We start from the raw sequence: 111096 nt of genomic DNA on the forward strand, positions 1-111096 counted from the left end.
AGGGGCGGTCGCCGGAACCGCTCGGCGACCGCCCCTGACTCCCTCGCACGCGCTCCTCGCGCCCGGTGGGCGCTCGGAGGCGCGCGCCGCTGCATGCGTTCTTTATAAGTATCCATCGACGTCGCTCACGGTCGTTTAAATGCCGCATCGCGACCGGCGACCTGCAACACCCACTCCCGCTATCGATCACCGCTGTGTCTGTACTGGGTAATTCATGAGTTCCCTGTATTGACCGCAATCGGGGCAGAATATATCACTTGCTGAGGATTTCAACGGAGCCACTGAAAAGGGAGTTCGCTGAGAGGAACGAAGCGAACGTCGACTGACGAACTCAGTCGGAAATGCACCGGCCGAGATTCCCGTGAGCGGAGCGAACGGGAAGCAGGCCGGAAACCGACCGCAGGAAGTGCACCGGCCGAGATTTGAACCACGGTCGCTCGCTTTGCTCGCTCTCTGATTCAAATCACTCGGCGATTTCTCTCACTTCGTTCGAGAAATGCACCGGCCGAGATTTGAACTCGGGTTGCAACCATGGCAAGGTTGCGTGATACCACTACACTACCGGTGCGTGCTTCGCGTTTACACGTCCGTCCGAGAGACACTTAAACCTGTCACATCCGGCCGACCGCGGCGACCCGGACGCCGTCCCCGCCGTCAGTCGCGGAACCGCGTCCGTTCGGCGTCCGCGACGTCCGTTCCGTATCGGTCCACGAGCGGCCTCACGCCGTCGCCGAGCGCGCGCATACACGACCGCGTCGAGACGTAGCCGAGCTCGTCCGCGACGTGCTCCCACGGTCGACCCTGCAACACCTTCCGGACGAACAGCCGCTCCGTGCGGTCGTCGATCCCGTCCGCCACACGCGTCCCGTCCTCGCGTATCAGCGCCGCGAGCGCGAGGTCGCGGAACGCCCCCGGCGCGACGTCGTACATCCCCGGCCCGTAGGACGCACCAACGACGACGCGCCACTCGTGGTCCGTGAGATCGACCTCGGCGGGGGCCGGACACGCCCGAAGCGCTCCCCGAACGACGTCCGCGTCGACGTCGCGGTGGGCGTCCGACAGGGCGTCCCGCTCGCGGTCGCGGAACGTCGCCGCATGGCGGGACAAAAGCGCCGCTCCCGCGTCGGTTTCCGGTCGGAGCATTATCACCGAGTGCTCCCCGGAGGCGTCGTTTCGCGTCGTCGAGAGGTGAACCGTCCGGTAGTTCGCCCGCCGCCAGAACCGGAGCAGGCGCGGGGTCGCCCCGTACCCGACCGCGAAGTAGTCGACCTCCCCCGCGAACTCCTCGTGGATCCGGTCGAGGAGGCGCGACCCGAACCCCCGATCGCGAACCGCGTGGTGGGTCGCGATCCGGACGGTCCGGAGTCCGGTCGACTCTGCTGCGTCCTCGTCCCGAAGCTGGCTCGTGAGCACGTCCGGCACCATGTTCCCGCGGACGCGCTCGCCCTCGTACATTCCGCGGCGGGTCTCGGCGGGGAGGTTCCCTTCCCTGGCGAGCAGCGCGACCGCGACCACGTGGCCGTCGACCGCGAGCGCGCGTGCGGACAGGTTCGGGGCATCGAGCAGCCGCGCGAGGTCGTTCGGCTCCGTCCGGTAGTGCGCGGCGACGAGCAGCCCGAACGCCTCCGAGAGGAGGTGCTCGTCGGCGAGCAGCTCGTCGCCGCCGAGCGCGCGGTACTCGGCCGTCTCCGGCATCGCCCCCGCGACCGCCTCGTCGACGACCGGGCGAGCGTCCAACAGGAGCGCACGGAACGCCCACCCCTCGACGGGATCGTTCCGGGCGTACCGGATCGGCTCCGCCAGCCGGACGTCCCGAACCGCGTGCTCGCTCGCGTCCAACCGCTCGCGGAACCGGACGGAGAAGCCGCGGCCGGCACCCTCGTAGCCGTGGATCGTCGTGCAGAAGGCGACGGACGGGGCCGCGAGCAGCCCCTCGAGCAGCCCAACCGGAAGCGCCGCCGCCTCGTCGACGACGACGACGTCGGGATCGTCGGGCAGCGCCGCCGCGTCCGCGGGCGATCGGAACCGGACGCATCCGCCGTCTACGGTCGTCAGGACGGTTCGATCGTCGGAGGAAACGAGCGCGTCACGCTCCGCGAGGAGCTCGCTCGCCCGCGCGAACAGTTCGGCGGCGTTCTCGAACGCCGGTGCCGTGACGAGCACGTCCTGCCCGGCGAGCGCGAGCGATCCCGCGGCCAGCCCCCCGGCACTCGACTTTCCCCGCCCGCGGTCCGCCTCGACGACGACCGCCGAGCCCGGCGACGACAGGCGTTCGAGCGATCGAAGCGCGCGTGACTGGTCGTCGGTCAGGCACGCGGCGTACGCCGCCTCCGGAAACGCCGCTCGTGCCGGTCGACTCGACGAGGACCGAGGCGTCCACGCCACGGGATACGTGAGTCCGTCGCGCTCGACCGTCGGGCGGGGGTCGTCGCTCTCCCCCGCTCGGTCGTCGAGCCCGACGATCGCGACGCCCGGATGCCGCCGGAGGGTTCGAACGACGCGCGTCCGGAACCGACCGGTCACGTCCGAGAGCCCGTACGGAGGCACCGCGAGCGTCTCGTCGAACCCGTCTCGAATCCGCGGCCAGTCGTCGAGATCGGGAGTCAAGAGAACGAGGAGCCCGCCGCCGTCGACCGCGCCGGTCACCTGCCCGAGCGCGTTCGGGACGAAGCGATCGTGACAGTCGAACACGACGACCTCCCGCGTGCGACCGAGCAGCTCGCCGGCGGCCCGCGGACGGCGCTCCGGGAAGCGGAACCCCTCGCGCGTGGAGACGATCGTGACCGCGTCGTCGTCGACGCCGACCGCTTCGACCGTCTCGTAGGCGGCGTCGAACCCCCGATCGCGATCGCCCGCGAGCACGAGGAGGCGTCGCTCGTTGGCCCGTTCGGCTTCGCGTTTCAGCTCGGCCGCCAGCTCCGCGATCATCGATTGGAGGTTGCCGGGGGCCGGGGATGTGTCTTCCCCTCTCGATCTCCTCGGCGGGTGGACGGCGAGCGGTGGGCGTTTCTCCCGTACGTCGCAGGACGCGACGCGTGGAAGGCGGGACGCTTACGGCGACGGGGGTCGTTCGACGTGACATGACCACGGTAACGCTCATCGGAACCCGGCTCGCGGACGTCGGCCGCGAGTTCGTGTACGAGGGAGAAGCCTCCGGCTGTGACGGCTGTCCGTATCGGAGCCAGTGTCTCAACCTTTCCGAGGGCACCCGCTATCGGATCACCTCCATCCGGGAGAACGCACAGACGCTCGACTGCGCGGTCCACGACTCCGGCGTCCGCGCGGTCGAGGTCGAGCCCGCACCGGTTCCCGCGAACGTCCCCTCCAAGCACGCCTACGCCGGCAGCAGGGTGGCGCTCGCGGGCCCCTGCCCGCACACCGAGTGCCCGAGCCATCAGTACTGCGTCCCCGACGGTGCCGGCTTCGACGAGGAGCGCGTCATCGAACAGGTGCTCGGAGAGCCCCCTCACGACCACTGCGCGCTCGATCGCGACCTGACGCTGGTGAAGTTCCGCGCCGAGCAGTAGGAGCCCGCGCCGTCACCCCCGACGCGAACTCGTTGCCGTCGCCTTCGCGACGGCCCCGATCAGCGTTCAGCGTTCCTGTCGCCCCTTCGTCTGTCGATAGTCCCGAGCTAACACGCTCTCGCGCATGTGCTCGAGGAACTCGCCCGCTCGCTCGTCTGTCAGTTCCTCCGGCTCGACCATCGGAACGAGTTCGAACCCGCGACCGCGGATCGTCGTCGCGTGTTCGGCGTCGATGTCGAACGAGTCCGGTCGGCGGGTCGTGTACTCGACCGCGAGCGCTCGGAGTGGGCGCTCTCCGACCGGAACGATGATCTGCGGATTGATCATCCGGATCTCGGCGTTCAGGAACGGTTCGCAGGTCCGTACCTCGTCGTCGGTCGGATCGCGGCCCGGGTGTCGGCACCGCGTCAGGTTGGTGAAGAAGACGTTCTGGACGTCCGGCTCGGTCGCGTCGAGAGCCGACCGGACGAACCCGAGGTCGGCGAACATCGACTGGACGCGCTCGCCGCCGCCCGCGCCGGTAAAGGGAATGCCGTTACGTTCGGCCGCAGCCGTGGGAGCGACCCCGACGACGAGGAACTCCGCGCCGACGTCGCCGTAGCCGTGGACGACTCGCTCGCGCGAGCCGCACAGCTCCGTGCAGTTCTCGCAGTCGAGGTCCATCCCGAAGGGGTTCTCGAACTCCCGTTGGTTCGCGTCCACGACCGTCCGTGCGTGCTACGGCGTCGTAAACCCCTCGCTCGGCGCGTTGGGTCCATGTGGGACGGACCGTTTTCGGCGCGTCCAGCAGTCGCTCTCGGAGAGAGGATCGAGCGGTGCGAGGACGCGGGGTGGATCAGGTCAGCGTGTACGTCTCGTCGTCGCAGGCGATCATGTCCTGCCTGCGGAGCGTCTTCAGAATGCTGTACAGCGCGATCTTCTTCATACCCAGCGAGTCACCCATCTCCGAGACGGTCGCGGAACCGTTCGTCGTCAGATACAGGTACACGAGTTTCGCTCGGGGAGACTGCAGCTCCGGCGGCAGCGCCGGCGTGACCGTCGCAGGTGCTGTCTCTGTTTCCAACATCTTGACTGTCCCAAACAGTTCGACGATAATAAATCCCCCATTCAACGATCGTCGAAAGTAGCGGATATCGAGGAGATAGCGGTTAACGATTCGATTTACGACGCTTAAGACGTCGTTCGGAGACTCCCGTACTGAACGTTGGGGTTCGTGCCGGTAGGTATTTCGACCGTCGACGGATACGAAACCGTGATCGATCCGGAACGATCGGTGCGGTTTCGGCAACCGGCGAGTCGCCCGCGTGGTTCGCGTCGCGCCAATGGCGACGATGTGTGTGCGGAGTCGTCGTCCCTGAACGACGACCGTGTCGGAGGCGACCGGCGACCGTTCAGTACGACCGTACCTTCGGCTCGTACGTTTTCTCCTCGCCCTCCAGAATAACGGGTTTGTACCACAGTTCCGGTTCGCCGTCGTGCCAGGAGACGAGCGTGTGTTTGAGCCAGTTCTCGTCGTCGCGGATCTGGTTCTCCTGTCGCCAGTGTGCGCCGCGGAACTCGTTTCGCGCGAGCGCACCCATCGCCAGGGCCTCCGCGATGTCGAGGACGTTGCGCGTCTCCATCGTGTGGATGAGGTCGGTGTTGAACGTCCGCGACGGGTCCGACACCGCGACGTCCTTGTACGCCTCGCGCGCCTCGCGGAGGTCGACGAGCGCCTCCTTCAGCCCGCTTTCCTCGCGGAACACGTTGACGTTGTCCGTCATCGTCCGCTGGACCTGTGAGCGAACCTCGGCGTGGTTGCGTCCCGTCCGCTCCAACAGCGTCTCGACGCGCTCCTCCGCGCGCTCGACCGCGGCCGAGAGCACCGAGTCCGCGTCCGCCGCCACCGCGCCACCGTCCGCGGCCGCGGGGTCCGTCCCGCCGGACTCGCCGAGTTCGACCTCGAACTCGTAGTCGGCCGGCTCCCAGTCGCCCGCCTTGCCGGTTGGGATCTCGGCGTCGCCCATGTCCTCGCCGGCCGCATGACGGCCCGCGCGCTTTCCGAACACGGACAGTTCCGGGAGGGCGTTGCCGCCGAGTCGGTTCGCACCGTGGACGGACGCACACGCACACTCGCCGGCGGCGTACAGTCCGTCGACGACCGTCTCGCCGTACTCGTTCGTCTCGACGCCGCCCATCGCGTAGTGCTGGCCGGGCTTGACCGGCATCGGCTCCTCGAGGCCGTCGGCACCCTCGAAGTCCTCCGCGAGGTGGAGGATGTTCTCCAGGCGGTCGAGGATGCGCTCCTCGCCCAAGTGACGCATGTCGAGGTGGACGTACTCGTCCTCGATGCCGCGACCCTCGTTGACCTCGGTGAGCTCGGCACGGGAGACGACGTCGCGGGAGGCGAGCTCGCCGGCGTTGTTCGCGTAGCCGTGCTCGAACATGAACCGTTCACCCTCCGCGTTGTAGAGGATGCCGCCCTCCCCGCGGACCCCCTCGGAGATGAGCACGCCCGTCGAGGGAAGCGTCGTCGGGTGGAACTGGATGAACTCCATGTCCTCCATCGGAACGCCCGCACGATACGCCATCGCGACGCCGTCGCCGGTGTTCGCGACCGCGTTGGTGGTGTGATCGAACACCTGTCCCATCCCGCCGGTCGCGAGGACCACGCCGCCGTCGGCGCGGAAGCCGGCGATCTCACCGGTTTTGATGTCGTAGGCGACGACGCCGTGGCAGGTTCGGTCCGCCGGGTCCGCCTCGTCGGTGACCGCCAGGTCCATCACGTGCCACTCGTCGTAGAGAGTGATCCCGCGCTTGACCGCCTGCTCGTACATCGTGTGGAGCATCTGGTGGCCCGTCTCCGCGCCCGCGTACGTCGTGCGCGGGAACGAGAGCCCGCCGAACGGGCGCTGGGAGACGCGGCCGTCCTCCTCGCGGGAGAACGGCATCCCCCAGTGTTCGAGCGTGATCACTTCCTCGGGGCTCTCCTTACAGAGCGCCTCGACGGCCGGCGCGTCCCCGAGGTAGTCCGATCCCTTCATCGTGTCGTACGCGTGGTCCTCCCAGGAGTCGGCGTCGCGGAGCGCAGCGTTGATCCCGCCCTCCGCCGCGCCCGTGTGCGAGCGGACCGGGTGAAGCTTCGTGACCATCGCCACGTCGGCTCCGGCCTCCTGTGCAGCGATCGCCGCGCGGAGGCCGGCTCCGCCCGCCCCGACCACGATTACGTCGTGTTCGTACATGATTGGTGTATGTTGTGTGGTAAAGTTCGGATGCTCTTGAGCGTGTCTCCCGGAGTCACCAGAACTTCAGGTTGTTCTTGACCGCTTCGCGTTTCAGCTCCTGGATGTGCTCGGTGAGGGGGATGTCCTTCGGACACACCTCCGTGCAGGAGAACTGGGTCTGACACCGCCAGACGCCGTGTTCCTGCTCGATTATCTCCAGGCGCTTCTGTTTGATGTCCTCGCCTTCCCGCTCGTCCATGGCGAACCGGTACGCCTTGTTGATCGCTGCGGGACCGAGGTACTCGTTGTCTCCGGCGGCGATGTTACACGAGGACATGCACGCGCTACACCAGATACACCGGGTCGACATCTTCACCTTCTCGCGGTTCTCCCGAGTCTGACGCTGTTCCTCGAGATCGCCGTCCGGCAGGTCGTTCGTCTGGAAGTACGGCTCGACCGCCTCCATCTGGTCGTAGAAGTGCTCCATGTCGACGACGAGGTCCTTCGTCACCTCGGCGTGCGGAAGCGGCTCGACGCGGATCGGCTCGTCGAGCTCGGAGATCTGCGTCTTGCAGGCCAACTTCTGTCTCCCGTTGACGAACATGGCGTCCGACCCACAGATGGCCTGGCGACAGGAGTGTCGGAAGGTAAGCGAGGAGTCGTACGTGTCACGCGAGTACATCAGCGCGTCGAGCACGGTCATTCCCTTCGTGAAGGGTACGTGGAACGTGTCGAACCGAGGCTCCTGTTTCCCCTCGACTTCGGGGTCGTACCGGAACACCTTCAGCTCGACCGTGCTCTCGTCTGCCGCGGCCTTCTCGGCCTCCTCGGCCTGTCGCTGTGCGCGACGCTCCGCCGCACGGTGGCGCTTCTCCTCGCGTCGGACGTCCCCCTTCGAGGGAGCGTCCTCAGCGGCGTCCGTCTCGGTCTCCGCGTCCGTACCCTGCTCTTCTCCCTTCGGAACTTGCGTACTCATATCAGAACACCCCGATGCCGGCCCACGCGTTGGCCGTCCGGATACCCTGTGCGATGACGACCACGCTCGCGACGACGAGCGTCCACTTGATGACGGTCCGCTTCGTCCCCGTGAGCCCTTGGTTGATCAGCGCGTTGTACACGCCGTTGACGCCGTGGAACGTGGCCGTCAACAGGAACAACACCATCAGCGAGTAGTAGCTCCACGTCTCCATCCGCCCGGCGCTCATGAGGAACGACACCTCGTCGGCGTGGTGAACGAAGTGAAGCAGGAAGAAGTGGAACCCCAATACGCCGATGAGAAACACCGCAGTCACCCGCTGGAGGAGCCACATCGTTCCGCCCGGCGTGAACGAGGAGTATCGTTCCGCCATGGTCAGAACGCCCCCGCGATGAACGTCGGAACTGACGCGACGGTGATCGCACCCGTCAGGATCAGCGACGCGTAGAAGCTCTTGTCCTGTGATTCCAGCCCGATCCCGAGATCGACTAAGAGGAGCCGCGTCCCGTTAAGCATGTGGAACACGGCCACCGCGAGCAGCCCGACTTCGAGGATGCGCACGAGCAGCAGCTCCTCCAGCGTGACGATCGTCTGCGTGTAGACGTCGTCGCCCGCTTGAAGGACGGCTTCCTCGGCACCTGCAGCCGGGATCGCGGTGCTCAACACGGCGATGTGTGTAAAGAGGTACCCCACGAGCACCCAGCCGGTGAACTTGTGGAATATCCAGGCCCACATCCCCGCCGAGAACTCCCGCCACCTACCGAAGTCCTCTATGAGGCCCCGATTGTACGACTGACTCATACGTACGGTGCTGTGTCCCGGGGTCGTATAGTAGTTTCTAACGCGGCGGGTGCGTACGGGGACGATCCGGTGGCACGTACGGGGACGATCCGGTGGCACGTACGGATATCACACCGGGTCACACCGGCAGTATGCACGGAGATCGCACCGGCGGTATGCACGGAGATCACACCGGCGGTATGCACGGAGATCACGCCGACGGTATGATCGGAGATCGCACGGCACGGGTGCGTCGGCGTCGTCCGGCGTCGATACGTCCGATCCAGTGTGGTGTCGACCGCGCTTGGCCTCGTGTGTGTCACTCGTTCACTCCCGCTCCTCGGTCGCGGAAGCCTTTTAGGTTGGTGGCGCGCTTGTACGGATGCAATGGCGAAAGGCGAAGTTGACTTCTTCAACGACACTGGCGGTTACGGCTTTATCGAAACTGACGACGCGGACGAGGACGTGTTCTTCCACATGGAGGACGTCGGCGGTCCTGACCTCGAGGAGGGGCAGGAGGTCGAGTTCGACATCGAGGAGGCCGACAAAGGCCCCCGCGCGACGAACGTTACCCGTCTGTAAGCGAGCAGCACGTAACTTTTGGGCGCATCGATTTTTCGACTAACCGACCTCGTGAGCGACGGTGATAGGCCCGCCAACACGTATCGATGGACGGATACCGCACCCACACGCCGACGGCGATCGGTGAATGTGCCCACCGATAGAGATTTACCGATCGCTGACTGACCAGTCAGTCAATGAGTGAGGAGCCGAGCGCGGCCGACGAGATCATGGACGGGGTCTACCGCGCGCTGTGTGCTCACGGCTACGCCGGACTGACGATGCAGGACATCGCCGACGAGTGTTCGAAGAGCAAGTCGCTCCTTCATTACCACTACGACACGAAGGAGGACCTCCTCGTCGCGTTCCTCGATCGCGTCATCAGCGACTTCGAGGATCGCGTCAACGAGCGCTCCGACCGGCCCCCCGTCGAGCGGCTGATCGAGTTCATCTGTTGGTTCGTCTTCGAGCCCGACGAGACGGATCGCGAATCGTTCCACATCGCCCTCCTGGAGCTCCGCTCACAGGGACCGTTCAACGATCGGATCCGGGACCAGTTGGAGCGCAGCGACCGGCTGCTCCGCGGGACGGCCGCGGAGATCCTCCGCGAGGGGATCGACGACGGCGTCTTCCGCGACGTCGACGTCGAGGAGACGGCCGCGCTGTTCGTGGCGACGCTCGACGGTGCGCGGACCCGACAGATCACCGTGGCGGGCGGCGACCGGAACGGTCCCCCGTACACCCGAACCGTCGCGGAGGCGGCCGTGAATCGTATCGTCGAGCCGCTGCTGGTCGACGGCGTCGAACACCCCTCACTCGACGAGACGATCGCGTCGATGCCGGCGCGGACGGGCGAGGAACCGGGTGATGCGTCCGTCACCGAGCCGACGGACGGCAGTCAGACGTAACGAACCGTGTCCCGCCTTCCAACGTTCGGCATCGCTCGACCGCCGACGGTGTTGCTCGCGGTGATCGCCAGCACCTTTTTCGTCGGGTTCGGCGGCGGCGTCGTCTTCCCGATCCTCCCGAACCTCGGGGCGGTGCTCGGAATCTCCGCGTTCATGGTCGGCGTCATCCTCTCGGCGAACCGATGGGTGCGGCTCGTCGCCAACGCGCCGGCCGGAGCCCTGGTCGACCGGTACGGGACCCGGAAGCCGTTCGTCTACGGACTGTTCATCGAGGGAATCGCCACCCTCGGCTACGTCGTCGCCCTCGTGATGCCGCCGGCCGAGTCGTTGCGGTGGGTCGCGGAGGCGCTCCCGACGATCGCCGTCGGATCCGTCGCGATCGGCGCGAACGAGTGGTTCACTCCGGTCGCCGTCGCCGTCGCACCCGAGACGTGGTTCGTGCTCGCACGCGTGTTGTGGGGCCTCGGCTCGGCCGCGGTGTTCGCGACCGCCTACACCATCGCGGCCGACGTCTCCGACAGCGGCTCTCGAGGGACGAACATGGGCGTCGTGCGCGGCGGGATCACGATGGGCTTTCCGGCGGGCCTCGTGCTCGGCGGCGTCGTCTCCTCGCTGGCGGGCAACGTCGCCGCGTTCTCCGTTGCCGCCGCGTTCGCCCTGGTCGCGAGCGTCGTCGCCTATCGACTCGTCCCCGAGACGCACGTGACGACGGACGGCGAGAAGGCGTCCGTCAAGCCGTGGGACGTCGACACGTCGATCCCGGCGGTGACGGTTGGATTCGTCAACTTCGGATTGATGTTCGCGTACATCGGCGCGCTGTTCGCCACGCTCGTGCTGTTTCTGGGTGCGAATGACATCTCGCTGCTCGGACTGAACGCGCAGGGTACCTCCGGGATATTCATGGCGGGCACCGTCGTCGCCGCGGCGACGTTCATGCTGATCGGGGGGCGGGTGTCCGATACGAGAGAGTCCAGAACGCCGATCCTCCTCGCGTTCCTCGTCGTCTCGTTTGCGGGTTTCCTGTTTCTGGCACGGGCGGGATCGACGCTCGATCTGGCGCTGGCGTGCCTGTTCATCGGGGCTGGGCAGGGCGGGACGAGCGGGCCGATGATGGCGCTTCTGGCGGACCTGACGCCCGACGAGCGGATGGGACGGGCGTCGGGGACGAACAACGTCCTCGGCGACGTCGGCGGCGGACTCGGGCCGATGGTGTCGCTGCCGCTGATCGATACGGTCGGGTTCGCTCCGATCTACGCGGCCTGTGCCGCGATCCCGCTTCTGGCCGGCATCACGCTGTTGCTCGGCGTCCGCCGGGAGACGGGGACGTTTCTGCCGGGACGTGTCGCGACGGAGGCGTGATCGTCGGCGTCGGCTCGAGTTCGGCGGCGCGTGAACGTCTGACGGCGCGTGAACGTCCGACGGCGTGTGAATCGCTCTCCCGCCGCGCGTGAAAGAACAACCGTTAAAAGTCGCCACCGGGTTCGTACGGGTATGGCTGGAACTATCGAAGTGCTCGTCCCCGGCGGGCAGGCCAACCCCGGTCCGCCGCTCGGTCCGGAGCTCGGCCCGACGCCGGTCGACGTGCAGGACGTCGTCTCACAGATCAACGAGGAGACCGCCGCGTTCGACGGGATGGAGGTTCCCGTCACCGTCGAGTACGAGGACGACGGCTCCTTTACGATCGAGGTCGGCGTCCCGCCGACGGCGGAACTGATCAAAGACGAAGTCGGTTTCGACACCGGTTCCGGCGAGCCCCAGAAGGAGTTCGTCGCGGACATGTCCATCGAACAGGTGAAGACCGTCGCCGAGCAGAAGTCCTCGGACCTGCTCTCGTACGACACGAAGAACGCCGCCAAGGAGGTCGGCGGCACCTGTGCCTCCCTCGGCGTCACCATCGAGGGCGAGGACGCCCGGACGTTCGACGACCGCGTCGACGCCGGCGAGTACGACGACGTCCTCGACGCGTAACCCGCTCGACGGACCGCACCGTTCCCACCGGCACACACTGGTTCCACGGTTCGTTCGCGGGCGACCGGATCGGTTTTCGCGTCGTGTTTGCGCCGACCAGCGTCGGCGCCAGTGCTGCCGTGTCTCACATCGATACTACAGAGCGCCGCGTCGGCCCGCAGTATCCGCGACGCTTTTGCCGGACGCGTCCGGTGGTCGTGTATGGCTGATCTCCATCCGATCGCGAAGCGGATCCACAACGTGCAGCCGCGGCCCGTCCGTCTGGAGCTTCACTCCGGCGAGACGGGCGTCTTCGAGTTCTCGTCGACTGAGTTCTTCCAGCGGGAGTTCCGCGGGGAGGGCGTACGCGTCGACGACGACACCGACGCCGAGTTCCGACTGATCACCTCCGATGACGGCGAGCGCGTGCTTCTCGGCCGCTCTGGCCCCGACGAGGAGGGCTGGTCGATGGTCGGGTCGATAGCGACCGCGGAGCGAGCGGACGACCATTCCTGAGGTCACAGCTCACCCGCGAGAACGACGACACGGTCGCTCCGAGAACGACGACGCGATCACGGTCCCCGCGGGTGCTCGGCAGCACCGATCTCCGGGCGTCCCGATGTGGAGAGCCAGCGAGACGATCGCACCGAGTATCAACACGGATATTCGGAGGGGAACGTTCTTGCCGGTGTTGTGACGACCGGACCCATGAGCGAAACTTTAGGGAGCACCAACGCCGAGACAGCCGATCCGTCAGGGTTGACACACGACGTTCGAGCGATCATCGGATACATCCCAGATGGCACGTCGATGCCGATGGAGATGTGGGAGCGCCGTCACCGAAACATCCTTCTACTCATCGTCGCTCAGGTACCGTTTATCGTCGCGTTGGGACTGTACGAGGGAACCGAGTCCCTCGTCACCGGTGCGACGATCCCCGCCGTCCCGCAGTGGATGGTGGGTGGCTTCGTCACCGTCATCCTCGGGACGGCACTGCTGGCGAACTGGTCGCGGCTCGGGCGGCGGCAGCGAACCGTGCTCGCGGCGTTCAGCGCCATGACCATATCGATGGCGCTCGTCAAACTCTCCGGCGGATTCATCGAAGCGCACTTTCACTTCTTCGTGTTTCTCGCCGTGCTCGCGGTGTACGAGGACTGGCTCCCGTTCGCCGTGGGAATGGTGTACGTCGCCGTCGGCCACGGCCTCTTCAGCCTGATCGATTCGAGTCTCGTGTACAACCATCCCGCCGCCATCGAGAACCCGATCGCGTGGGGCGGCGTCCACGCGATGTTCATCACGGGCCTTGCTCTCGCGTTGGTGGTCAACTGGTACTCCATCGAGAAGTCACGCGAGGAGGCGCAACGCCAGCTCGAACTGGTCTCCGAACAGCGGTCGGAGATACGGGACGTCGAGGCGGCCAAAGACGAGGTCGAAACGCAGCGGCAGGAAGTGGAACGGTTGAATCGGCATCTCGAAGCGAAAGCCGACGACTACAGCGCGACCATGGGAAAGGCGGCGAACGGCGACCTGACGGTACGGCTTGACGCGGACGGCGACAGCGAGGAGATGGAGCGGATCGGTGCCGCGTTCAACGAGATGATGGATGAGATCGAATCGACCATGCAGGAGATCCAGTCGTTCGCCCACGAGGTGTCGGACGCGAGCGAGAAAACCGTGGCCGGCGTTGACGTCGCCGAGCAGCGGAGCACGGACGTCGGACGGTCGATCGCGGAGATCGCCGACGGTGCGGACGAACAGCGCGAGATGCTCGCACAGGTTTCAGACGAGATGAACACCCTCTCGGCGACGATCGAGGAGGTCGCCTCGTCGACGGAGACCGTCGTCGGCGCGGCCGAACAGACGGCAGCGATCGCAGGTGACGGTGAGGACACCGCTCAACAGGCGATCGACAGCGTCCAGGAGTCCCGAGACGCGATCGGCTCGACCGCCGAAAAGGTCCAGACCCTCGACGAGCGGATGGACAACATCGGGGATATCGTCGACCTCATCGGGGACATCGCCGAGCAGACGAACCTGCTGGCGCTCAACGCGAACATCGAGGCCGCACGGGCGGGTGGCGGAAGCGGGACCGGCGCGAGCGACGGATTCGCCGTCGTCGCGGACGAGGTCAAGCAGCTGGCGGAGGAGACGCAGGACGCGGCACAGGACATCGAAGCGCTCATCGACGGCACCCAAACACAGACCGAAGCGACGGTTGCGGAGGTCCGCACCGCCGAAGAGCACATGGAGGACTGTGCCGAGGCCGTCAGAGACGCCGCCGATGCGTTCACGCGGGTGGCGGAGAACGCGGCAGAGACGGACGACGGGATTCGAGAGATCGGGACGGCGACCGACGATCAGGCCGCGAGTACGGAGGAGACGGTCTCGATGGCCGAGGAGGTCGCGGACATCAGCAAGACGACCGCCGAGGCGGTCGACGACGTCTCCGAAGCTGCCGACGAACAGCTCTCTGCCATGTCGCAGGCGACCGCCGAGGCCGGATCGCTCGCCGACCAGTCGGAGCGGCTCCAAGAGCTCCTTCGGAACTTCGACGTCGGCAGCGATTCGCCGACGGTGGAGGCGGGCGGGTCCACGGTCGCCATGAGTGACGGCGGCCAGTCCGACTGACCGACGACGTCGAGGACCCGCATCGGATCCTGTGATACTCCCGCGCCACCACGCCCGCGAACGCTCACGATCCCGCGCCACCACGCCCGCGAACGCTCACGATCGTATCGCGATTTGCGCGTGGAACGTCCGTTCGCGTGGACTTGACCTCGTGGAGTGGTTCAACTCCGACCCAACGCTCTCGGCGTCGTGACGTGATTCTGGGGAGCTGTGAAAACCGAACGTGGGTACACGCCGTAAGCACGTAGGATCGAGTAGCATACCGTTCTTTCTGTCCGCTCACCGAACGAGAAGCACATCGCTCGGAGGAGACTCGTGTTCCGCAACCTCTCTCGTCGATACCCGGTTCAAGCTGGAGTGGGTCGATTTCATATCGCAGTACACAGTTTATATGATCGCTAGCCAGTACGTCCGCGTGTGACGCTCGATCGCCGAACGGTACCATCCTGGTCTATGTCGTGTGTCGTCGACGTGTAGGTGTCTACTGACGAAGCGAATGGCTCTCGAAACAAGTCAGCTGATTCGCGAGACCGACATCGCGACACTCCGCGTGGGTCTCGAGATCACCGCCTCGGGTGACTGGTACCGGACGACCGGTACGCAAAAAAGAGATGTACGCTTCAGCCCTCCGTCTCGCATTCCGAACTGTTCGGGATCAGGCAGTGAGCGTGTCGATTCCGTTGATCTCGACGTAGCCGTAGCCACACTCCGGACACCGCCACTTCGTTTTCTCGCCGAGATGGAGCGTCATCGCTGCGGTTCGGTAAAACGAGAGCGTCTCACCACACGACGGACAGTCGACGTCTTTCTCGAGGCTCATACGACCACTTCGAACGGGAACCGATTTTAACGTACTGATCCCCCGGGAGTCGATTCCATGGATCGTTGGTGTGACGTGCGCCATTATCGAGACCACGCTCGTGGCCGTGAGCTCGAGATCCCGGATCGTGGCCGTGAGCATGTTACGTTGTTAACCATCGTTCGCGCGCGCGACCGCATACGTGATTCTCGCTTTGCGTTCGTCGCCTCTCGAAACGTCACGACTACACCACCCTTGCAGCCGAACGGCCCCGATAACGGGCCGATCACCTGTTGATAAATCGGATAGCACGATATGAATGTTTAACGGGGTGGACGGCGTGACCCCACGGTTACATACTTCCGTCCGGTGAGAGGCAGGTATGAGCACCTACTCCACGGAGATCGAGGTTCGATTCCGAGACATCGACTCGATGGGTCACGTCAACAACGCGGTGTACGCGACGTACATCGAACAGGCGCGAGCGCGCTACTTCGGGGACGTTCTGGAGACGGATCTCTCTTCGATATCGACCGTGCTCGCCGCGCTGTCTCTGGAGTTCCGGAAACCGATCGAGCTGTCGGACGGGACCGTTACCGTCGATATCGACGTCCCCGAACTCGGGCGGTCCAGCGTTCCGATGACCTACGAGCTCCGAACGACCGACGGCGTCGCCGCCACCGCGGAGTCGACGCAGGTCACCGTCGATCCGGACTCCGGGGAGTCGCGTCCGATCCCCGACGCGTATCGGGAGCGAATCAGGTCGTATCACGACCTGTAGTCTATCAGCGACTCACGGCTGCGACCCGTGTGATCCGTTCTCCCGGGTCCATACATTCATTGGGCGGCCGCTCTTGGTTCGGGTATGAGCGTCATTCTGTACGCGCTGGACGGCTGTCCGTGGTGTGTGAAGGTGCACGACGCGTTGGCGGACGCCGACGTGGCGTACGAAACGGTGTGGGTCGACGCGTTGCACTCCGAGCGCAACGAGGTGAAACGCGTCAGCGGACAGCGGGGCGTTCCGGTTCTCGTCGACGAGGTACGCGGCGTCACGATGCCGGAGAGTGCCAACATTCTGGAGTACATCGAGCGAACGCTCGCATGACGATCTACACGGGCCGCGGCGATGACGGTGAGACCGACCTGCGGGACATGACTCGCGTTGCGAAGACGGACCCGCGGATCGAGGCGTACGGAACGGTCGACGAGGCGAACGCACTCGTCGGAACGGTTCGCCCGACCGGCTACGGCGACGTCGACGACCTCCTCGCGACCGTGCAGAACCACCTCCACGTTGTGCAGGCGGACCTCGCGAATCCCGACCCGGCTCCCGACGACCCGCGGGTCCGGTCGGACCACGTGTCGGCGCTCGAAGACCGGATCGACTCGTTCGACGAGGAGTTGGAACCGCTCCGGTCGTTCGTCCTTCCGGGCGGCAGCGAGTCGGGTGCGGCGCTCCATCACCTTCGGGCAGTGGTTCGTCGTGCCGAGCGCCGGACCGTCGCGCTTGCCCGAGCGGAGCAGATAAACGAAACGGTCGTCAGCTACCTCAACCGGCTCTCGGACCTCTGTTTCACGCTTGGCCGGGTCGTCAACGCTCGCGACGGGGAACCCGAGGAGTCGCCGTCGTACTGAGGATCCGGTCGGTTTCGTCGCAACCAGCTTCGTCGCAATCGGTTTCGTCGCAATCAGCCTCGTCGCAATCGTTATATCTGTCCTTCGCTAAAGGACGAATATGAGCAAACACTTCGAGGACGCTCGGTACTATCTCGGTCGTGCGGCCGAACACGCGAAAGCGGGGATCGAAGAGGAGCTGGAACCGCTTCGGAGTCGGATTCAGGACCTGCTCGGCGACGAGGCGGAGCCGGAGCCGTCCCGCCTCGACCGCCTCCAGTCCGACCTGGCGGAGCTGGAGGCGAGAGCCGACGGAGAGGCTCGTGAGGCCGTTGCCGCCGCCCGCGAGCGGATCGACGCGTATCGCGGACGCCGGTCCGATGTCGACGAGCAGTAACCGCCTCGCCCGTCACCCGACGTCCATACCCGTCTCGATCCGCCGCTCGGCGGGCACCACGACGAACTCGACCTCCGCGCTCTCGAACAGCTCTCGGACCCGAACGACGCCCTTCTCGGCGTCGACCTCCTCGGCCCGGTAGTGGCGGACCGGGTGTCGAATCCACGAGGGCTCCCAATGTGCGTACACGTCGGTCGTCTCGCGGTCCGAACCGACGAACAGCCCGAGGTGAAGCTGTGACGTGCTTCGGAGCGCACCCTCCGGGTACCACACCCAACTCGCGACGGTCGTTTCCGGCGGCGTGTCGTACGACCGGTGTTTCAGCGAGGAGACGAGATTCCGGACGTATCCGAGTCGGTGGAGCATTGCCTCGACGTCCCCGTACGGCCGCCGGAGCGTGAACGCGTACTGGTCCCGAGGCGTCTCCCGTTCCGCAAACAGGCCGATCGCGGACAACGGAAAATGCATGACGCCGGCGATCCGCTGTCGCATCCGTTCGAGGAATCGGAGCTCGTGTGTCATACCGTCCTGTGTACACGGATCGGCTTGAAACCGATCCGACAAAGCAACCCTTAAGTTCCGACGTCGGGTAGCTCAGAGCGAGCGGGTTGGTGGTCTAGTCCGGTTATGACGGCTCCTTCACACGGAGCAGGTCGGCGGTTCGAATCCGCCCCAACCCATACGCGGTCCGTACGGATTGTACATCACGCGAGGCTCGTTCGTATTGCATACGGCTGGTTCCAGCTGCGGATCGACGTATCGACTCCGTCACACGTAGCTTCTTTGCGACGGAGATCGAGGCGAGCGTATGAACGAGGTGGCGGTGTTCGATCGCGTCGTGACCGAACTCGACGATCGGAACTACGATCCACTGGTTCACGTTCCAGAGGCACACAGCGACGCCTACGCCGACGTCCTGGATCGCTGTCGCCGTCACGAGATCACGATCCGCGGTCGGTATCCCGACGTGATCGGGTTCACGAACACGAATCGGGTGTTCGCCATCGAGGTCAAAGGCTCGAGCGGGCTGCTTCGCGGTATCGGGCAGGCGCTCACCTACCAACAGGGCGCACACGTCTCGTATCTCGCCGGTCACGAACCGACCGTCGCGTCACAGATCCCTCTCCTTCGATCGAAGGGCGTCGGCGTCATCGGCGTCCGTGACGATGGCGTCGCCTCGTGGACCGCGCCGCCGAGCGCCGAATCGACGACGGAGGTCGCGGACATCGAAGGACAGCTCTCGCTCCGACTGCGCGGGAACGAGTTCGGTGGCGATATCACTACCCTGACGCTCGCGCAACCGCTGAACTACCTTGCTCCGGTCGTCGCGCTCGATCGGTACGGTCCCCGGGTACGTAGCGAACTGGTCGACGTCATCGCCGACGAGTTCAGCTTCGGTGCGGGCGGGTCCACGATCGCGAGCGGTCGAACGCTCGGGTTCCTCGCGTCCGGATCGCCGTGTCGACTGACCCAACAAGGGGAGATGGCGGCGACCGTCCTTCGAGGGTACGGGGTCGAGGACCTCGACGATCTCAGACTGATAAAGGAGGACGCTCGGGGAAACACCGTTACCGAGGTCCACCGGCCGCTGGGCGTCCTCCTCCGGAACGCGTTCACGCGCCATCCGGAGTTCGGGCTGTTGCTGGACGCGCTTCGGCAGGAGGGCCCGCGCGTTCACTTTCTCGATCTCGTCGAACGGCTCGTTCACGAGTATCCGAACGTCTTCTTGAGCGCGTTCTGTACCGATCGCGGGGCCGCCCGAGCACGGGAACTGATCGAGCGGGGAGAGACGGCTCGACTCTACGAGGACCCGACCGTCTGGCGGGACGTGATCCGTAACAACGTCCTGTTCAACTTCGTCCAGCAGCTGAAACACGTCGGCGTCCTCTCGGCTGACACTCGCAGCCACAGCGGCGCGATCGCCGAGTACGACCCCGACGAGAAACCGTGGTTCGTCGCGGTCGGCCCGGGATAGTGCACCACGGGACCCGGTCTGCTGTCGCTCGATGACGTCCATTGCACGCTTCCTCGGCCGGATCGAACCGAACACGATCGACGACCGAGGAATCACCCGATGGCTCGAAGAAGGAAGAGGAAGACGAGGACCAGCTCTCGTTGGGCGAGTTCGGTATCGGTCCCGCCGCAGTGTTCGGTCCGGGAACGGCCGTCCTTGCCGGCTGCGCGGCCGGCAGTGCTCGAACGGCGGACCGCCTCCAGCGAGATCTGGACGCTATGTCCCCCTGAACGGACGGCGTGGCTACACCCTCGAAACAGCGCGCAGCGACAGGAGCGGCGGTGTACGCGCTTTACGTGATGCTTGTGGCCGTGAACTTCGCCCTGGTGGGAATTCCCTCCGCCTGACGGGGGCTCAATGGAGTGTGTGATGGACCATCTGCATTGACATCCTCCCCGCGCTAAAGCGCGAGGCTTTCTCCTCGATTCTCCGTAACCCATGGCTGAAAAGGCAGATATTTAATATAATTTTTTGTATGTTTTCGCGAGTCTTCACTGACTCACTCAGTCCAGAAGGCCCGCTGTCGCTCCTCGATCTCAGCGAGAGCCGTCGAGAGAACGTCCCGCCAGTCCGCGGGATGGTCAGTGTCGTCCCCCGGTGTCGGTGCATCAGGTCCCGGATGGGCGTGATCCCGCTCGTTGTGGTCGGACGGATGGCGATCCCACCGGTGATCGAACGCCTCGTCCGCGTGGTCTTCGTGGTAGTGCAACGAGAAGTCGCCGTTCTCGTACCACACGATCTCAAGCTGAGCCGATTCGACAGGCCCGGGGTAGAACCGCTGTTCGTAGACGCACACCACTCGGTCCGGCGCGAACGCGGGTTGCTCTTCGATCCGAGCGAAGCGGTCGTCCGTCGCCAATCGGTCCCGGATGACTTCGAGACGGTCGAAATCCACGGGCGCACCACTGATGGTATCGGAAGAGCGCGCGTCGTCCTTGCCCTCCGTCATACCGCAGTTCGCTCGTTTGCAGCGTCGCCGCGTCTCGTCGTGAGTGCACGCTCAAGGAGCGTGATACGCCGACGCGCCGTTTTCCAGGCGGACACGTGTTCCCACACGTCCTGTACCGATTGGCCTGTAACAGACGCGGTTGCAGTGATCGACACCGTCTCAGGGGACTCAGCGTCGAACCGCTCACTGTAGGTCTCTTCACGCTCTGTCTCCTTTTCCAGGAACGTGACGAGCTCGTCGAGCGAGTACTCCTTTTGGAGCCGCTGGACCCGCCGCCAGTTTAGGTATTCCTGATTTCGCCGGTACGTGGCCGGCGTCTCAGTGACCTGTGTCACGATCCCGAGCCTCTCGAACCACTCTAAGTACTCACGTGCGGCATCTACCCCCCGGCCGGCGAGTTCGGCAACCTCGCTCGCGGTAGCCGGCTCGTCCAGCCCGAGGACGGCGTCGAAGAAGTCATCACGCGTCCGGTCGCCACGAACGACTTCCTCAGGCGGCGTTAGAGCGCCGAAATCGGGGTGATTGTCCCCTTTCTCGGAGTCCTGTTTGATATCGGGGCTCGGTTCCTCCATGGTTGATGTCTCGACCCAAAGCGGGATAAATATTTCCTGTGGGTTTTATTCCGTGAGGTTACCCAGAATTCGTACTGAACTACTCTGTGATGGCCCTCAGCAGCTCACACCCTCCACAACGACTTTTTGCTAAGGTGACAACCCAAGAGCTATGGCTGACGTCGAATAGACGTTTTCCGACGGTGAGATCGAACGTATTCAGGAGATTGTTGCAACTCAGGGAGACGATCCGTTCGTTCGGAAAAGGAAGAAACACAATGTGCAACCGGCCGAGATCAATGTCACGGAGTCGGAGTTCTGGGATGCCCACCTCACGGCGCTGTTGACTTCGCAACAACGCTCCGGTCCGGAGAGCGCTGTCTCCCAGTTCGTGAAGCAAGAGATTCACACGATTGGGCTGACCGCCTCCGGGCACTTCGACTCGCCCTCGGCGCAGTCCGGACAGTCGTCGCCCCTGTAGCACGGTGCGGTCATCCTGTAGGCGAGCCGACGTATGGTGTTCGAGTGCATTCGGCCGTGCGCCGTTGTGAACAGCGGGTCGCGGTCATGCTCGTCGGTCACGTCCTTCCTATGTCTCTGAATGTGGTCCGCGAGCACCTCCGAGACGGCCGGCTTGAGTGCGGCCGGACGCTCGATCTCCTTTCCGTTCTTCAGCGTCGTTTCCGGTCTCGGTGGACGAGTTGGACGTAGTCCTCGTCTAAGCGCACGTCGCCGACGTCTAGTGAGTGTGCGGATCCGATACGGATCCCGGTCTGCCACAGCAACGCGAACAGCGCGTGTTCCTTCAACGCGTGACGCGTACTCGTACCTCGACAGGTATTCGAGGACCGACTCCGCGTCGTCGGCGTCGAGCGTCTCCTCGCGCTGTCGCTCATCGGGACGGACCCGCGGGATCATCACCTTGTCGTAGAGGTTCTGGGGGACCGCTTCGACGGAAACCGCCCACTTCAGGAACACACGCAGCGTGCTCATCTGCACCAACCTATCCACTCACTTCGTTCGTGAGCAGTAGTTAACCACCAGACGTAGTGCCGATGGCTCGTCCAATCGAGCGTGGATACGCTACCGTTGTCTGGGATCCGGCCGACAGCGGTTACGTGACTTTGATGAACTCCGCGGTACCGCTCTGTTCGACGGTAATGCGGTAGCCGCTGTACGTGAATTCGACCGTCATCTGTGCCTCTGGTGACGGCGGATTCGAATACAACTCCGATATCATCCCGTCGATGCAGTCGTAAGTCGGTGTCAATTCGTTTACTTGCTTTCCCTCGAGGTCAGCGACGATCTCCGCTATCGCAACGGCCGGTTCCTCTCTGTCAGTATTCAATTCCCGGTGAACGATTTCGTCGTCGTGAGTTTCTGTCATCGTATCTCTCTCGTTCGGCGTCATGAACGGAATGGATGTGCTCGAGGGCTGTTCTCAGTTGCTCGCGACGGGCGGTGCATAGCCGTCGATACGTGCCGCTTGGTCGATGAATCGGACGTGCTCATGTATCCCGTCGAATTCGATCGATTGCCCATCCTGTTCGATCGTAATGAGGCCAGCATCGGCGAGTTTCGGGAGGTGCGTATGGTGGAGGGCGGTCTCGATGTGTTCGGACGTCTCGCTCCCACCCGTCGCGGATGGACCTTCCAGTTCGTTGGTGATCATCGCTGTGAGAGTCTCGATGGCGACGACCTCGGACTGCGTTCGCAGGTAGTACAACACGTAGCGTCGGTAGGGATGTGTCAACACGTCGAACGTCTCGCCCAATGCCACTGCGGTCGTTGATGCCATGGCCTATCCTGTGGGCTCGACTGCCTTAACATCTTTTTGATGATAATTCTACATTGTTGATAATACCGAGCGAAACCGGGCGTTTGCTTGACTTCTCCAAGGAGACAGGGTCAGTAGACCGGGGTACGCGGGAGGAGAGTTCAGTACTCCAACTCACGGCTTCATTTCGGCGAGCGGCTACTCTTCGGTCGAACCGATCTCCTCGGGCGTCTCGGCGTCCTCGCCGGCGAGCTCCTGATGGAAGTGATTCCACGGTTGGATGTGTTCTTCTGCCAGAATGTTGCTACTCACGATTCGCAGGCCGAGATCGTCTAACTGGCCGGTACTCTCCTTGATCTCAGAGGTCGATTCGGCGACGACCTCGATGTGGAGGTTTTCCTCGCCGGACAGCATCTCCCGGACGTTGACGACACCCCGAACTTCGGGGGCTTTCTCCGCCATCTCCGACCGGCGAGAGAGATCCGTCGAGCAGATGAACAACACTTGCATCGGATACCCCGCCTTCTCGTAGTCGATTTCCGGATTGTAGCCGGTGATGATGCCCTTCTCCTCCAGTTGCTCGATTCGGTTGTGGATGGTCGTTCCGGTTACGTCCGTTTCCTCCGCAATGTTCGTGTCGGAGGCCCCGCGAGCGTCGATCTGCAACAGGTGCAGAATGCGGCGATCGAGATTGTTGAGTGGGTTATCCTTCATGACGGTCTTTTCGTTACCGAATCAATTGAATCGATCGCTTAGAGTGGACACGCGTGGAGTCCCCTGTCTACGTACCGAAGTGTGTGAACCGGCGGAAACTGGATCGCTTTGAGCTGTCGTCGGGGCTTTCTCCGTATCAGTTGGACTGCGTGTGGGAACGCAAGCGATCGGTCGAGACCGTGAACGATGGAGTTCGGAATCCAGCCGAGGGTTCCACGCTTTCTGAAGTGAAGCGAACTCGCGGTTTGATGGGCGGACGAATCCCGTACGTGCGAGCCAGTGCTCGAATCTGCTGATCGTCGTTCGCCGTCGACGTCGGGGATCCTCCGATGCAGGAAAGATCGCCCAGATGCCTAAAATTGACAATATTTTTTATAGTATATATACTAAACTGGTTCATCGTCTCGTGACTCGAATTCGATCGGACACGCTGCCGGCTGCTCCCGGACGTCGATCGTCCGTATCCGCTGTTCTCGATCAAGCGGGGATCCCGCTCATCTCTCGATCGACGTCAATATCGATCAAATGTCCTTCTAGACGCGATACAATCGATGTATATACAGAAAGCAGGTAGTAAAGAGAGAGGACTACCACCATGATCCGTAAACGGTACTCGAACTCCGGCATCACGGGTCCGGTTCCGATCCTGTGAGTTAGCGATCCCCGTTCACACGTTTCGAGGGAATTTCCACGAAACCTCGACTGACAGATTATATATATAAACACATATCTATACAGATTCCTATCAAGAATAGTATTTATCGTGCCCTCGGATACCGGGCGTGAGCTCCGGTCCCTCGAACCCAACGACCGCTCCCTCGTGGAGCCCGGATTGGCGTGGTCGAGACCATCGCGAATCGTCCGTTCGCTCAGGTGGAGCGGTATCGATCGTCGCCGTCGATCGTCGGGTACCGCTGGAGGTTCAGCGTCGGATACTCGTCCATCCACTCCGCACCGCTCGTCGCGGCGGCGTCGTGGACGCGTTCGAGTTCGGTGACTGCGTCCGCGTGTTCGTCGACGCGAAGGTCGTGTTCGATCCGGGGCGTCTCGGGATCGAACACGACGAGCGCCGCGCTCTGTGCGTTCGATCCGCGTGTATCTCCGCCCGCGTCCTCGCCCGCACGGAGCGCGGTCAACAGTCGCCGATCGAGCGAACGGTCGGCGGCGCTCTCGAACGCGGTTCCCATTCGATCGAGGACTTCGGGCCCTGAGAGCATGTTTCCGGCCACGGTGTACGTCTCTCCGACGGCGTCGTCCGCGTACGGTTCGCATTCGGTGCCGGTGTGTGTCACCGTCGTTCCGGACCGGTCGATCCCGTGGACCTGCCGTTGCTCGGCGTGATCGTCACGCGCTAACAGTTCCGGAACCGCCTCGGTGACGGGTTCGCCACGCGACAGCCGATCGATCGCACGAACGCCGATGGGCGTGTTCGTCATCGCCTGCGAACACACGGCACCGCGTCGGCAGACGAACGGCGCGGTCGACCCGACCGCGATCGCCTTCGTCGCGATCGCGACACCGTGACGGCCGTCGACGGACGCGCAGATCGAGAACGTCACACGTCCGACTCCTCGACGTCGGCGATCGGCTCGGTCATCTCCTCCTCGGAGAGGTGACAGGAGATCAGATGGTCCGATTCGGAGCCGACCGGTTCGGGGCTCGGAACGTCGGTTTCACACACCTCACCGATCTTCTTCGGGCAGCGGGTGTGGAACGGACAGCCGCTCGGCGGGTCCAGCGGACTCGGCACGGTGCCGTCGAGGAGGATCCGGTCGGGTTGCCGCTCCGGCGTGGGGTGTGGCACCGCCGACAGGAGGCTCTCGGTGTACGGGTGGGACGGCGCGTCGAACACCTGATCGACCGATCCGATCTCCGCGATCTTCCCGAGATACATCACCGCGACGCGGTCACAGAGGTGCTGGACGACGCTGATGTTGTGTGAGATGAACAGGTACGACAGCCCGTACTCCGCCTGGATGTCGTCGAGCAGGTTGAGGATCTGCGCCTGCACGCTCACGTCCAGCGCGGACACGGGCTCGTCACAGACGATCAACTCCGGCTCCACGGCGAGCGCGTTCGCGATCGCGACCCGCTGTTGTTGGCCGCCGGAGAACTGGTGTGGGTACTTGTCGATGTCGCTCTCCTGTAACCCGACTCGGACCAACAGCTCCTGTATTCGTTCTCGCTTCTCGTTACCCGTCGCGATGCCGTGTTTCTCCATTCCTCGGCCGACGATCTGTCCGACCGTCTTCCGCGGGTTGAGCGAGCTCTTCGGGTCCTGGAACACGATCTGCATCTCTCGTCTGAGGCTGCGGATCTCCGATTTCCCGAGCGAGTGAAGCGGCTGACCGTCGAAGTACACCTCGCCGTCGGTCGGGTCGAGCAACTGCATCACGGTCCGGGCGACCGTCGACTTTCCACAGCCGCTCTCGCCGACGAGACCGACTGTTTCGCCGCGGTTGATAGTGAAGCTCACGCCGTCGACGGCCTTGACGTACCGCCGTTCGAGGGTCAATCCTCCGCCGTCGGTCCGTGCCAGCGAGAGGTTTCCGAACAGCCCGTCGCCGGACGGGAAGTGTTTCTTCAGACCGTTCACCTCCAGGAGCGAATCGTCGTCGATCTCCTTCCGCTGGCGCGTTTTCTCGCTGACTGCGGCCGACTCCGACAAGTCGAGATCCGTCGAGCGGATACACGCCGCATGCGATCCAGTCGGCCCCTCCGCGACCGGCTCCAACGCCGGATCGTCGCCCGTTCGACACTCGTCTATCGCGTGTGGACACCGGTTCGCGAAGTTGCAACCGTCCGGCAGGGACTTCAGGTCCGGCATCGACCCGTCGAGGGCGTACAGCCGGTCGCGGTCGGAGTCGACTGCGGGGATCGCGTCGATCAGCGTCCGCGTATAGGGGTGTCTCGGCTGCTCGAAGATCGACGACACCGTTCCCGTCTCGATGAGGTTCCCGGCGTACATGACCCCGACCGTATCGCACGTCTGCGCGACGACGCCGAGGTTGTGCGTGATCATCAGGATCGAGACACCGTGTTTCTCGCGCAGATCGTTCAGCAGATCGAGTATCTTCGCCTGCGTCGTGACGTCGAGCGCCGTCGTCGGTTCGTCGGCGATGATCAGGTCCGGCTCGCAGGCCAACCCGATCGCGATCAGGATCCGCTGGCGCATCCCGCCGGAGAACTGGTGTGGATACTCGTCGATCCGCGTCTCCGGGGCCGGGATCTCCACTTCCCGCATCGCGTCGATCGCTATCTCGCGAGCCTCCGACGAACTGACGTCCTGATGGAGTTCGATCGTCTCGGTGATCTGCTGACCGACCGTCAACACGGGGTTGAGCGCGGTCATCGGATCCTGCGGAATGAGCGTGATCTCGTTCCCGCGAACCCGCTGCATCTCCGCTTCGGAAAGCGAGAGTAAGTCCCGTCCGTCGAACGTTACGGAACCCGACACGATCTCGCCGGGGTACCCGATCAACTGCATGATCGAGCGCGCGGTGACGCTTTTGCCTGCGCCCGACTCGCCGACGATCCCCATCACCTCGCCCCTCTCGAGCGAGAACGAGACGTCGTCGACGGCGGTGACCGTCCCGTCTTCGGTGCGGAACTGCGTCCGTAGCGATTCGACCGACAACAGCGGATCTGTGGTACTCTTACTCATTCGATTATCTCCCCTTTCGGATCCAGCACGTCACGGAGCCCGTCCCCGAGCAGGTTGAAGCCGATCACGGCGATCGCGATCGCCAGCGCCGGGAAGAACACCATCCACGGGGCGTCGCCCATGAACGCCCACCCGGAGTTGATCATCAGCCCCCACGACGGCTCCGGCGGCTGGACGCCGAGCCCGAGGAACGAGAGGCTCGCCTCGAGCAGCATCGTGAACGCGATGTTGATCGATCCCTGGACGAGCAGCGGTCCCACGCAGTTCGGGAGCACTTCCCGGAAGATGATGTACAGGTCGCTTTCGCCACGCGCCTCCGCAGCCTCGATGTACGACTCGTTGCGTACCGACAGCGCGGCACTGCGTGCGACCCGTGCGATGAACGGCGTGTACACCAACGCCAGCGCGATGATGACGTTGTTCAGGCTCGGTTCCATCACCGCGACGATCGTCAACGCGAGCAGGATCGGCGGGAACGACATCATCGCGTCCATCGCGCGCATCAGCGCCTCGTCCGTGAGCCCCTGGTAGTACCCGGCGACGATGCCGATGGACGTTCCCATCACCATCGCCGCGCTGATCGACGTGAACCCGACGTACAACGATATCTGCGTCCCCAACAGCACGCGACTGAACACGTCTCTGCCGAGGTCGTCGGTTCCCATCGGGTTCGACAGCGACGGCGCGGCCTCCCTGTTCGGTAGATCCGTCGCACCCGGGTCGTGCGGGACGATCGACGGGAACAGGTACGTGACGATCGCGATAACGAACAGGCTCACGACGATCGCCAGTCCGATCATCGCCTTCTGGTTCCGCCTGAACTGTCGGATGAACCGTCCGTAGTGGGCCTTGCGTTCGTCGGTCAGCCTGAAGTCGTCGAACGACATCACTCGGACCCTCCGTATCTGATTCGCGGATCGACGTACGCGTAGAACGCGTCCGCGAGGAAGTTCGATAGCATGTAGATGAGCGCGATGACGATGATACACCCCTGCAAGAGCGGGATGTCACGGTTCTCGATCGCCGTCAGCGTGAGCCGTCCGATGCCGGGCCACGAGAACACCTCCTCGAGCACGACGACGCCGCCGAAGGCGTAGCTGAACTGGAACGCGATGACGGTGATGACCGGGATTGCGGCGTTTTTCAGCGCGTGTCGGAGGACGACGGTTCGCTCGCTCAATCCCTTCGATCGCGCGAACTCGACGTAGTCCTCGCTCATCTCGTCGATCATGCTCGATCTGGTCATCCGCATGATGTAGGCGGTCAACGCGACGCCCATCGCGCTCGCCGGCAGGACGAGGTGGTGGAACGACGCGACGGGGTCCTCCCACGGTGAGACGTACCCACGAGTTGGGAAGCCGCCGAGCGACAGCGCGAACACGTAGATGAACACGAGACCCCACAGGAAGATCGGAAGTGACAGGCCGATGAACGCCAGCATCGACGCCGTCAGGTCGGTCGGCGTGTTCTTCTTGACCGCCGCGATAATTCCGAGCGGGATCGACAGCGTCACCGAGATGACGGTGGCGGAGACCGCGAGCAGCAGCGATCGGGGCAGCCGGACCGCGATCTGATCGACGACGGGCGTGTTGTATCGGAGCGACATACCCATGTCGCCCCGAACCAAGCCGGCGATCCAGTCGACGTACTGTACGTACAGCGGTTGGTTCAACCCGAGTCGGGCCTCAAGCTGGGCGATCGACGCCTCCGTCGCGTTCGGCCCGAGGATCAAAAGCGCGACGTTTCCCGGCAGAACGTTGGTTAACCCGAAGGTGATGAGCGTGACGAGAAACAGCGTCACCGTCATGAAGCCGAGCCGCTTGATGAGGTAGTTGACGAATGCCATTTATAACGTACGTCCGGATACGTCTGCAGAGGTCTGTGTCATGGTGTACCGCCCGTTACTCCAACTGGGTGTCCTCGAATCTGAACGTCGAGCCGTCAGGCGACATGACTTCGCCGGTGTAGTTGTTGTGACGCGCCATCAACGTCGGCGTCCAGTACAGCAGAATGTGCCCGGAGCGGCGCTCCTTGAGGATCTCCGCCGCCTCGTGGTACAGCGGCGCACGGTCCGACATGTCGTACATCGTCCGCGCCTCGTCGATGAGGTCGTTGTACTCTTCGTCCTCCCAACCGGTGAAGAAGAACGCGCCCTCGCTGTGGAGCGGGCGGTGGAAGCCGGCGTCGGGGAACCAGAGCGCGAGATACGAGCTCGTCGTCGCCTGGAAGTCCTGGTCCGTGTACACGTCGCTGAGCCAGTTGCTCCACGTGATCTGCTGGATGCTCAGGTCGATCCCGACCTGCGCGGCGGACGCCTCGATGACCTGCGCGGCGGTGACCTGATCGTTGTACTGCTCGGGGATCTGGAACGTCGCCTCGAAGCCGTCGGGATAGCCGGCGGCCTCCAGGTGTTCCTGTGCCTTCTCGAAGTCCTGCTCGCGCGGTTCGAGCGTCGGGTGCTCCCATTCGCTGGCCGGCGTTGCGGGGCTCGTCGCGACCTGGCCCTGTCCGTACAGCGCTGCCTCCATGACCTCCTGTTTGTCTATCGCGTACTCGAGCGCGAGCCGGGCGTCCCGGTCGTCGAACGGCGGCTCGTTGCAGTTGACGCCGAGGTAGACGAGCGATTTCGGGAAGCGGTTGATGAAATCGACGTCGGGGTCGTCCTCGAGCGATTCCGCGTGCCGCGGCGGCACGTCGTTGATGAAGTCCACCTCGCCCGCGTTGAACGTGTTCAGCCTGTTGTCGTCGTCCGAGATCTCGAGTTTCGTGACCTTGTCCAGGTACGGGAGCTCGTCGTCCCAGTAGTCGTCGAACTTGGTCATGACGAACTCGTTGTCGATCTCGATGCTCTCGAACTCGAACGGCCCGGTCCCGATCGGCTCGCTGATCGAGTCCTGTTGGGCCTGCTCGGCCGTGAGGACGTGCATGTCCGACGTCGCCAGCCGGAACAGCATCGGCGCGAACGGCTCCTCGAGCCGCATGACGAACGTGTGGTCGTCGGGCGTCTCCATCGAGTCCACGCGTTCCATGTACTCGCCGGCAATGGCCCCGCCGTCGCGGATCCGTCTGAACGACTCGATGACGTCCTCGGACGTGAACTCGGTGCCGTCGTGGAAGACGACGTCCTCGCGCAGCGAGAACGTGATCTCCAAGTTGTCGTCGGACGTCTCCCACGACTCCGCGAGCAGCGGTTCGAGGTCGTACTCCCAGTTGACCCGAAGGAGCCCCTGCGTGATGTTCTCGAGAACGCGTGCGGTCGCCGCCGCGCTCTCAAAGTGCGGATCGAGGCTCTGTACCGGAACGCTCCCGCCCCACAGCAGCGCGTTCTCCTCGTCGGAAACGCCACCGCTGTCGGGGGCTTCGACGTCGCTCCCGCCGTCGCCGCCATCGTCGCCCGTGCCGTCGCCGTTGCCGCCGAGGCACCCGGCAAAGGCGATCGGGACTCCCGTTGCCGCCGCCTTCATGAAGAGACGCCGACTCGGTCCGTCCGATGACTCCGAAGCACGATGACTACTGTTATTGGTTGTCATTCGCTGTAGCAGCTTAACGATGTGAAGTATATAAAACTATGGGTCATAGTTGTTACGTATCGACGTGAGTGTATAATGACTTAATACGCGATGAAAACGGGGCGGCACGCGGTCGTCGCTCGGTACCATCGCAGTTCCCTACCGCGGTTCCTCAGTTCGCGAGCCGGGCGATCGCACCGGCGAGCACCGCCGTCGCCGCCCGGCAGTCGCTCCAGTCCGTCCACTCGCGAGGGTTGTGAGAGAGCCCGTCCTTCGACGCGGCGAACAGCAGTCCGGCGTCGGTCACGCGTGCCACGTTCATCGTGTCGTGTGCGGCACCCGAGTGGAGCGACAGCGTCGGCACGTCGGCGTTCTCGGCCGCGGCGTGGAACGCGGATCGACAGCGTTCGGCCATCGGCTCGGGCGGGACCATGTACGGTCGGTCGATCGTCACGTCGACGTCGCGGTCGGTCTCGATCCGGCGGGCACTCGCCTCGAGGTCCGAGACGAGCGTCTCGATCGACTCCCGGCTGACGTCTCGAATGTCGATCCCCAGCCGTGCGTCGCCGGGAATGACGTTCGTCGCGTTCGGCGACGCTTCGATCTTCCCGACGGTTCCGACCGCGGTCGCCGACTCGTCGTCGACGACCCGGTTCGCCGCTGACTCCACGTCGAGTACCAGTTCGCTCGCCGCCGCCAGCGCGTCCCGCCGTTCACTCATCGGCGTCGACCCGGCGTGGTCGGCGTTGCCGAACACGTCCGCGTAACAGTGAGTGATACCGGCGATGTCGGTCACGATGCCGGCCGGAGCACCTGCCTCCTCGAGGCGGGTGCCCTGTTCGACGTGGAGTTCGACCCATGCGTTCCACTCGCTCGCGTCCACGCGTCCGGTCCCGTGGTACCCGATCCGCTCTAACGACTCCCGGCACGTCGTCCCGGAGTCGTCCGTAAGCGAGAGCGTCTCCTCGACCGACGTCCGTCCGGTCGCGACGGACGAGCCGAGGAGTCCGTTACTGAACCGCTGGCCCTCCTCCTCGGTGAAACACACGACGTGGATCGGTCGGGCCAGTTCGACCTCGGACTCCTGGAGCGCGCGCACCGCTTCGAGGGCGGCGTACGTGCCGAGCGGTCCGTCGAAGATACCGCCCTTCGGGACGGAGTCGAGGTGACTCCCGGCGGCGACCGGTGCGGCGGCCGGATCCGCCGAGTCGGGCACCCACCGACCGACGACGTTCCCGACCGCGTCGATCGTGACCGCGAGCCCGGCCTCCCTCAGTCGCCTCACGAACCGATCGCGGGCGTCCCGATTCGCGTCCGTGCCCGCGAGCACCGTTCGCCCGTGGCCGTCGGGAACGTCGATCGATCCGAACTCCGCGTTGGCTTCGATATCCGACCGGAGGCGTGTCTCGGAGACGGTGTGCATCACTACCGTGGTCCGGTGTACGGTGTGTTAAACGTTCGTATTGCCGGTGCGACGGATCGTCGGCCGAGGTCCACAGAGCGGCGACCGTTCGGTCTCGGCGTCCGGAGGGCGTCTGCCATCCGACTCCGAACGGACTCTCCGTTGTTGATATGCGAACAGTTATCTTCCTCCACGAATACGGATCGATATGATCGACTCGCCGGACTCGACGCGACGACTCGAAACGGTTTCGCGTGCCTGCGACGTGATAGCCGCGCTCGACGAACTCGGCGGAGCCGGCGTCACGGAGGTCGCGAACCACGTCGGCGTTTCCAAGAGTTCGACACACTCGTACCTCTCCACGCTGCGGGAGAAGCGTCTCGTCGTCCAGGAGGGCGATACGTACCGGTTGAGCCTCGAGTTCCTGTACCTCGGGAACGCCGTTCGACATCGAAACGTACTGTTCGCATACGGAAAACCAGTCGTCGAGGAGTTGGCCGAACGGACCGGCGAGTACGTCCACCTGATGTGCGAACAGCACGGTCTCGAACGGAACGTCTACAAGGTCGCCGGCGAGAACGCGGTCGGAGGCGAGTACCACACCGCGAAAGAGCAGAAGCCGGACTACCTTCACTTCACCGCGAGCGGGAAGGCGGTGTTAGCGGCTCTTCCCGAGGAGCGTGTCGATCGGATCGTCGACACGCACGGACTGCCTCGAAAGACGTCGAATACGATCACGGACCGCGAGGAACTGTTCGAGGAGCTGTCCACGATACGGTCGCAAGGGTACGCGATCAACGACGAGGAGGAGATCGTCGGCATCCGTGCGGTCGGTGCCCCGATCCGGGACGCCGACGGAGCGGTCCTCGGAGGAATGAGCGTCTCCGGTCCGACCGGACGGTTCACCGACGAGCTCTGCGTCGACGTGCTCGCGGAGACGATCACCGAGAAGGCGAACGTTATCGAAGCGAAGCTCAACATGTCGAACGCGAGCGAGTCGCTCAAATAGCCCTGATCGTTCGCATTTGGAGAACAATTGCTGTTCGTTTATACGGATTTTGAATTACACTACTATGATTGTGATGGATATGGGTGCGTGGTTCCGGATCGTCGACGACGGCGCGCACGGCTCGTCCGAATCCGAACGCCCGACACGACTCGAGACGAACACGGCGCGACGAAATTATATAAATAGTGAACTATTGTCTATCTATTCTCTTTCTTACTATCTATCTATAGTGGTACGTTCTTCTCTCATACGACCGTATCCGTCCTCCCGATTCGACGCCGGCGGTCACACCGGGACCGAGGTAGCGATCGATACGCTCGATATCTCAGGTCCTATGTCTCTCGCACCTGTCGGCCGATACGTAGATGTCGATACGTCGCCCGGTATAAGCGGTGAATCCATCATTGGGATGTTCAGTACGTAGATCGTGTCTCCGATCGTCGTCGTTCGGCGTCGTCGTTCGGCGTCGTCGTTCTGCGTTGTCGTTCGGCGTCGTCGTTCGGCATCGTCCGGGAGCGTACCGAGAGGAGCCGGTCGACGAACCCGTTCTACACGATCGCCGGTCGCCTGCTAGATAACATATCAGTAATATTGGTAGTATGCGTACTATAAGAAATAAATATATTACTGTTCAAAATACTGATTCACCGCTCTTTGATGCCTCGGCAGTTCGAGAACCGGTGTCGCGAACGTCGGTGGGCCGATCGGATCCGATGACGAACGGATCCGATCGGCCGTTTGTCGGAAGCGCGGACGCGCCGAGGTGCCGTACTGGCGAACGGCGTGCGCTCCGGACGATGTACCCTCCGGTCGAGACGCCCTCCGAATCGCGATATCCGTCCCGTCCGCGGAAGCACGGCGAGCGGTACGCGGTCGCTGACTCGCGTCGGTGTCACGCGATCCACGCGGCCATCATCACCTCGTCAACGTACTCGCCGTCGATCCGGTAGTGGTCTTTCCGAGTCGCGTCGTGCTCCCAACCGTGGCCTTCGAGGAACGCGATCGCCTTCTCGTTGCTCTCGGGAACGCTGTTGTACAGCTTCTCGAAGCCGTGATCGCGTGCCCACGAGGTCCCCTTCCGGAGGAGCGTCTCCCCTATCCCCTGATCGCGATACTCCGATAACACCCCGACGGTGAGTTTGGCGGTGTGCTTCAACTTGTCCGTCTCGGGGAGTTCGAGATGGACCCAGCCGACGACCTGGTCGTCGACGGTCGCGACGAAGAACATCCGCGACTCCACCTCGTTGTTCCGGAGAATGACCTCCTCGTAATCGATCAGGTCCGCGACCGTCTCGGCCTCGATGTAGGTGCCGTCACTCGCGACCTGTCGGATGACGCCGACGAGACCGCTCAGGTCGGCCTGTCGGGCGGTTCGGATCGTGAACCGCGTGTCACGCTCCGACTCGTGGACCGTCCCCGCGTCCGTGTCGAAAGCGATCTCCAGATCGTCGCCGTCCTTCCGGATGTAGCCATCGCGCCGCAGCACTGCGAGGTGATGGCCGAACGCCCCGGGCTCGAACCCCAGTTCCCGTCGCACGTCCTCGGCTGACACCGAGCCTCGCCGCTCAACGTACTCGTAGATGTCCGTTCGGTCCCTGTTCTCGATCGAGACGCGTTGGGCGAGCTCCATGCGTGCTGGTACCACACACCAGTACATAAGGATTCTCCATAAACGAACATGAGAGAGTACGCGCGCTCGGTGAGACTAGGCTCGGTGCAGTCCGGTGAGAAGCGCCGCGACGTCGGTGATGTCGTGGGTGTCGATCAGGACGTTCGCCGCCTCTCGTACCGTCACGTCGGGATCGACGTCGACGCCGCGACAGCGGGCGTACACCGCGAGCCAGTCGCTGGTCGCCGCGTGAAGTCGTTTCATCTCGGTTTCGGAGAACCGTATCCACTCCCCGCCGGTTCGAGCCTCCACGTAGAGCGCGACGACCGGTCCGAGTCCGTCTCGGGCCGCGATCAACGCGGCGTCGTCGGGACTGGTCGCTTCCGTGCCGGCGATCACCGCGGTCTCCTCTCCGCTGTCGCGCTCGGGGATCGGTCCGTCCGCCGGAGCGTCACAGACGCGTTCCCGCGCGTCGCTCGCGGCCGCCGCGAGGTCGGCGATGCGCTCGGCGCGGTCGGTCGCGGTGGTCATCCCTGCTTGTACTCCACCCCTTTCCCGCCGGCTGGGTGTTCCCAGTCGGTGTCGGCGACGACTGCACACGTCCCGCACTCGACGCACGGCTGCGTGTCGAGACTGACGAGCCGTTTCTCGGAGCCGTTCGTCTCCACCGTCTCCTCGCGGTAACACCCGCCGCCGAAGTCCTTCGCACTGACGGGACACGCGGTTACCGCGGTGCCGCTCGCCTCGAAGCTGTTGTCGAGCAGTTCGATGTGCGGCTCCCCGACGTTGTAGGTGAGATCGCCGATCCGGTCGTCGAGCGCCGGCGGCTCGACGTCGTTGTCGGCCTCGACCTGCTCGCCGAGCACCTCCGCGATCCGCGTGGGAACGTCCACGTACGACGTACGCGTGTCGGGGACCATCCCGAGCAGCGTGGGGGAGTTGAACGCGCGCTCGGCGAGGCCGCCGAACGCCTTCAGGCCGGCCGACCCGATCGGCGAGCCGAGCACGGCGCTCCCGACCCTGTTCAGCGTCTCGTTCTCGGAGACCGCCCGCGTCGCGCGATAGCGCCGCGGACGGAGCTTGTCCATCACGCCCTCGTCGCGGAGTCGCGTCTCGTATATCTCTCCGGCCGCGGTCGGATCGCCGCGCGCTTTGGCGTCGGCGTACGCCTCCGCCGCGAGCCCGCCTGCGCTCACCGCGTGGTTCATCCCCTTGATGATCGGTCCCTGCGCCTGCATCTGGCCGGCCGCGTCGCCGACCAGCAGGAGCCGATCCCTGTGGGGCGACGGATGCGCCACCTTCTTGGAGTCCGGAACGAGCTTCGCGGCGTATTCCCGTTCCTCGTACTCGCCCTGTAGCCACTGGTCGAGCAGGGGGTGCGTGAGAAGCCCGTCGAGCAGCTCTTGGGGCTCCGCCTCCTCGGCAGCCAGCGAGTCGAGGTGGAACACCGTCCCGATCGACAGCGAGTCCTCGTTCGTGTACAGGAAGCCGCCGCCGCGGACCCCATCGAACAGGTCACCGGAGAAGAGGTGTGCGGCCCCTTCGTCGTCGTCGATCCCGAACCGCTCGTTGATCGCCGCCGGCTCCATCTCCACGACCGCCTTGACGCCCTGGAACCAGTGTTCGGGCTCGTCCCAGTTCATCAGTCCGGCGTCGCGGGCGAGCTCGGAGTTGACGCCGTCGGCCGCGATTATCACGTCCGCGGTGATCGGATCGAGCTCATCACAGGTGACGCCGACGATCTCGCCGTTCTCGCGGAGCAGTCCGTTGACGCGGACCTCCGTGAGCAGCCCGCCGCCGGTCTCGCGTGTCATCTCGTGGACGCGCTCGGCGAGCCACGAGTCCATGCGGCGGCGGAGCACCGAGTCACACCACTCCGTATCGTGGTTGTGGACGTCGTGTAGATCGAACGTCTTCACGTCGCGGCCGGCGACGTTGTGGATGAACGAGTCGCCGACGGGGCGCTCGGAGGCGGCATCGCGGAATCCGGGGAAAAGCGAGTCGATCGTGTACGGCGCGGACTCCTCCGCGTAGATCAGCCCGCCGGAGACGTTCTTCGAGCCGGCGTCGACGCCCCGTTCCAGTACGAGCGTTTCGACGCCCTGCCGTGCCAATGCCGCCGCCGCTGCCGCGCCGCCGGGACCGGCCCCGACGACGAGCGCCTCGTAGTGTTCGTAGTCGTCAGTCATCGTGTTCCTCCGTCGGTCGCCGCCGCGAGTTCACCGCGCTCTACCGCTTCGATCACCGTCGGAAGCACCTCGAACAGGTCGCCCTCGATGAAGTAGTCCGAGAAGTCCCGGATGTCCGCGTCCGGGTCCTCGTTGATCGCGATGATCGTGTCGGAGTCGTCCATTCCGACCTTGTGCTGGACCGCGCCGGAGATGCCGGCCGCGATGTATATGTCCGGCTCGACGACCTGCCCGGACTCGCCGATCTGCCGCTCCTCGGCGACGTAGTCGTCGACGTGACCGGCGAACTCGTACGACGCCGTGATCACGCCGCGAGAGAGCCCAAGCGCCGCGTCGTCGAACGCGTTGACCAGTTCGACGCCGAGCTCGATTCCCCTCGTGGGGTCCGCTCCGATCCCGCGGCCGAGCGCGACGATCACGTCGTGACCGGTGAGATCGATCCCCTCCTCCAGTTGGTCGTGCTCGACGATATCGACGTGGAACCACTCGTCCGGGAGTTCGACGTCGTGTTCGACGAGCTCGCCCTCACGCTCCGGGTTCGGCTCGGGGAGATCGAACGCGCCGGGGATGACGCTCGCGCCCTGCGGGTGGAAGTCGCGGTGCGGCTTGTCGATACAGAGGATGGTGGAGTACTCGAACCCGGAGAAGTCGGGTCGTGGCATGTGGAGAACGCGATCGAACTCGACGCTGTCGCCCGGCTTCCCGGTTTTGGCGGGGTTGGAGATCATCGCCTCGTCGATGTACAGGTCCGAGCAGTCGGAGGCGAGCCCGGAGTCGAGCTCGCCCTGGACGAGCGCGGAGAGGTCGCGGCCGTTGTGCGTCGCCGGGAACACGGTGTACCGCGGCTCGTGGTAGTCGCGCCAATCGGCCTCGAAGTCGCGACACATCAGGGCGAAGATCTCCGTGTACGGCTTGTGCCGGAACCGTTCGAGTCGCTCGTCGTCGTGGTAGACGACGCGATCGGCTCCGTACGCGATCGCGTCCGCCGCGGGATCGGCGACGTCGTTCCCGATGACGACTGCGATGACCTCCTCGGGGGTTCCCTCCTCGTCGCCGCCGTACCCCTCCTCGGAGTTGTACTCGTCCATCAGCTCGCGGGCCTTGCCGAGCATCTCCTTGGAGACGTCGATCAGCTCCCCCTGCTGGGTCTCACAGTACACCCACATGTCGCGGTACGTCTCGCCGGTGACGCCCTCGACGTACTGCTTGTCGGCGGTCGGATGGTCGAGGTCCGGATGCTTCTCTTCGGGCGGGACGTACTCGATCTCGGCGTCGCCGTCCTCCGATTTGCTGCCCTCGATCGCCTCGATCCGGTTCTCGATCTGGGTGATCGCGCCCGATCGCTCCTGCCCCTCGCGTTCGCGTTCGAGCAGGTTCTCGAGGGTCGCCACGTCGTCGACGTCCCGGACCATGTTGGCGACGTCGGCGACCGTGAGCTCCGCGAGGTCGACCGACTCCGGATCGGTGTCGTCGCCGCCCGCTGCCTCGGCTTCAAGGGTCTCGATCCGGCTCTCGATCAGCGTTTTCACCGGCGCTCTGTCCTCGCCGTCGGCCTCCAGTTCCAGCATCGCTTCCAACTCGTCGACGTCGTCGATGCCGTTCACTTTCGGACCGAGGTCGGCGATCTCGTGGTCGGTGGGGTCGATCTCCGGCATCGTCAGTCACCCCCCGCGAACGGCTGAAGCTCCTCGACGATCGACTCCATCCCCGCGTCGTCGTCCGGCGAGACGTGCGTCGCGTCGCGCTCGGCGGGGCCCTTCGGGATCGGGTCGACGCCCGCGACGATCGTCGGCGAGCCGTCGAGTCCGATGAAGTCCGGATCGAGGTTGAGGTCCTCGTGGTTCCACACCGTGAGCACCTCCTCGTGGTTCTGGGCGCGCTCTTTTGTTTCCTCGCGGAGGTCCTTGTATCGGAGCCGATGGTCGGCCTTCCGGTAGTTCGGCTCGAACTCCGGATCGGCGACGACGAACGCCGGGAGTTCCGTCTCGACGGTCTCGATCTCTGAGATGTCGCCCTCGACGAGTCGCTTGGCACGGAGGGTTCCCGCGTCGGGGTCGACGTCGAGCGAGATGACGTGGGTGACGAGCGGTCGGTCCACCAGATCGTCGTTCATGTGGTGACACCAGTTCGTCTGCGGGCCCGTGTGACCGGTCTCCCCGTCGGCGGTTTTGAAGCCGGCGATGATCAGGTCCGGCTCCTCGTCGAACTGCGAGAGCCCGGTCGTGACCGTCATCGCGGTCGCCCACGTGTCCGCGGCGGCCATCTCCCTGTCGGAGAGCAGGTAGAGGTCGTCGGCGTACACGTCCTCCATTCCCTCTTTCAAGACGTCCTTGTACCCCGGCGGACCCATGCTCATCAGCGAGACGGTCCCGCCGTGCCGGACCTTCTGCTGGAGCGCCGCCTTCAGGGCGAGTTCGTCGTTCGGGTTCATCACGGTCGGCGTCTTCCCGCGCTCCAGGTGACCGTCCTCGTCGAACGACACCTTCCCTTCGCGAAAGTCGGGAACGCCTTTCGTCAGCACGACTGTGTGCATTGATATCTCACTGTATTTCTGGTTACGTCGGTTCCTAATAGTTGTTTGTGTAGTAGCCGCGTCGGCGAACGCGCGCCGCGGTGGTCGGCGAGTGAGGTGGCTTTTTTGCCCCTCCGATCCACCGTCCGCGTATGCCCGAGATATCGCTCGGCGTGCCGAAGGGCGTCGTCGAGTCGCTGCCCGAGGAGGACGGAACCGCCGAACGCGACATGCGCCGCGCGATCGCCGGGATCCAGTCACGATTGAACGAGGAGATCGAGGGGTCAGGCCCGGAGGAGGCGGCAGCGGTGGTCGTCGACGCCGTCGAGCGGATGGAAGCGCAGGCGAGCACGTACCACGAGTTCGTCCCCGAACTGCGCGCGTGGGGACAGTCGCCCATCTACGCGATCGCGTGGCGGAACCTCTACATCGAGCTGATCGGCCAGCTGTACGAACACGAGTGGCTCGCCGACGACCTCGACCGCGAGCGCAACTTCCGCATCGTCGAGGACGGGATCCGGCTGTCCGACATCTAGGCCCCGCTCGAACGTCGACCGCCGCTGTCGCCCGTTTTTAAGGTCCCCCGTCCCGACCCTCGGGTATGGAACTGGAGTTGCGATTCTTCGCGACGTTTCGGGAGGCGGTCGGCGGGAAGACGGTCGCGTACGAGACATCGGACGACTCGACGGTCGGCGACGTCCTCCGTGCGCTCGAAGCGGAGCACGACGGGCTCGCCGGCAACCTGATCGTCGACGGCGAGCTGGCACCCCAGATCAACGTGCTGAAGAACGGTCGCGAGGTGTTACACATGGACGGACTCGACACCGACCTCGACGACGGCGACAGACTCTCGGTCTTCCCGCCGGTCGCGGGCGGCGCATGACCGACGTGGCCCCCCCGCCGATCGAGGAGGGGTGGGTGCGCGAGGAACGGGCGTACCGAGGGATCTCGCGGCGACTCGCGGCACACTACCTGCGGAACCTCGGCGGCGAGCTCGTCGACGCCGACGAGCCCGCCGAGGCGACCCGCGTCGACGGCGACGGGTGGCGCACGACGCTCCGCGCAGAGAAGGTGAACGTCGCCGGCTCGATCATCCTCACGGAGGTGACGGTGTCGTTCGCGGGTGCACCCGCCGTCCTCGCCGAGCTGATCCCGAGCTTCAAACAGAAGGCGATGCGTGCCGGCGGGTGATGGACCGGGACACGGACGGTACGGCGGACGGCGAGACGAGCGAGGAGACGCCCGATGGGACGGGACCGGACGGGGACCGCGGATCCGACCACCCGATCGACGGCACGGCGTTTCTCAAAGCCGCCGCGCTCGCCAGCGTGCCCGCCGACCGACTCCCGGACCTGTTAAACCGCGTGCAGGCGGAGCTCGGCCCCCGTATCGACGAGTATCGACGACGGTACGAACGGGTGGCGGCGGAACGGGACCGGGAGACGTTCCTCGTCGAGCCCGACCACTGGGCGGCCATCGGCGAGCGACTCGGCTTCTCGGAGCGCGAGCGGGCCGCCGTGACTCGCGCACACGAGGCGGCCGTCGAGCGTGCCGGGTCGGCGGACGACCGCCGCCAGGAGTTCGACACCGCCCTCGAGATCCGGAGCGGCGTCGTGATCGGGGTCAACGCCGATGTTGACGGGGAAATCGGCGGTGATGGGGAAGTCGACAGTGATGGGGACGGAAAAGCCGCCCGCGACGGTGCGTGAGCCGTGACTCCCCTGACCTTCCCGTCTCCCTTTTGAACCCTCCCCTGACTCCGGTGCCTCTTTCGATGCGCTTTTGCGCCCGCCCCGGGAGCGTGACTCATGCGACTCGCTCGCTTGCTGACCCCCGACGGCCCGGTGGCCGGACGCTACGAGGACGGAACGATCGTCGCCGAGGACGGCCGCTACGAGGTCGGTCGCGACGGGCGACTCCTGCCGCCGTGTGACCCGACTGCGCTGTACTGCGTCGGACGGAACTACGCCGAGACGCTCGACCAGATGGAGTATGAGCGGCCCGAGGAGCCCGACTTCTTCATCAAGCCTCCCGCGAGCCTCCGTGCGCACGGCCAGCCGATCCGCTACCCCGACTGGACCGACGAGCTGACGTACGCCGGCGAGCTCGTCGCGGTGATGGACGAGCGCTGTCGGGACCTCGCTCCCGAGGAAGTGCCCGACGTCGTTCGCGGCTACACGATCCTCAACGACGTCGACGCGCTCGACCAGGGCGGACGGACCGCCCGGAAGGCGTTCGACGGCTCCGCGCCGCTCGGTCCGTGGATCGAGACCGACGTCGATCCGACGTCGCTCGACATCTCGACGACCGTCGCCGGCGAGCAGCGACAGGACGCCAACACCGAGCTAATGCTGTTCGGTCCTCACGAGATCGTCTCGTACCTCTCGGAGCGGTTCACCTTCGAGCCGGGCGACTGCGTCGCGTTCGGGAGCCCCGCGAACCCCGGACTCGTCGAGCCCGGCGACCGCGTCGAGATCACCTACGAGGGCGTCGGCACCCTGACGAACGACGTCGTCGCTTCGGACGAGGTCACCGTGCCGGACGACGCGTCGGACGGCGCTCACCCGTCCTCCTGACTCCCCGCGGTCCGCTTGATCAGCGCCGCCAGCCGATCGTAGAAGTCGGGGTCGTACTTCGTCGCGGCGTCGACGGTCGGGCGGGCGTTGGTCTCGGTGACGACGAGTCGGTCCTCCGTCGCCAGCAGGTCGACGCCGAGGTAGTCGATCCCGAGCGTCGCCGCGGTCCGCTCGGCGAGTAGCCGGGCGTCGTCATCGAGGTCGACGCCGCGGGCGACCGCGCCGCGGTGGACGTTGTGCTTCCAGCGCCCGTCCGCGAGCGCGTCGGCCGGCAGCTCCCGACGAACGCCCCCGGCGTACTCCCCGTCGACGACCATGGCGCGGTAGTCGCGCGCGTCCGGCAGGAACTCCTGTATCAGGTACGACTTGTCGCCGGTCGCGCGGTAGTCGTGGACCAAGTTCAGGTAGTCGACGATACCGAGCAGCGAGTCGATATCGACCGCCTTCGCGACGCCGACCCCGCGAGTCGTGGAGTTGGGCTTGACGACGACCGGAAACGAGAAGTCGTCGACCGCGTCGACGACGGTCGACTCCTCGACCGGGTTCGAGACCATCGTCGTCCGCGGGACGGGGAGGCCGGCCGCGTCGAGCGCGGCGAGGACCCCGCCCTTGTTGCGCGAGGTCACGACCGCGTCGCGGCCGTTCACCCACGATACCCCGAGGCGAGCGTCGAGCGCCGCACCCTCCATCAGCCGGGAGGGGTACACGAACCCGACGTCGAACTCGTCGGATCGATCCGTCGTGGCGGCGTCCCGCTCGCCGCCGGCGACCCGGATCGATCGCTGCTTCGATCGCAGGTGTCGGGCCTCGATCCCGCGGTCGGCGAGGGGGCCGCGGATCCGATCGAGCGTCTCGGCGTCGGTCGTCACGGCGAGCCGGCACATGGCTGCGAGTGAGCGCCTGACGCAGTAAAAGGCGACGGGGTCGCGCCGCCGCCGTCGATCCCACGGCGAGTATATAAACGCCGTCGTAAAGCTCAAACCTGATCCCGCTCGAACGTCGCTCTACCGTGCGATCCGGGGCGTTGATCGTGCGATCGTCGCCGACACACTTATGTGTGTGAATCCCTCCCACACATCTAGCCTCGGTTACGAGCCGAGACGACGACTGCCCGCCTGTTGGTTCCCGACGGTCCGTCGCCCGCGACGCCGACGGGGTGTACGAGTCGGTACGACGAGCCGTGCGTCCGTCGTGGTGTCGATCGCGGCGGATCCGGCCGGTCGGTCGTCGTGACTCGTCCGAGATCGGAGACACAATGACAGACAGACAAACGCTCGAACGACTCAGCGAGGAGTACCGCGAGGACGTCCCGGACGATCTGCGGGAGCCGCAGTCGTTCGACTGGTACCTCGATGCGCTGTACGACGACCCCCGGATCGCACGGAGCGCCCATCAACGCGTCGCGGACATGTTCGACCACTACGGCACGCGCTACGACGAGGAGCGCGGCGTCGTCGAGTACGCGCTCGCCGCGGACGACCCCCTCCACGGCGGCGAGAACGTGTTCTACGGACGCGAGATCCACGAGGCGATCCACGAGTTCGTTAACAAGCTGAAATCCGGCGCTCGAGGGCTCGGTCCCGAAAAGCGGATCAAGCTCCTCCTGGGCCCGGTCGGTTCCGGGAAGTCCCATTTCGACTGGCTCGTCCGCCGCTACTTCGAGGCGTACACGCGCGAGGCGGCCGGCCGAATGTACACGTTCCGGTGGGTCGACCTCTGCTCGGTGATCGACGACCAGGACCCGAGCGACGACGTCGTGCGCTCGCCGATGAACCAGGACCCGCTCGTGCTGCTCCCCCAGCCGCAGCGAGACGCCGTGATCGACGATCTCAACGACCGGCTGGACGCGCAGTACACCCTCCGCAACGACCAGCACCCCGATCCGGCCTCGGAGTTCTACCTGAACGAACTGCTGGCGCATTACGACGACGACCTGCGGACGGTGCTCGACGAACACGTCGAGATCGTGCGACTCGTCGCCGACGAGAACCGCCGCGAGTGCGTCGAGACGTTCGAGCCGAAGGACAAGAAAAACCAGGACGAAACGGAGCTCACCGGCGACGTCAACTACGCGAAACTCGCCGTCTACGGCGAGTCCGACCCGCGCGCGTTCGACTACGCCGGCGCGTTCTGTAACGCGAACCGGGGGCTGTTCTCCGGCGAGGAGCTCCTCAAGCTCCAGCGGGAGTTCCTCTACGACTTCCTGCACGCCTCACAGGAGTCGACGATCAAACCGAAGAACAACCCGCGGATCGACATCGACCAGGTGATCGTCGGTCGGACGAACATGCCGGAGTACAGAGAGAAGACGGGCGACGAGAAGATGGAGGCGTTCAACGACCGCACGAAGCGGATCGACTACCCGTACGTCTTGGAGTACGAGAGCGAGGCGCGGATCTACGAGAAGATGCTCGAGAACGCCGACGTCCCGAACGTCCACGTCGAGCCGCACACGCTGGAGACCGCCGGTCTGTTCGGCGTGCTCACCAGGATCGAAGCGCCCACCGACGAGACCGTGGACCTGCTCGACAAGGCGAAGGTGTACAACGGCGAACTGGAGGACGAGGAGATCGACGCCCGCAAGCTCCGCGAGGACGGCGAGGAGTCCGCCGACATCGGCGAGGGGATGGACGGCGTCTCCGCCCGCTTCATCGGCGACGAGATCGCCGAGGCGATCATGGACGCCACCCACCGCGACCGCGGCTACCTCTCGCCGCTGTCCGTGTTCGATCACTTCGAGGCGAACCTCGGCGGCCACGGCTCGATCGCCGCGGACGACCTCGATCGCTACGAGCGGCTGCTCGATATCGTTCGCGAGGAGTACCGCGAGCGCGCGATCGAGGACGTGCGCCACGCGTTAGCCTACGACGTCGACGAGCTGCGCCGACAGGGCGAGAAGTACATGGACCACGTGATGGCGTACATCGACGACGCCACCGTCGACGATGCGCTGACCGGTCGCGAGACGGAGCCCGACGAGACGTTCCTCCGCGCGGTCGAAGAACAGCTCGACGTCCCCTCGGACCGCAAGGACGACTTCAGACAGGAGGTGTCGAACTGGGTCTCGCGGCGCGCCCGCGAGGGGCGCGGCTTCGATCCGCAGGAGAACGACCGGCTCCGGCGCGCGCTCGAACGCAAGCTGTGGGAGGACAAGAAACACAACATCAACTTCTCGGCGCTCGTCTCGGCGACCGACCTCGACGACGAGGAGCGGAGCGCGTGGGTCGACGCCCTGGTCGACCGCGGCTACTCGCCGGACGGAGCCGCGGAAGTGCTCGAGTACGCGGGCGCGGCCGTCGCCCGCTCGGAGATGGAGGATGGCGGGACGTAACCGACCTCCGGACGGCGAGTCGTTCGTCGAGGCGGCCGACGAGGCGCTCCGGAGCGCGTACGAGCCGCCGATGAGCCTCGCGGCGTACGTCGATCACGTCCTCGAGAACCCGCTCGCAGCGGCGTCGAGCGCGCGGTACCTGCTCGCGGCCATCGAGTCGCGGGGAACGCGGACGGTCCGCGAGCGCGGCGAGCGACTGGACCGATACCGGTTCTTCGACGACCCGTTCAACGACGGCGAACACGCCGTGTTGGGCAACACGGCCGCGCTCAACGCGTTCGTCGACGACCTCCGCGCGGCCGCCGCGGGACGCGGCAACGACGAGAAGATCGCGTGGATCGACGGACCGACCGCGACCGGAAAGTCGGAGTTCAAACGCTGCCTGATAAACGGGCTCCGGGAGTTCTCGCGAACCGAGGCGGGGCGACGATACACGGTCGAGTGGAACGTCACGGGAACGGGGACGACCCGGTCGCTGTCGTACGGGAGCGGTGGCGACGCGGCGGCGTGGTACCGGAGTCCGGTGCAGAACCCGCCGCTGTCGGTGTTCCCGGCGGACGTTCGCGAACGCGTCGCGGATGCGATCGCGGACGGAACCGGCGAGTCGCGGCGCGCGATCGCGACCGACCTCGGACTCGATCCGTTCAGTCGCGAGGCGTACGACGCGCTCGAATCGACGTACAGGGACGAGGGCCGTCGGGACCCGTTCTCCGCGATCACCGATCGAGACCACCTGCGCGTGACCAGCTACGTCGTCGACGTCGGACGGGGAATCGGGGTGCTTCACGCCGAGGACGACGGGACGCCAAAGGAGCGGCTCGTCGGGTCGTGGATGAGCGGCATGGTTCGCGAACTCGACTCCCGCGGCCGGAAGAACCCGCAGGCGTTCAGCTACGACGGGGTGTGCTCGCAGGGGAACGGCGTCGCGACCGTCGTCGAGGACGCCAGCCAGCACGCAGACCTCCTCAGACGCCTCCTCAACGTTCCCGACGAGCGTCGGGTCAAACTCGACAAGGGGATCGGGATGGACGTCGACACGCAGCTGATCGTCGTCTCCAACCCGGACCTCGACGCCGAGCTCGACCGTCACACGGACCGCGAGAACGCGGATCCGCTCAAGGCGCTGAAGCGGCGGCTCTCCCGCCACGAGTTCCGGTATCTCACCGACCGACGGCTGGAGGCGGCGCTGCTCCGGCGGGAGATCGCGGGCGAGACGGACGTCCCCGAGGCGGACGATCCGGCCGCGGCGGATGAGCGGACCCGCGCACCCCTGACGATGGCGGTTCGCGACGAGGCCGGAGTCGAGCGGGAACGGGAGCTCGCGCCGCACGCGCTGAGCGCGGCCGCGCTGTACGCGGTCGTCACGCGACTCGACACCGACGAGCTCCCGCCCGACATCGATCTGCTGGAGAAGGCTCGACTGTACGAGGTCGGCGAGATCCGTCGCGGTGACGAGCACGTCTCCATCGACGACGTCTGCGTCGGCGACGGGGACGCGGACGGACGGACCGGGATCCCGGTGACGTACACCCGCGACGTCATCGCGGACCTGTTGAGCGCCGACGCCGACCGGAGCCATTCGGAGATCCCGGTCGAGCGCGTCGTCACTCCCGACGACGTCCTCACCGCGATGGCCGACGGGCTCACGGACGCGCCAGTGTTCTCTCGAGCGGAGGTCGCCGAGTTCGAGAGTCGGTGCGCACCCGTCGCCGAGCGCGTCCGGGAGCACCAGCGCGCCGACGTGATCGACGCGGTGCTCGCGGCGGAGACCGTCTCGCCGGCGACCGTCCGCGACTACGTGGAACACGTGTACGCGTGGGACGCCGACGAGCCCGTCGAGACCGAGCGTGGGCCGACGGAGCCGGACGCGCTCGCGATGAAGGTGTTCGAGACGGAGGCGCTCGGTCGGTTCGACGACGGCGACTACTCCCGGACGAAGCCGAGCCGCGAGGTGGCGGAGTTCCGCCGAGACCGGGTTATCCGTGCGCTCACGCGCTACGCGTGGACGCACCGGGACGACGGGTTCAGCGTCGACGACGTCGACGTGAGCGAGATCCCGGAGCTCACGGCGGTTCTGGAGACGAACGAGCTCGCGGACGTGAAGCGGCGATTCCCCGAGCTGGACCCGCGCGAGTGGGCGGATCCCCCGGCGAACACCGAGACCGCACGCGTGAAGACGGCGACGATCGACCGCCTGATCGACCACGGATACAGCCGTGCGTCGGCCGAGCTGACGAGCCGCGCCGTGATGCGCGACGCCCGCGAGGAGTGGGACGAACTGGACGACGACGGCGGTGGCGGGAACGGAACGGGCCACGGAACCGCGTCGGGAAACGGCGGTGATCGCTGATGGGGCTGCCAGCGGACCGCAAGCGGTTCCGCGAGGTCGGCGAGGCCAGACGCGAGGACCTCGCGGAGTTCATCAGTCATGGGGACCTCGGCGGCTCCGCGCCGGACCGGGTTCGGATCCCGATCAAGATCGTCGACCTGCCGGAGTTCGTCTACAATCGCCGAGACGCCGGCGGCGTCGGGCGGGGCGATGGCGGCCAGCCACAGCCCGGCCAGCCGGTCGACCCGCAGCCGGGAGACGGCGACGATGCGGGCGACCCCGGCGAGGAGGGCGGCGACCACGAGTACTACGAGATGGATCCCGAGGAGTTCGCCGCGGAGCTCGACGAGGCGCTCGGGCTCGACCTCGAACCGAAGGGGAAGCGGGTTATCGAGGAGGTCGAAGGGGAGTTCACCGACACCGCTCGCGCCGGCCCGAAGGGGACGCTCGACGTCGACGAGTTCTTCAAACGCGGGCTGAAGCGCCATCTCGCGACCGACTTCGACGACGAATACGTCCGCGAGGGGCTGTACGTCGACGGTGCCGGCGTCGACGAGGTGTTCGCGTGGGCCCGTGAGGGGTCGATCCCGGTCTCCCGCGCGTGGATCGCCGACGCGGCCGCCGACGTCGAGACCGAACTCGGCGCGCCGGTCGAGACGGCGAGCCGGTGGGAGAGCTTTGCGGTGCTCGAAGCGACCGTCGACCGCGAGCCCGTTCACGTCCGTATCCGGCGGGAGGGACTCGACATGATCCCGTTCCGGCGCGAGGACGAGCGCTTCCGACATCCGGAAGTCATCGAGAAGCGGGAACGAAACGTCGTCGTGATCAACGTCCGGGACGCCTCCGGCTCGATGCGGGAGACGAAACGCGAACTCGTCGAGCGGGTGTTCACCCCAATGGACTGGTACCTGACGGGGAAGTACGACGCCGCGGAGTTCCACTACGTCGTTCACGACGCGGAGGCGTGGGAGGTCGACCGCGAGGAGTTCTTCGGGATCCAGTCGGGCGGCGGGACGAAGATATCCAGCGCCTACGAGCTCGTCGCGGAGATCCTCGAGGGGTACCCCTTCTCGGAGTGGAACCGATACGTGTTCGCCGCGGGCGACTCCGAGAACTCCGGGAGCGACACGACGGAGGGTGTCATCCCGCTGATGGAGTCGATCGACGCCAACCTCCACGCGTACGTGGAGACCCAGCCGGGCGGCACCGCGCCGAACGCGCGCCACGCCGACGAGCTCGAGCGCGCGCTCGGCGACGCGCCGAACGTCGCCGTCGCCCGCGTCGAGCGACCGTCGGACGTCACCGACGCCATCTACGAGATACTGAGCACGGAGTCGGCGGCCGACTCCGGCGGTATGGCCAGAGGCGACCGGAGCGGAACGGACGACGACGGGGGTATGAAACCATGAGAGACGACAGGATCGAGGCGAAACGGGAGGCTGAGACGTTGGCGGAGCCGGCACGTGAAGCGCGGGCCCTCGCGGAGCGGCTCGGGCTGGAACCGTACCCGGTCCGCTACTGGGTCGTCGACCACGACGAGATGAACGAGCTCATCGCTTACGAGGGGTTCCAGCGGCGCTACCCCCACTGGCGGTGGGGGATGAACTACGAGCGTCAGCGGAAGACGGACCGCCACGGGCTCGGGAAGGCGTTCGAGATCGTCAACAACGACGACCCGAGTCACGCGTTCCTTCAGGAGTCGAACACGACGGCGGACGGGAAGGCCGTGATCACTCACGTCGAGGCACACGCGGACTTCTTCGCGAACAACCGGTGGTTCGGGCTGTACGCCGACCGCGGCGCGGACGGACCGAACGCCGCGGCGCGGCTGGAGCGCAACGCCGACCGGCTGTCGGCGATCGCGAGTCGTTCCGACGTCGACCGCGACGAGGTCGAACGCCTGATCGACGCCGTGAGCTCGCTGTCGGACACCATCGACCAGTACAGCCCGGTCGACGCTGCTCGAGACGGGGACGCCGCCGATCCCGGAACCGATGCCTCTCGGGACGATCCGGCGGCGGAGCTGCGGGCGCGCGTCGACGAACTCGACCTCTCCGAGGCGATCCGACGCGACGTGTTCGACGACGACTGGCTCGCGGAGCTGGACGATGGGGTCGACCCCGACGAGCCGCGACCGGACGTGCTCGCGTTCCTGCGGGACCACGGGAAGCGGTACGATCCCGACACCGGCAAGGCGGTCGACCGCGAACCGTGGGAGACGACCGTCATCGACGCGATCCGCGAGGAGGCGTACTACTTCGCCGGCCAGAAGTCGACGAAGGTGCTCAACGAGGGATGGGCAACGTATTGGGAGTCCGTTATGATGGGCGGAGAGGGGTTCGCCGGTCCGGACGAGTTCGTCACTTACGCTGACCACATGGCGCGGGTGCTCGGCTCGCCCGGACTCAACCCGTACAAGCTCGGCTTCGAGCTGTGGACGCACGTCGAGCGGCGCGCGGCCCGGCGAGACGTCATCGACAGGCTGCTCCGCGTCGAGGGGGTTACGCCCGAGAGCTTCCACTCGCGGATCGACCTCGACGCCGTCGCGGCGGCGCTCGCACCGCACCCGGCCATCGCGGGCGCGGGTCCCGAGACGCTGGACGAGCTGGCCGAGCTCGCGGGCGAGGACGACCCGCGCGTCGATTCGGAGACGGTCGACCGCGCACTCTCCGTCCGCGACGGCGACCTCGACCCGGAGGAGGGACCCGACATCGAGCGCTACCCGTGGAAGCTGCTCACCTACGAGGGGCTCGCGGAGCGGCACTACGTCCTCGCCCGACCGGAACACCGCGGCGCGCTGCGGAGCGTCTCGCGGTCGACGCTGGCGGAGCGCGGACGGTACATGTTCGACGTCGACCGCTACGCGACCGTCGCGGAGGCGCTCGCCGACGTCGACCGTACCGCCGGCTGGGAGCGCATGTTCGAGATCCGCGAGAGCCACAACGACGTGACGTTCATCGACGAGTTCCTCACCGACGAGTTCGTCCGCGAGGGGAACTACTTCACGTACGAGTACAGCCACGCGTCGGAGGGGTTCCGCGTCGCCAGCGTCGACGCCGAGGACGTGAAACGGAAGCTCCTGCTCCGCTTTACGAACTTCGGGAAGCCGACGATCGTCGTCCTCGACGGCAACTTCCGGAACCGCGGCGAGCTCCTCTTGGGCCACCGGTACAACGGCGTCGCGCTCGATACGGAGCAGGCGAAAGCGACCCTCGAGCGCGTCTTCGAGCTGTGGGGCCGGCCGGTGAACCTCGCGACGATCCGCACGGAGTACACCGACGAGGAGATCCGTCGAGCGAAGCGGCGCGGTCGTGAGCCCGAGGGAACGGCGGTCGGCGTCCGTTTCCAGTACGACGGCGGCGAGACGACGGAACACGAACTCGACCCGGAGATCGAAGCGCGGATCGCGGCCGATGAGGTGGACTACGACACGAAACCGGACGAGTGGCTGGCGTGATGGTCGCTCCGGGAGCGGGCGGCGGCGTTCGACGTCCAACCGCCTCGACGGACCCGACAGACCCTTGTTTTCCGCGGGCGACGCGGGGACATGGATGACCTCGCATGGGAGACGACCGGGACGGGGATCGAGTACCGCTGTCCGGGGTTCGACGTGCGCCGCGACGACGTGCGGTTTCCGGGCGGAGCCGACGGAGAGTACCACTACGTGGACGAACCGCCCGCGGTCGTCGTGATGCCGTTCACGCCCGACGGCGACGTCGTCGTCATCGACGAGTGGCGACAGGCGGTCGGGCGCGTCAACCGGGGAGTTCCTGCGGGGACGGTCGAGCCGGCGGACGAAGCCGACCTCGAACGAGCGGCCGCCCGCGAACTCGCCGAGGAGACGGGCTATGCGGCGGACGCCTTCGAGCACCTGATCACGGTCGAACCGTCGAACGGAATCGCCAACACGGTCCATCACCACTTCGTCGCGACGGGCTGTACGCCGACCGCCGATCGGAACCTCGACCACAACGAGTCGATCGCGGTCGACGTCGTGGCGTACGACGACCTGCTCGCCGGCGTCGTCGACGGCCACCGCCGCGACGGCCGGACCGTCACCGCGGTGACCCAGTACGAACTCACTCGTCGGCAGTAGGACTCGATCTGGCCGAGAGCGGGTTCGCGGACGAACAACCCTATGAAACGGGAGCCCAAAGAGCCGGTGATGACCGACACCTCCAGCGGCGATGGGGACGACACCCCCGACGGCACGTCGCCGTCGGACGACGGGTTCGAGTATCCCCGCGATCCGAGCGACATCCGTGATCCCGACGCTCGGGGTTCCGACGACGTCAATGGTCCTCGCGACCCGACCGATCCTCGCGACCCGACCGATCCTCGCGACCCCGACGATCACGGATCGATCGACGGCGACTCCGACGAGACGCCGCTCGTCGCGATCGCGACCGCCGTCGGTCTCGGCGTTCTCGGGCCGCTCATCGCGTTCGTGGGTGGCGTCGGCGTGTTCGTCGTCGACATGGTGTTCGACCTCGGGCTCGTCGCGAGCCTGCTTCTCACCCTGTTCGTCGGCCAGTACGTCGCGTTCGCCGGGCTCGCAGTCGGGTATCTCGCGTGGCGCGGGTTCGACCGCTCCGGGATCGTCTCGTATCTCGGCGTCCGCCGCCCGAGCCTCACGGATCTCGGTGTCGTCGTCGTCGGCTGGGTCGTCATCATCACGTCAGTGATCGGCATCTCCGTCGTGATCCAGCTGATCGGAGTCGACACCGCGGCGAACCAGAGCGCGGAGCTCGCACTGGAGAACCCGGCTATCGTCCCGATTTTCATCGCCGCCTCGTTCCTCGTGATCGGTCCCTGTGAGGAGATCCTGTACCGCGGTGTCGTCCAGGGTCGGCTCCGCGAGTCGCTGCCGGCCGCTCCCTCCATCGTCATCGCCTCCGCCGTGTTCGCCGCCATCCACGTGATGGCGCTGACCGGCGGGATATCCGGCCGGCTCACGACCGTCGCCGTCCTCTTCTTCCCGAGTCTCGTGTTCGGAGCCGTCTACGAGTACACCGAGAACATCGTCGTCCCGTCGTTGCTCCACGGCCTCCATAACGCGGTCATCTTCACGCTGCTTTACGTCACCGTCACGTACGGCGACGAACTCGATGAGCTCGCTGCGGCAGGCACGATGCTGTTTCCCTTGTAGGTGCGATCTCCGCGTCGATCGCCGGATCCGCGGCCGTCGCAAGAGTTGCGGATACCTCGGAGATGATCAAAAGCGCATAGGCGGCGAGAACACGGGACGAAGCACCCCGTTTCCGGTGAATCGATACTGTCTCGTCGTCCTCGGTACGTTCGATGGTTACCCCTGGCGGCGGCGTATTAACCGTGAATCGTCTACCGATCGTATGTATACGAACGGTACATCGGCTTCCCGGCGTTCGTTTCTCGCGACGGCAGGCGGTGCGGCGACGGTCGGACTCGCCGGCTGTCTCGGCGGTGACGACGGTCTCGACGAGCTGACGGTCGCACACATGCCGATCTACCCCGACCTCCAGTGGTACGTCATGGAGGGAGAGGGGTACTTCTCGGACATCGACGCCGAGATCACCGGCGAGGAGTTCACCGACGGGCCCGCGATCGTGCAGGCGTTCGCGGGCGGGGACATCGACGTCGCCATGTTCGGGATCGTGCCCGCGATGATCGTCATCGACCGCGGACTCCCCGCACAGGTGACCGCGGCGAACATCCGCGAGCCGATGGGGATCATGGCCGAGGAGTCGTTCCACGCGACGTTCGAGGAGCACGGCGGCGAGGCGTTCTCGCGGTGGGCCGACGAGCACGGTCGGCCGTTCCGGTTCGGGACGTTCCCGCAGGGGAGCGTCCCGGACGTCCTCCTCCGCTTCTGGCTGGAGGACGTCGGCGTCGAGCCCGGCGAGGACGTCGAGATCCTCGAGATCAACGGCGCGAGCGCCGTCTGGCAGGCGATCGCCAACGGCGAGATCGACGGGACGTCGATCATGGAGCCGGTGCCGACGATCGCCGACGAGGAAGGGTCGTCGGTCAGGATGCTCCGGACGGCCGCGGAGATCCTCCCCGGTCAGCCCGCGGCGGTCACGCTGATGAGCGACGCGGTCCGCGACTCGCCGCTGGCCGGCCAGTTCGTCGAGCAGCACGTCCGGGCCACGGAGTTCATCGATACGAACCCCGACGACACCGCGGTCCACGTCGAGGAGGGAATCGGCATGCCGGCCGATCGAGCGCGGCGAGCCCTCGATTCCCCGCTCTCGAACTTCATCACCGACCCCAGCGAGATCCTCGACGCGACGCAGGTGTTCTCGGAGTTCGCGAACCGGAACGGCCAGATCGACGAGCAGCTCTCCACCGAGGAGATCTTCGACCTGTCGGTGTACGACTCCCTGTAATGGCCACCGAAACCGATCGACCCCTCGACGGGAGCGAGAACGCGGCGGTCCGGTCGGATCTCGACCCGACGCGAGCCGTTCGTGGCAGCGTCGGTCTGGTCGGGTTCGTCGTCGTCTGGCATCTCGTCTCGCTCACGCAGCCCACCTTCGTCCTCCCGTCGCCCGTCGCGGTCGCTCAGACGTTCGCCGCTGAGCTCGCGTCCGGCGAGATGACGACCGCGCTCGGCCAGAGCGTCCGCCACTGGATCCCGGGCACCGTCGTTGGGACGGCACTCGGCGTCGGATCGGGGATCGCTTTCGGGTGGAACCGAACGCTCGACGACGTGACCGCGCCGATCGTGCGTCTGTTGCGCCCGGTCCCGCCGCTCGCGCTCATCGGCTTCGCCATCGCGTGGTTCGGGATCAACCACGCCGGGGCGGCGTTCATCATCGCGGTCGGCGCGTTCTGGATCAACTTCTACGCCGCCTACGGCGCGGTTGAGGGCGTCTCCACGGATCTCCTCGACGTCGGTCGGACGCTCGGAGTCCGAACTGACATCGACATGCTCAGATCCGTCGTCGTTCCCGCCTCGCTCCCCGAAATCACGACGGGGATCCGGACCGGACTCGGGCGGTGCTGGATGCTCGTCGTCGCGGCCGAGATATTCGGTGTAGCCGGCGTCGGCCGACGCATCCTGCGTGCGAGCAACAACCTGTTGGTCGACGAAGTGATCGCGTACATCCTCGTGTTGAGTCTGATGTACCTCGTCGTCGACGTGGCGTTCCGCGCGGCCCAACGGAGGATGTTAGTGTGGCGGGCGTGAACGAGGGAACGATGGGAACGGACGACGCGTCGGCAACGGGCGACCGATCGTCGGCTTCCGATCCCGACGGCGGCCGTGCCGGCGTCGTCGTCGACGGCGTCGGGAAGACGTACGCCGGCGACGGCGATCCCGTTCGCGCGCTCGAAGGCGTGCGCTTCGCCGTCGACGACGGGGAGTTCGTCTGTCTCGTCGGCCCGTCCGGCTGCGGAAAGACCACCCTGTTCCGCGTCATCGCCGGACTGACCGACGCGACCGACGGGCGGGTGCTGTTGAACGACGCCCCGGTCACCGGTCCGACGACGGACATGGGCGTCGTCTTTCAGGACTACCACCTGTTCCCGTGGCTGACCGTCGCGGAGAACGTCGCGTTCGGGCTCGAGCGGACGGAGACGACCGACGCCGACCGCGCCGACCGGGTCGACGAGATGCTGGAGCTCGTCGGACTCGACGAGTTCCGCGACGCGTACCCGAAGTCGCTGTCGGGCGGAATGAAACAGCGGGTCGGCATCGCCAGAGCGCTCGCAGTCGACCCGCACCTCCTCCTGATGGACGAGCCGTTCGGCGCGGTCGACGCACAGACCCGCGAGATGCTCCAGCGGGAACTGCTCGACGTGTGGGCCTCGACCGGAAAGACCGTCCTGTTCGTCACCCACGACGTCTCGGAGGCGGTCACGCTCGCGGATCGAGTCGTCGTGATGGCCGCGGAGCCCGGTCGCGTCCGTGAGATCGTCGACGTCGACGTGGAGCGTCCCCGGCGGCGCGACGACCCGGCGTTCGGCGAGCACGTCGCGCGGGTCCGGGAACTGATCGGTGCGACACGACGCTGAACGCGCCGAGTCGGTACGGTTCGACAGATGAACGAGGCGGGTGTCTCGGCGCACCCCTCGAGACCGTTCACGTTCGGGTGCTCACACTCCGAGAGTCGAGACCGTTCACGTTCGGGTGCTCACACCCCGGGAGCGTTCCGTGTCGTTCGTCGACGGTCGTCGCGTCCCGGAACTCAGCGGATGCCGTTCACTGCTCGGTCGTGGGCGCGAGATCGTCGACGGAGAAGCCCGGCTCCATGAGGAGTTCCGTCTGGTCGGCAACGTACCGCTGTTCGCGCATCAGCTGTTTGAACGCGGACTGCGGCGAGAGGTCGCCGATGAGCACGCCCCCGACGATCCGACCGTCCTTCAGCGCGACGCGCCGCCACTCGCCGTCGTCGGTGGTCGCCTCGACGGACTCCTCGCCCAGCGTCGGGTGGCCGAACGAGAGGAACGGGAAGTCGAAGTGCGTGATCGAGTACGAGGAGACCCACTTGAACTCCTCGGAGCCGTAGTCGATCATGTTTCGGGCAGCGATCGTCCCCTGCTCTTTCGCGGAGCCCCACGAGCCGTTCTGTCCGTGTTCGCCGAGGATGAGGTCGTTGAACCGCGTGATGTCGCCCGCGGCGAACACGTTGTCGACGTTGGTGCGCATGTACTCGTCGACGACGATGCCGTCGTCGACCTCGATCGGCGTGTCCTCGATGAGCTCCGAGTTGAGATCGAGGCCGATGGCGACGCCGGCGAAGTCGCACTCGTAGCGCGTGCCGTTCGGGTCGACGGCGGCCTCGACGTGACCGTCGTCGTCGACCTCGAAGTGGTCCACGCCGGAGCCGAACACGGGCTCGACGCCGCGCTCGCGCATCGCCTCGTGCATGATCTCCGCGCCCTCCTCGGAGAGCGCGTAGCGCCACCAGCAGTCGCCGCGCATCAGGTACTTGGCCTCGACGTCCTGTGCGCCGCAGATCGCGGCGAAGTCGATGCCGAGCAGCCCCGCACCGACGATGACGCCCTGGTCGGCGTCCTCGACGCTCGCCTTGATCTTCCGGGCGTCCTGGAACGTCCAGAAGTGATGGATCCCGTCGGCGTCGGCGTTCCCGACCGGGAGCTGCTGGGGCGTCCCGCCGACCGCGAGCAGGAGCGCGTCGTACTCGAACGTCTCGCCCTCGTGGGTGTGGACGGCGTCGTTCTCGATGTCGACGTCGACGACGACGGTGTTCAGACGGAGGTCGACGTCGTGGTCGTCGTACCATCCCTCGTCGTGGATCGAGATCGGCGCTTCCGGGAGCTTCCCTTTCGCGAACTCCTTTATCAGGATCCGGTTGTAGAGGGATTCCCCTTCGTCGGTGATAACCGTGATCTCGGCGTCCGGTGACTGCTCACGGAGCGTCTCCGCCGCGGATGCCCCCGCGATACCATCCCCGATGATCACGTACGAATCACTCATGTTCGGGGGTTTGAAGCGAGGGGTAATGTGAATTGTCATCCGCTCGGACGATCATGAGGGTAAAACTCATACCCTAGTCAATTGAACCGTATAGGGGTGTTACGATCCGCGTCCGCCGAATCGAGACTCGGCCGTCACCTGCACCGACGCCTCAGGGGAGGTATCGAACGCTGACCACGCCGGGCTCCGAACGGATCTCGACCCGGTTCACTCCGAGCCGGGCGGCCCGGGCGAGCGTCGTTTCGCGGTCCTCGACCACGTCGGTCACGGCCTGTTCGGTCGCCTCTTTCGGGGGCGTCAGCACGTGGATCTCGCCGACGCCGGCGCGCGGCTCCCGGGTGAGTTCCCCGACCGATTGGTCGGCCGCGAGTTCGCGTTCCTGTCCGGTCGGCGGCTCCTCGCTCCGCTCGATGGAGAGCTCCCGACGCTCCGCGACCTCGATCACCTGATACGTCACGTCCATCGGTGGATCCGGCGCGACGGTGGCCTCGACGGCGTCGTCGACGGCCACCCCCGGATTCGAGCTCAGCGTGTGTACCTGTCCGTCGTGGACGTCCTTCAGCACGGCCGAGTCGGCCTCGACGTGTGTTACGAGGAACGTGCTCTCCTTCTCGTCGGTCATTGGTGGCGGTACGGCGTCGAGCCTTTTCCGGGTTTCGAGCGGGCCGGCGGGCGGGTCGTCCGTCGTGTTCAGCTATCGAGCGCGTCGACGTCGGTCGCCTCGCCGGCGGGCGGGTCGTCCGCGCGTTCGCTCTGGTCGGCCGCCGAGCGTCGCAGTCGACGGTGTGTCCAAAACACGAGGCCGGCAGCGACGATCGGTGGAATCACACCCGCGAGCGACGGGAGCGCGTACAGCGCGTTGACGAGCACCGACTCGCTCGGATCGCGGAGGTCGGCGGGCGCGGAGATAACCATGCCGACGTACAGCGAGACGAGGAAGAGAAAACCCGTGTACGCCAGTTTCCGATCGTAGCCGTCGGCGACGGGGTCGTTCCGTCGATGACGACGCGCGACGAACAGCAACGGCGCGATCAGCGGGGCGACGGCGGCGAAGCCGGCGATCACGTACAGCGACCGCGAGAACAGGAAGATGCCGCCGTCCATCTCGGCCGTCTCGGCCATCCAGTCGACGAGCGCGAGCGTCACGACGACGGCGATGAACATCGCCGAGAGCGCGCCGACGACGCCGTACACCCGCATCGTCCACGAGTCGGTGTTGCGGATCGCGTACGGTATCGCCCCGAACACGCCACGGTAGCTCTCGGCCATCACCGGCGATAGGGGCGAGGGGTGATTAAACCCCGCGACCGCTCTCGGCGACCGGTGAAGCCGGTCCGTCGGTCGGCTACTCGTCGTCGTGTCCGTGGCCGTGTCCCATCTCCGCCTCCAACGTTCCGGGGCCGAACTCGTCGACGGGCATCACGCTGTAGTCGACGGAGAGGGTGTCCTTCGTCGCGCGTATCTTCCCGACGAACGTAGAGATCGCCGTCAGATCGCCTTCCAGCACGAACAGCTCCATACAGTAGTGGGAACCGACGTGGCTGTGGAAGTTGGAGGCGACGAGGTGCTCGTGTTCGTGTCGCAGGTGCATCATTCGCTCCTCGACGCTCGTGGTCTCGTAGTTGAAAAGCACCGTCACCACCGCCATCAGGTCGCGGTCCTCCAGTTTCGCGTCCTCGAACTCGCCGAGGAGGTTTCGGGACGCCTCGCGAACGACTTCGCTGCGACCCGTGTAGCCGTGTTCGTCGGCGAACTCGTCGATCCGGTTCAACAGGTCCTCGGGCATGGAAACGCTGACGACGGTCATATAATAATTTACGGCCTCCTCATTGTTAATCCTTGAGCTCTCCGTCGGCGTCGTCTATGCGGGCGGAGAGCCACTCGTAGTGGTCGAGCAGCGCCCGCTCTCCGGCGTCGGTGAGCGCGTACGCGTCCGCGATCCCCCTCGTTCGACGGTCGAGGAACCCGGCGTCGACGAGCGCCGACAGCGTCGCGTAAAACGAGCTCGGATCGATCCGTTCGTCGTAGTGCGACTCGATCCGACTCTTCAGCGACTGTGCGCGGAGCTCCTCGGCGTCGTACAGGATCGCGCAGACGTCGCGCCGGCGGCCGCTGTGAAGCCACTTCGTCATACGCCGATACGTCCGCGCGGACGACTACGACGGTTTCGGTCCGGCGCTCCGTCTCGTCCGGCGCTCCGTCCCGGCTCGACCGAACGCGGCGCGGGTTCGACGGTCTTAAACGTCCACCGCAGCTATCTCACGGGGATGAGTGACCCGGCGCTCGACGTGGTCGAGTTCGTTCTGACTGCCCACCTCTACACCGAGAACCGCGACCTCGACGAGAACGATCTGCTGCCCCGATTCCGGCAGGTGTTCTGGTCCGATACAGCCGACGATGACGCCCCGGGCGGCGTCGAACGCCCGCTGAAGGCGACCGACGAGGTCACCCGCACAGCGACGGGCGTCGACCGTCCGTGGGATGCCGTCTCCGATCTCCTCTTCACGCAGCGAACGGAGTTCTCCGGCGAGATCACCCTGACGCAGCCCGAGATGGCGTTGGAGTGGTTCCACGACCGCGCGGACGACGAGCGGATCGCCTCGAACCCGACGATCGTCGCCGCGCTCGTGGCGTCCGACGACCTCGATTCCCCGGTTACCCACGAGGCGGCGCGCGAGGACGTCCGGCCGATCCATGCGGACCGCGTCTGGATAGACGCCCTCCTGAAGGAGTACTTCGACGAGGACGAGGACGGCGAGATGCTCGATCTCGTCAACGTCCGCGCGCCCGAGGAGATCGAGACGACGCTCGCCGATCTGGTGCTCACCGGCGATCAGGAGGACGAGATACAGAAGATCGTCAAAGCGATCGAACACCGCGAGTACCTCGCGGAGATCGGTCTCCGCGAGATCGGGAAACTGCTGTTCGTCGGGCCGCCGGGGACCGGTAAGACGACGATCTCCCGGGCGCTCGCCCACGAACTCGGACTTCCGTTCGTCGAAGTGAAACTGTCGATGATCACCAGCCAGTATCTCGGGGAGACGGCGAAAAACGTCGAGAAGACGTTCGAGGTCGCGAAGCGACTGTCGCCGTGTATCCTCTTCATCGACGAGTTCGACTCCGTCGCGAAGACGCGACGGTCCGACGAGCACGCCGCGTTGAAACGCGCCGTCAACACGCTCCTCAAGTCGATCGACGAGGTGTCGCTCGTCCGGGACGAAGTGCTGCTCATCGGGGCGACGAACCACCCCGACCAGCTCGACGCCGCTGCGTGGCGGCGGTTCGACGAGATCGTCAACTTCCCCAAGCCGGACCGGGACATGCGCGCGGACATCCTCCGCGTCGTCACCCGGCAGATGCGGATCGCCGACTTCGACCCCGAGGAGGTCGCCGACCGAACGAGCGGGCTCACCGGCTCCGACCTCCGGATGGTGCTCAGGGAGGCGGTCCTCGGCGCGCTCACCGAGGACCGGATGACGATCACACAGGAGGACGTGATGGCGGCCGTCGCCGACTTCGAGGAGCGGGACAACCTCAAGAACATGGACATGATCGACGGCGAGGGCGCGGAGATCGTCGGCGAGACGAACGACGACGGCCAGGACCATACCCACGACGACGAGGGCCACGACGGTGCCGCCCACGACCACGGCGCACACAGCCACTCGCACGACTGAACCGGCGACGAAGCGGTCCTTTTGAGGCACGTGCGGGAGATTCGGTCGAGTCCGGTTGCCGTCAATAGCTGCAGCGACCATCGGTTCTGGGATGAGCAGGTGCAAAACCCCGCCCTTCAGGGCGGGGAGGATGTCAATTCTCCTGACGCTGCTGCCATCGATTGAGGGCGTTCATGACTGGAGTTGCACTGATTCCGTGCAGGATGATCGACATCAGGACGACGAATCCGACGAAGGCCCAGAGCTGTTCCGCCGCGATGAGGAGTTCCATTTCCTGAAACGATGACTCCGACAAGGCGTGGGAGAGATAATAGAACGAGCCGATACCTCGGATACCGAAGAACCCGATCACGGCCCGCTCCGGCCAAGGAGCAGCCGTTCCAATAAAGCTGAGGATCCCGGCCACCGGCCGGACGATCAGGAGGAGGACCATCCCAACGAGTGCTTCCATCCACGTCAAAGGTTCCAATAACCCCCCGGCGACGGCTCCCCCGAACAGCACGAGAACCGTCACCATTAGAAGCCGTTCGGCGACGACGGCGAAATCATGAAGCTCCACGTAGTAGTCGTGCTCCCACTCGAAGTGTCTGAGTGTCAATGCCCCCACGAAGACGGCAATGAAGCCATACCCTCCCAGTAGTTCGGTCACGCTGTACGCGATCAGCGTCGTCGCCAGCGCTTCGATCCCTGCCATTACCTCCTGACTGTCTCCCATTATCTCGGCGACGCTCTCAGCCGTGGGTAACCGAAACAGGAACCGGCCCATGAGATTTCCGAGCACGTAGCCGAGGACAGCCCCCGCCACGATCTTATAAAAGACATCAACGAGAACCCAGTCGACCAGCCATGACCAGGACGCTCCCTCTACAAGCGCCGCCCCGGCTGCCGCGATAGCCAGGTTCGTAAGCGGAAAGGCTAACCCGTCGTTGAAGCCGGCCTCCGAGGTGAGTGAAAATCGAACCGTCCCCCACCGCTGTTCCGGGTCCTGCTCTTCTTCGAGTTCCGTCAGCGGCGCGTTCTGCCCGATGTCTGATGCGAGCACCGGATCTGTCGGCGCGATCACGGCCCCGAGTAAGATGGCTGTGGCCGGCAACAGACCGAGGACCCCCCACGCAAGGACTGCCATTATCCCCGCAGTGAGCGGGAGTGCAATGAGGATCAGCCGCCACGTCGCGGACCACGCCTTGAGGGAAAACGGACGGTCGATCTTTAACCCCGCCCCCATAAGCGAGATGATCACGACGAGTTCGGTGAGCCGTTCGGTCACGTGAGAGCTCTCGATCGGGTTAAGGGATGGAGTACCAGGAACAACCGCGAACAGGAGGAGCCCGAATATGACGTATATGATCGGAAACGACAGTGGACGATGTTCGATCAGCCGAGGCAGAATGGCTGCTCCCAAGATCGCAACGCCGATGATCAGTAATCCGATCTCGTAGGCAGCCATCGGCCTCACTATTGGATTTCCGACGAGGAAAGCACCGGGGGTACGTCCTCCGTCACCCTCCGAGACGGTCTCGCCGCCGGCGGCGTCCCCATCACCGGAGGACGTACGATCTACACCCGCACGCCTACCACCGTGTAGCCGAACCCGCGGTCGACGATCCGCGGATCGAACCCGGCGTCGGCGAGCGCGTCGGCGAGATCCTCCGGCGGCCGGAACCGGGACTCCATCCCGATCGCGTGCTCGCTCGCGACGAGGACTCTACCGAGCGGGTGTGTCGGGTCGAACTCTCGGATCACGAGCGCACCGCCGGGGGCGATAACGCGCGCGACCTCCCCGATCGCGGCCGCCTGCTCGGGTAGGTGATGGAACGCGTCGACGATCGTCGCGGCGTCGACCGACCCGTCGCGGAAGGGGAGCCGCCCGGCGTCTCCGGCGACGCCCGAGAGCCCGCGGTGCTCCCGAGCGCGCGCCAACATCACGAGCGAGGCGTCGACGACGGTTATCTCGGGACCGGTCAGCGCGGCCGCGGCACGCCCCGATCCGCCGCCGACGTCGAGCAGTCGGTCGATCGGACGCGTCGCGTGGTCGAGCCCCGCGGCCAGTGTCTCGCCGTCGGCCGGGGGCATGACGCGGTCGTATAGCGGGGCGATCCGGTCGAAGAAGCGAACGTCGCCAAGGCCGTACATATCAACGATCGGTGGCGACGACACTTAAAAGGCGCTCGCGGCGAGCCCTCGTTCATTTACATCGCCGAGCCGTATCGGTCGCCATGGAGTACGCGCTCGTCGGCGACTCGGGCTCGGGGGCGACGCTGCGGCTCGACTACCGGGCGTTCGCCTACGCCGGCAAGTTCGTCCTCGGTGCGCCGGGCAAGGCGGTGTTGCGGACCGCCGACGGCTCGTCGGCGGTCCCGGAGTGGGAGCCGGGCGAGTCCCTTCCACCGACCGTCGATCCCGACGCGTTCGACGACGACGTCGTCGCGGCCGTCTCCTTCTCGCCGGACCGAACGGACCCGTCGTGCTGTCGGCTCCGGTACGTCACGGTTCACGTCGACCGCCGCGGCGAGGGGCTCGGCCCGGAACTGATCGCACACACGGTGTCGCGACTCGAGGCACGCGGGTACGACGAGGTCCGGATCGCCGTCAACAACCCGTTCGCGTACGAGGCGATGTACAAGATCGGATTCGCGTACACCGGCGAACGGACCGGGATCGCCGAACTGGAACTGGCCCGACCCGTCGACGCTCCGGCGTCCGCTCACGGCGACGTCGACAGGTACCAGTCGGGACTCGACCGCTTCCGGAAGCGGGATCTCGGCGGGACGGAAGCGCGGTTTCTGGCCGAGCGATCGGCGACGGGACCGCCGGGTCCGGATCGGTCGTGACCGTCGACCGAACGTGGTCGCCGGTCGGTCACTCGTCGACGAGTTGGACGTCGAGCTCCTCCTCGATAGCGCGGACGACGGAGCCGCCGACGCCCGCGGTCGCCGCCCGTCCCTGTTCGACGGCGAGGACGTCGTCCTCGTTCACCTCCAGCCGCTCGGCCAGTTCCTCGACCGTCAGACCGGCGTCCTGACGGGCGCTCTCCGCGGCGTCTCCGTATCCCGAAACGAGGTACGGAAGCTGATCTTTCTCGTACTCCGTTCCCTCCTTCTCCCAGTGCCGGGAGTCGCCCGTCGCCGCGTCGTACACCTTCGCCTGCTTCCGTGCGACCTCCTTTCTCCGACTGGTCGAGCCGCCGGATTCGCCTCCCGAACTCCCGCCCGCCGATCCGCCGCCACCACCGCCCCCGCCGCCGTGACCGCTCGAGCGTCCCTTGCTCGCGTCGTCGTGGGGGCGACAGTCGGAACAGACGAGCAGTCGTGCACCCGCGACGTTCGCCTGCTGGAGGGTCGACGTCTCGCGTCCACAGAGCTCACAGGCGTCGCCGTCGCCGCCGCCACCGCCCGAACCCGTCGAGTACTTGGTCATACTCCGAGTAACGCGGGCGTGTTTTTAAATGATGTGTGAATGCGGGGTCGCCTCGTCGGCGATCGGCTTGGCCGCCGGGTGATCGGTGGACTCCCGTTCGGACGGTGTCACTCGCGTGTGGTGCGGACTCCGGTGGCGTACCGCAGACGCGGTACGAATCCCCTTCGAGAAAAGTTTACGAATTAGATGAATCGTTTAGCCCGTACCGAAATTTCATTACCGAAATAAACAATCTTAATACCAAACCGTAGCAACCGTCGAATGATGCAAAGGTCCAACCAAGAGTGGTGGCCGAATCAACTGGACTTGGATATCCTCGACCAGAACGCCCAACGGGTCGACCCGCGGGGCGAGGAGTTCGATTACGCCGAGGAGTTCGAGACGCTCGACCTCGACGAAGTGAAAGCGGACATCGAGGACGTGTTGACGACCTCCCAGGACTGGTGGCCGGCGGATTACGGCCACTACGGGCCGTTGATCATTCGGATGGCGTGGCACAGCGCCGGCACGTACCGAACGACCGACGGTCGGGGCGGCGCGTCCGGCGGCACACAGCGCTTCGCGCCGCTCAACAGTTGGCCCGACAACGCGAACCTCGACAAGGCACGCCGACTGCTGTGGCCCGTCAAACGGAAGTACGGCCGCAAACTCTCGTGGGCCGACCTGCTGGTCCTGTCCGGGAACGTCGCCATGGAGTCGATGGGGTTCGAGACGTTCGGCTTCGCCGGCGGACGCGAGGACGAGTTCAAGGCCGACGACGGCGTCGACTGGGGGCCCGAAGAGGAGATGATGGCGGACGAGCGCCACGACGAGGAGGGGAACCTCGAGGGGGACGTCGCTGCCGACCACATGGGTCTGATCTACGTCAACCCGGAAGGCCCGGGCGGCGAGCCGGACCCGGAGGCGTCGGCGGAGTACATCCGGCAGTCGTTCGATCGGATGGCGATGAGCGACGAGGAGACGGTCGCGCTCATCGCCGGCGGACACACGTTCGGGAAGGTTCACGGTGCGGACTCCGACGAGAACCTCGGTCCCGATCCCGAAGCGGCACCCATCGAGCAGCAGGGCCTCGGCTGGGAGAACGAGTACGGCTCCGGCAAAGGCGCGGACACGATCACCAGTGGCATCGAGGGTCCGTGGACTCAATCGCCCGCCAACTGGGACATGAGCTTCATCGACAACCTGCTGGACTACGAGTGGTGGCCCGAGAAGGGTCCCGGCGGTGCGTGGCAGTGGACCACGGAGAACGGCGAGCTCGATGCGTCCGCACCGGGCGTCGAGGACCCCTCGGAGAAAGAGGACATCATGATGCTCACGACGGACATCGCTCTGAAGCGTGATCCCGACTACCGGGAGATCGTCGAGCGCTTCCAGGAGAACCCGATGGAGTTCGGAACCGCCTTCGCGAAGGCGTGGTACAAGCTGATTCACCGTGACATGGGTCCGCCGTCCCGGTTCCTCGGCCCGGAGGTCCCGGACGAGGAGATGCTGTGGCAGGACCCGATCCCCGACGTCGACCACGAACTGATCGGGGACGAGGAGCTCACCGAGCTCAAAGCGGAGGTTCTCGAGTCGGAGCTCTCCGTCTCGCAACTGGTCAAGACTGCATGGGCGTCGGCGTCGACGTACCGCGACAGCGACAAGCGCGGCGGCGCGAACGGGGCTCGGATCCGTCTCGAACCGCAGCAGAGCTGGGAGGTGAACGAGCCGGACCAGCTGGAGCGCGTGCTCTCGACGCTCGAAGGGATCCGGGAGTCGTTCAACGGCTCGCGGTCCGACGACGTCAGGGTCTCGCTCGCCGACCTGATCGTCATAGGTGGCAACGCAGCCGTCGAGAAGGCGGCAGCGGCCGCCGGCTACGACGTCGAGATCCCGTTCGAACCGGGGCGAACCGACGCCTCGCAGGAACAGACCGACGTCGAGTCGTTCGAGGCACTGAAACCGAAAGCCGACGGCTTCCGTAACTACCTCGGAGACGACGCCGACCGCACGGCGGAGGAGCTGCTGGTCGACAAGGCCGACCTCCTGGATCTGACCGCCGACGAGATGACGGTGCTGGTCGGTGGGATGCGCGCGCTGGGCGCGACCTACCAGGGGTCCGATCTCGGGGTCTTCACCGACCGACCGGAGACGTTGACCAACGACTTCTTCGTGAACCTGCTCGACATGGACTACGAGTGGGAACCGTTCTCGGAGTCAAAGGAGGTATTCGAGCTTCGCGACCGTGACACGGGCGAACTCGAGTGGAAGGGAACCCGTGCGGATCTCGTCTTCGGTTCGCACCCCCGGCTTCGAGCCATCGCGGAAGTGTACGGCTCCGACGACGGGGAGGAGACGTTCGTACACGACTTCGCGGACGCGTGGCACGAAGTGATGACGCTCGATCGCTTCGATCTCGAGTGATGAGCTGACGCCGAACGTGGCGGGAGCGTAGCGGGGTGTCCGCCGGCCCGTCACCCCTTATGAACGGTTCTCGGAGCGAAACCGACGGGGTCGACCTCGGGACCTAGGAGCTGCTCGGGCCGAGATATCCCCATGCTTGCAGCCGGTCACCGTCACCGTCGATCCAGCGTTCGCCGATGTCGTCCCGGTAGTACATGTTGGGCATCACGATGTCGTCGATCCGATCGTACGCCTGCTCACGTGCGGCTTGCATCGTGTCGCCTTTGCCGGTCACGACGATCGGCATCCCGTTGTTGCCAGCAACGCGCCACTGGCCGTCGACCTTCTTCGCGTCTTCGAGGTGGATCCCGTCCCGGCTTTCCGTCTCGAAAACCACGGCCGCGTTCCGGGAGTTCTCGTCGTACGTCTTCTCGTCGTCGAACGGGAACGGAGGTAACACGACCCGAACGGCGATCTGATAGCCGTTGTGAACCCTCACCTGAGGGTCGATGCCGTGTGCGAGATCAGCGAAGAACTCGCCGGTCGACGACTCGATCGACTCTTCTTGCAGCGCGATCGTCGGGTACCCGAACCGAGGCGTGAACTCCAGTGGGTAGATCCCGCTCTCATTCACGATGCAGTTCAGGTCGACGCTTCCGACGTAGCCCTCCTCGGCGAACCACGCTTCGAGCTTACCGAAGGTCTCCTTGAACAGTTTGTTCTGGCCCGCCCAGAACATCGACGTTCCCATCTCGCCGGTCGATGGTCCGATGTTCCCCGGGAACAACTTCTTGTGTTCGAAGTTGAAGTTCACTTCGTCTATGAACTCCTCGCCGTTGAAGAACCCGCAGATCGCCACTTCGACGCCCTCGACCTTCCGCTGGAGTTGGAAGCCCTTCATCCGGTGCCCCCACGCCTTCTTGTAGGCTTTCAGCACGTCCACGACGTCGCTGCCGTCGTCGTCGTTCCCGACGTAGAGCAGCCGCTTGACGTTCTGTACCTCTCCGAGCGGTTTGATCACGTACGGTGCAGGGTGCTCCTGGACGTGCCGGATCCCCTCGTCGAAGTCGTGGAAGACGTGGTGTTCGATCGTGTTGACGTCGTGTTCCTCGAGGACGTCCATCGCGTAGCCACGGTCCTCCTCGAGGCGGTCGGTGTTGGGCGTCCCGCCGACGACTGCCTTGCCCTGGTCACGGAGTTCTCGTGCGAGTTCGCCCGTCCCGACGTCGGAGCCGACCCAGACGTCGTCGAAGACGATGACGTCGGCCCACTCGACTTCCGCCCCCCAGTCGTCGGTTTTCGGGACGAAGCCGTCACCGATCTCTCGGTCGCTTTCGGCCTCGATGTAGTACTTGACGTCGTGTCCTTCCCTGTGGACCTGCCACGCGAGGTCGGTGATCAGCGCGGCGTCCGCCGAGACGAACAGGAAACGCTTCGAGTCCATGGGGTCACGGTCGCGAGGAACGAACATAACGGCGGCGGCGTCTTGCCGGCCGGGAGAGACGTCGAGACGTCCACCGCTCGTCGGAGGTCGCGTCCGCAGCGCTTTTGATACTGAACCGTCGAGTCGCCGGCTCAGTCGTCGCCGAGGATGACCCGGTGAGTCATCGCCTCGGGGTCGAGCACCTCGTCGGCCTCCGCCTCGGTGAGGTACCCCTCCTCGACGGCGACCTCACGGACGCTTTTCCCCTCGACGAGCGCCTGCTTGGCCACCTTCGAGGCCTTGTCGTAGCCGATCGCCGGGTTCAGCGCGGTCGCGAGCGCCATCGACTGCTCGACGCGCTCCATACAGTGCTCCTCGTTGGCCTCCAGTTTCGCGACGAACCGCTCGCCGAACGTCTCGGCGGCGTTCGTCAGCAGCGCCGTGCTCTGCAGGAAGTTGTGCGCGAGAACGGGTTTATACAGGTTCAGGTCCAACTCGCCGCGGGCCGCACCGTTGGAGACGGCGGCGTCGTTGCCGACGACCTGCGTGTGGACCTGGTTGACCGCCTCGGCGACGACCGGATTGATCTTGCCGGGCATGATCGACGAGCCCGGCTGGTTCTCGGGCTGTTCGATCTCGCCGAGCCCGTTGCGCGGGCCGGACGCGAGCAGCCGGAGGTCGTTCGCGATCTTGTTGAGGCTGCCCGCGACGGTGCGGAGCGCGCCGTGTGCCTCCGCCATCGCGTCGTGGGCGGCCTGCGCCTCGAAGTGGTTGTCAGCCTCGCGGAACGTGGTGTTCGTCTCGTCGGAGATGTACTCCGCCGCGAGCTCGGGAAAGTCGGGGTGCGTGTTCAGTCCCGTCCCGACCGCCGTGCCGCCGAGCGCGAGCTCGCGGAGGTGCAGACGGACGTCGCCGACGCGTTTGATCCCCTTTTGAACCTGCGTTCGGTATCCTCCGAACTCCTGGCCGAGCCGGACCGGGGTGGCGTCCTGGAGGTGTGTGCGACCGGTTTTCACGATCCCGTCGAACTCCGACTCCTTCGCCCCCAGCTCGGCCTGAAGCGTCTCCAGCGCCGGGAGCAGGTCCTTTTCGACGGCTTCGAGCGCCGCGACGTGCATCGCGGTCGGGATCACGTCGTTCGACGACTGACCGTAGTTGACGTGGTCGTTCGGGTGAACGATCCGATCGCCGATCTCCGCGCCCGCGATCTCGGCGGCGCGGTTGGCGATCACCTCGTTGGCGTTCATGTTCGAGGAGGTGCCCGAGCCGGTCTGGAACACGTCGACGGGGAACTGGTCGTCGTGTTCGCCGGCGATCACCTCGTCGGCGGCGGCGACGATCGCCTCCGTCTGTTCCTCCTCGAGGAGTCCCAGATCGCGGTTGGCCTGCGCGGCGGACTTCTTGACGATCCCGAGCGCGCGGACGAAGCGGCGTCCGAACGTGATCCCGGAGATCGGGAAGTTCTCGACGGCGCGCTGGGTCTGTGCGCCCCAGTAGGCGTCAGACGGCACCTGCATCTCGCCGAGGCTGTCCTCCTCCGTTCGGTAGTCCTCGTCCATGTTCGACGGTTCCCCGGAGGGGTGGTAAAAGGTATTGATACCGGCTGACGCGGCACACGAACTCGTTCGGTCGGCGGACCGACACCGACCACTCACAGCCGACGTGCTCGCCGATGTGGGAGCGTCCCACCGCGAACGGTAGCCCACTTATATACCTCCTCGCCCGAGGGTCGACGCGCGCGAGTCGCTACGGGCGACCGGCGAAGGCTCTCGACCGCGAGCGGCGACGCCGTGAACGACACGCGTGACGGAGACGCCCCGGCCGCCGATCGTTCCGGCGGCCAACCGGGTGCGAGGATGGATGGGGGACGGCAACGTGCGAGGATGGATGGGAGACGTCAACGGTTCCCTGCCCACGCGCCGAGAACGACTAGCCCGCCGTTCAAGACGAGGAAGACGACGATCACGACGCCGAGTTCGGGAACGCCGCGTCGATACGCACGAACGAAGATCCCGGCGAGCACGGCGACGACGAACAGGAGGACGACTGGCCACGAGGCGTGCCGAAGCTGCTCGAGGGTGGAGGGCGAGGGTCGCATACGTCAACGGAACCACAGATACTGATAAAGGCACCGGCCAGTACCTGTCAGTACCGGTTAGTACCGGTCAGCCCGGTCGTCGGGCATCGGCTGCGACCGTCGTTCGTCCAGCAATCGACTGCAACCGTCGTCCACAGAGCCTCTCAGTGCGGCTACTCGAAGTCGGGTGCCTTCTCGCCGGCCGGAACGACCGTCTCCAGCCAGTTCTCTCCGGGCGGTAACGGACACGAGAACGTCTCGCTGTACGCACAGAACGGGCTGTACGCGAGGTTGAAATCGATCGTCACGACGTCGCCGTCGGAGAGCTCCTCGTCGGGCTCAAGCTCCATGTATCGGCCCTGATAGTACGTCTGCTGGCCGGTCGTCTTGTCGCGGAACGGAACGAAGATCGCGCCGTCGTCGCCCGCCTGTCGATAGCCTGCAAGGGCGTACTCGTCGCCATCGATCTCGAACGCGAACGTCACGACTCGAAGGTACCTGACGGGATTGCTCGCTGTCGTCTCCATCTCGACGGGTTCCGGGTCGTCGTGGACCGTGACGGTCGCTTCCACGCGGTACGCGGGATCGGGGTCGAAGTAGTCGAGGCCGTCGAACGCATCGCGGTGCTCCGGTGGGATAGGCGACTGCGGGTGCTCGGCGAAGAAGTCGTCCTTCTCCCGACGGTTCGCTTCCACGCGATCGACGTAGTCGCTCGTCATACCGGATCGGAGACGCGCCAGCGGTTTCAGCGGTCCGGTTCGTGGGGCACGCTCGGGGAGAGCTGACGACGTCGATGGTGTCGCCGCCGGGGTGTCGTCAAGGGAATATCGATGGCGCGGGTGTCGTCAAGGGAGTATCGATGGCTCGGGTGTCGACAAACGCGTCGTTTCGGGTAAAAGCGACTCCTCAGTCGACTCGTTCGGCGAATCCGAACCGCGGCTTGATGTCGTCGACGACGATCGTCACCGTCTCGCCGACCACCGTGTCGGGCACGAAAAGCGAGTAGCCGTCGAGGTACGCGATCCCGTCGCCCTCCTCGCCGAGCTCCTCGATCTCGACCTCCAGTCGGTCGCCCTCCTCGACCGGCGCGGTGAGCCGCCCCTTCGCGACGAGGTACACCTCCGAGGAGGAGTCGCGGGAGGCCGGCGGCGACACCGTCCGGAGGTATTCGAACTCCGCTTCGACCTCGTCGCGGAACGCCTCGAGGTCCTGCCCTTGGAACACCTTCACGACGAAGTCCCCGCCGGGCGCGAGGAGCTCGTCGGCGACCGCGAACGCCTGCCGGGCGAGGTGGACCGACCGGGCGTGATCCAGCGAGTACTCGCCCGTCATGTTCGGTGCCATGTCGGAGACGACGACGTCCGCGCCGCCTTCGCCGACGGCCTCACGGAGGTAGTGTTGGGTCCGTTCGTCGGTCATGTCGCCGCGGATCGTCTCCACGTCGTGGTCGTCCAACGCCTCGATGCGCTGGAGGTCGACGCCGACGACGGTGCCCGTCTGGCCGACCGCCTCGGCCGCGATCTGTAGCCACCCGCCGGGTGCCGCTCCGAGGTCGACGACGGTGTCGCCGCGCTCGAAGAGGTTCGCGTCCTCGTCGATCTGTTTCAGCTTGTACGCGGACCGGCTCCGGTAGCCCTGCTGTTTCGCGCGGTTGTAGTAGTCGTCCTTCCGTCCCATATAACCCTCGTAGCGTGCGAGGCGGTTTATTCGCGTCGTTGCGCGAGTAGTCGGTCGGGACGAGTCTCCGCGTCGGTCGAAACGGGTGAGCGGAGCGTGGACCGTAGCACCTATCCTCACGGCACCCGGATCCACGAGCATGCGTATCGAACCGTTCGGCCTGGAACGCTGGTTCGCGGCGTACGAACACGAGGCCGAGATCATGCTGGCGGAAAGCGGCATCCGGTCGCTCGCGGCCGACCGGTTCGACCTCGACCCCGGAGTGCTCGACTACGTCATCCCGACGAACGGCGACCCGGAGTTCCGCGCGTCGGTCGGCGATCGGTACGGTCGCAGCGCGGACGAGGTGTTGTTCACTTGCGGGACCCAGGAGGCGAACTTCCTCGCGTTCCTCTCGCTGCTGGGCGAGGAGGGTGCGATCGGCGAGGACGGCGTCGGGAGCGGGAGCCACGCCGTCGTCGTCACGCCGACGTACCAGGCGCTCCACTCCGTTCCGGAGGCGTTCGGCGAGGTGACACGGGTCGAGTTAGCGGCTCCCGACTGGACGCTCGATCCCGACGCGGTCGCGGACGCGGTCCGCGAGGACACCGCGGTCGTCGTCGTCAACAACCCGAACAACCCGACCGGGCGCAACCACGCGGAGGCGACGATGCGCGCCGTCTACGACGTCGCCGTCGACCACGACGCGTACCTGCTGTGCGACGAGGTGTACCGGCTGCTCGCGGAGAGCCCGCGGCCGCCCGTTGCGAGCTTCGGCGCGCACGGAATCTCGACGACGAGCCTCACGAAGGCGTACGGGCTCGCCGGGCTCCGGTTCGGCTGGATCGCCGGTCCGGAAGCGGTCGTCGACCGCGCGTGGCGCTGGAAGGACTACACGACGATCTCCCCGAGCCTGTTCGGCCAACACGTCGCCAAACAGGCGTTGGGTCGGCGAGAGAACCAGATACTGGCGGAGAACCGCGACCTGGCACGTGACCACCGAAAGCGGGTCGCCGACTGGATCGACCGGTTGGGGCTCGACTGGCACGAACCGGTCGGCGTCAACGGGTTCATCACCGTTCCCGATGGGTTCTCGGACGCCGAGTCGTTCTGTCGGACCGTCGTCGAGGAGGAGAGCGTCGTGCTCGCGCCGGGCGGGCTGTTCGGATTCCCCGATCGGTTCCGTCTCGGGTTCGGTCTCCCGACCGACGAACTCGAGGAGGGACTCGTGCGGGTTCGTCGCGTGATCCGCGACCACGGGGGTCCCTGACGATGGGGGGGTTCCTCGACGAGATCCGATCGGATCTCAAGCAGGTGGCGACCGACCCGACCGACGAACAGAAGGCGATCGTCGCCGCCATCGTCGGGATCCTGATCGCCGACCGGTACTTCCTCTGGCAGGAGTGGCCGTTCGTCGTCCGAACGACGGCCGCCGTCGGCGTGGGCTTTATCGTCCTGTTCGTCGTCAGCTACCTACTGACCGGACACCTCGTCCCGCCGGACGAGGAGGACGACGACGAGGAGTACGAAGACGAGTTCCACCCGTGACGTCCATCCCGCTGTAGGCAAGGATTCTGTCGGGTGGACACCCCTCCGAGAGCGGAGGACCGATCACTGCTCGTCGATGAACTCCCGATCACGAGATCGGTCTATTCTCGTCGATGTCTCGTTAAAACGACGATTTTATTGGGTACACCCATCGTTGTCAACGCGTAATGAATTCCGAGTTCGATCGACGTCGATTCATCAAAGCGGCGAGCGTAGCGGGCGTTGCGGGGATCGCGGGCTGTACCGGCGGTCCCGAGGACGCGGGGGACGGAGACGGGAACGGCGGAGACGGAGACGGGAACGGTGACGAGAGCGACGGCGGGGACGCGACCGACGACGGAGACGCGTTCAACGTCGGTATGGTGTACGCGCTCGGCGGCCTCGGCGACGAGTCGTTCAACGACGCGGCCCAGCGCGGGATCATCGAGGCGTCGGAGGAGTTCGATCTGGCGTACGACGAGTCACAGCCCGCCGACGCGGGCGAGTTCTCGCAGTTCCAGCGCCGGTACGCCGAGTCGACGGACCCCGACTACGATCTCGTGTCGTGTATCGGCTTCGCGCAGCTCGACGCGATCTCGGAGGTCGCACCCGACTTCCCCGAGCAGAACTTCATGCTCGTCGACGACCGGCTCGACGAGCCGAACGTTGCGAGCTACGAGTTCAAAGAGGAGGAGGGATCGTTCCTCGTCGGCGCGCTGGCGGGACTGCTCTCGCAGGAGTCGTTCAGCGCGGGCGACGGTGAAACCGATCCCGACGAGGCCAGCGTCGGCTTCGTCGGCGGCGTCGAAGCACCGCTCATCCAGCGATTCGAGGCCGGCTACGCGGCCGGCGTCGACTACGTCGGCGGCGACGTCGACGTCATCACGAGCTACGTCGGCGACTTCGCGGACCCGGCCGGCGGACAGGAGGCGGCGCTGTCGATGTACGAGAGCGGCGCGGACGTCGTCTATCACGCGGCGGGCGGCACCGGTGTCGGCGTGTTTCAGGCCGCAGAGGAGGAGGGTCGGTTCGCGATCGGCGTCGACTCCGACCAGTCGCTCACGCAGGACGACTTCGCGGACGTGATCGTCGCGTCGATGGTCAAACGCGTCGACAGCGCGGTGTACGAGGCCACCGAAAACGTCGTTAACGGCGAGTTCCAGGGCGGCTCGCAGGTCGAGCTCGGATTGGAGTCCGAGGGCGTCTCCTGCGTGTACGGCGACACGATCGGCGACGACGTTCCGGACGACATCAGATCGGAGGTCGACGAGATCCGACAGGGGATCATCGACGGCGACATCGACGTCCCTGACGACCCCGACGACGTATAGCGCCGGACGGCGTCGCTCGTCTCGACCCGATCGACTGATCGAACGAGTCAGCGCATCGTCCTCGGAGCGAACCCACGCGCTTTTACCCTCCCACATGAGAAAACCGGTACAATGAACCCGGGAGAATCGAACCTCGCAGTCCACCTCGACGGCATTACGAAGCGGTTCCCGGGGGTCGTCGCCAACGACGACGTCGACCTCGAAGTCGAGCGTGGGAGCGTTCACGCGCTGCTCGGAGAGAACGGCGCGGGAAAGACCACGTTGATGAACGTGCTGTACGGCCTGTATCAACCGACCGACGGCCGGATCCGCATCGACGGCGAGCTGCGGTCGTTCGACTCGCCGCGCGACGCGATCGACGCCGGGATCGGCATGATCCACCAGCACTTCATGCTCGTCGATCCGATGCGCGTCTGGGAGAACGTCGTGCTCGGCAACGAGCCCACGGAGTGGTTCGGGCTGCGCGTCGACGACGACGCCGCGCGAGACGCCGTCCGCGATCTCAGCGAACGGTACGGGTTCGACGTCGACCCGACCGATCGGATCGAGGACGTCTCCGTCGGCGTCCAACAGCGCGTCGAGATCCTGAAGGCGCTGTATCGGGGGGCGGATATACTCATTCTCGACGAGCCGACGGCGGTGTTGACCCCACAGGAGGTCCGGGACCTGTACGGCGTGTTCGAGGAGCTCACCGATCAGGGGAAGACGATCATCTTTATCACGCACAAGCTCGGCGAGGCGATGCACGCCGCCGACGGGATCACCGTGCTCCGCGACGGGAAACACGTCGGGACGATCGACACGGACGACGTCACCCGCGAGGAGCTCGCGGAGCTGATGGTCGGCCGAGAGGTGTTGATGGAGCGGGAGTCCGCGACTGGAACCCCCGGCGACGTCGTTCTCGACATCGATCGACTCACTGCCGAGGACGACCGGGGAGTCGAAGCCGTCTCCGACGTCTCCGCGACGGTCCGTGAGGGCGAAGTGTTCGGAATCGCCGGCGTCGACGGCAACGGTCAGTCACAGCTCGTGGAGGCCGTCACCGGTCTTCGGAAGCCGGTCGCCGGAACGGTCTCCCTCCGGGGAGCGTCGCTCGACGGCGTCTCCCGTCGCGAACGGATCGATCGCGGGATGGCGTACGTCCCGGAGGACCGTCACACGCGGGGGCTCGTGATGCCGTACGACCTGGTACAGAACGGGATCCTCGGGAGCCAACACGACGACGCGTTCGCGGAGGGCGGGCGACTCGACTGGGACGCCGCGAGGGATCACGCCGATCGGCTCATCGAGGAGTACGACGTCCGGCCGCCGAGCAGGGGAGCGACCGCGGAGTCGTTCTCCGGCGGCAACCAACAGAAGTTCATCGTCGGACGGGAGTTCGAGCGCGACCCGGATCTCGTGGTCGCCACGCACCCGACCCGGGGCGTCGACATCGGATCGACGGAGTTCATTCATAACCGACTGCTCGAGCTTCGCGCGGAGGGAACGGCGGTCCTGCTCGTCTCCTCGAAGCTCGACGAGGTGCAGGCGCTGTCCGACCGGCTCGCCGTGATGCACGAGGGCGAGTTCACGGGCGTCGTCGATCCGGCCACCGTAACGGAAGAACAGCTCGGTCTGCTGATGGCCGGCGAATCACCGAGCGACGAGGACCTTGAGCGGGCGCGACTCGGCGACGAGGACCGAACGGGGAACATGGATGACGACGTCGACGACGGGACGGGGGTGTCGGCGTGAGCCGCGCCTCCGGTCTCCGTGCGTCGATCAGTGCGTTCCTCCGCAGGCTGGTCGCGCTCTCGACCGTCGAGCGGATCCTCATCAGCATGGCCGCCCTCCTGTTGTCGATCGCTATCGGCTTCTTCATCATCCTCGCATCGGGACGAGTCGCCGAGTGTTCGACTGCCGCGTGGACGATGCCGGTCACCGGGCTCGGGTTCTGTTATGACCCCTTCGAGGTGTACTTCGTTCTGTTTAACGGCGCGCTCGGCGAGCCGTTCTACACGTGGCAGCCCGCCCTGTTGAACCCCGACTGGCTCCCGTTCACGTTCACGTGGCTCGGGCTCATGCCCGGATGGAGCCCCTTCAACAGCTCGCTCGCGCTCACGATGAGCGAGACGACGCTGCTGATCTTCACCGGGCTCTCCGTCGCCGTCGCGTTCCGAGCCGGACTGTTCAACATCGGCACGCAGGGCCAGCTCGTCGTCGGCGCGCTGTTGACCGCGCTCGTCGTCGTCGCCGCCGCGCCGCTGTTCCCCGAGAGCCGGCTCGGGGGGATCGTACTGATCGCTCTCGGCGTCGTCGCCGGCGCGGTCGGCGGCGGTTTCTGGGGAGCGATCCCCGGGGCGTTGAAGGCGTACGCGGACGCCAACGAGGTGATCACGACGATCATGTTGAACTTCATCGCCGCGAACGTCGCGTTCGTCCTCGTCGCCGGACCGTTCGGCGACGAGACGAGTTCGGTCGTCGCGACGGATCGGGTCCCGGAACACGCGCGGATCGAACCGTGGCTGTTCCCCGCACACGGCGACTTCGCGGAACTCGCACTCCTCGGCGGCCTGCTCGCGGTCGTCGGACTGTACGTGCTCTTAGAGCACACGTCGTTCGGGTACGACCTGCGGGTCAGCGGTATCCAGCCGATCGCGGCGGAGTACGGCGGCGTGAACAGCAAGCTGACCACCGTCCGGGCGATGACCATCTCGGGTGCGCTCGGCGGTATCGGCGGGAGCATGTGGATCCTCATGTCCGAAGGACGATGGATCGAGTCGGTTCCGGCGCTCGGATTCGACGGCATCGCGGTGTCCATCCTCGCCGGCAACAGCCCGATCGGCGTGGCTCCCGCGGCCGCCCTGTTCGGCGTGTTGAAGGGCGGTGCACTGGAGGTCGGGTTCCAGACGGACGTCCCGACCGAGCTGGTCGGCGTGCTCCGCGGGCTGATAATCCTGTTCGTCGCCATGCCGGAGTTCTTCCGGATGATCGGGACGTACATCGACGTCGAGGAGTCGGGACACCCGCCCGAACCCGCGGCGGACGACGGAGGTGAGACGGATGCGTGATCGGATCGCGGACGTTCGTATCCCGCTCCTCGATGACGTCGTCGACTCCGCGTACGTCCGGTCGCTCATCGTCGGCACCGTCGGGTTCCTCGCGCTCTTGGGACTCCTCGGGCTGCTGTTTCCGGAGACGGTCGTCGGCGATCTGGCCGGGATCGTCTTCTCCGGCGGCACCGCCGCCTCCACGGTCCGACTCTCCGCGCCGATCGTGCTTGCCGCGCTCGGCGGCATCTTCGCCGAGAAGTCAGGCGTGATCAACATCGGACTGGAGGGGCTGTTGATCATCTCGGCGTTCACCTCGATCTACGTCGCGTTCGTCGTCGGTGACGTCGGGCTCGCCGCCGGGTCGACCGCGATCCTGATCGGGTTCCTCGCCGGCGTGCTCGCGAGCACCCTGCTCGCGTTCGTGTTCGGCGTCGTCTGTATCGAGTTCAAGGCGGACCAGATCATCGCGGGACTCGCGATCTGGCTCATCGCGCTCGGGCTCGCGCCGTTCCTCTCGACGGTGCTGTTCGGTAGCGTCAACACGCCCGGCGTCGGCAACGTCAGCTGGCACTACTCGGGCGTCCTCGTCGCGGTCGGAACGCTCGTCTCGTGGTGGACGCTGAACCACACCGCCTTCGGAAACCACATCGAGGCGGCCGGCGAGAACCCGCGGGCGCTCGACACCGTCGGGGTGTCCGTCTCGCGGGTCCGACACGCGGGCGTGTTGCTCTCCGGCGTCTTCGCCGGTGCCGGCGGCGGCGCGCTCGCGTTGACCGTCGGTCGATTCATCGGCTCCGGCGAGACGATGGTCCAAGGGAAGGGGTTCATCGCCATCGTGGCGTACCTGTTCGGCAACTACAACCCGCTCGGCGCGCTCGGTGCCGGGGCCCTGTTCGCGGGACTGGAGGCGATCCAACTCCGGCTCCAGCAGCTCGGCTACGGGATCCCGAGCTCGCTCGTGGAGACCATTCCCTACGTCGTCGTCATCGTCGTGCTCGCGCTGGTCGGCCGGACGCGGCTGCCGGCGGCCGCCGGCGACCACTACGAGACGGAGGAGTGAGGGGACCGCCGGAGCGGGAGACACCGCGAAACGATGAGGTGACGGGGCGGGATAATGCGGCGGTCGACGGAAGGGAGACAACCCGGAGAGCTCAGTTCTCGCGTGCGTCCTCGACGATACGGGTGAACTCCCGGGCCGTCTCGGTGATCGACTCGTAGTCGCCGCGCTCGGCGGCGTCGTAATCGACGAGCGCGCCGCCGGCACCGACCGCGAACGCGCCGGCGTCGACGAAGTCGGCGGCGTTGTCGAGTCCGATCCCGCCGGTCGGCATCATCGGGATCTGGCCGAGCGGGCCCCTCATCGCGGCGAGGTGGTCCGGGCCGACCGTCGAGGCGGGGAACACCTTCACGAAGTCGGCTCCGGCCTCGTAGCCGCGGATCGCCTCGGTCGGCGTCATCACGCCCGGCGCGCTGACGGCCCCGTACCGATTGCACGTCTCGATGACGTCCTCGTGGAGGCTCGGCGAGACGACGAACTCCGCGCCGGCCATCAGCGTCGTTCGGGCGGTCTCCGCGTCGAGGACGGTTCCGGTCCCGACGACCGTCTCGCCGTCGTCGAACGACGACGACACGTCGTCGATGAGCTCCGCGACGTTCGGCGTGTCGGCGGTGATCTCGACGGCGGTGACGCCGCCCGCCCGCAGCGCGTCCGCGATCCCGATGAGCTGGTCGGCCTCGACGCCGCGAAGCACCGCGACGACGCCGCTGTCGACGAGCCGTGAGAGCGTCTCGTTCATGCTCACTCGTCGTCGAGTGAATACTTAAAACCGAGTGGGAACGGGGCGGGACGAGACGGACCCCGGATCCGGGCATTCCGTGCTCCGAACGTCCGCTCGCGGCTTCACCCTCGAAATCGCTCCGGGACCACCGTCCGCTCCACGACGGTGACGACGCCGAGCCCGAGCACGGTCCCGAGCAACACGCCGTCGAACGCGGACATCACCGGCAGCCCGAACGCGAGCGCGACGCCGAGCCAGATCGGACCGGCGACCATGCCGACGACGATCGCGCCGATCGAGAGCGTCTCACGCGAGTCTCCCGAAAGGCGGTCCCGCGCGAGCCAGCTCGCGGGTCCCGCGAGCAGTCCGGTCCCGCACGCGACGAGCGCGATGGTCAGCCACGGCACGTCGCGGGCCTCAACGATCCGGACGACGCTCGAGAGGACGAACAGGCCGATTGCAGCGTACGCCAGGAGGGTAGCACGGCGGGGTGACATCGCGGGAATGACTCCGATCACTCGATCGGTCCCGCATCCCATAAAGCTTGGATCCTGAGTCGATGGGCTCCCATCGGGTTCGTCTCCGTCTGCGTTCCCATCCGGTCCCGCTTCTATCCGCTTCTGTATCCAGCCGCTCCCGCATCCAGCCGCTTCTGCATCCAGCCGCTCCCGCATCCAGCCGCTTCTGCATCCAGCCGCTCCCGCATCCAGCCGCTTCTGCATCCAGCCGCTCCCGCATCCAGCCGCTCCCGCATCCAGCCGCTCCCGCATCCGCACCCTTTTCCCGTGTCGGCGGACTACGAGCCGTCAACATGACCGATCCGGCCGCGCTCGACGGCGGTTCCTCGCCGCCGCACCCGAGCGATCTCACCGTCACCATCGTCGACGGCTACGTCGACGAGCCGGCGCACTTCGGGGTGCCGCCGTACGTCTCGACGTACCCGCGGTACACGGCCGGCGCGCTCGTCGACGCCGGCGTCCCCGAGGAGTCGATAACCTACCACACGATCGACGAGCTGCGCGAGGACCGCTCGAAACACGCCGACGTCGCGGACGCGGATCTATACGTGTACGTCGGCGGGATGACCGTCCCCGGCAACTACGTCGGCGGGACGCCTGCGGAGCCCGACGAGGTGCGCGAGCTCGGGTGGACCGCGGACGGCGTGACCCTGTTGGGCGGTCCCGTCCGTTTCGGCGTCGGCGAGGAGAACGCGGGCGCACAGGAGACCGAACGCGACGACCTCGACTACGACTTCGTCGCGAAAGGCGACGTCGAGGCGGCCGCACACGACCTGGTCGCGAACGGGCTCGAAGGGTTCGGCGACCGGATGCGCGACAACGCCGAAGTCGACCGCTGGGCGGCGGCGGGCGCGTTCGTCGTCGAACAGCACCCGAACCACCCCGACTACCTCATCTGCGAGATGGAGACCTCCCGCGGGTGTGCGTACCGCTGCTCGTTCTGTACCGAGCCGCTGTACGGCGACCCCGCGTTCCGGACGCCGCGCTCCGTCGTCGCCGAGGTGGACGCGCTCTCCGACCGAGGGGTGAAACACTTCCGGCTCGGGCGACAGGCGGACATCCTCGCGTTCGGCGGCGACGGTGAGGCCCCGAATCCCGACGCGCTCCGGGAGCTGTACGGCGGGGTCCGCGAGGTCGCTCCCGACCTCGAAACGCTGCACCTCGACAACATGAATCCCGTGACGATCACGGACTACCCGGAGGCGTCCCGCGAGGCGATCCGCGTCATCGCCGAGCACAACACGCCGGGAGACACCGCCGCGTTCGGGCTCGAATCGGCCGACCCGGTCGTCAGGGAGGAGAACAACCTCCTCGTCAGCGCCGAGGAGTGTCTGGAGGCGGTTCGCGTCGTCAACGAGGAGGGCGGGTGGCGTCCGGGCGACGCTCCCGACGACGACGGACTCCGTCGCGGCCCCTCCACCGGTCCGGACGCCTCGCCGCGGCTCCCGAAGCTCCTCCCCGGGATCAACCTGGTTCACGGGCTCGCGGGCGAGCGACCGGAGACGTACGACCACAACAAGGAGTTCCTCCAGAGCGTCTACGACGAGGGGCTCATGCTCCGCCGGATCAACATCCGACAGGTGATGGCGTTCGCCGGCACGGAGATGGCCGAGACCGGTGCCGACATCGCTCACGCTCACGCGGAGCGGTTCCAGTCGTACAAACGAACGGTCCGCGAGACGATCGACAACCCGATGCTCGACCGGGTGGTCCCGCCGGGGACCGTGCTCCCGGACGTGCACCTGGAGTACCATCAGGACGGGAAGACGTTCGGTCGCCAGCTCGGGACGTACGCCCTGCTCGTCGCGGTGCCTGGCGAGCGCGAGCTCGGAACCGCCATCGACGTCGCGATCACCGACCACGGGTACCGGTCCGTGACGGGCGTCCCCTATCCCCTCGACGTCAACGCGGCCTCGATGAGCGAGCTGACGACGATCCCGGGGATCAACCGGAGCACCGCGGGCGACGTCGTCGTCGGTCGCCCGTACGAGTCGGTCGCCGACGTCGACGCCGGCGTCGTCGACCTCTCACGGTACGCCGTCGCCGACGACGTCGACGTCCCGATCCCCGGCCGGGAGCGTGACGGGTCCGGGCCGGGATCGGGTCCCGAGTCGACGCTCGGACGGAGCGACTGATGGACTCGACCGGTTCCGACGACGTCCCGCGGATCAGACGTGTCTCCGTTCCCGTCGACACCCGCGCACCCGAAGGGACGACCAACGCGTATCTGGTCGACGGACTCCTCGTCGACCCCGCGGCTCGAACCGCCGACCTCGACGAGACGATCGCCGCCCACGAGCCGGGCGTCGAGGCGATCGCGGTCACGCACACCCACCGCGACCACGTCGGAGCCGTCGCCCACTACGCCGCCGACACCGACGCGACGGTGTACGCCCACGCGGATCACGTAAAGCGGTTCGTCGATGCGACCGGGATCCGGCCCGACGCGACGGTTCGCGACGGCGACGCGATCGACGAAACCGGGGACGGAGCGCACGTCGTCGCGCTGGGCGCCCCCGGACACGCGCCGGACCACGTCGCGTTCGCGGTGGGCGACCCCGGGACGGCCGACCCGCGGGAGGCGCTCGTCGGCGACCTCGCGGTCGCGGCGGGCAGCGTCGTCGTGGGCGGGCCGGACGCCGACATGCGCGCGTACCTGGAGAGCCTCGAACGCGTCCGTGACGGCGGGTTCCGTCGACTGTATCCCGGTCACGGCGCACCGATCGACGACCCGGACGCGGCCTGCCAGCGGCTGATCGATCACCGACTCGACCGCGAGGAGGCGGTTCTCGCGGCGGTCGATCGGGGCGCGAGTGACGTGGACGCGGTGCTCGATGCCGCCTACGAGAAGGACCTGACCGGCGTCGAGGACCTCGCCCGGGCGACGGTCGTCGCTCACCTCGAGAAGCTGGTCGGCGAGGGACGGATTGACGGCGCGTGGCTCGACGACGCCTAACGGTCCGGACCGTCGGGCCGATCGATCGACGCGATCCGCGAGACGGTCGCCTCCCGGTCGGTCACGACGCCGTGCTCCGCGTCGGAGACGGACTCCGGGACCCCGTCGCCGGTGACGCGGCCGGTCGCGTCATCGAGGCCGTCGTACCGCGATGACAGCGACGCGAGCAGCGCGTCTCGAACGCACGCGCGAGTCGCGGAGCCGACCGGCGTCGCCGACCCGGAGAACTCCGTCGACCCCCCGTCCGGATCGCTCGCGACGACGACCGCGTCGCTCGTCGTTCCGGGGTACCCGGTCGCCGAGAGCAGCGTCGCCGCCTTCGCCTCCGCGACGACGGCGACGAGGTTCGCGAGCGCGCCGGGCGCGAGGTCCCTGTCGGTCCCGACGACGAGGTTGACGGTCCCGATCGGGCGGTTTCGGTCCGTCCCCTCGTGGGACCTCGCTCGATCGGCGTCACGTTCGGCGGCCCCGATCGGAAGCGCCGCCGGGTTCGAGACGCCCGCGGTGGCGACGACCGAGACCTCGCCGTTTCGGGCGATCCGGGCGTGTGCCTGGTCGACACCGGTGAGCAGCGCGGGTCCGGAACCGGGTGTGAATCCGACCCCGGCGAGCCGGTCGTCGACGTACGAACGGAGGTCGCGGACGCCGGCGTCGCCCCAGCCCTCCGGGACGGTGACGTTGTACGCGGCGTCGGCGACGTGGACGCCGCCGTCGAATCCGGTCGAGAGGAATCGCCCGCCGGGGAGTCGACAGCGACAGACGCCGTCCGAGACGTCGGCGCGGAGCGTCATACCTCGAGCGCCTCGAGCAGGCGGTCGTTCTCGTCGGGCCGGCGGATCGCGGTTCGAAGGTGGTTGTCGAGCCCCGCGAACGTCCGCGCGTCACGGAGCGCGATCCCGCCCTCGCGAGCGGCGTCGAGCACCGCGTCGGGATCGTCCTCGCCCACGTCGAACAGGAGGAACGGGGCGTCCGACGGGAACACGTCCCACCGTGTCGAGAGACGGTCGCGGACACGGTCGCGCTCGGACGCGACGCGCTCGCGGGTCCGTTCGACGAACTCCTCGCGCTGCAGGCAGTACGCCCCGACGTCGACCGCGGGCGTCGACATCCCCCACGACACCCGACCGGTGTCGAGCCGATCCCGAACGTCGCCGGTCGCGACGAGGAACCCGGCGCGGAGTCCGGGGAGGCCGAACACCTTCGTGAGCGAGCGCGCGACGACGACACCGGGTTCGCCTGTGATCGATGCCAGCGGCGTGAAATCGAGGAACGCCTCGTCGACGAACAGGGTCGATCCGGCGTCTCGGCAGCGCTCGGCCAGCGCGCACAGCGCCGTCGCATCGACGGCCTCGCCGGTCGGGTTGTTGGGCCGACAGACGATCACGAGGTCGTGACCGGACGGGTCGACGTCGACGACCTCGTCGTGTGCGACGCCGACTGGCTCCCCGCCCTGGATCCGGACCTCGTGTGCGTACTCGCCGAACGAGGGCTCCGGGACGACGACCGTCGAGTCCGAGTCGACGACGATCGAGAACAGCAGACGGATCCCGGCCATCACGCCCGCAGTCGGGATAACCGACCGCGGTCGACAGCCGACGTACTCTGCCGCGGCCGAACGGAACTCCCCGTAGTCGTCCGACGGATACCGACGCGAGGCGGCGAGTGCGGCGTCGTACACCGGCGTTACCCCCGACGGACTCTCCGGGTTCGTGTTCGCACTGAAGTCGATGACGTGCGGGTCGTTGGTCCCGCCGTGAGGGATACGACTCGCGACGTCCAGCGCGTGGGTATCCATGTTCACCGAAACATCGGCCAGGCTACTAAAGCGCTTGTACGCGCCGGGTGGACGATCCGCTGGTACCACCCCATGGTCACGTCCGGATCAGTTCGCGTCCGCCAGTCGTCGAGCGAGATCGAGGTCGGGCGGGCGGTTCACGTTGATCGCGAGCCGTTCGCGGTGCCGAACGACTACCTCGTCGTCACCGTCCGCGACGACGTTCAGGCCGGTGGGCGCGACCTCCCGACCGTCGGACGTGAACGACGTGTCGACGCTCGCACCGAGTTCGCGTTTCAGCGATACCGGTACGCAGACGGAGACGGGGTCGATCGACGTCTCGCCCTCGCCCGGGTCAGTCTCGGTGCTCCCGTCGCCCGGACCGGTCCTCGCGCCACCGTCGACCCCGCTCGCCGCCGCATCGATCGCGTCGTCGACGTCGCGCGGGCACAACAGGGGAAGGTCCGCGGCGACCGACACCGCCGGACCCTCGACTTCCGCGAGCGCGCGCGAGAGGTCGTCGACGTAGCCGTCGCCGGAGCCGACGACGAGTTCACACGTCAGCCCCGACGCGACGTTCGATCCAGCGAGCTCTGCCGGTCCAGCGAGGTCCGGCGGCTCCGCGTCGAGCATCGCCGTGGTCTCCGGTGTGTGCGGCGACGTCACGGCGACGACGCGACGGATCCGGCTCCCCGCGAGCGCGGCGAGCACCCGAGCCACCATGGACCGACGGCCGACCTCGACGAGGGGTTTTTCGGTGTCGCCGACGAGACGGGTTCCTCGTCCTCCACAGAGGAGGATCGCCTCGTCGACGGGTGAGGACGCGCCCTCGCGCTCTGTCACGCGATCGTCCACGCGATCACCCCCGCGTGGAGCGCGACCGCCCGACCCAGTTCGTTCGCCGCGCCGAGCACGTCGCCGCTGATCCCGCCGAGCCACGGTCGAACGCGGACGAGAAGCAGCGTTGCGACGGCCGGACCCGCGAGCAGCGCGGCCGCGAGAACCGGCAGCGAGCCGATCGGGGGCGCGACCAGCACGGTGACGGCCAACAGCGCCACGGGGACGAACGATCGCGGGCCGACGTCGCTCGCGACCGCCGATCCGAGCCCCTCGTGGGCCGGCGATCCGAAACAGACCAGCAGCGCCATCCCCGCTTTCGCGCCGACCTCGGCGGCGAGGACGATCCGGAACGCGACGGTTCCGGCTCCGGCGACTCCCCCTGTTCCGCCGACGAATCCGGTCGCGAGCGCCACTGCACCGAGCGTCGTGGCGATGAGCGTCACCGCGAGCGCCAGCACGCCTCCGACGCCGAGCGCGGCGTCCGTGAGGACCGCTACCCGCCTGTCCGGGTCGTGGACCGCGACCGCGTCGCCGAGGTCCGCGAGCCCGTCGGCGTGCGTGACGCCGCCGACGAGGTACAACGCGACGAGATACAGCGTCGCGGCCGTCCACGGGGAGGGGACGAGGAAGGCGAGCCCGGCGAGCCCGCCGATCAGCGCGCCGACGACGGGAAGCGTCCACGGCGACCGTCGGAACGAGTCCCAGTCCGCCGGATCGCCGCCGGGGATCGGGACCCGTGTCAGAAACGTTATCGCACCCCGGAGGGCGGGAACGGGACGAGCCGGTGACGCGGCTGGATCGGACGGTGTGGCTGGATCGGACGGTGTGGCTGGATCGGACGGTGTGGCTGGATCGGACGGTGCGGCTGGATCGGACGGTGTGGCTGGATCGGACGGTGCGGCTGGATCGGACGGGGAGGACGGGTCACCGCTCATGCGATCACCACCGCTCATACGACCACCACCGCTATCGCGACCGCAGCGATACCGAGCCAGCCCGCACGCGAAACGATCCGGACGCCTTCGCGAGCCTCGTCCGGAGCCGGGAGCTCGTCGTCCGGGAACAGCGTGTACGCGCCGGGTTTCGTCAGGCGGACCTCGAGTGCGGCCGCGATCGTTGCCATCGGCCAGCCGGAGTTCGGCGAGGCGGGCCGGCGCGTCGCGGGCCGTGCCCGACGAACGGTTCGGATCGACCGTCCCGGTGCTCCGACCGCTCCGATCAGCAGCGCGGCGACGCGGGCCGGAAGCCACATGACGGCGTCGTCGAGCCTCGCGGGAGCCCACCCGGATCGTCGGTCGCGGTACCCGAGCATCGAGTCGAGCGTGTTGACCGCTTTGACCCACGCGGCGGCACCGGCGGCGAGCGCGAGCACGCCGACCGACGAGAGTCCGGTGACGGCTGCGAGCACGACGACGACGCCGAACGCGAGTAGCGGCGCTATCAGTCCGTCGGCGAGGTTCTCGGCCGCGCTCTCGACGGCCGCCGATCGGAGCTCTCCGGGCGACAGCGCGGACGCGTCCCGTCCGGCCAGGGCGCGGACCTCCCGCCTGGCCGCCTCGGGATCCGCGTCCGCGACCCCGATCACGTCGTCGGCGACGCCGACGAGCATCCGTCGGCTCGTACAGACGAACAACACGCCCCCGGCGGCGGCGGTGACGGCGGTGACGACAGGACCGAGCCGGGGATCGACGGTGCTCGGCGCGAGCAGTTCACCCGTTCCCGCCGTCGCGAGCATCGCAGCGGTCCCCGCCGCCGCCAGCACGACGCCCGCCGCCACGGCCGCGAACGCGAGCGGGACGACGACCGCGACGACGACGCCGACGGGTCGCGAGTCCGGGAGGGCGTCGTCGAGCAGTTCGACGGTCCGGCCGAGCCACGCGACGGGGTGGAGTCGGGCCGGTGGCTCCGACAGGGTCCGGTCGAGGGCGGCGGCGAGCGCGACGGCACTCCCCGCCGCGAGGCTCACGGCTCGGCCTCCAGCTCCGATTCGAGCTCCGTGAGGGGCGTGTCCGTGACGTCGATGAACCGACCGCCGACATCGACGACCCCGCCGTCGGCGGCCGGATCGTCTCCGACGTGGGTGAGTGCGGACGGCTCGACGCCGAGCGACCTCGCGGCCGCCTCGAACGCCTTGGCGTGCGGCTTCCGCCAGCCGCAGCCGACGCTCGTGGTGACCGCGTCGAACTCCCCGCGCAGGTTCGACCGGATCAGCGTTCGCGGGACCAGTTCGGGAACCGCGCAGTTCGAGAGGAGCCCGACCGGACCGCGGTCCCCGGCGGCTCTGACGGCCCGTACCGCGCCCTCTCGACGGGTGACCTCGGGGTCGAACGCGGCGACGACCGCGTGTCTGGCGACGTTCTCGTCGGCCTCGACGCCGCGGGAGGCGAGCGCTCGCGCCACGTGTGCCGGCAACGGCGTCTCCGCGCCGGCGGGCGCGTCGACGTGGATCTCACCGTACGCGACGTGCCAGTCGTCCGGGACGTCGACTCCGCGCGATTCCAGCTCACGAGCGACGACCTCCGCCGGATCCGACGGGTACTCGACGTCGACGAGCGTACCGAACAGATCAAAGGTGACTGCCACGATGTGGGGGGTACGGGCAAAACGGGATTGAACCTGTCGGTCGTGGCGGTCCGGGTCGGGGCCGAGGGACCGACCACCGATCAGGGAAGCATCGGAACCAGGTGTAACGTATAAAACCGGTAGAGACCGCTCAGCCACGCACAGAACCACAGTATCATGAATCCCGCGACGCCGACGCGAAGCCGACTTCGCCAGTGTCCCATATGCTCGTGGAGATCGTCGAGGTCGGCGTCCGGGTCGTGATACGCGTTCGCGTTCCGCTTGGCCTGGAGGATCCGGACGATCCCGGTGAGCGCGAACACCAACAGCGCGTACGCCTGTAGTCCGAAGAACGCGTGGATCACGGCGTCGCCGGTCATCTGCCCGAGGATCCGGGGGAGCATCCACGTCACGAGGGGTATCGTCGTCAGGAGGAGCCCGACGGTGATGTACTTCAAGTGGTGAACCAACACGCCCCACGTCACCGTCTCGGCGTCGATCATGATCCACGCGCCGTACAACAGGAACGGCAGGCTGGCGGTCACCGACAGCGCTGCCGCCACCGCGATGACCGACTCGTCGACCATACCGGCGGCTACGTTCCGGGACGCGTAAAGCGCCTCGATTCACGGACGAGGTGGGCTCGTCGCAACCGGAACGAACGACTGGACTCGAATCTACGAGATCTCGACGCTCACGTTCGTTGGCGTCACGTTTCCGATGTTGTCACCGACCGGGCAGCGATCCTCGACTTCCTCGACGAATCCCGCCGGCACACCCTCGTCGGACGCGACGCGGAGTTGGACACGGATCTCCTGGAATCCCGCACGAGCGTCGTCCGAGACGCCGAAGAGCTTGCGGGGATCGAGGTCGCCACCGATGTCGAAGTCGATCCCGTCGATCTCGATCCCCCGCTCCTCGGCGACCGTGTGCGCGACGACGTTGAGACAGCCCGCCCACGCGCCGAGCAGATACTCGACGGGAGTGGGACCGTCGTCGGTTCCGTCCAGCGCCGCCGGTTCGTCGATCGTGAACTCGAATCCACGCGCCGCAACGGTGGTTTTCGTCTCGCTTTCGCTCTCGGCCGATATCTCGAACCGCTCCGTGTGATCTACCTCGCTCATACACCGATCGACGTCACTCCGCCGTATCAGGCGACCGGTAGTGGGAAGATATGCGGGTATTCATGACGACCGAAACGCTCGGGTTCCGGCTCGAGAGATGCTGGACGCCGTACGACCGGACGATCGATGATCGGACGGCCGTCGTTCGTCGAGGTACGTATTTCCGGTCCGACCCGGCGTCCGTCCCGGACGCGCATCGGACCAAAACGATTACCCGCCGGAACGCGTACCACCGAACGATGGACGACGCCTCCACGCGATCGGACGCGGACGACGCCTCCACGCGATCGGACGCGGACGATGCCGTCGACGAGCGACGTGGCGGCGAGGACCCGGTCGACTCCGAGGCACCGACCGACACTGACTCCGACATCGACGAGCTTCGTAAGCGAGTCGAGTCGGAGTACGACTTCGACGACTTCGGTCCCTCCGACATGGCTCGAATGAGCCCGGAGGAGTGGGACGCGGTGTTCGATCCGGAGACGTGGATCACGGGCGACCGGCTGCTCGATCGAGTCGAAGCGGAGTTGAAATCACGGATCGCTCGCCGCGAGCTGTTCGGGATCCTGGAACGCGTCCGCGAGGACGGGTCCGAGCGCGTGCTCGTCTACTCCGACGAGGGCTACGCGATGGTCCGACCGAACGGGGACGTGACCGGTCAGGGGACCGTCCTCCGTGACGTCGAGCCCGTCGTCGCGCTCGCGGCGATGGAGAGCTACGACGTGCCGGAGCCCCCGGACGACTGGTCGCTCCCGTCCCCCGAATCGGTGCCACAGGGTTCCGGCGAGTTCGGGAACCTCATGATACAGGTCGTCGCGGCGGTCCAGCTGATCGCGGGCGTGGCGCTGCTCGGTGCGTGGCTGTTCCTCGGCGTGGAGACGATCTTCGCTCCCGCGATCGCGCTGCTGTTTCTCCTCGTCGGAGCGTTCCTGTTCGTGATGGTGGCGAACGCCCGGCTCTCGGACCGGTTCCGTGCCGAGGAGTACCGCAACCGACTGCGGACGCTCCGTGATCTCGACGAGCGTCCGGCGTTCGTGCCGCTCGACGACGAGTCCGTCTCGAGCGGACGATCGGAGGGTCCGGAAGACCGCCGAACGGGCCCCGCAACCCCCACCGGGAACGAGGGCGACTCCGAGAAACGCGATCAGCGGTAAAAACCCCGAAATCAGCGTATACAGGGCGTTTACTCGGCTCCCACCCATCGGCGTTAGTCGGTGGGTTTAAGCGCAACCCGTCCTGACGATGTGTTGTATGAAACGGCGGGAATTCGTGCGAACGGCCGGCGGTGCCACGGCCGCGGTCGGTGCCTCCACGGTAGCGACCGGAACGGTCGCCGCACAGGAGGGTGCGACACCCGACTTCGGGGGGCACCTCGATGGCATCGACGGAGGATACGAGGACCTCCGTGGCCAGGACGAAGTGACGGTCGAGGTCGGTGCATCCGGAAACGGCGGGAACCTCGCGTTCAGTCCCGCGGGGATCTGGATCGACGAAGGAACGACGGTTACGTGGGAGTGGACCGGCGAGGGCGGTGCCCACAACGTCGTCGCCGACGCGGACAACACCGACTTCGAGAACACCCACACGGACGTCGACAGCGGTGACCCGATCGACGAGGAAGGATACACCTACTCGTACACGTTCGAGGAGGGGGGAATGACCGGCTACGTCTGTGAACCTCACCGCGGCGTCAACATGTTCGGTTCCGTCGCCGTCGGCGACGACGTCCCGGTCGTTGAACCCGGACCGGACGACGGCTGGCCCGAGGACCCCGGCCACTGGGGCGTCCCGATTCACGCACACTGGGTCGGCATCGTCTCGATGCTCGGGATCGCGTTGACGTTCGTGTTCACGTTCTACATGCTCAAGTACGGCGAGTCGGCACACACCGGTCACGGAGGGAACCAATGAGCTCCGGTGGCTCCTCGTACGGCGACATCCACCGGTACGAGCCGGCCCGCGAGAGCACTGCCGCCGCCATCGCGATCGTTCTGTTAACCATTATCGAGGTCGTCTTCGTCTTCGTCTTCGTGTACGGGCTGATGTCCGGATGGGCCTCGACCGAGTTCGGGAACATGTACACCGGCGCGCTGCTCGCGCTCGTGTTCATCGACCTTTCCTTTATCCTACTGTTGTACCGCAAGGAGTTCCTGCCGGACGTCATGATCGTCAAGAAGCGCCGCCGGAAGTGGGAGGACCTGTACGTTCGAGAGGACGAGAAGGACGGCGTGGAACTCGAGACAGGGGACGCATGGGACACCGTCAAACGCGCGGTGTATCCGTACTATAAGCGGTGATATCACAATGAGCCTCAAAAAGACCGACGAGATGGACCACAACGCGTGGCTCAAACAGCAGGATCTGACGGTCATCGAGACCGCGTTCCTCACCACGCTCATCTGGCTCGACAAGCGACTGCGCATCGTCGACTACCTCGAACTGCTGGAGACGATGTACTACCGCGCGAACCTCCAGATGCCCAAGAGCCACACCGAACAGTACGATCTGGACAACAAGTTCTGGTACTGGTACCCGCTGTACTCGCTCGGATCGCTTTCGATCATCGCGTACCTCGTTGCTGCGGTCTCGGGCGCACTGCTCGGGTTCTACTACTCGCCGTCGACGGCGGGTGCCGTCGCACAGGGTGACCCCACGGCCGCGTACGACTCGCTCGTCATGATCATGCAGGACGTGCAGTTCGGGTTCATGCTCCGGTCGATCCACCGCTGGTCGGCCCAGATCATGGTGGCGGCGGTGTTCCTCCACATGCTGCGCGTCTACTTCACCGGCGCGTACAAGGAGCCCCGAGAGGTCAACTGGATCCTCGGAATCGTTCTCATCGGCCTGACGTTGCTGTTCGGGTTCTCCGGCTACGTCCTGCCGTGGAAGCAGCTGTCCTTCTGGGCGGCACAGATCGGCGTCGAGATGGCCCTCGCGACCCCGTTGGTCGGTGAGTGGGCGGCACAGCTCCTGTTCGGCGGGTTCACGCTCGGGCAAGCGACGCTCGTGAGAATGTACATCCTGCACGTGTTCGTGTTGCCGTTCGTGGTGACCGCGCTCATCGCGCTCCACGTCGGCATCGTCTGGGTGCAGGGGATCGCGGAGCCGCACTAATCCAATGACGACCGACACCACACCCACCGACTCGAACGACGACGCGGAGCGGGCGATGACCGACGGGGGACCGCCGGCGACGATCCCGCCGGACGACGAAACCCCGACCTGGAGCGAGCGCAAGGAGCGCTCGCAGGGGCTCTCGCGGCTCACCTATCAGTACTTCGAGCGCTCCCGCCGCGAGGACGAGGACCTCCGTACGGAGTCGACGTACGTCGAGCGCGACGTGCTGGGCTTTCCCGCATGGCCCCACGAAACGATCCGTAACCTCGCGATCACGAGCTTCTTCGTCGGGATCATCGTCCTCGTGTCCGCACTGATGCCGCCGCACTTCGGGAGCCCTGCGAATCCCGGCTCGACGCCCGCGATCATCCTGCCGGACTGGTACCTGTACTGGTCGTTCGGACTGCTGAAGCTCGACCCGCTTAACCCGGACTTGGCCGTCCTCGGCGGGAACATCGTCATGTCCAACGAGTTCCTCGGAATCGTCGCACACGGCGTCGTGTTCGGAGCCATCACGCTGGTCCCGTTCCTCAACAAGGGAAGCGCCCGTCGTCCCGTCGAGGAGCCGTTCTGGGCGGCGATCGGGATGGGTGGCGTGGTGCTTTCGTTCACGCTCGCGGCCCTGGCGATCCAGAACTTCTTCCCCATGGAACTGGAGCTCATCGTCACGCTCACGTTCATGTTGCCCGTCGTCGCGGGGATCATCACGTACGCCGTGTTGAAGACGATGCGTGAGGGATACATGTACGACCTCAACCGGCGGTACTACATGCTGCGGCCGCCGAAGTAACGCCCCGACGACCGTTCGCGGCTGCTCCGCTTTCGCATGACACGCTCCGAGCCCCACGACGGTGCCGCACTGACCGATCCGAGTCGCAACGCCGCTTCGGACGACCGTCCCGTCCCGGGCGACGACGACGGTACGATCGACGACAACGGCACGATCGACGGCGACGACACGATCGACGGCGACGTCGAGCCCGAACCGACCGGCCTGCGGTCCGAAGGCGGTCGCAGAGAGATCGTCGTCCCGCTACGACTCTACAAGACGGTCACGGTGTTCTCGACGCTCATCACGGTGGTCCTGTTTCTCGTCGGGTTCACGCTCGTCGACGCGGCGACGCTCCAGATCAGCTTCGTTCGGACGACCGTGGTGTACGTCCTCGGCACCGTGGGTCTCGCGTTCGCGGAGGACGTGCTGGCGGCGCTGCTGGCGACCGTCGGGATCGCGTGTATCCTCTTCGGAACGGCGGTGTACGTTCTCGGAACGCGTTTTCGCGCCCAGGGAATGGGAAAGCCTCAAGAGGACTCCAGCGAATGATCCGCTAATGGCAGACGAGTTCATGAAGGGGTTGACCCTGTTCACTCTGGGCGGTCTCGGATGGATCACCTTCGCCGGGTGGTACCGGACGCCCTCGTACTACATCGTCGCCCAACTGGTCGGCGAGCCGGAGGGTGTAAACAGCGTGTACGACGAGATCGGCCTGCTCGCAGGTGACGCCTTCTTCTGGTTGATGATCCTCGGTGCGCTCACGTTCTGGGTGTTCATCCCGGTCAGCCGCGAGCTGCGTGACGCACTCACCGACGACCCGGACGCCGCGAACTGAATCCTTCTCGCCGCTCTGTCGACACTCGCTTCCGATACGCCTCACGTACTGTCTCGTCTCGTCCTCATTCGTTGGTCCCGTTCCGTCATCGATCGGATCCACCGGGCCTGCGGGTCCCGCGTCGAAGAGGAACGCTTACGCGCGGCGACCGCCGATCCCCGGTATGAACGAGACGACGGCCGCGGACGCACCCGCGGCCGGCACGGCCGACGGGACGACACGGAACGAGCGGGCGGAACCCGCCGTCGTCGCCGACGGCGTTCGTCGATCGTACGGTGACGTGGTCGCGCTCGACGGCGTCGATCTCTCGGTGGGGGTCGGTGAGGTGTTCGGTCTCATCGGACCGAACGGGGCCGGAAAGACGACGCTGGTCCGTGCGCTCACCGGGACGACGGCGTTCGAGGGAGACGTGCGGGTGTTCGGCTCCGAGCCTCGCGACGTCGACCCCGCACGGATCGGTCTGCTTCCGCAGTCGTTCGACCCGCCCGAGCGACTCACTGCCCGCGAACTGGTTGCGTACTACGGCGGTCTGTACGACGATGCCCGCGACGTCGCGGGCGTCATCCGAGACGTCGGGCTCGACGGGGACGCGGACGCGTGGTACGAGACGCTCTCGGGCGGACAGAAGCGGCGGGCCTGCGTCGCGACCGCACTGGTCAACGACCCGGAACTGCTCTTTCTGGACGAGCCGACGACGGGCATCGACCCCGCCGGTCGCCGATCGCTACACCGCTTGGTCGAACGACTGGCCGAGACGGGAACGACGGTGTTCCTCACGAGCCACGCGATGGACGAGGTGGAGCGACTGGCCGACCGGGTCGCCCTGCTTCGCGACGGTCGCGTCGTCGCCGTCGGCGAACCGGCGGAGTTGATCGCCGAACACGGGGGGCGTCCTCGGCTGGACGTGACGCTCGAGGCGGCCGCGACCGACGAGGCGGTCGATCGGATCGCGGACGGCGTGGGCGGGGACGTCGACGTCGAAGCGACCGAAGACGGGCTCCGGATCGTCGGCGTACGTCCGGAGGAGATCGGTGCGGCCGTCGACGCGCTGGAGGCGGTCGGCGTCGCGTTCGAGTCGCTGACGTGGAGCGAACCCTCGTTGGAGGACGTGTACCTTCGGCTTACCGGTGAGGAGTACACGCCCCGAGCGGACGGAAGTCACGAGCGGTCGGGAGGCAGAACCGATCGGTCGGTCCCGACGCCGGATGCGCACCCGATCGACGAGCCGTCGACTCCCGCGGGGGCGTCCGACCGATGAGTCGCGTCGGCCGGATCCGGTCCGAGGCGACGGCGTCGGCGCGGTCGTTCCTCCGCCGGCGTACCGCGGTGTTTTTCACGTTCTTCTTTCCGGTGATACTGGTCGTCATCTTCGGCGCGCTGGTCCGGACCCAGCCGACGGGCGGCGGACTGTTCGCGGAGCCGGCGGGTTACTACCTCCCGGGATACCTCGCGGTCGTCGTCCTCTTCACGCCGCTCTCGCGGGTCGGGTCGGAGATCGCTCGCCACCGCGACGGCGGCCGGTTCGAGAAGCTCGCGACGACGCCGCTGACGCGGGTCGAGTGGCTGATCGCACACACGCTCGTCAACGTCGGGATCATCGGCGCGGCGAGCCTGCTCATCCTGGCACTCGTCGTCGCCGTGACGGACGCGGAGCCGATCGTTTCGCCGGCGCTCGCGGCGCTGCCCGTCTTCGTCGCCGTCGGCGTCGCGCTGTTTTGCGGGTTCGGAGCCGTGCTGGGTGCGCTCGCCGACTCACAGGACGGGGTCATCGCCGCCAGCAACACGGTGGCGCTCCCCCTGCTTTTCCTCTCGGAGACGTTCGTTCCGCCCGAACTGTTGCCCGAGTGGTTCCTGCCGGCGGTCGCTGCCTCGCCGCTGACGTACTTCGCGCGCGGCACCCGAGCGATCACCTACGAACCCGGTGCATGGGTCGGTGACCTCACCGTGCTCTCCGCGCTGGCGGTCGTCTTCCTCGCCGCCGGCGCGTACGCGATCCCGCGAACGGACTGATTCGGGGGCCTGTGTGGCCCTTCGATGCTCCTCGACGGCGTCTTCGCGAGCGCCGCCCGCTCAGTCGCCGCCCGCTCAGTCGCCGCCGGCTGCCCGGGCTCGCCGGCGGGCCTCCTTCGGGGAGCGCCCCTCGCGAAGCAGCGCCTCGACGAACAGTTCGCCCGCCTTGTACGACGATCGAACCATCGGTCCGGACGCACAGTAGAGGAAGTCGAACTCCCGTTCGGCGACCGCGCGCCACACGTCGAACGTGTCGGGGTGGACGTACTCGAACACGTCCAGATGCGACCGCGACGGCTGGAGATACTGCCCGAACGTGACGACGTCGACGCCGACCTCACGGAGGTCGCCGAGCGTCCGGTACACCTCGTGGTCGTACTCGCCGACGCCGAGCATCACGCTCGTTTTCGTGTACACGTCCGACTCTCGATCGACCTGATCGAGGACGGCGAGCGACTGCTCGTAGCTCGCGCGCCGGTCGCGAACCGGCCACTGGAGCCGTTCGACCGTCTCCACGTTGTGGGCGATCACGTCCGGCCCGGCGTCGATGATCCGACCGATTGCCTCGGGGTCGCCCTCGAAGTCGGGGATGAGCGTCTCGACGAGGATTCCCGGATCGCGGCGCTTGATCTCGCGGATCGTCTCCGCGAAGTGCTCGGAGCCGCCGTCAGCGAGGTCGTCGCGGTCGACCGACGTGAGGACGACGTAGTCGAGCCCGATCTCGTCGACCGCGTCGGCGACGTTCGCGGGCTCGTCGGGATCGAGGGGTTCCATTCCGCCGGTCTCGACGTCACAGAAGTTACAGCCGCGCGAGCAGCGCTCGCCCATGAGCATGAACGTCGCCGTCCCCGGCCCGTCGTTCCCGGACCAGCACTCGCCCATGTTCGGGCAGTTCGCCTCCTCACAGACGGTATGGAGGTTCCGGTCGCGGAGCGTCTCCGTGATCGCCGTGAACTGACTCCCCGACGGTGGGCGGGACTTCAGCCAGTCGGGTTTTCGTCGACCCCGTTGCATGCTCGGACATGCGTGAGCGGCGTGCAAAAGCGTGCGGGTCGGAGAGCCGTGAACGTCGGTACGTTTCGATCGATGAACGGCGAAGCGGTGTCACTACGCGTCGTCGATCGCTGGTATGGATTTATACCGTATCGACCCAATCGTGCGATGATGTCGACAAGCGGAACACTGGAGGAACGGTTCCGTGAGCTACGCACCGCACGGAACGCACTACCGGAGGTATCCGAGCCGCCAAAGTCGATGCTTCGAATTCTCGGCTCGACGAGGTCTGAGCGGACTTGGAACACGCTCTTGGCGTATTTTCTCGATCCGAGTCAACCACACGGCTTCGGAATCGATCTGCTGAAAGCGTTCCTCGATACCGTTCAGAGAGCATCCGACCGACCGTTCACGTACTACCATCGGCATCTCGAGGGTATCGAGGTCGAGACGGAGGTCACGTCACCAGCAAACAACCGACTGGATATCGTTCTCCGTGCGTCGGATGAGTGGTTCCTGTGTATCGAATCAAAGGTCGATGCAACTGAAGGAGATCAACAGACGGTTCGATATGTGAGCGACGACCATATCGGCGATGAACTGAAAGAAAAGTATCCGGATGCGGGCCAACAGTACGTGTTCCTCTCCAAGGAATACAGCCCCGACTCGGACGCCGACGCGTTCGAAGACCTCTACTGGAAGCATGTCGTCGAGGCGTTCGAGTCGGTTCTCTCACGTTCGCACGGCCGCTATCCTGAACGGAGCGTCAGCCAACTTCGGGAGTTCCTCTCGACGGTAACACAGGTGACACACATGGAAGACGACGATTTCACGGCGATTCAAAAAGAGAAGGTACAGCTACTCAGCGAGTACAGAGACGATATCGACGCACTTCTCGAGGGTGCCGAATCACTCCGCCAGCGTTCCATCGAGGACTGGCCGGAACTGTTCAAGCGTCACGTCGATGAGGAACTCTGGACGGACGAGTGGCATACTCGACCCGATTACGGAGATTGGGGGATCCTCTTCAAGGACGGTTGGTATCTCGATGATTCACGGCTCGAACCGACGCTCGATCCCGACGACACTCACGGCAACCACGGTGTGCGTCTCCATTTCATTCACCTTATTCGGAACGAGGAGTCGTTTAGCCGCGGGAGACTCACGTTTCTTCTCCGCTGTCCCACGAGCGTGGATACGCGTGACGAATTTAACCAACTGTACAACAGCGACCGGTGGCAAGAGCGTCTCGATCCGGTACTCGATGAGGCAGGTATCACGAACATGGGCCAGATGAGAGATTACACGACCAAAACGTATGACGTCGATCAGGCCCGCCTCCCGGAGAGCTACTTCGAGACGCTCGCGACCGCGTTCGCTGAACACCTGCCGCTTGCGGACATCGTCGACGAGATCGTCGCCGAAGCTGCAGAAAACGTGCGAAAACGGTGAGAGACTTCGGCACTCCGCTGTGTGATCCGCGTCGCAACCGCCTCGTGCCGCCTTACAGCTCTTCGACGCCGTCGTCGGTGATCACGGTGTCGATCATCCCGATCGGGGTCGCGTCGTAGCTGGGGTTCTCGATGGTGACGTTCTCGAGGGGTTCACGCATCACCTCGACGGCGTCGCGGAACTCGTTCTCGAAGCGGAACTCCTCGATCCGCTTCGCGCCCGAGCCGACCACCGTAACGGGGATCCCCAGCTCCCGCGCGGTGACGACGAGCGGGAACGTGCCGATCCGGTTGTAGTACGTGCCGCCGGTGATACAGGTGATCCCGAGGAGGACGCGGTCGCAGCCGCGGAGCGCGTACCCCATCGCGCTGTCGACGACCATGCGAGTGTCGACGCGGTCTATCGCCGCGAGCGCCCGCGCGGTCTTGCGACCGAGGGTTCGCGGACGAGCCTCCGTCACGTACACCGTCAGGTGCTTTCCGTCCATCGCTGCGGTCTCGATCGACTCCAGCACCGTCGTCGAGTAGTCGTGGACCAAGAGCGTGTCGCCGTCGCCGATCCGCTCGGCGGCGTTGGCCGCCGCCGCCGCCTTCGACGTCTCGACGTGCTCGACGACGCGGTCGATCGTGTCCTCCAGCAGCTGTTTGACCCCCTCGACGGTCGTCGCCTCGCCGACGACGGAGCGCTCGACCTCGCGTAAGGCGTTGTGGAGCGCGGCGTGGGAGGGGTTCGACCGGCGCAACACGCCCGCGTTGTGTTCGAGGTCGCGCTCGAACTCGTCGACGGTGATGTACTCGCGCTCGAGCAGTTCTCCGAGCGCCTGCGTCGCCTTCACGGCGACCACCGACGTGCTGTGTGTCTGCATCGCCCGGATCTCGGCGACCGTCTCGTCGATCATGATTCAACGGTTGGCGGGAGCGTTCAAAGGGGTTCCGGGGACGGCAGGGTGCTCGACGGTCTCCCCATCTCGTGGGAGTACCCCCCGAACGTTTTATCCGGTCCATGTGAACCGTCGACGTATGACGAACTCGACAGCGCTCACGGCGGACGAGCTTCGCGAGTGGCTCGATCACGTCCGCGATCGATCGACTGCACGGTGGTTGATGATCGCGATCGCCCACGAGGAGGGCGTCGACGTCGGCGATCTCGCCGACTGGTACGACCTCTCGGACGGAGAGATACGCGACTGGCTGTCGGCGCTCGACTCTCGGCCCGTCGTCACGATCGCGGAGGCCGAGGGCGTCTCCTTCGAGGAGCTCGCGGACGGCTACGGACTGGCTCCGGAGACGATCCGACAGTGGTTCGACGACCTGGAGTCGGAGCCGATCGAGCAGGCCGCGGTCGTGGTCGATCGGTACAGCCAGCGCGACACGGCACCGGTCGTGCGTCGAACCGAGTCCCGCGTCGAGTACCTGGATTACACGGCCATCGACGAGCACGGCTGGGCGATCGACGACGACGACCTGTTCGAGAAGGCGTCCAAAGCCGGTCTCGATCCGAGCGTGTTCGGTCGGATCCTCGTCGAGCCGGGCGAGACGATCCTCGAAGCCGCAGAGAATCGCAACCTCTCGTGGCCGTACGCCTGTCGCGGCGGTGCGTGTGCGAACTGCGCGGTGCTGGTCAAATCGGGCGACGTCGCCATGCCGGGCAATCACGTGCTCTCTGACGAGCAGGTCGCCGGGATGAACGCCCGCCTGACCTGCGTCGGAGTCCCGGTCACCGACCGGGTGAAGCTGGTGATGAACGTGCAGGGTCTCGACCAGTTCGAGGGGCTCCGGCTGCCGTCGCCGCTCTCTGAGGGCGGGTCGGCGTTACCGTAGTCGATCCGGCGCGGCTCTGTCCGATGTATAAAAGGCTGGAATATGAACCGGAGCATGGAGGGACGATGGACCGCAACCGTCGGGTATGTCCGGAGATGGAAGCCTCTCTAACGAGCTTCGAGACCGGCTCTCACGACGCCGTGGCGACGACGACGACCAGTCGAAGTTCGAGGTCAGCGAAACGGAGACGTACGTGGGCGACACGGTCACGCTGACGGGCCGTGACCTCGACGCCAACGAGATATACGAGGTCATCTGGCACTCGGCGATCGGGAGCTGGGGAGTCCTCGGCGGCAACGAGGTCGTCGGCCCTCAGTTCAAACCCCGAAGCGAGTCGATAGCGACGGTCACCACCGACAGCGCCGGACGGTTCTCCGAGGAGTGGACCGTAAAGGAGGACTACGGCGGTGAACACCGGATCGAGCTGCGGACGATCGACGGCGTCCCGCAGGCACGGACGAAGGTTACGATCAAGCCGTGGTTCGAGATCGACCGCACGAGTGCGCCGGTTGGGGAGACGTTCACGGTCACGGGGTACGGGCTCGGCCCCAACATGATCACGAACAACTACCAACTCGCGTGGGACAACGGGATGGTCGGGTTCATGACCGGGACGTTGAACCGCGGAACGGCGACCGCCGATATCAGGGCGATCGACGAGCCGGGCGAACACGTGATCCAGGTGTGGCGCAACCTGCGGGGCGTGCCGTTCTTACAGAACAACACGCAGTCGCCGTTCGGTCCGGTCGGCGACGAGCGACAGTCGTCGTGGACCGTCGAGGTCACGGAGCTCGAATCGGAGCCGGAGACGACGTGGATGGACTCACTGGAGGACGAGACGCCGCTTACGGCTCACTATCCGGAGCTCGACGAGGCCACCGACGCGACACTCGAGATCACGCCGACGTCCGGGCAGCCCGGGACGGAAGCGACGATCGTCGGGCGGGAGTTTCCGGCCGACACGGAGGTGGACCTGATCTGGTATACGCACGTCGGTAACCGCGTCGCGGGCAACCCGATCACGCCGGAGCCGCTCCCGGATCTGCTGCCGTCGGTGACGACCGACGAGGACGGAGCGTTCGAGATCGACGTGACGATTCCGCGGGGGATGGGCGCGACGCGACCCATCACCGCGGCCGTCGACGGCCACGAGGTCGCGGTGACCGGGTTCGTGATGCAGCCGGACATCGTCGACGTCTCCCCGCAGAAGGGTCCAGTCGGCACCGACATCGAGATCGAACTGACCGGCATCGGCTGGCCGACCTACGAGAACGCGTACTTCTTCGTGTACGACAACCGTCCGCTCGGCTACGTCTGCGGCGTCGACATGGAGAAGCACGGCGAGGGGATCGTCCGGACGATCATCCAAGCGACCGGGGAGCCCGGCTATCACTTCATCGACGTGTACCCGTCGTTCTTCGAGACCCAAGAGGACCTTCCGGACTTCGAGCAGAAGGCACACCTCTCGTACCGCGAGAACCATCCGGTTCGGTCGCTGCCGGCGTTACACTTCACGTTCGAGGTCACCGAGTAGTCGCAGCGATCCGGGATACCCCCCACTCACTCCACACGTCTAACAAACTCATCATGAAAGCTAACGACACGTCGGCCGGAACGGAACTCGAGTTCACCGGAACCGAGCGGATAGCGACGACCAAAGCGGAGCTCTGGCGGAACGTCTCGGACCCGGCGGTTCTCGCGACCTGCATTCCCGGTGCCGAGTCAGTCGAACGCGTCTCCGACCGGGAGTACGAAGTCGAGATCACTCGGGGAATAACCCGCCTCACGATCTCCATCTCCGGGAACATCGAACTCGTCGAGATGAACGAACCGAACTGGATCCTCGCGGAGGGGACGGCCTACGACTCCCGAACCGCCTCGGAGTTCGGCGGGACGGCGGCGATGGAACTGACGGAGACCGACGACGACGTCATCGAACTGTCCTACGAGGCGTATCTGACGTTCACCGGCGGCACCGGTTCGTTGACGCCGGGGATCCTCCGTCGCGTCGTCGAGTCCGACGTCGACCGGTACTTCGGGAACGTTAAAACGACGGTCGAGAGCGATTCCTGAGGCTCGCCCGACTCCCACCGAAGTTATAAAAAGCTGTATTTTCCACACCCAATGACATTCCCTATTACGAAGATCGTATAATCAAGAATGGACGATCCAATGCGCGAACTCGGTTCGACGGTCGAAGCGAACGGCAGAACCCGGCGGGCCGTCCTCGCGTCCGGCGGCGCAGCGCTCGCGGGCGGGCTCGCAGGGTGTCTCGGTGACGACACGGGGACCGTGACGGGCGGGACCGGCGGGGCCGGCGGGGCCGAGGAGCCGGAGCCACCGTGGACGACCGAGGAGCTCGCCGACTACGTCGACGACGACACGACGGTGACGCTGTACGCCTCCCTCGGCGAGGTCGAGGTGTGGGAGCAGCTGATCGAGGTGATAAACGACGAGTTCGGAACCGGTCTCGAACTGGAAGCGTTCGTCAGCGACGGCGGCGAGATCTCCCAGCGGATCATCCAGGAGCGACAGGCAGACCGGGACCAGGCGGATCTCATGTCCCAGCCGTCGGATCTGATCAACATGGTCCACGAGAACGGCTCCGAGGAGGCCGAGCGCTGGTTCGAACACGGGGTCGACGAGAACTTCTGGTTCAGCGTCGACGAGGAGTATCCGGACCGGTACGTCCACTCGTGGTTCGCGACGGCGTTCAACGGCGGGCCATCCTCCGCGATGCCGATCAATCCCGAAGTGTTCGAGGAACGGGGGCTCGATCGGCCCAGCTCGTACAACGACCTGTTCGACGATCAGTACGAGGGGATCGAGGTGCTACTTCCCGGCTATCTGGTCGCCTCACAGATCGGGTGGATCGTCGGATACCACGCGAACCAGCTCGGGATCGAGCCGCAAGAGTGGGTCGAGCGACTCCTTGACCACGTGGAGTTCAGGGGTGCCGACTCCCACACGTCCGCGGCACGAGCGGTCGCCGAGGGGCGCAGCCCATTGATGTTCTACAACTTCAACAACACCCTCACCCAGTTCATTCCGGAGCACACGATCGAGGCCGTCTTCGTCGACGGCGTCTGGGACCAGATGAACAACGATCACCTGTCAATAAACCGGGAGGCTCCGAATCCGTGGGCGGCTCGGTACGTGCTCAGTGCGACGGTCGAAAAGTCCGTCCAGCGACGGCTGATCCACGACGTCGGCGACCAGCTCGTGCCGGGCCGGACCGACATCGATTACTCCGACGAGGAACCCGACGAGTTCCTCCACTCCCGTCTGACCGCCGACATCACCCCGGTGAGCTTCTCCGACGAGCGCGAGTACATCCGTCTCGGGGAGCAGGCACGAAGCGAGTGGATCGACTACTAGTCGGCTCGCCCGTGCCGAAACTCGAACGTCCACACACGGCGACTGATCGGCAACACTATCGGACTACGTGGTCCGGATCCACCTATCGATCGATGACCGCGGAACCACAGCTGACGGTGCGAAACCTCGAGAAGCGGTTCGAAGAGGGATTCACGCTCTCGGGAATCGACTTCACGGTCGATACCGACGAGGTCGTCGCCCTGCTCGGTCCCAGCGGCTGTGGCAAGACGACGGTGTTGCGGTGTGTTGCGGGCGTCGAAACCCCGGAGAGCGGCGAGGTCGTGATCGACGGCGAGCTCGTACAAGGGGATGGAACCGCGGTTCCACCCGAGGGTCGAAACGTCGGGATGGTGTATCAGAGCTACGCGATCTGGCCACACAAATCCGTCTACGAAAACGTCGTCTTCCCGCTCGAACACAACCGGACCGAGTTCGCGCGATCGGAACACGAGGCCCGCGTCGACGAGGTGCTCGAACTGTTACGGATACGGGAGCTGAAACGCGCGCCGGCGACCGACCTCAGCGGCGGTCAACAGCAGCGCGTCGCGCTCGCACGCTCGCTCGTTCATGACCCCGACCTGCTGCTCATGGACGAGCCGCTGAGCAATCTCGACCGCGAGCTGCGACGGAACATGCGACACGAGCTCCAGAAGCTCCAAGCAGAACTCGACGTCAGCATCCTCTACGTCACACACAACCAGGCGGAGGCGTTCTACCTCGCCGACCGCGTCCTCGTCATGAACGACGGTCGGATCGTCGAACGGGGCGCTCCACGGGAGCTGTACAGCCGGCCGACCGCCCGGTTCACCCGGCAGTTCGTCGGCGAGTACAACCGGTTCGACGGCGCTCTCGACGTCGGCCGGGACGGAAGCGAGACGGTGCGATCCGAACTGGTCGACTTTCAGCTCGCAAAGGCGGACCACGTCTCCCCGTCGGCGGACCTGAGGCACGGAACGCCGGTGGCCTGTTTCATGCGACCGGACGACATCGGGATCGGACGATACGCACAGCACGGCGGCGACGTCCTCGAACTGAGCGGCACCGTCGTCGGCGAGGGACTGCTCGGCGATAGCTACGAGATCACGGTCGGGTTCGAGGACGGCTCGGAGCTGGTGCTTCACACCGAAAGCTACAGGCAGGTTCACCCCGGCGAGGAGATCCACGTCCACTTCGACCCGAGCGCTATCCAAGTGTATCCGAACACGGACACATGAGCTCGAGCGGTCTCACCGGACGGCTGAGACGAATCGTCGGCCCGAACGCGAGCGAGCGGTTCGTGTTGGGGGCGATCGCACTTGCGGTGTTCGTTCTCACGCTGATCCCGCTCGTGTTCCTGTTGTGGACGAGCGTCTGGTCGGGCTTCCCCGGCGACTTCTCCGGGTCGTTCACGGTCGAGAACTTCGTCGCCGTGTACGTCAACGGCAGCTTCGACGCGCTGGAACTGTTCGGTAACTCGCTTTTCGTCGCGGCGGGAACGACCGTCGTCTCGATCACGTTCGGACTGCTGTTCGCGTGGCTTCTCGTGCGGACGAACCTGCCGACGAAGGGTGCGATGGAGCTGGTGTTACTCGCCCCGTACGCGATCCCTGTGTACATCTACGCGTTCATGTACATCGTCACGTACGGCTCACAGCAGGGGCTCGTTCTCGTCAGTCTCCAGCGGTTTCTCGGTCTCGAATCGGTTCCGATCGACGTGTTCAGCCGGTGGGGGATCGCGTTCGTCGTCGGCATCAACATGGTCAACACCGTCTACCTTCTCACCGCACCGGCACTGCAGAACATGGACCCTGCACTGGAGGAGGTCGGCCGGATCCACGGCGCGAGCCTCCCGACGACGCTCCGGACGATCAGCTTTCCGCTGGTGATCCCTGCGATCCTCTCGGCAGTGCTCGTGACGTTTCTGCGCGGACTCGGCGAGTTCTCGGTCGTGGCGATCCTCGGCGCGCCGGAGGGGTTCGACGTGTACGCGACCGCCATCTGGGAGGCCGTTCGTCTGCGTGCACCCCCCCAGTACGGCGAGGCGGCAGCGCTCGCGTTCAGTCTCCTCATCGTTACGGCCGCGTTCGTGTGGTACTACCGCCGAATCACGGGTCGCAAGCAGGACTACATGACCGTTCGCGGCCGGGGGTATCGGGCGAGACGGTGGGACCTCGGCGGGTGGCGGTGGCCGCTCGCAGGCGGACTGTGGGTGCTGCTGTTTTTCGTCTGGCTGCTTCCCGTGCTGGTCATGGTGCTCGTTTCGTTTCACTCCCTGTGGACCGGACAGCCGGACGTCACCGTCCTCTCTACGGAACACTACGTCACCGCACTCACCGACGTGCGCCTGCGCGGCGCGTTCTTCAACAGCGTCTTCGTCGCCGTCGCGAGCGCGACGATCGGTACGGTGCTCGTCGTCGGCATGGCCTACTACACGGAACGAACCGAGTACCGGTTCCGAGGGGTCGTCGATTTCCTCTCGCTCACACCGATGGCGATCCCCGGGATCATCATGGGCGGCAGTCTCCTGTTCACGTTCCTGTGGGTGGGCCGGATCCACCCGCTCGTCGACCTGTACGGCACTCTCTGGATCATGGTGATCGGAAGTATCATCGTGTACATCCCCATCTCCTCACGGATCGCCGTCGGCAACATCGTGCAGATACACACCGAACTGGAGGAGGCGGCGCGGATCGTCGGCGCGTCGTGGGGACGGAGCGTCCGCGAGGTGTTCGTTCCCCTGTTCAAAACGCCGATGGCGATCATCTGGTTCTATCTCGCGATTCAGGTGTTTCACCTCCTCACGATACCGATCATGACGTACTCGACCGGAACGGAGGTGATCCCCGTCGAGGTGTTCACCCTCTACACGCGAGGGGCCGAACTGGAGTTAGTCTCGGCCATCTCCACGCTCTTCGTCGCGGTGACCGTTGTCGTGCTGCTGGCGCTTCGGTGGTTCGGCGTCACGATCTACGATATGAACGCGCGATCGAACTGAGCCACGGGTGACGTTCGGACGCCAGGACCGACGCTGGACTCAGACGTCGAGGACCGACACTGGACTCAGACGTCGAGGACGGTTTCCGCGAACAGCTCCTCGGGCTCGTACCGCCGGGTAATCAATCCCTGATCCTGCGCGTATCGGATGAACGTGTCCAGCTCTCTCCGGGTTTTCTCCGTCAGTCCCCACTCCCAGACGTCCGGTCCGAGCGTCTCCCGCTGATCCTTCAAATGGAGGTGTGCCCAGGTGAGCGAGGTGTGCTCGTGAGGGTTCTCGTTCCGTTCGAGACATCGGTCCCGAGCCTCGCGGAACGCGTCGTACAGGCTCACCGCGACCCACGGATTCGCCTCGAGGACCTCGTCTCTGATCGCGATCAGGTGCATCGGCGGGTGGATCCCCGTCTCCTCGAAGTACGCCTTCTCCTCGGCGATGGGGTCGTCGAACAGCAGCTCGACCTCGTCTGATTCGAGGACCGCGTTGAAAAGCGAGTACGCCGGGTCGGTCGCGGCGTCGAGCTCGCCGCTGAACAGCATCTCGCGCATGTCCGTCGTCTCCTCGACGGCGTCACCGCCGATCGGACGGATGTCGAACCGGTCCGGGATCGAGATCGGGACGTCGTCGTCCTTGCGCCGATACCACGTCACGTCCGCCAGATCGAGGTCGTACTGGTCGCCGAGGATACCGCGCGCCCAGACGTTCGCCGTGGTCTGCCAGGACTGGACGCCCATCTTCTTGCCCGCGAGATCCGCCGGCCCGTCGATCCCGGAGTCGACATGGGTGTACACGAACGAGTGACGAAACCGCTTGTTCGGATACACTGGAATCGCCGTGAACGGATACGCTTCGGGCTCCTCCATCGCGGAGAGATAGGAGGCGAGCGACACCTCACACACGTCGAACTCGCCGTGTCTGAAGAACCGCCGGTGTCGACGGGGCGGATACTCAACGAGCGTCGTCAGGTCGATTCCGCGCGGTTCGACCTCTCCCGTCAACAGCGCGTTGATCGTGTCGCGGTTGTCACAACAGAGACTGAGTTCAAGCATCGTTGGTATGTTCCGTGTTGACAGGCCGTTAGCGATACTCCTCGGTGTTCACGTGTTCGGTCTCGAACAGCTCCTCGAGCGTGTACTCGCGGGGGATTACCTCCTGTTCGTGTGCGTACTCGATCAGCGTCTCGAGCGTGGTGACGTTGTCCTCGGTCAGTCCGTACTCCCACGGGTCCTCGCCGAACAGCTCGTGCTGGCGCTCCGCGAACGTGTTCGCCCAGATGATCGGGAACTCCCGCGGGCGCTCGAGCGACTCCAAGCCGATCCGCTTTGCGCGCTCGAAGGCGTCGTACAGCTTCTGGGGGATCCACGGCTTCTCCTCGAGAAGGTCGTCTCTGATCACGACCGTGTGCATGATGGGGAAGATCGAGGTCTCGCGGTAGTACTGCGTCTCCGTCTCGATCGGGTCCGCAAACAGTCGTTCGGCGTTGTCGGCGTCGAGGAACACCGGGTGGAACACCGCGTCGACCTCGCCGCGCTCGATCATGTCCTCGACGGCGTACAGCGACCGCCCCGCACGGTCGAGGAACTCGATGTCGTAGCTGGGGGCATTGAGGTCGACGATCTCCGGTTTCGCCGCCTTCCACGTCACCGACGTCGTGTCGAGTCCGTGTCGCTCGCGAGCGATGCCGCGCTGCCAGATCCCCGTCGTCGTCTGCCAGTTGACGATCCCGACGTCGCGTCCCTCGAGGTCGGCGAGCGAGTCGATTCCCGCGCCGGTACGTTTGTAGATGTACGCGTGTCTGAACTTCCGGGAGGGGAAGATCGGGAGCGCGGTGAACGGGTACTCCTCGGCCTGCGAGCGCGTCGCGAGGTAGCTTCCCATCGACATCTCGCAGGCGTCGAACTCCCGATAGTTCGCCATCCGGTTGAACCGCTCCGGATTCGTGTAATCGACGGTCGTCAACTCCAGCCCCTGCGGCTCGACGCGTCCGTCCCAGAGCGCCTTCGTCCACTCGTACTCGTGACACGCGAGCGTGAAGTCGACGGTCATGCGGGCCTCCGTGTGTCCGCTGGCACGATGCTTGGATCCTCCGGGAACTCCCAGTCGATGCCCGGCTTTTCGGCTTCACGCTCGAGTATCGCGGCGATGTGGCCCTCGATGAGCCTCGCATCGACGCTTTCGATCCACTCCAAATGCTCCTCCAGTTCGGGCGCGGTCGTTTGGTCGCCGTCGAGGATCGTCAACACGCCCGTGATCGCCTCCAAGAGCATCGTGTAGTTGTTCCGTTCGAGGAACGTCTCGACGTCTCCCGACTCGATCCCCCTGCCGATCACGCCGATGAGCGTGCTGTGGATGTTGAACTGGCGACCGATCCCTTCTGGGTGTGCGGAGACGAACACCTGCATGTCCGCCGCCCGCAACACCGTCGCGTTGTTATCGGTCGTGCCGTCGCCGTGTACGATCCCGTCCGCCACCATCTCCCGCGTGAGATCGTACAGCGTGCTCTGTGGGATCGGCGTCACCGCCGCGAGCTGCTGGATCGTCAACCCGTCCGCGAGCCACGCCTCGTGCCACACGCGACACTTCCGCGGTGCTGAAAGCAGCTGTCCCGCCGCGACGACGGTGTCGACCGTCGTACGGATCTCCCGTCGATGCGTGGGTGACCGGTCGTCGACTCTCTCGTCCGTCGCCTCCACGCTGGGTGAGTCGTCCATCCTTGGTTATGGATTACAGGAAACAGATAATAAGCGTTGCGACGGCGAGAACGAGGGGATCGAGCGGATCGAAAGAAGAGCCGTCGGCGGAGATCCCGATCGGAGTCGGGACGGGCGTCCCGATCAGGCGTCGGGGTCCGCGATGACCTCGATGGAGTCCTGATACACGCCGACGCGGTGGAAGTTACCGTCGTTCGTCACCTGGACCTCGTAGGTGAGTGTTCCCTCGTAGTCCTCGGGAATTCCGTACCACGTGTGGTTCCAGACTCCGCCGTCCTCGTCCCACTCGAGTTCGACGGTGTCGGGATCGCCGGCCTCGAACACGATGATCGCCTCGTCGACGACGTCGGGGCCGACGGGTTCGCCGGTGCTCCCGTCGTAGATCCCGATATCGAAGCCGACCGCCATGCCGGGCGTGAAGTTGTGCTGGGGGAGACAGGACTGTACCCAGCCGTTACCCTTGTCGTCGGTCGAGTACGTGTCGTCGGTGACGACGTAGTTCGACGCGCCCGCGTCGACGCCGGTGAACTCGATGATCTCGAACTCGCTTTCCAACACGCCGACGTTGGTGAACTGCGCACCGTTCGTCACCTCGACGGTGTATCCGACCGTTCCGGGGTCGGCGTCGTCCGGGATCCGCCAGGAGCCGCTCCACTCGCGTTCGTCGCGGTAGAACTCGAGATCGACGGAGTCGCCGGTGTCGAGTTCGATCGTCACCTCGTCGAGCGCCTCGTCGCTGACGATGCCGTTCGACTCGCGGTCCCACACGCCGACCTTGAAGATCACCTCCATGCCGGGGACGAACAGCCGCTGGGCGACCCCCTCACGGAGGAGTCCGCCGGCACCCTCGGGGATGCCCTCCGCGCCCACGACGATCTCGTCGGTGACGACGAACGTCGTCGGGCCGTCGTCCTCCTCCTCGTCGCCGAGGGCGGTACACCCCGCGAGGGTAACGGACGCCCAGCTGACGGCGCCGGCAGCCATGAACTTCCGGCGGGTCGCGTCCGGACCGGCCCCCTCCGGAACCGGCTCCTCGTCCGTAGTCGTCCGCTCGGTTCGTTCGATCAGAATCCCCTCGTCAGTCGAATTGTTGCCGTCCATACCGTACCACATGTTCCCTGCTACGTCTCCAATAACGATCCACTGGATATTGTAGGCCTTTATGACTGGACGTCGAACGAGTTTATAAATCAGCTAACAATACGCGGTAATCCCTGGCCGCGTAGAACTCGTCACCGTGCTCGGCCGCTCGAAACTGGACACGACAATCCCGGCGTCCATCGGTCGCCGTCCCTTATAAAAAGCTGTATTCTTTTGCTTGAAGGATAACTGGCTTCGGACTAACCGCCTCTTATGGACGAGGATATGACCAGCAACGAACCGGCGGGGGGACGAGCGTGCGAGTCCGACTGCGACGGAGATGGCTGTCCGTCCCGGCTCTCAGCGACCGGACGTCGACGAGTCCTCGGCGCGCTCGCAGGTGGAACGACGCTCTCGCTCGCAGGGTGCATCGGCGTGTTCGGGGAGCCGGCTCAAAGCGAGGCTCCCGACCGGACGATCGGTGAGAGCGCCGATGACGAGGACGACGACGAAAGTGACGATGACGAGGAGGGCAGCGAGGAGGGCCCCGTCCACGAGATCACGTTCCTGCGGCAGGACGCGACCATCGAGATCCCGGAGGGCGGTGATTCGCTTTTGTACCAGGGTCTCGACCAAGGGTGGGATCTCCCCTACTCGTGTGAGCGGGGAGTCTGTGGCGTCTGTACGGCCCGCATCAGCGGGAACGGTCACCGACAGGTCGAGATGACCAATAACGAAGTGCTCGACGACGACGAGATCGAACGCGGCTACGTGTTGACCTGTACCGGCCACCCGACGGAGGAGTTCTTCATCCGAACGGACGACAGTCCGTGAGGTCGTCGAACTGAGGATCGAACACGTCGATTTTGAGAAGGTCTCGACCGATGACCGATCGGCCCTTGACGCTCGATCACTTATAAAGGGCTGTATTTTTAACGGCCATGTCTAGGGTGCTGAGTCCGTAATCGACTCGTGGTGAACCTC

Annotated in this window: 109 protein-coding genes, 2 tRNA genes and 1 pseudogene; 56 read left to right on the plus strand and 56 right to left on the minus strand. The window is 65.8% G+C overall.

All coding sequences use genetic code 11. The features are described 5' to 3' along the window. Positions 1-497: 497 nt before the first annotated feature. Both ACNSN7_RS07245 and tmcA read right to left on the minus strand, forming a co-directional pair. A tRNA-Gly gene (locus ACNSN7_RS07245) sits at positions 498-568 on the minus strand. A gap of 86 nt (positions 569-654) precedes the next feature. Further along, on the minus strand, positions 655-2928 hold the full coding sequence (tmcA, locus tag ACNSN7_RS07250; protein WP_418281610.1) for a tRNA(Met) cytidine acetyltransferase TmcA: 2274 nt from the start codon (positions 2926-2928) through the stop codon (positions 655-657). Between the two features lie 152 nt (positions 2929-3080). Here tmcA and ACNSN7_RS07255 point away from each other — a divergent pair, with 152 nt between their 5' ends. Next, a complete protein-coding gene (locus ACNSN7_RS07255; RefSeq protein WP_418281611.1) occupies positions 3081-3527 on the plus strand; it encodes a UPF0179 family protein in 447 nt (148 codons plus the stop codon). A 66-nt stretch (positions 3528-3593) separates the two neighbouring features. Here the strand turns inward: ACNSN7_RS07255 and ACNSN7_RS07260 are convergent, their stop codons facing one another. The 6 genes from ACNSN7_RS07260 to sdhC all read right to left on the minus strand — a co-directional run bounded on the left by ACNSN7_RS07260 (position 3594) and on the right by sdhC (position 8507). Then, positions 3594-4229, minus strand: a complete 636-nt coding sequence (locus ACNSN7_RS07260) for a uracil-DNA glycosylase (RefSeq protein ID WP_418281612.1) — start codon at positions 4227-4229, stop codon at positions 3594-3596. Positions 4230-4362: 133 nt separating this feature from the next. After that, positions 4363-4593, minus strand: a complete 231-nt coding sequence (locus ACNSN7_RS07265) for a TrmB family transcriptional regulator (protein WP_418281613.1) — start codon at positions 4591-4593, stop codon at positions 4363-4365. A gap of 325 nt (positions 4594-4918) precedes the next feature. Beyond that, positions 4919-6748: an FAD-binding protein gene (locus tag ACNSN7_RS07270; RefSeq protein ID WP_418281614.1), complete on the minus strand. Its 1830-nt coding sequence runs from the start codon at positions 6746-6748 to the stop codon at positions 4919-4921. A gap of 55 nt (positions 6749-6803) precedes the next feature. Then, on the minus strand, positions 6804-7706 hold the full coding sequence (locus ACNSN7_RS07275; protein WP_418281615.1) for a succinate dehydrogenase/fumarate reductase iron-sulfur subunit: 903 nt from the start codon (positions 7704-7706) through the stop codon (positions 6804-6806). 1 nt (position 7707) lies between these two features. Then, a complete protein-coding gene (locus ACNSN7_RS07280) occupies positions 7708-8079 on the minus strand; it encodes a succinate dehydrogenase/fumarate reductase transmembrane subunit (RefSeq protein WP_418281616.1) in 372 nt (123 codons plus the stop codon). A gap of 2 nt (positions 8080-8081) precedes the next feature. Then, a complete protein-coding gene (gene sdhC / locus ACNSN7_RS07285) occupies positions 8082-8507 on the minus strand; it encodes a succinate dehydrogenase, cytochrome b556 subunit (protein ID WP_418281617.1) in 426 nt (141 codons plus the stop codon). 366 nt (positions 8508-8873) lie between these two features. On the opposite strand from sdhC, the gene ACNSN7_RS07290 reads away from it, so the two are divergent. The 6 genes from ACNSN7_RS07290 (at position 8874) to ACNSN7_RS07315 (ending at position 14530) form a co-directional block, all read left to right on the plus strand. Continuing rightward, positions 8874-9068, plus strand: coding sequence for a cold-shock protein (locus ACNSN7_RS07290; protein WP_004046659.1), 195 nt, complete (start codon positions 8874-8876; stop codon positions 9066-9068). A gap of 176 nt (positions 9069-9244) precedes the next feature. Further along, positions 9245-9955: a TetR/AcrR family transcriptional regulator gene (locus ACNSN7_RS07295; protein ID WP_418281618.1), complete on the plus strand. Its 711-nt coding sequence runs from the start codon at positions 9245-9247 to the stop codon at positions 9953-9955. Between the two features lie 6 nt (positions 9956-9961). Then, positions 9962-11314, plus strand: a complete 1353-nt coding sequence (locus tag ACNSN7_RS07300) for an MFS transporter (RefSeq protein WP_418281619.1) — start codon at positions 9962-9964, stop codon at positions 11312-11314. A gap of 132 nt (positions 11315-11446) precedes the next feature. Further along, positions 11447-11923: a 50S ribosomal protein L11 gene (locus ACNSN7_RS07305; protein WP_418281620.1), complete on the plus strand. Its 477-nt coding sequence runs from the start codon at positions 11447-11449 to the stop codon at positions 11921-11923. Between the two features lie 201 nt (positions 11924-12124). Beyond that, entirely contained in the window at positions 12125-12418 is a 294-nt protein-coding gene (locus ACNSN7_RS07310; RefSeq protein WP_418281621.1) for a DUF8072 family protein, read from the plus strand. Positions 12419-12610: 192 nt separating this feature from the next. Next, the gene (locus tag ACNSN7_RS07315; RefSeq protein ID WP_418281622.1) at positions 12611-14530 is read left to right on the plus strand and encodes a methyl-accepting chemotaxis protein; all 1920 of its coding nucleotides are present in this window, start codon (positions 12611-12613) and stop codon (positions 14528-14530) included. Between the two features lie 655 nt (positions 14531-15185). Here ACNSN7_RS07315 and ACNSN7_RS07320 read toward each other — a convergent pair. Beyond that, on the minus strand, positions 15186-15350 hold the full coding sequence (locus ACNSN7_RS07320) for a DUF7838 family putative zinc beta-ribbon protein (protein ID WP_418281623.1): 165 nt from the start codon (positions 15348-15350) through the stop codon (positions 15186-15188). 361 nt (positions 15351-15711) lie between these two features. Here ACNSN7_RS07320 and ACNSN7_RS07325 point away from each other — a divergent pair, with 361 nt between their 5' ends. From ACNSN7_RS07325 to ACNSN7_RS07340, 4 genes are all read left to right on the plus strand, one after another. Further along, the gene (locus ACNSN7_RS07325; RefSeq protein ID WP_418281624.1) at positions 15712-16110 is read left to right on the plus strand and encodes an acyl-CoA thioesterase; all 399 of its coding nucleotides are present in this window, start codon (positions 15712-15714) and stop codon (positions 16108-16110) included. 84 nt (positions 16111-16194) lie between these two features. After that, positions 16195-16434 (plus strand): glutaredoxin family protein, encoded by a 240-nt coding sequence (locus ACNSN7_RS07330; protein WP_418281625.1) that lies wholly within the window; start codon positions 16195-16197, stop codon positions 16432-16434. Continuing rightward, positions 16431-16964 (plus strand): cob(I)yrinic acid a,c-diamide adenosyltransferase, encoded by a 534-nt coding sequence (locus ACNSN7_RS07335; RefSeq protein ID WP_418281626.1) that lies wholly within the window; start codon positions 16431-16433, stop codon positions 16962-16964. The genes ACNSN7_RS07330 and ACNSN7_RS07335 overlap by 4 nt, the downstream gene beginning before the upstream one ends. Positions 16965-17064: 100 nt before the next feature. Beyond that, complete coding sequence (locus ACNSN7_RS07340) at positions 17065-17340, plus strand: DUF7553 family protein (protein ID WP_418281627.1); 276 nt, start codon at positions 17065-17067, stop codon at positions 17338-17340. A gap of 12 nt (positions 17341-17352) precedes the next feature. On the opposite strand, the gene ACNSN7_RS07345 is transcribed toward ACNSN7_RS07340, so the two are convergent. Beyond that, the gene (locus tag ACNSN7_RS07345; protein WP_418281628.1) at positions 17353-17862 is read right to left on the minus strand and encodes a hypothetical protein; all 510 of its coding nucleotides are present in this window, start codon (positions 17860-17862) and stop codon (positions 17353-17355) included. Positions 17863-17945: 83 nt separating this feature from the next. Between ACNSN7_RS07345 and ACNSN7_RS07350 the strand changes: the two genes are divergently transcribed. After that, a tRNA-Val gene (locus ACNSN7_RS07350) sits at positions 17946-18020 on the plus strand. A 128-nt stretch (positions 18021-18148) separates the two neighbouring features. Further along, on the plus strand, positions 18149-19315 hold the full coding sequence (locus ACNSN7_RS07355; RefSeq protein WP_418281629.1) for a hypothetical protein: 1167 nt from the start codon (positions 18149-18151) through the stop codon (positions 19313-19315). A 538-nt stretch (positions 19316-19853) separates the two neighbouring features. Here the strand turns inward: ACNSN7_RS07355 and ACNSN7_RS07360 are convergent. The 12 genes from ACNSN7_RS07360 to ACNSN7_RS07415 form a co-directional block, all read right to left on the minus strand. Next, entirely contained in the window at positions 19854-20303 is a 450-nt protein-coding gene (locus tag ACNSN7_RS07360) for a toxin-antitoxin system TumE family protein (RefSeq protein WP_418281630.1), read from the minus strand. Continuing rightward, positions 20300-20875 carry a DUF7342 family protein gene (locus ACNSN7_RS07365; protein WP_418281631.1) on the minus strand — a complete coding sequence of 192 codons (576 nt, stop codon included), beginning with the start codon at positions 20873-20875 and terminating at the stop codon, positions 20300-20302. Before ACNSN7_RS07365 ends, ACNSN7_RS07360 begins: the two co-directional genes overlap by 4 nt. 384 nt (positions 20876-21259) lie before the next feature. Further along, entirely contained in the window at positions 21260-21832 is a 573-nt protein-coding gene (locus tag ACNSN7_RS07370) for a hypothetical protein (RefSeq protein ID WP_418281632.1), read from the minus strand. 136 nt (positions 21833-21968) lie between these two features. Further along, a complete protein-coding gene (locus tag ACNSN7_RS07375) occupies positions 21969-22241 on the minus strand; it encodes a HalOD1 output domain-containing protein (protein WP_418281743.1) in 273 nt (90 codons plus the stop codon). Positions 22242-22295: 54 nt separating this feature from the next. Continuing rightward, positions 22296-22652 (minus strand): DUF7344 domain-containing protein, encoded by a 357-nt coding sequence (locus tag ACNSN7_RS07380; RefSeq protein ID WP_418281633.1) that lies wholly within the window; start codon positions 22650-22652, stop codon positions 22296-22298. Positions 22653-22829: 177 nt separating this feature from the next. Continuing rightward, on the minus strand, positions 22830-23345 hold the full coding sequence (locus ACNSN7_RS07385; protein WP_418281634.1) for an Lrp/AsnC family transcriptional regulator: 516 nt from the start codon (positions 23343-23345) through the stop codon (positions 22830-22832). A gap of 869 nt (positions 23346-24214) precedes the next feature. Beyond that, positions 24215-24904, minus strand: coding sequence for a DUF1028 domain-containing protein (locus ACNSN7_RS07390; RefSeq protein ID WP_418281635.1), 690 nt, complete (start codon positions 24902-24904; stop codon positions 24215-24217). Continuing rightward, the gene (locus ACNSN7_RS07395; protein WP_418281636.1) at positions 24901-27009 is read right to left on the minus strand and encodes an ABC transporter ATP-binding protein; all 2109 of its coding nucleotides are present in this window, start codon (positions 27007-27009) and stop codon (positions 24901-24903) included. The genes ACNSN7_RS07390 and ACNSN7_RS07395 overlap by 4 nt, the downstream gene beginning before the upstream one ends. Next, positions 27006-27896, minus strand: coding sequence for an ABC transporter permease (locus tag ACNSN7_RS07400; protein ID WP_418281637.1), 891 nt, complete (start codon positions 27894-27896; stop codon positions 27006-27008). The genes ACNSN7_RS07395 and ACNSN7_RS07400 overlap by 4 nt, the downstream gene beginning before the upstream one ends. After that, positions 27896-28855, minus strand: a complete 960-nt coding sequence (locus tag ACNSN7_RS07405) for an ABC transporter permease (protein ID WP_418281638.1) — start codon at positions 28853-28855, stop codon at positions 27896-27898. Before ACNSN7_RS07405 ends, ACNSN7_RS07400 begins: the two co-directional genes overlap by 1 nt. 55 nt (positions 28856-28910) lie before the next feature. Continuing rightward, positions 28911-30473, minus strand: a complete 1563-nt coding sequence (locus ACNSN7_RS07410) for an ABC transporter substrate-binding protein (protein ID WP_418281639.1) — start codon at positions 30471-30473, stop codon at positions 28911-28913. 217 nt (positions 30474-30690) lie between these two features. Then, a complete protein-coding gene (locus ACNSN7_RS07415) occupies positions 30691-31941 on the minus strand; it encodes a M20 family metallo-hydrolase (RefSeq protein WP_418281640.1) in 1251 nt (416 codons plus the stop codon). A gap of 187 nt (positions 31942-32128) precedes the next feature. Here ACNSN7_RS07415 and ACNSN7_RS07420 point away from each other — a divergent pair, with 187 nt between their 5' ends. Next, positions 32129-32929: an IclR family transcriptional regulator gene (locus tag ACNSN7_RS07420; RefSeq protein ID WP_418281641.1), complete on the plus strand. Its 801-nt coding sequence runs from the start codon at positions 32129-32131 to the stop codon at positions 32927-32929. An 892-nt stretch (positions 32930-33821) separates the two neighbouring features. Here the strand turns inward: ACNSN7_RS07420 and ACNSN7_RS07425 are convergent. From ACNSN7_RS07425 to ACNSN7_RS07440, 4 genes and pseudogenes are all read right to left on the minus strand, one after another. Further along, positions 33822-34559 carry a GNAT family N-acetyltransferase gene (locus ACNSN7_RS07425; protein WP_418281642.1) on the minus strand — a complete coding sequence of 246 codons (738 nt, stop codon included), beginning with the start codon at positions 34557-34559 and terminating at the stop codon, positions 33822-33824. 75 nt (positions 34560-34634) lie between these two features. Further along, positions 34635-35069, minus strand: coding sequence for a DUF8055 family protein (locus ACNSN7_RS07430; protein WP_418281643.1), 435 nt, complete (start codon positions 35067-35069; stop codon positions 34635-34637). Then, positions 35066-36727 (minus strand): annotated as a pseudogene (locus ACNSN7_RS07435) (FAD-dependent monooxygenase); the annotation flags it as partial. The pseudogene ACNSN7_RS07435 and the gene ACNSN7_RS07430, both read right to left, overlap by 4 nt. A 1657-nt stretch (positions 36728-38384) precedes the next feature. Continuing rightward, the gene (locus tag ACNSN7_RS07440) at positions 38385-39260 is read right to left on the minus strand and encodes an electron transfer flavoprotein subunit beta/FixA family protein (RefSeq protein ID WP_418281644.1); all 876 of its coding nucleotides are present in this window, start codon (positions 39258-39260) and stop codon (positions 38385-38387) included. Positions 39261-39391: 131 nt separating this feature from the next. Here ACNSN7_RS07440 and ACNSN7_RS07445 point away from each other — a divergent pair, with 131 nt between their 5' ends. The 5 genes from ACNSN7_RS07445 to ACNSN7_RS07465 all read left to right on the plus strand — a co-directional run bounded on the left by ACNSN7_RS07445 (position 39392) and on the right by ACNSN7_RS07465 (position 41815). Beyond that, the gene (locus ACNSN7_RS07445) at positions 39392-39775 is read left to right on the plus strand and encodes a DUF7971 family protein (protein ID WP_418281645.1); all 384 of its coding nucleotides are present in this window, start codon (positions 39392-39394) and stop codon (positions 39773-39775) included. Between the two features lie 65 nt (positions 39776-39840). Beyond that, positions 39841-40122: a ubiquitin-like small modifier protein 1 gene (locus ACNSN7_RS07450; RefSeq protein ID WP_418281646.1), complete on the plus strand. Its 282-nt coding sequence runs from the start codon at positions 39841-39843 to the stop codon at positions 40120-40122. Beyond that, a complete protein-coding gene (locus ACNSN7_RS07455; RefSeq protein ID WP_418281647.1) occupies positions 40119-40430 on the plus strand; it encodes a MoaD-like domain-containing protein in 312 nt (103 codons plus the stop codon). Before ACNSN7_RS07450 ends, ACNSN7_RS07455 begins: the two co-directional genes overlap by 4 nt. Then, the gene (locus ACNSN7_RS07460; RefSeq protein ID WP_418281648.1) at positions 40430-40948 is read left to right on the plus strand and encodes a DUF8048 family protein; all 519 of its coding nucleotides are present in this window, start codon (positions 40430-40432) and stop codon (positions 40946-40948) included. The genes ACNSN7_RS07455 and ACNSN7_RS07460 overlap by 1 nt, the downstream gene beginning before the upstream one ends. 99 nt (positions 40949-41047) lie before the next feature. Next, a complete protein-coding gene (locus ACNSN7_RS07465) occupies positions 41048-41815 on the plus strand; it encodes a fumarylacetoacetate hydrolase family protein (RefSeq protein WP_418281649.1) in 768 nt (255 codons plus the stop codon). Here ACNSN7_RS07465 and ACNSN7_RS07470 read toward each other — a convergent pair. After that, a complete protein-coding gene (locus tag ACNSN7_RS07470; RefSeq protein ID WP_418281650.1) occupies positions 41800-42699 on the minus strand; it encodes an ATP-grasp domain-containing protein in 900 nt (299 codons plus the stop codon). The genes ACNSN7_RS07465 and ACNSN7_RS07470 overlap by 16 nt on opposite strands. Positions 42700-43070: 371 nt before the next feature. Here ACNSN7_RS07470 and ACNSN7_RS07475 point away from each other — a divergent pair, with 371 nt between their 5' ends. The 9 genes from ACNSN7_RS07475 (at position 43071) to ACNSN7_RS07515 (ending at position 55473) form a co-directional block, all read left to right on the plus strand. After that, positions 43071-45146 (plus strand): PrkA family serine protein kinase, encoded by a 2076-nt coding sequence (locus ACNSN7_RS07475; RefSeq protein WP_418281651.1) that lies wholly within the window; start codon positions 43071-43073, stop codon positions 45144-45146. Continuing rightward, positions 45133-47496: a kinase anchor protein gene (locus ACNSN7_RS07480; RefSeq protein ID WP_418281652.1), complete on the plus strand. Its 2364-nt coding sequence runs from the start codon at positions 45133-45135 to the stop codon at positions 47494-47496. Before ACNSN7_RS07475 ends, ACNSN7_RS07480 begins: the two co-directional genes overlap by 14 nt. Continuing rightward, positions 47496-48884 (plus strand): DUF444 family protein, encoded by a 1389-nt coding sequence (locus tag ACNSN7_RS07485; RefSeq protein ID WP_418281653.1) that lies wholly within the window; start codon positions 47496-47498, stop codon positions 48882-48884. The genes ACNSN7_RS07480 and ACNSN7_RS07485 overlap by 1 nt, the downstream gene beginning before the upstream one ends. After that, on the plus strand, positions 48881-50932 hold the full coding sequence (locus ACNSN7_RS07490; RefSeq protein WP_418281654.1) for a SpoVR family protein: 2052 nt from the start codon (positions 48881-48883) through the stop codon (positions 50930-50932). Before ACNSN7_RS07485 ends, ACNSN7_RS07490 begins: the two co-directional genes overlap by 4 nt. A gap of 90 nt (positions 50933-51022) precedes the next feature. Then, positions 51023-51571 (plus strand): NUDIX hydrolase, encoded by a 549-nt coding sequence (locus ACNSN7_RS07495; RefSeq protein WP_418281655.1) that lies wholly within the window; start codon positions 51023-51025, stop codon positions 51569-51571. A 42-nt stretch (positions 51572-51613) separates the two neighbouring features. Next, a complete protein-coding gene (locus ACNSN7_RS07500; RefSeq protein ID WP_418281656.1) occupies positions 51614-52624 on the plus strand; it encodes a CPBP family intramembrane glutamic endopeptidase in 1011 nt (336 codons plus the stop codon). Between the two features lie 202 nt (positions 52625-52826). After that, positions 52827-53843 (plus strand): ABC transporter substrate-binding protein, encoded by a 1017-nt coding sequence (locus ACNSN7_RS07505; RefSeq protein ID WP_418281657.1) that lies wholly within the window; start codon positions 52827-52829, stop codon positions 53841-53843. Next, entirely contained in the window at positions 53843-54646 is an 804-nt protein-coding gene (locus ACNSN7_RS07510) for an ABC transporter permease (RefSeq protein ID WP_418281658.1), read from the plus strand. Before ACNSN7_RS07505 ends, ACNSN7_RS07510 begins: the two co-directional genes overlap by 1 nt. After that, positions 54634-55473 carry an ABC transporter ATP-binding protein gene (locus ACNSN7_RS07515; protein ID WP_418281659.1) on the plus strand — a complete coding sequence of 280 codons (840 nt, stop codon included), beginning with the start codon at positions 54634-54636 and terminating at the stop codon, positions 55471-55473. Before ACNSN7_RS07510 ends, ACNSN7_RS07515 begins: the two co-directional genes overlap by 13 nt. Before the next feature lie 187 nt (positions 55474-55660). On the opposite strand, the gene ACNSN7_RS07520 is transcribed toward ACNSN7_RS07515, so the two are convergent. The 5 genes from ACNSN7_RS07520 to ACNSN7_RS07540 form a co-directional block, all read right to left on the minus strand. Next, positions 55661-56899 carry an NAD(P)/FAD-dependent oxidoreductase gene (locus ACNSN7_RS07520; RefSeq protein ID WP_418281660.1) on the minus strand — a complete coding sequence of 413 codons (1239 nt, stop codon included), beginning with the start codon at positions 56897-56899 and terminating at the stop codon, positions 55661-55663. Between the two features lie 151 nt (positions 56900-57050). Continuing rightward, on the minus strand, positions 57051-57521 hold the full coding sequence (locus ACNSN7_RS07525) for a DUF5812 family protein (RefSeq protein ID WP_418281661.1): 471 nt from the start codon (positions 57519-57521) through the stop codon (positions 57051-57053). A 68-nt stretch (positions 57522-57589) separates the two neighbouring features. Then, entirely contained in the window at positions 57590-58168 is a 579-nt protein-coding gene (locus ACNSN7_RS07530) for a DUF8056 family protein (protein WP_418281662.1), read from the minus strand. A gap of 76 nt (positions 58169-58244) precedes the next feature. Continuing rightward, complete coding sequence (locus ACNSN7_RS07535) at positions 58245-58706, minus strand: CopG family ribbon-helix-helix protein (RefSeq protein ID WP_418281663.1); 462 nt, start codon at positions 58704-58706, stop codon at positions 58245-58247. Between the two features lie 25 nt (positions 58707-58731). Beyond that, a complete protein-coding gene (locus ACNSN7_RS07540; protein WP_418281664.1) occupies positions 58732-59031 on the minus strand; it encodes a PadR family transcriptional regulator in 300 nt (99 codons plus the stop codon). A 135-nt stretch (positions 59032-59166) separates the two neighbouring features. Here ACNSN7_RS07540 and ACNSN7_RS07545 point away from each other — a divergent pair, with 135 nt between their 5' ends. Beyond that, on the plus strand, positions 59167-60576 hold the full coding sequence (locus ACNSN7_RS07545; RefSeq protein ID WP_418281665.1) for an ATP-binding protein: 1410 nt from the start codon (positions 59167-59169) through the stop codon (positions 60574-60576). A gap of 133 nt (positions 60577-60709) precedes the next feature. Here the strand turns inward: ACNSN7_RS07545 and ACNSN7_RS07550 are convergent, their stop codons facing one another. Then, positions 60710-62023, minus strand: a complete 1314-nt coding sequence (locus ACNSN7_RS07550; RefSeq protein WP_418281666.1) for a cation:proton antiporter — start codon at positions 62021-62023, stop codon at positions 60710-60712. A gap of 110 nt (positions 62024-62133) precedes the next feature. After that, positions 62134-62709, minus strand: coding sequence for a class I SAM-dependent methyltransferase (locus ACNSN7_RS07555; RefSeq protein WP_418281667.1), 576 nt, complete (start codon positions 62707-62709; stop codon positions 62134-62136). Positions 62710-62792: 83 nt separating this feature from the next. Here ACNSN7_RS07555 and ACNSN7_RS07560 point away from each other — a divergent pair, with 83 nt between their 5' ends. Further along, a complete protein-coding gene (locus tag ACNSN7_RS07560) occupies positions 62793-63407 on the plus strand; it encodes a GNAT family N-acetyltransferase (protein WP_418281668.1) in 615 nt (204 codons plus the stop codon). Between the two features lie 28 nt (positions 63408-63435). Here the strand turns inward: ACNSN7_RS07560 and ACNSN7_RS07565 are convergent, their stop codons facing one another. Further along, on the minus strand, positions 63436-63993 hold the full coding sequence (locus ACNSN7_RS07565; protein WP_418281669.1) for a helix-turn-helix domain-containing protein: 558 nt from the start codon (positions 63991-63993) through the stop codon (positions 63436-63438). A gap of 264 nt (positions 63994-64257) precedes the next feature. Between ACNSN7_RS07565 and katG the strand changes: the two genes are divergently transcribed. Beyond that, positions 64258-66396, plus strand: coding sequence for a catalase/peroxidase HPI (katG, locus tag ACNSN7_RS07570; protein ID WP_418281670.1), 2139 nt, complete (start codon positions 64258-64260; stop codon positions 66394-66396). A gap of 103 nt (positions 66397-66499) precedes the next feature. On the opposite strand, the gene ACNSN7_RS07575 is transcribed toward katG, so the two are convergent. The 5 genes from ACNSN7_RS07575 to ACNSN7_RS07595 form a co-directional block, all read right to left on the minus strand. Further along, positions 66500-67819 carry a phosphoribosylamine--glycine ligase gene (locus tag ACNSN7_RS07575; protein WP_418281671.1) on the minus strand — a complete coding sequence of 440 codons (1320 nt, stop codon included), beginning with the start codon at positions 67817-67819 and terminating at the stop codon, positions 66500-66502. Positions 67820-67950: 131 nt separating this feature from the next. Beyond that, the gene (locus ACNSN7_RS07580; protein WP_418281672.1) at positions 67951-69357 is read right to left on the minus strand and encodes a class II fumarate hydratase; all 1407 of its coding nucleotides are present in this window, start codon (positions 69355-69357) and stop codon (positions 67951-67953) included. Positions 69358-69695: 338 nt separating this feature from the next. After that, positions 69696-69896: a hypothetical protein gene (locus tag ACNSN7_RS07585; RefSeq protein WP_418281673.1), complete on the minus strand. Its 201-nt coding sequence runs from the start codon at positions 69894-69896 to the stop codon at positions 69696-69698. Positions 69897-70048: 152 nt separating this feature from the next. Then, positions 70049-70594, minus strand: coding sequence for a DUF1684 domain-containing protein (locus ACNSN7_RS07590; RefSeq protein WP_418281674.1), 546 nt, complete (start codon positions 70592-70594; stop codon positions 70049-70051). A 187-nt stretch (positions 70595-70781) separates the two neighbouring features. Continuing rightward, positions 70782-71552: an RlmE family RNA methyltransferase gene (locus tag ACNSN7_RS07595; RefSeq protein ID WP_418281675.1), complete on the minus strand. Its 771-nt coding sequence runs from the start codon at positions 71550-71552 to the stop codon at positions 70782-70784. A 139-nt stretch (positions 71553-71691) separates the two neighbouring features. Here ACNSN7_RS07595 and ACNSN7_RS07600 point away from each other — a divergent pair, with 139 nt between their 5' ends. From ACNSN7_RS07600 to ACNSN7_RS07625, 6 genes are all read left to right on the plus strand, one after another. Further along, positions 71692-72801, plus strand: a complete 1110-nt coding sequence (locus tag ACNSN7_RS07600) for an aminotransferase class I/II-fold pyridoxal phosphate-dependent enzyme (protein ID WP_418281676.1) — start codon at positions 71692-71694, stop codon at positions 72799-72801. 2 nt (positions 72802-72803) lie between these two features. Further along, positions 72804-73079, plus strand: a complete 276-nt coding sequence (locus ACNSN7_RS07605; RefSeq protein ID WP_418281677.1) for a hypothetical protein — start codon at positions 72804-72806, stop codon at positions 73077-73079. Between the two features lie 167 nt (positions 73080-73246). Next, entirely contained in the window at positions 73247-74389 is a 1143-nt protein-coding gene (locus ACNSN7_RS07610; protein ID WP_418281678.1) for a BMP family lipoprotein, read from the plus strand. 111 nt (positions 74390-74500) lie between these two features. Then, the gene (locus ACNSN7_RS07615) at positions 74501-76123 is read left to right on the plus strand and encodes an ABC transporter ATP-binding protein (protein WP_418281679.1); all 1623 of its coding nucleotides are present in this window, start codon (positions 74501-74503) and stop codon (positions 76121-76123) included. A gap of 26 nt (positions 76124-76149) precedes the next feature. After that, complete coding sequence (locus ACNSN7_RS07620; RefSeq protein WP_418281744.1) at positions 76150-77439, plus strand: ABC transporter permease; 1290 nt, start codon at positions 76150-76152, stop codon at positions 77437-77439. Next, positions 77432-78481 (plus strand): ABC transporter permease, encoded by a 1050-nt coding sequence (locus ACNSN7_RS07625; RefSeq protein WP_418281680.1) that lies wholly within the window; start codon positions 77432-77434, stop codon positions 78479-78481. The genes ACNSN7_RS07620 and ACNSN7_RS07625 overlap by 8 nt, the downstream gene beginning before the upstream one ends. Positions 78482-78572: 91 nt before the next feature. Here ACNSN7_RS07625 and ACNSN7_RS07630 read toward each other — a convergent pair whose 3' ends face one another. Then, a complete protein-coding gene (locus tag ACNSN7_RS07630) occupies positions 78573-79217 on the minus strand; it encodes a bifunctional 4-hydroxy-2-oxoglutarate aldolase/2-dehydro-3-deoxy-phosphogluconate aldolase (protein ID WP_418281681.1) in 645 nt (214 codons plus the stop codon). Positions 79218-79321: 104 nt separating this feature from the next. Continuing rightward, positions 79322-79696, minus strand: a complete 375-nt coding sequence (locus tag ACNSN7_RS07635; RefSeq protein ID WP_418281682.1) for a hypothetical protein — start codon at positions 79694-79696, stop codon at positions 79322-79324. Between the two features lie 314 nt (positions 79697-80010). Here ACNSN7_RS07635 and ACNSN7_RS07640 point away from each other — a divergent pair, with 314 nt between their 5' ends. Continuing rightward, the gene (locus ACNSN7_RS07640) at positions 80011-81852 is read left to right on the plus strand and encodes a radical SAM protein (RefSeq protein ID WP_418281683.1); all 1842 of its coding nucleotides are present in this window, start codon (positions 80011-80013) and stop codon (positions 81850-81852) included. Continuing rightward, on the plus strand, positions 81852-82673 hold the full coding sequence (locus tag ACNSN7_RS07645; RefSeq protein WP_418281684.1) for an MBL fold metallo-hydrolase: 822 nt from the start codon (positions 81852-81854) through the stop codon (positions 82671-82673). Before ACNSN7_RS07640 ends, ACNSN7_RS07645 begins: the two co-directional genes overlap by 1 nt. Here the strand turns inward: ACNSN7_RS07645 and ACNSN7_RS07650 are convergent. The 8 genes from ACNSN7_RS07650 to ACNSN7_RS07685 form a co-directional block, all read right to left on the minus strand. Then, on the minus strand, positions 82670-83464 hold the full coding sequence (locus ACNSN7_RS07650) for an adenosylcobinamide amidohydrolase (protein ID WP_418281685.1): 795 nt from the start codon (positions 83462-83464) through the stop codon (positions 82670-82672). The two genes, ACNSN7_RS07645 and ACNSN7_RS07650, sit on opposite strands and share 4 nt — an antisense overlap. Then, a complete protein-coding gene (locus ACNSN7_RS07655; RefSeq protein WP_418281686.1) occupies positions 83461-84468 on the minus strand; it encodes a threonine-phosphate decarboxylase in 1008 nt (335 codons plus the stop codon). The genes ACNSN7_RS07650 and ACNSN7_RS07655 overlap by 4 nt, the downstream gene beginning before the upstream one ends. An 87-nt stretch (positions 84469-84555) precedes the next feature. Then, positions 84556-85302, minus strand: coding sequence for an NTP transferase domain-containing protein (locus ACNSN7_RS07660; RefSeq protein ID WP_418281687.1), 747 nt, complete (start codon positions 85300-85302; stop codon positions 84556-84558). Continuing rightward, positions 85287-86222: an adenosylcobinamide-GDP ribazoletransferase gene (gene cobS / locus ACNSN7_RS07665; RefSeq protein ID WP_418281688.1), complete on the minus strand. Its 936-nt coding sequence runs from the start codon at positions 86220-86222 to the stop codon at positions 85287-85289. The genes ACNSN7_RS07660 and cobS overlap by 16 nt, the downstream gene beginning before the upstream one ends. A 14-nt stretch (positions 86223-86236) precedes the next feature. Then, on the minus strand, positions 86237-87253 hold the full coding sequence (locus ACNSN7_RS07670) for a CobD/CbiB family cobalamin biosynthesis protein (protein WP_418281689.1): 1017 nt from the start codon (positions 87251-87253) through the stop codon (positions 86237-86239). Beyond that, positions 87250-87870 carry an HAD family hydrolase gene (locus ACNSN7_RS07675; protein ID WP_418281690.1) on the minus strand — a complete coding sequence of 207 codons (621 nt, stop codon included), beginning with the start codon at positions 87868-87870 and terminating at the stop codon, positions 87250-87252. The genes ACNSN7_RS07670 and ACNSN7_RS07675 overlap by 4 nt, the downstream gene beginning before the upstream one ends. Before the next feature lie 80 nt (positions 87871-87950). Further along, a complete protein-coding gene (locus ACNSN7_RS07680) occupies positions 87951-88436 on the minus strand; it encodes a DUF7321 family protein (RefSeq protein ID WP_418281691.1) in 486 nt (161 codons plus the stop codon). Positions 88437-88526: 90 nt separating this feature from the next. Next, the gene (locus tag ACNSN7_RS07685) at positions 88527-88973 is read right to left on the minus strand and encodes an OsmC family protein (protein WP_418281692.1); all 447 of its coding nucleotides are present in this window, start codon (positions 88971-88973) and stop codon (positions 88527-88529) included. Between the two features lie 239 nt (positions 88974-89212). Here ACNSN7_RS07685 and ACNSN7_RS07690 point away from each other — a divergent pair, with 239 nt between their 5' ends. The 9 genes from ACNSN7_RS07690 (at position 89213) to ACNSN7_RS07730 (ending at position 95707) form a co-directional block, all read left to right on the plus strand. Beyond that, complete coding sequence (locus ACNSN7_RS07690; protein WP_418281693.1) at positions 89213-90127, plus strand: DUF7319 domain-containing protein; 915 nt, start codon at positions 89213-89215, stop codon at positions 90125-90127. 97 nt (positions 90128-90224) lie between these two features. Continuing rightward, positions 90225-90884 carry a halocyanin domain-containing protein gene (locus ACNSN7_RS07695; RefSeq protein ID WP_418281694.1) on the plus strand — a complete coding sequence of 220 codons (660 nt, stop codon included), beginning with the start codon at positions 90225-90227 and terminating at the stop codon, positions 90882-90884. Further along, positions 90881-91270, plus strand: a complete 390-nt coding sequence (locus ACNSN7_RS07700) for a DUF7318 family protein (protein WP_418281695.1) — start codon at positions 90881-90883, stop codon at positions 91268-91270. The genes ACNSN7_RS07695 and ACNSN7_RS07700 overlap by 4 nt, the downstream gene beginning before the upstream one ends. A gap of 7 nt (positions 91271-91277) precedes the next feature. After that, a complete protein-coding gene (locus tag ACNSN7_RS07705) occupies positions 91278-92087 on the plus strand; it encodes a cytochrome b (protein ID WP_418281696.1) in 810 nt (269 codons plus the stop codon). A 4-nt stretch (positions 92088-92091) separates the two neighbouring features. Continuing rightward, the gene (locus ACNSN7_RS07710) at positions 92092-92880 is read left to right on the plus strand and encodes a cytochrome b family protein (protein ID WP_418281697.1); all 789 of its coding nucleotides are present in this window, start codon (positions 92092-92094) and stop codon (positions 92878-92880) included. 36 nt (positions 92881-92916) lie between these two features. After that, the gene (locus ACNSN7_RS07715) at positions 92917-93411 is read left to right on the plus strand and encodes a DUF7315 family membrane protein (RefSeq protein ID WP_418281698.1); all 495 of its coding nucleotides are present in this window, start codon (positions 92917-92919) and stop codon (positions 93409-93411) included. 7 nt (positions 93412-93418) lie between these two features. Further along, entirely contained in the window at positions 93419-93697 is a 279-nt protein-coding gene (locus ACNSN7_RS07720; protein WP_418281699.1) for a DUF7314 family protein, read from the plus strand. A 163-nt stretch (positions 93698-93860) separates the two neighbouring features. After that, positions 93861-94955: an ABC transporter ATP-binding protein gene (locus tag ACNSN7_RS07725; RefSeq protein WP_418281700.1), complete on the plus strand. Its 1095-nt coding sequence runs from the start codon at positions 93861-93863 to the stop codon at positions 94953-94955. Beyond that, positions 94952-95707, plus strand: coding sequence for an ABC transporter permease (locus ACNSN7_RS07730; protein WP_418281701.1), 756 nt, complete (start codon positions 94952-94954; stop codon positions 95705-95707). Before ACNSN7_RS07725 ends, ACNSN7_RS07730 begins: the two co-directional genes overlap by 4 nt. 75 nt (positions 95708-95782) lie before the next feature. Here the strand turns inward: ACNSN7_RS07730 and lipA are convergent, their stop codons facing one another. Continuing rightward, the gene (gene lipA / locus ACNSN7_RS07735; protein WP_418281702.1) at positions 95783-96721 is read right to left on the minus strand and encodes a lipoyl synthase; all 939 of its coding nucleotides are present in this window, start codon (positions 96719-96721) and stop codon (positions 95783-95785) included. 240 nt (positions 96722-96961) lie between these two features. On the opposite strand from lipA, the gene ACNSN7_RS07740 reads away from it, so the two are divergent. Beyond that, a complete protein-coding gene (locus tag ACNSN7_RS07740) occupies positions 96962-98152 on the plus strand; it encodes a PDDEXK-like family protein (RefSeq protein WP_418281745.1) in 1191 nt (396 codons plus the stop codon). Between the two features lie 52 nt (positions 98153-98204). Here the strand turns inward: ACNSN7_RS07740 and ACNSN7_RS07745 are convergent, their stop codons facing one another. After that, positions 98205-99050: an eIF2B alpha/beta/delta subunit family protein gene (locus ACNSN7_RS07745; protein ID WP_418281703.1), complete on the minus strand. Its 846-nt coding sequence runs from the start codon at positions 99048-99050 to the stop codon at positions 98205-98207. Positions 99051-99171: 121 nt separating this feature from the next. On the opposite strand from ACNSN7_RS07745, the gene fer reads away from it, so the two are divergent. The 6 genes from fer to ACNSN7_RS07775 all read left to right on the plus strand — a co-directional run bounded on the left by fer (position 99172) and on the right by ACNSN7_RS07775 (position 106324). Beyond that, complete coding sequence (gene fer, locus ACNSN7_RS07750; protein WP_418281704.1) at positions 99172-99972, plus strand: ferredoxin Fer; 801 nt, start codon at positions 99172-99174, stop codon at positions 99970-99972. An 85-nt stretch (positions 99973-100057) separates the two neighbouring features. After that, a complete protein-coding gene (locus ACNSN7_RS07755) occupies positions 100058-101506 on the plus strand; it encodes a hypothetical protein (RefSeq protein ID WP_418281705.1) in 1449 nt (482 codons plus the stop codon). A gap of 53 nt (positions 101507-101559) precedes the next feature. After that, positions 101560-102045, plus strand: coding sequence for an SRPBCC family protein (locus ACNSN7_RS07760; RefSeq protein ID WP_418281706.1), 486 nt, complete (start codon positions 101560-101562; stop codon positions 102043-102045). A gap of 99 nt (positions 102046-102144) precedes the next feature. Then, positions 102145-103350: a transporter gene (locus tag ACNSN7_RS07765; protein WP_418281707.1), complete on the plus strand. Its 1206-nt coding sequence runs from the start codon at positions 102145-102147 to the stop codon at positions 103348-103350. Between the two features lie 92 nt (positions 103351-103442). Then, positions 103443-104564 carry an ABC transporter ATP-binding protein gene (locus tag ACNSN7_RS07770; RefSeq protein ID WP_418281708.1) on the plus strand — a complete coding sequence of 374 codons (1122 nt, stop codon included), beginning with the start codon at positions 103443-103445 and terminating at the stop codon, positions 104562-104564. Continuing rightward, a complete protein-coding gene (locus ACNSN7_RS07775) occupies positions 104561-106324 on the plus strand; it encodes an ABC transporter permease (RefSeq protein ID WP_418281709.1) in 1764 nt (587 codons plus the stop codon). The genes ACNSN7_RS07770 and ACNSN7_RS07775 overlap by 4 nt, the downstream gene beginning before the upstream one ends. A gap of 65 nt (positions 106325-106389) precedes the next feature. On the opposite strand, the gene ACNSN7_RS07780 is transcribed toward ACNSN7_RS07775, so the two are convergent. The 4 genes from ACNSN7_RS07780 to ACNSN7_RS07795 form a co-directional block, all read right to left on the minus strand. Then, positions 106390-107370 carry a PhnD/SsuA/transferrin family substrate-binding protein gene (locus ACNSN7_RS07780; RefSeq protein WP_418281710.1) on the minus strand — a complete coding sequence of 327 codons (981 nt, stop codon included), beginning with the start codon at positions 107368-107370 and terminating at the stop codon, positions 106390-106392. A gap of 28 nt (positions 107371-107398) precedes the next feature. Beyond that, positions 107399-108367, minus strand: coding sequence for a substrate-binding domain-containing protein (locus tag ACNSN7_RS07785; protein ID WP_418281711.1), 969 nt, complete (start codon positions 108365-108367; stop codon positions 107399-107401). Further along, positions 108364-109032: a hypothetical protein gene (locus ACNSN7_RS07790; protein ID WP_418281712.1), complete on the minus strand. Its 669-nt coding sequence runs from the start codon at positions 109030-109032 to the stop codon at positions 108364-108366. The genes ACNSN7_RS07785 and ACNSN7_RS07790 overlap by 4 nt, the downstream gene beginning before the upstream one ends. Positions 109033-109155: 123 nt before the next feature. Then, positions 109156-110133, minus strand: a complete 978-nt coding sequence (locus ACNSN7_RS07795) for a hypothetical protein (RefSeq protein ID WP_418281713.1) — start codon at positions 110131-110133, stop codon at positions 109156-109158. Between the two features lie 264 nt (positions 110134-110397). On the opposite strand from ACNSN7_RS07795, the gene ACNSN7_RS07800 reads away from it, so the two are divergent. After that, complete coding sequence (locus ACNSN7_RS07800; protein ID WP_418281714.1) at positions 110398-110946, plus strand: 2Fe-2S iron-sulfur cluster-binding protein; 549 nt, start codon at positions 110398-110400, stop codon at positions 110944-110946. The last annotated feature ends 150 nt before the right edge of the window (positions 110947-111096 follow it).

Origin of the sequence: Halorubrum rarum, from assembly GCF_048380895.1 — an archaeon.
Classification (GTDB): domain Archaea; phylum Halobacteriota; class Halobacteria; order Halobacteriales; family Haloferacaceae; genus Halorubrum.

Excerpts from the sequence above, each read along its gene's own strand:
- tmcA (WP_418281610.1), bottom strand. The coding sequence starts at position 2,928 with ATGATCGCGGAGCTGGCGGCCGAGCTGAAACGCGAAGCCGAACGGGCC.
- ACNSN7_RS07255 (WP_418281611.1), top strand. The coding sequence starts at position 3,081 with ATGACCACGGTAACGCTCATCGGAACCCGGCTCGCGGACGTCGGCCGC.
- ACNSN7_RS07265 (WP_418281613.1), bottom strand. The coding sequence starts at position 4,593 with ATGTTGGAAACAGAGACAGCACCTGCGACGGTCACGCCGGCGCTGCCG.
- ACNSN7_RS07270 (WP_418281614.1), bottom strand. The coding sequence starts at position 6,748 with ATGTACGAACACGACGTAATCGTGGTCGGGGCGGGCGGAGCCGGCCTC.
- ACNSN7_RS07275 (WP_418281615.1), bottom strand. The coding sequence starts at position 7,706 with ATGAGTACGCAAGTTCCGAAGGGAGAAGAGCAGGGTACGGACGCGGAG.
- ACNSN7_RS07280 (WP_418281616.1), bottom strand. The coding sequence starts at position 8,079 with ATGGCGGAACGATACTCCTCGTTCACGCCGGGCGGAACGATGTGGCTC.
- sdhC (WP_418281617.1), bottom strand. The coding sequence starts at position 8,507 with ATGAGTCAGTCGTACAATCGGGGCCTCATAGAGGACTTCGGTAGGTGG.
- ACNSN7_RS07290 (WP_004046659.1), top strand. The coding sequence starts at position 8,874 with ATGGCGAAAGGCGAAGTTGACTTCTTCAACGACACTGGCGGTTACGGC.
- ACNSN7_RS07295 (WP_418281618.1), top strand. The coding sequence starts at position 9,245 with ATGAGTGAGGAGCCGAGCGCGGCCGACGAGATCATGGACGGGGTCTAC.
- ACNSN7_RS07305 (WP_418281620.1), top strand. The coding sequence starts at position 11,447 with ATGGCTGGAACTATCGAAGTGCTCGTCCCCGGCGGGCAGGCCAACCCC.
- ACNSN7_RS07310 (WP_418281621.1), top strand. The coding sequence starts at position 12,125 with ATGGCTGATCTCCATCCGATCGCGAAGCGGATCCACAACGTGCAGCCG.
- ACNSN7_RS07315 (WP_418281622.1), top strand. The coding sequence starts at position 12,611 with ATGAGCGAAACTTTAGGGAGCACCAACGCCGAGACAGCCGATCCGTCA.
- ACNSN7_RS07320 (WP_418281623.1), bottom strand. The coding sequence starts at position 15,350 with ATGAGCCTCGAGAAAGACGTCGACTGTCCGTCGTGTGGTGAGACGCTC.
- ACNSN7_RS07325 (WP_418281624.1), top strand. The coding sequence starts at position 15,712 with ATGAGCACCTACTCCACGGAGATCGAGGTTCGATTCCGAGACATCGAC.
- ACNSN7_RS07330 (WP_418281625.1), top strand. The coding sequence starts at position 16,195 with ATGAGCGTCATTCTGTACGCGCTGGACGGCTGTCCGTGGTGTGTGAAG.
- ACNSN7_RS07335 (WP_418281626.1), top strand. The coding sequence starts at position 16,431 with ATGACGATCTACACGGGCCGCGGCGATGACGGTGAGACCGACCTGCGG.
- ACNSN7_RS07340 (WP_418281627.1), top strand. The coding sequence starts at position 17,065 with ATGAGCAAACACTTCGAGGACGCTCGGTACTATCTCGGTCGTGCGGCC.
- ACNSN7_RS07345 (WP_418281628.1), bottom strand. The coding sequence starts at position 17,862 with ATGACACACGAGCTCCGATTCCTCGAACGGATGCGACAGCGGATCGCC.
- ACNSN7_RS07355 (WP_418281629.1), top strand. The coding sequence starts at position 18,149 with ATGAACGAGGTGGCGGTGTTCGATCGCGTCGTGACCGAACTCGACGAT.
- ACNSN7_RS07360 (WP_418281630.1), bottom strand. The coding sequence starts at position 20,303 with ATGACGGAGGGCAAGGACGACGCGCGCTCTTCCGATACCATCAGTGGT.
- ACNSN7_RS07365 (WP_418281631.1), bottom strand. The coding sequence starts at position 20,875 with ATGGAGGAACCGAGCCCCGATATCAAACAGGACTCCGAGAAAGGGGAC.
- ACNSN7_RS07375 (WP_418281743.1), bottom strand. The coding sequence starts at position 22,241 with ATGACAGAAACTCACGACGACGAAATCGTTCACCGGGAATTGAATACT.
- ACNSN7_RS07380 (WP_418281633.1), bottom strand. The coding sequence starts at position 22,652 with ATGGCATCAACGACCGCAGTGGCATTGGGCGAGACGTTCGACGTGTTG.
- ACNSN7_RS07385 (WP_418281634.1), bottom strand. The coding sequence starts at position 23,345 with ATGAAGGATAACCCACTCAACAATCTCGATCGCCGCATTCTGCACCTG.
- ACNSN7_RS07395 (WP_418281636.1), bottom strand. The coding sequence starts at position 27,009 with ATGAGTAAGAGTACCACAGATCCGCTGTTGTCGGTCGAATCGCTACGG.
- ACNSN7_RS07400 (WP_418281637.1), bottom strand. The coding sequence starts at position 27,896 with ATGTCGTTCGACGACTTCAGGCTGACCGACGAACGCAAGGCCCACTAC.
- ACNSN7_RS07405 (WP_418281638.1), bottom strand. The coding sequence starts at position 28,855 with ATGGCATTCGTCAACTACCTCATCAAGCGGCTCGGCTTCATGACGGTG.
- ACNSN7_RS07410 (WP_418281639.1), bottom strand. The coding sequence starts at position 30,473 with ATGAAGGCGGCGGCAACGGGAGTCCCGATCGCCTTTGCCGGGTGCCTC.
- ACNSN7_RS07415 (WP_418281640.1), bottom strand. The coding sequence starts at position 31,941 with ATGCACACCGTCTCCGAGACACGCCTCCGGTCGGATATCGAAGCCAAC.
- ACNSN7_RS07420 (WP_418281641.1), top strand. The coding sequence starts at position 32,129 with ATGATCGACTCGCCGGACTCGACGCGACGACTCGAAACGGTTTCGCGT.
- ACNSN7_RS07425 (WP_418281642.1), bottom strand. The coding sequence starts at position 34,559 with ATGGAGCTCGCCCAACGCGTCTCGATCGAGAACAGGGACCGAACGGAC.
- ACNSN7_RS07430 (WP_418281643.1), bottom strand. The coding sequence starts at position 35,069 with ATGACCACCGCGACCGACCGCGCCGAGCGCATCGCCGACCTCGCGGCG.
- ACNSN7_RS07440 (WP_418281644.1), bottom strand. The coding sequence starts at position 39,260 with ATGCACACAGTCGTGCTGACGAAAGGCGTTCCCGACTTTCGCGAAGGG.
- ACNSN7_RS07445 (WP_418281645.1), top strand. The coding sequence starts at position 39,392 with ATGCCCGAGATATCGCTCGGCGTGCCGAAGGGCGTCGTCGAGTCGCTG.
- ACNSN7_RS07450 (WP_418281646.1), top strand. The coding sequence starts at position 39,841 with ATGGAACTGGAGTTGCGATTCTTCGCGACGTTTCGGGAGGCGGTCGGC.
- ACNSN7_RS07455 (WP_418281647.1), top strand. The coding sequence starts at position 40,119 with ATGACCGACGTGGCCCCCCCGCCGATCGAGGAGGGGTGGGTGCGCGAG.
- ACNSN7_RS07460 (WP_418281648.1), top strand. The coding sequence starts at position 40,430 with ATGGACCGGGACACGGACGGTACGGCGGACGGCGAGACGAGCGAGGAG.
- ACNSN7_RS07465 (WP_418281649.1), top strand. The coding sequence starts at position 41,048 with ATGCGACTCGCTCGCTTGCTGACCCCCGACGGCCCGGTGGCCGGACGC.
- ACNSN7_RS07470 (WP_418281650.1), bottom strand. The coding sequence starts at position 42,699 with ATGTGCCGGCTCGCCGTGACGACCGACGCCGAGACGCTCGATCGGATC.
- ACNSN7_RS07475 (WP_418281651.1), top strand. The coding sequence starts at position 43,071 with ATGACAGACAGACAAACGCTCGAACGACTCAGCGAGGAGTACCGCGAG.
- ACNSN7_RS07480 (WP_418281652.1), top strand. The coding sequence starts at position 45,133 with ATGGCGGGACGTAACCGACCTCCGGACGGCGAGTCGTTCGTCGAGGCG.
- ACNSN7_RS07485 (WP_418281653.1), top strand. The coding sequence starts at position 47,496 with ATGGGGCTGCCAGCGGACCGCAAGCGGTTCCGCGAGGTCGGCGAGGCC.
- ACNSN7_RS07490 (WP_418281654.1), top strand. The coding sequence starts at position 48,881 with ATGAGAGACGACAGGATCGAGGCGAAACGGGAGGCTGAGACGTTGGCG.
- ACNSN7_RS07495 (WP_418281655.1), top strand. The coding sequence starts at position 51,023 with ATGGATGACCTCGCATGGGAGACGACCGGGACGGGGATCGAGTACCGC.
- ACNSN7_RS07500 (WP_418281656.1), top strand. The coding sequence starts at position 51,614 with ATGAAACGGGAGCCCAAAGAGCCGGTGATGACCGACACCTCCAGCGGC.
- ACNSN7_RS07505 (WP_418281657.1), top strand. The coding sequence starts at position 52,827 with ATGTATACGAACGGTACATCGGCTTCCCGGCGTTCGTTTCTCGCGACG.
- ACNSN7_RS07510 (WP_418281658.1), top strand. The coding sequence starts at position 53,843 with ATGGCCACCGAAACCGATCGACCCCTCGACGGGAGCGAGAACGCGGCG.
- ACNSN7_RS07520 (WP_418281660.1), bottom strand. The coding sequence starts at position 56,899 with ATGAGTGATTCGTACGTGATCATCGGGGATGGTATCGCGGGGGCATCC.
- ACNSN7_RS07525 (WP_418281661.1), bottom strand. The coding sequence starts at position 57,521 with ATGACCGACGAGAAGGAGAGCACGTTCCTCGTAACACACGTCGAGGCC.
- ACNSN7_RS07530 (WP_418281662.1), bottom strand. The coding sequence starts at position 58,168 with ATGGCCGAGAGCTACCGTGGCGTGTTCGGGGCGATACCGTACGCGATC.
- ACNSN7_RS07535 (WP_418281663.1), bottom strand. The coding sequence starts at position 58,706 with ATGACCGTCGTCAGCGTTTCCATGCCCGAGGACCTGTTGAACCGGATC.
- ACNSN7_RS07540 (WP_418281664.1), bottom strand. The coding sequence starts at position 59,031 with ATGACGAAGTGGCTTCACAGCGGCCGCCGGCGCGACGTCTGCGCGATC.
- ACNSN7_RS07545 (WP_418281665.1), top strand. The coding sequence starts at position 59,167 with ATGAGTGACCCGGCGCTCGACGTGGTCGAGTTCGTTCTGACTGCCCAC.
- ACNSN7_RS07550 (WP_418281666.1), bottom strand. The coding sequence starts at position 62,023 with ATGGCTGCCTACGAGATCGGATTACTGATCATCGGCGTTGCGATCTTG.
- ACNSN7_RS07555 (WP_418281667.1), bottom strand. The coding sequence starts at position 62,709 with ATGTACGGCCTTGGCGACGTTCGCTTCTTCGACCGGATCGCCCCGCTA.
- ACNSN7_RS07560 (WP_418281668.1), top strand. The coding sequence starts at position 62,793 with ATGGAGTACGCGCTCGTCGGCGACTCGGGCTCGGGGGCGACGCTGCGG.
- ACNSN7_RS07565 (WP_418281669.1), bottom strand. The coding sequence starts at position 63,993 with ATGACCAAGTACTCGACGGGTTCGGGCGGTGGCGGCGGCGACGGCGAC.
- katG (WP_418281670.1), top strand. The coding sequence starts at position 64,258 with ATGCAAAGGTCCAACCAAGAGTGGTGGCCGAATCAACTGGACTTGGAT.
- ACNSN7_RS07575 (WP_418281671.1), bottom strand. The coding sequence starts at position 67,819 with ATGGACTCGAAGCGTTTCCTGTTCGTCTCGGCGGACGCCGCGCTGATC.
- ACNSN7_RS07580 (WP_418281672.1), bottom strand. The coding sequence starts at position 69,357 with ATGGACGAGGACTACCGAACGGAGGAGGACAGCCTCGGCGAGATGCAG.
- ACNSN7_RS07585 (WP_418281673.1), bottom strand. The coding sequence starts at position 69,896 with ATGCGACCCTCGCCCTCCACCCTCGAGCAGCTTCGGCACGCCTCGTGG.
- ACNSN7_RS07590 (WP_418281674.1), bottom strand. The coding sequence starts at position 70,594 with ATGACGAGCGACTACGTCGATCGCGTGGAAGCGAACCGTCGGGAGAAG.
- ACNSN7_RS07595 (WP_418281675.1), bottom strand. The coding sequence starts at position 71,552 with ATGGGACGGAAGGACGACTACTACAACCGCGCGAAACAGCAGGGCTAC.
- ACNSN7_RS07600 (WP_418281676.1), top strand. The coding sequence starts at position 71,692 with ATGCGTATCGAACCGTTCGGCCTGGAACGCTGGTTCGCGGCGTACGAA.
- ACNSN7_RS07605 (WP_418281677.1), top strand. The coding sequence starts at position 72,804 with ATGGGGGGGTTCCTCGACGAGATCCGATCGGATCTCAAGCAGGTGGCG.
- ACNSN7_RS07610 (WP_418281678.1), top strand. The coding sequence starts at position 73,247 with ATGAATTCCGAGTTCGATCGACGTCGATTCATCAAAGCGGCGAGCGTA.
- ACNSN7_RS07615 (WP_418281679.1), top strand. The coding sequence starts at position 74,501 with ATGAACCCGGGAGAATCGAACCTCGCAGTCCACCTCGACGGCATTACG.
- ACNSN7_RS07625 (WP_418281680.1), top strand. The coding sequence starts at position 77,432 with ATGCGTGATCGGATCGCGGACGTTCGTATCCCGCTCCTCGATGACGTC.
- ACNSN7_RS07630 (WP_418281681.1), bottom strand. The coding sequence starts at position 79,217 with ATGAACGAGACGCTCTCACGGCTCGTCGACAGCGGCGTCGTCGCGGTG.
- ACNSN7_RS07635 (WP_418281682.1), bottom strand. The coding sequence starts at position 79,696 with ATGTCACCCCGCCGTGCTACCCTCCTGGCGTACGCTGCAATCGGCCTG.
- ACNSN7_RS07640 (WP_418281683.1), top strand. The coding sequence starts at position 80,011 with ATGACCGATCCGGCCGCGCTCGACGGCGGTTCCTCGCCGCCGCACCCG.
- ACNSN7_RS07645 (WP_418281684.1), top strand. The coding sequence starts at position 81,852 with ATGGACTCGACCGGTTCCGACGACGTCCCGCGGATCAGACGTGTCTCC.
- ACNSN7_RS07650 (WP_418281685.1), bottom strand. The coding sequence starts at position 83,464 with ATGACGCTCCGCGCCGACGTCTCGGACGGCGTCTGTCGCTGTCGACTC.
- ACNSN7_RS07655 (WP_418281686.1), bottom strand. The coding sequence starts at position 84,468 with ATGGATACCCACGCGCTGGACGTCGCGAGTCGTATCCCTCACGGCGGG.
- cobS (WP_418281688.1), bottom strand. The coding sequence starts at position 86,222 with ATGAGCGGTGACCCGTCCTCCCCGTCCGATCCAGCCGCACCGTCCGAT.
- ACNSN7_RS07680 (WP_418281691.1), bottom strand. The coding sequence starts at position 88,436 with ATGGTCGACGAGTCGGTCATCGCGGTGGCGGCAGCGCTGTCGGTGACC.
- ACNSN7_RS07685 (WP_418281692.1), bottom strand. The coding sequence starts at position 88,973 with ATGAGCGAGGTAGATCACACGGAGCGGTTCGAGATATCGGCCGAGAGC.
- ACNSN7_RS07690 (WP_418281693.1), top strand. The coding sequence starts at position 89,213 with ATGGACGACGCCTCCACGCGATCGGACGCGGACGACGCCTCCACGCGA.
- ACNSN7_RS07695 (WP_418281694.1), top strand. The coding sequence starts at position 90,225 with ATGAAACGGCGGGAATTCGTGCGAACGGCCGGCGGTGCCACGGCCGCG.
- ACNSN7_RS07700 (WP_418281695.1), top strand. The coding sequence starts at position 90,881 with ATGAGCTCCGGTGGCTCCTCGTACGGCGACATCCACCGGTACGAGCCG.
- ACNSN7_RS07705 (WP_418281696.1), top strand. The coding sequence starts at position 91,278 with ATGAGCCTCAAAAAGACCGACGAGATGGACCACAACGCGTGGCTCAAA.
- ACNSN7_RS07710 (WP_418281697.1), top strand. The coding sequence starts at position 92,092 with ATGACGACCGACACCACACCCACCGACTCGAACGACGACGCGGAGCGG.
- ACNSN7_RS07715 (WP_418281698.1), top strand. The coding sequence starts at position 92,917 with ATGACACGCTCCGAGCCCCACGACGGTGCCGCACTGACCGATCCGAGT.
- ACNSN7_RS07720 (WP_418281699.1), top strand. The coding sequence starts at position 93,419 with ATGGCAGACGAGTTCATGAAGGGGTTGACCCTGTTCACTCTGGGCGGT.
- ACNSN7_RS07725 (WP_418281700.1), top strand. The coding sequence starts at position 93,861 with ATGAACGAGACGACGGCCGCGGACGCACCCGCGGCCGGCACGGCCGAC.
- ACNSN7_RS07730 (WP_418281701.1), top strand. The coding sequence starts at position 94,952 with ATGAGTCGCGTCGGCCGGATCCGGTCCGAGGCGACGGCGTCGGCGCGG.
- lipA (WP_418281702.1), bottom strand. The coding sequence starts at position 96,721 with ATGCAACGGGGTCGACGAAAACCCGACTGGCTGAAGTCCCGCCCACCG.
- ACNSN7_RS07740 (WP_418281745.1), top strand. The coding sequence starts at position 96,962 with ATGCTTCGAATTCTCGGCTCGACGAGGTCTGAGCGGACTTGGAACACG.
- ACNSN7_RS07745 (WP_418281703.1), bottom strand. The coding sequence starts at position 99,050 with ATGATCGACGAGACGGTCGCCGAGATCCGGGCGATGCAGACACACAGC.
- fer (WP_418281704.1), top strand. The coding sequence starts at position 99,172 with ATGACGAACTCGACAGCGCTCACGGCGGACGAGCTTCGCGAGTGGCTC.
- ACNSN7_RS07755 (WP_418281705.1), top strand. The coding sequence starts at position 100,058 with ATGTCCGGAGATGGAAGCCTCTCTAACGAGCTTCGAGACCGGCTCTCA.
- ACNSN7_RS07760 (WP_418281706.1), top strand. The coding sequence starts at position 101,560 with ATGAAAGCTAACGACACGTCGGCCGGAACGGAACTCGAGTTCACCGGA.
- ACNSN7_RS07765 (WP_418281707.1), top strand. The coding sequence starts at position 102,145 with ATGCGCGAACTCGGTTCGACGGTCGAAGCGAACGGCAGAACCCGGCGG.
- ACNSN7_RS07770 (WP_418281708.1), top strand. The coding sequence starts at position 103,443 with ATGACCGCGGAACCACAGCTGACGGTGCGAAACCTCGAGAAGCGGTTC.
- ACNSN7_RS07775 (WP_418281709.1), top strand. The coding sequence starts at position 104,561 with ATGAGCTCGAGCGGTCTCACCGGACGGCTGAGACGAATCGTCGGCCCG.
- ACNSN7_RS07780 (WP_418281710.1), bottom strand. The coding sequence starts at position 107,370 with ATGCTTGAACTCAGTCTCTGTTGTGACAACCGCGACACGATCAACGCG.
- ACNSN7_RS07785 (WP_418281711.1), bottom strand. The coding sequence starts at position 108,367 with ATGACCGTCGACTTCACGCTCGCGTGTCACGAGTACGAGTGGACGAAG.
- ACNSN7_RS07790 (WP_418281712.1), bottom strand. The coding sequence starts at position 109,032 with ATGGACGACTCACCCAGCGTGGAGGCGACGGACGAGAGAGTCGACGAC.
- ACNSN7_RS07795 (WP_418281713.1), bottom strand. The coding sequence starts at position 110,133 with ATGGACGGCAACAATTCGACTGACGAGGGGATTCTGATCGAACGAACC.
- ACNSN7_RS07800 (WP_418281714.1), top strand. The coding sequence starts at position 110,398 with ATGACCAGCAACGAACCGGCGGGGGGACGAGCGTGCGAGTCCGACTGC.